Annotated in this window: 124 protein-coding genes, 1 pseudogene and 1 riboswitch (1 of these 126 running past the window's edge); of the genes and pseudogenes, 94 read left to right on the top strand and 31 right to left on the bottom strand. The window is 38.1% G+C overall.

Annotation, left to right across the window (positions count from 1 at the left end; translation table 11 throughout):
- On the top strand, positions 1-1,301 hold the 3' end of the coding sequence (locus WQ54_RS04100; RefSeq protein ID WP_046512522.1) for an efflux RND transporter permease subunit. 1,735 nt of this gene lie to the left of the window's left edge; only the last 1,301 of its 3,036 coding nucleotides appear in the window; its start codon lies off the left edge, out of view; its stop codon occupies positions 1,299-1,301.
- A gap of 283 nt (positions 1,302-1,584) precedes the next feature.
- Positions 1,585-1,875, top strand: coding sequence for a DUF3817 domain-containing protein (locus tag WQ54_RS04095; protein WP_046512520.1), 291 nt, complete (start codon positions 1,585-1,587; stop codon positions 1,873-1,875).
- Positions 1,876-2,170: 295 nt separating this feature from the next.
- Here WQ54_RS04095 and WQ54_RS04090 read toward each other — a convergent pair whose 3' ends face one another.
- Complete coding sequence (locus WQ54_RS04090; RefSeq protein ID WP_046512518.1) at positions 2,171-2,512, bottom strand: hypothetical protein; 342 nt, start codon at positions 2,510-2,512, stop codon at positions 2,171-2,173.
- A gap of 195 nt (positions 2,513-2,707) precedes the next feature.
- Between WQ54_RS04090 and WQ54_RS04085 the strand changes: the two genes are divergently transcribed.
- The 7 genes and pseudogenes from WQ54_RS04085 to WQ54_RS04060 all read left to right on the top strand — a co-directional run bounded on the left by WQ54_RS04085 (position 2,708) and on the right by WQ54_RS04060 (position 8,595).
- Positions 2,708-5,143: a heavy metal translocating P-type ATPase gene (locus WQ54_RS04085; RefSeq protein ID WP_046512516.1), complete on the top strand. Its 2,436-nt coding sequence runs from the start codon at positions 2,708-2,710 to the stop codon at positions 5,141-5,143.
- A 16-nt stretch (positions 5,144-5,159) separates the two neighbouring features.
- A complete protein-coding gene (locus WQ54_RS04080) occupies positions 5,160-5,981 on the top strand; it encodes a hypothetical protein (protein WP_046512513.1) in 822 nt (273 codons plus the stop codon).
- A gap of 71 nt (positions 5,982-6,052) precedes the next feature.
- Positions 6,053-6,376 (top strand): metal-sensitive transcriptional regulator, encoded by a 324-nt coding sequence (locus WQ54_RS04075; protein ID WP_197089534.1) that lies wholly within the window; start codon positions 6,053-6,055, stop codon positions 6,374-6,376.
- 13 nt (positions 6,377-6,389) lie between these two features.
- Positions 6,390-6,596 carry a copper chaperone CopZ gene (gene copZ / locus WQ54_RS04070; RefSeq protein ID WP_046512507.1) on the top strand — a complete coding sequence of 69 codons (207 nt, stop codon included), beginning with the start codon at positions 6,390-6,392 and terminating at the stop codon, positions 6,594-6,596.
- Between the two features lie 188 nt (positions 6,597-6,784).
- Positions 6,785-6,952 (top strand): annotated as a pseudogene (locus WQ54_RS35420) (MerR family DNA-binding transcriptional regulator); the annotation flags it as partial.
- Positions 6,953-6,985: 33 nt separating this feature from the next.
- Positions 6,986-7,192: a hypothetical protein gene (locus WQ54_RS34560; RefSeq protein ID WP_231597441.1), complete on the top strand. Its 207-nt coding sequence runs from the start codon at positions 6,986-6,988 to the stop codon at positions 7,190-7,192.
- 77 nt (positions 7,193-7,269) lie between these two features.
- Positions 7,270-8,595 carry a hemolysin family protein gene (locus WQ54_RS04060; RefSeq protein ID WP_046512501.1) on the top strand — a complete coding sequence of 442 codons (1,326 nt, stop codon included), beginning with the start codon at positions 7,270-7,272 and terminating at the stop codon, positions 8,593-8,595.
- Positions 8,596-8,713: 118 nt separating this feature from the next.
- On the opposite strand, the gene WQ54_RS04055 is transcribed toward WQ54_RS04060, so the two are convergent.
- The 4 genes from WQ54_RS04055 to WQ54_RS04040 form a co-directional block, all read right to left on the bottom strand.
- Positions 8,714-9,370 (bottom strand): PspA/IM30 family protein, encoded by a 657-nt coding sequence (locus WQ54_RS04055; protein ID WP_046512498.1) that lies wholly within the window; start codon positions 9,368-9,370, stop codon positions 8,714-8,716.
- Positions 9,370-9,861 (bottom strand): hypothetical protein, encoded by a 492-nt coding sequence (locus tag WQ54_RS04050; protein ID WP_197089533.1) that lies wholly within the window; start codon positions 9,859-9,861, stop codon positions 9,370-9,372. Before WQ54_RS04050 ends, WQ54_RS04055 begins: the two co-directional genes overlap by 1 nt.
- A gap of 348 nt (positions 9,862-10,209) precedes the next feature.
- Positions 10,210-11,592 carry a cell wall metabolism sensor histidine kinase WalK gene (locus WQ54_RS04045; RefSeq protein WP_052737646.1) on the bottom strand — a complete coding sequence of 461 codons (1,383 nt, stop codon included), beginning with the start codon at positions 11,590-11,592 and terminating at the stop codon, positions 10,210-10,212.
- Positions 11,582-12,256, bottom strand: a complete 675-nt coding sequence (locus WQ54_RS04040; protein WP_046512490.1) for a response regulator transcription factor — start codon at positions 12,254-12,256, stop codon at positions 11,582-11,584. Before WQ54_RS04040 ends, WQ54_RS04045 begins: the two co-directional genes overlap by 11 nt.
- Positions 12,257-12,403: 147 nt before the next feature.
- Between WQ54_RS04040 and WQ54_RS04035 the strand changes: the two genes are divergently transcribed.
- From WQ54_RS04035 to fumC, 7 genes are all read left to right on the top strand, one after another.
- A complete protein-coding gene (locus WQ54_RS04035) occupies positions 12,404-12,745 on the top strand; it encodes a PadR family transcriptional regulator (RefSeq protein WP_046512487.1) in 342 nt (113 codons plus the stop codon).
- Positions 12,732-13,355, top strand: a complete 624-nt coding sequence (locus tag WQ54_RS04030) for a hypothetical protein (RefSeq protein WP_046512483.1) — start codon at positions 12,732-12,734, stop codon at positions 13,353-13,355. Before WQ54_RS04035 ends, WQ54_RS04030 begins: the two co-directional genes overlap by 14 nt.
- Before the next feature lie 353 nt (positions 13,356-13,708).
- Positions 13,709-15,154 carry a DUF4153 domain-containing protein gene (locus tag WQ54_RS04025; protein ID WP_046512481.1) on the top strand — a complete coding sequence of 482 codons (1,446 nt, stop codon included), beginning with the start codon at positions 13,709-13,711 and terminating at the stop codon, positions 15,152-15,154.
- A 219-nt stretch (positions 15,155-15,373) separates the two neighbouring features.
- A complete protein-coding gene (locus tag WQ54_RS04020) occupies positions 15,374-16,153 on the top strand; it encodes a GNAT family N-acetyltransferase (protein WP_046512478.1) in 780 nt (259 codons plus the stop codon).
- Positions 16,154-16,601: 448 nt separating this feature from the next.
- Positions 16,602-18,488, top strand: coding sequence for an endonuclease MutS2 (locus WQ54_RS04015; RefSeq protein ID WP_197089532.1), 1,887 nt, complete (start codon positions 16,602-16,604; stop codon positions 18,486-18,488).
- A 162-nt stretch (positions 18,489-18,650) separates the two neighbouring features.
- Positions 18,651-19,979: an FAD-dependent oxidoreductase gene (locus WQ54_RS04010; RefSeq protein ID WP_046512474.1), complete on the top strand. Its 1,329-nt coding sequence runs from the start codon at positions 18,651-18,653 to the stop codon at positions 19,977-19,979.
- A gap of 108 nt (positions 19,980-20,087) precedes the next feature.
- A complete protein-coding gene (gene fumC, locus WQ54_RS04005) occupies positions 20,088-21,476 on the top strand; it encodes a class II fumarate hydratase (RefSeq protein ID WP_046512471.1) in 1,389 nt (462 codons plus the stop codon).
- 288 nt (positions 21,477-21,764) lie between these two features.
- On the opposite strand, the gene WQ54_RS04000 is transcribed toward fumC, so the two are convergent.
- Together WQ54_RS04000 and WQ54_RS03995 are read right to left on the bottom strand one after the other, a co-directional pair.
- The gene (locus tag WQ54_RS04000) at positions 21,765-23,099 is read right to left on the bottom strand and encodes a HAMP domain-containing sensor histidine kinase (RefSeq protein WP_046512469.1); all 1,335 of its coding nucleotides are present in this window, start codon (positions 23,097-23,099) and stop codon (positions 21,765-21,767) included.
- Entirely contained in the window at positions 23,096-23,761 is a 666-nt protein-coding gene (locus WQ54_RS03995) for a response regulator transcription factor (protein ID WP_046512466.1), read from the bottom strand. The genes WQ54_RS04000 and WQ54_RS03995 overlap by 4 nt, the downstream gene beginning before the upstream one ends.
- A 277-nt stretch (positions 23,762-24,038) precedes the next feature.
- Here WQ54_RS03995 and WQ54_RS03990 point away from each other — a divergent pair, with 277 nt between their 5' ends.
- The 7 genes from WQ54_RS03990 (at position 24,039) to WQ54_RS03970 (ending at position 29,309) form a co-directional block, all read left to right on the top strand.
- On the top strand, positions 24,039-25,277 hold the full coding sequence (locus WQ54_RS03990; protein WP_046512464.1) for a S1C family serine protease: 1,239 nt from the start codon (positions 24,039-24,041) through the stop codon (positions 25,275-25,277).
- A gap of 152 nt (positions 25,278-25,429) precedes the next feature.
- Positions 25,430-25,585, top strand: a complete 156-nt coding sequence (locus tag WQ54_RS34205) for a hypothetical protein (RefSeq protein WP_197089531.1) — start codon at positions 25,430-25,432, stop codon at positions 25,583-25,585.
- 62 nt (positions 25,586-25,647) lie between these two features.
- Positions 25,648-25,854: a YozQ family protein gene (locus tag WQ54_RS03985; protein ID WP_046512461.1), complete on the top strand. Its 207-nt coding sequence runs from the start codon at positions 25,648-25,650 to the stop codon at positions 25,852-25,854.
- Positions 25,855-26,013: 159 nt separating this feature from the next.
- A complete protein-coding gene (locus WQ54_RS32400) occupies positions 26,014-26,115 on the top strand; it encodes a YjcZ family sporulation protein (RefSeq protein ID WP_084821816.1) in 102 nt (33 codons plus the stop codon).
- Positions 26,116-26,304: 189 nt separating this feature from the next.
- Positions 26,305-27,792 (top strand): PAS domain S-box protein, encoded by a 1,488-nt coding sequence (locus WQ54_RS03980; protein WP_046512459.1) that lies wholly within the window; start codon positions 26,305-26,307, stop codon positions 27,790-27,792.
- Positions 27,793-27,829: 37 nt separating this feature from the next.
- Complete coding sequence (locus WQ54_RS03975; protein WP_046512456.1) at positions 27,830-28,270, top strand: GNAT family N-acetyltransferase; 441 nt, start codon at positions 27,830-27,832, stop codon at positions 28,268-28,270.
- Positions 28,271-28,511: 241 nt separating this feature from the next.
- Positions 28,512-29,309, top strand: coding sequence for a DUF2935 domain-containing protein (locus WQ54_RS03970; RefSeq protein WP_046512454.1), 798 nt, complete (start codon positions 28,512-28,514; stop codon positions 29,307-29,309).
- Positions 29,310-29,324: 15 nt separating this feature from the next.
- Here the strand turns inward: WQ54_RS03970 and WQ54_RS34555 are convergent, their stop codons facing one another.
- From WQ54_RS34555 to WQ54_RS03950, 5 genes are all read right to left on the bottom strand, one after another.
- A complete protein-coding gene (locus WQ54_RS34555; protein WP_231597447.1) occupies positions 29,325-29,618 on the bottom strand; it encodes an EamA family transporter in 294 nt (97 codons plus the stop codon).
- 23 nt (positions 29,619-29,641) lie between these two features.
- Positions 29,642-29,950 carry a hypothetical protein gene (locus tag WQ54_RS34550; RefSeq protein ID WP_052737645.1) on the bottom strand — a complete coding sequence of 103 codons (309 nt, stop codon included), beginning with the start codon at positions 29,948-29,950 and terminating at the stop codon, positions 29,642-29,644.
- A 278-nt stretch (positions 29,951-30,228) separates the two neighbouring features.
- Positions 30,229-30,546, bottom strand: coding sequence for a multidrug efflux SMR transporter (locus WQ54_RS03960; RefSeq protein ID WP_046512451.1), 318 nt, complete (start codon positions 30,544-30,546; stop codon positions 30,229-30,231).
- Positions 30,547-30,550: 4 nt separating this feature from the next.
- A complete protein-coding gene (locus WQ54_RS03955; protein ID WP_046512449.1) occupies positions 30,551-30,892 on the bottom strand; it encodes a multidrug efflux SMR transporter in 342 nt (113 codons plus the stop codon).
- Positions 30,885-31,478: a TetR/AcrR family transcriptional regulator gene (locus tag WQ54_RS03950; protein ID WP_046512447.1), complete on the bottom strand. Its 594-nt coding sequence runs from the start codon at positions 31,476-31,478 to the stop codon at positions 30,885-30,887. Before WQ54_RS03950 ends, WQ54_RS03955 begins: the two co-directional genes overlap by 8 nt.
- A gap of 215 nt (positions 31,479-31,693) precedes the next feature.
- On the opposite strand from WQ54_RS03950, the gene WQ54_RS03945 reads away from it, so the two are divergent.
- The 5 genes from WQ54_RS03945 (at position 31,694) to WQ54_RS03925 (ending at position 37,355) form a co-directional block, all read left to right on the top strand.
- The gene (locus WQ54_RS03945) at positions 31,694-32,878 is read left to right on the top strand and encodes a D-alanyl-D-alanine carboxypeptidase family protein (RefSeq protein ID WP_046512444.1); all 1,185 of its coding nucleotides are present in this window, start codon (positions 31,694-31,696) and stop codon (positions 32,876-32,878) included.
- A gap of 82 nt (positions 32,879-32,960) precedes the next feature.
- Positions 32,961-33,131 carry a twin-arginine translocase TatA/TatE family subunit gene (locus WQ54_RS03940; protein ID WP_046512441.1) on the top strand — a complete coding sequence of 57 codons (171 nt, stop codon included), beginning with the start codon at positions 32,961-32,963 and terminating at the stop codon, positions 33,129-33,131.
- A gap of 271 nt (positions 33,132-33,402) precedes the next feature.
- A complete protein-coding gene (locus tag WQ54_RS03935; protein WP_046512753.1) occupies positions 33,403-35,187 on the top strand; it encodes a M3 family oligoendopeptidase in 1,785 nt (594 codons plus the stop codon).
- Positions 35,188-35,306: 119 nt separating this feature from the next.
- Positions 35,307-36,542, top strand: coding sequence for a dicarboxylate/amino acid:cation symporter (locus WQ54_RS03930; protein WP_046512439.1), 1,236 nt, complete (start codon positions 35,307-35,309; stop codon positions 36,540-36,542).
- Positions 36,543-36,698: 156 nt separating this feature from the next.
- A complete protein-coding gene (locus WQ54_RS03925) occupies positions 36,699-37,355 on the top strand; it encodes a TrkA family potassium uptake protein (protein ID WP_046512436.1) in 657 nt (218 codons plus the stop codon).
- A 38-nt stretch (positions 37,356-37,393) separates the two neighbouring features.
- Here WQ54_RS03925 and WQ54_RS03920 read toward each other — a convergent pair whose 3' ends face one another.
- Together WQ54_RS03920 and WQ54_RS03915 are read right to left on the bottom strand one after the other, a co-directional pair.
- Complete coding sequence (locus tag WQ54_RS03920) at positions 37,394-38,119, bottom strand: ZIP family metal transporter (protein WP_046512433.1); 726 nt, start codon at positions 38,117-38,119, stop codon at positions 37,394-37,396.
- Between the two features lie 294 nt (positions 38,120-38,413).
- Positions 38,414-39,424, bottom strand: coding sequence for an ABC transporter substrate-binding protein (locus WQ54_RS03915; protein WP_046512430.1), 1,011 nt, complete (start codon positions 39,422-39,424; stop codon positions 38,414-38,416).
- Between the two features lie 154 nt (positions 39,425-39,578).
- Here WQ54_RS03915 and WQ54_RS03910 point away from each other — a divergent pair, with 154 nt between their 5' ends.
- The 5 genes from WQ54_RS03910 (at position 39,579) to WQ54_RS03890 (ending at position 43,682) form a co-directional block, all read left to right on the top strand.
- A complete protein-coding gene (locus tag WQ54_RS03910) occupies positions 39,579-40,583 on the top strand; it encodes an iron ABC transporter permease (protein WP_046512427.1) in 1,005 nt (334 codons plus the stop codon).
- The gene (locus tag WQ54_RS03905; protein WP_046512426.1) at positions 40,580-41,635 is read left to right on the top strand and encodes an iron chelate uptake ABC transporter family permease subunit; all 1,056 of its coding nucleotides are present in this window, start codon (positions 40,580-40,582) and stop codon (positions 41,633-41,635) included. The genes WQ54_RS03910 and WQ54_RS03905 overlap by 4 nt, the downstream gene beginning before the upstream one ends.
- A gap of 215 nt (positions 41,636-41,850) precedes the next feature.
- Positions 41,851-42,669 (top strand): ABC transporter ATP-binding protein, encoded by an 819-nt coding sequence (locus tag WQ54_RS03900; protein ID WP_046512423.1) that lies wholly within the window; start codon positions 41,851-41,853, stop codon positions 42,667-42,669.
- Positions 42,662-43,435, top strand: coding sequence for an IucA/IucC family C-terminal-domain containing protein (locus tag WQ54_RS03895; RefSeq protein ID WP_046512420.1), 774 nt, complete (start codon positions 42,662-42,664; stop codon positions 43,433-43,435). Before WQ54_RS03900 ends, WQ54_RS03895 begins: the two co-directional genes overlap by 8 nt.
- A complete protein-coding gene (locus tag WQ54_RS03890) occupies positions 43,428-43,682 on the top strand; it encodes a YusU family protein (RefSeq protein ID WP_046512416.1) in 255 nt (84 codons plus the stop codon). The genes WQ54_RS03895 and WQ54_RS03890 overlap by 8 nt, the downstream gene beginning before the upstream one ends.
- Before the next feature lie 141 nt (positions 43,683-43,823).
- Here the strand turns inward: WQ54_RS03890 and WQ54_RS03885 are convergent, their stop codons facing one another.
- Positions 43,824-44,165 carry a spore coat protein gene (locus WQ54_RS03885; RefSeq protein ID WP_046512415.1) on the bottom strand — a complete coding sequence of 114 codons (342 nt, stop codon included), beginning with the start codon at positions 44,163-44,165 and terminating at the stop codon, positions 43,824-43,826.
- A 13-nt stretch (positions 44,166-44,178) separates the two neighbouring features.
- A complete protein-coding gene (locus WQ54_RS03880; RefSeq protein ID WP_197089530.1) occupies positions 44,179-44,451 on the bottom strand; it encodes a hypothetical protein in 273 nt (90 codons plus the stop codon).
- Between the two features lie 199 nt (positions 44,452-44,650).
- On the opposite strand from WQ54_RS03880, the gene WQ54_RS03875 reads away from it, so the two are divergent.
- On the top strand, positions 44,651-45,568 hold the full coding sequence (locus tag WQ54_RS03875) for a proline dehydrogenase family protein (RefSeq protein ID WP_046512410.1): 918 nt from the start codon (positions 44,651-44,653) through the stop codon (positions 45,566-45,568).
- Positions 45,569-45,700: 132 nt separating this feature from the next.
- On the opposite strand, the gene WQ54_RS32390 is transcribed toward WQ54_RS03875, so the two are convergent.
- Complete coding sequence (locus WQ54_RS32390) at positions 45,701-45,856, bottom strand: YuzL family protein (RefSeq protein WP_084821814.1); 156 nt, start codon at positions 45,854-45,856, stop codon at positions 45,701-45,703.
- A gap of 187 nt (positions 45,857-46,043) precedes the next feature.
- Between WQ54_RS32390 and WQ54_RS03870 the strand changes: the two genes are divergently transcribed.
- The 6 genes from WQ54_RS03870 (at position 46,044) to WQ54_RS03845 (ending at position 53,030) form a co-directional block, all read left to right on the top strand.
- A complete protein-coding gene (locus WQ54_RS03870; protein WP_197089539.1) occupies positions 46,044-48,425 on the top strand; it encodes a 3-hydroxyacyl-CoA dehydrogenase/enoyl-CoA hydratase family protein in 2,382 nt (793 codons plus the stop codon).
- A gap of 100 nt (positions 48,426-48,525) precedes the next feature.
- Entirely contained in the window at positions 48,526-49,701 is a 1,176-nt protein-coding gene (locus WQ54_RS03865) for an acetyl-CoA C-acetyltransferase (protein WP_046512405.1), read from the top strand.
- Between the two features lie 269 nt (positions 49,702-49,970).
- Complete coding sequence (locus tag WQ54_RS03860; protein WP_046512403.1) at positions 49,971-51,755, top strand: acyl-CoA dehydrogenase family protein; 1,785 nt, start codon at positions 49,971-49,973, stop codon at positions 51,753-51,755.
- Between the two features lie 132 nt (positions 51,756-51,887).
- Positions 51,888-52,247 carry an arsenate reductase family protein gene (locus WQ54_RS03855; protein ID WP_046512400.1) on the top strand — a complete coding sequence of 120 codons (360 nt, stop codon included), beginning with the start codon at positions 51,888-51,890 and terminating at the stop codon, positions 52,245-52,247.
- Between the two features lie 106 nt (positions 52,248-52,353).
- On the top strand, positions 52,354-52,737 hold the full coding sequence (gene gcvH / locus WQ54_RS03850; protein ID WP_046512398.1) for a glycine cleavage system protein GcvH: 384 nt from the start codon (positions 52,354-52,356) through the stop codon (positions 52,735-52,737).
- A 56-nt stretch (positions 52,738-52,793) separates the two neighbouring features.
- Complete coding sequence (locus tag WQ54_RS03845) at positions 52,794-53,030, top strand: YusG family protein (protein WP_046512396.1); 237 nt, start codon at positions 52,794-52,796, stop codon at positions 53,028-53,030.
- Between the two features lie 131 nt (positions 53,031-53,161).
- Here WQ54_RS03845 and WQ54_RS33375 read toward each other — a convergent pair whose 3' ends face one another.
- The gene (locus WQ54_RS33375; RefSeq protein WP_156177684.1) at positions 53,162-53,323 is read right to left on the bottom strand and encodes a hypothetical protein; all 162 of its coding nucleotides are present in this window, start codon (positions 53,321-53,323) and stop codon (positions 53,162-53,164) included.
- Positions 53,324-53,502: 179 nt separating this feature from the next.
- Between WQ54_RS33375 and WQ54_RS03840 the strand changes: the two genes are divergently transcribed.
- The 19 genes from WQ54_RS03840 to yunB all read left to right on the top strand — a co-directional run bounded on the left by WQ54_RS03840 (position 53,503) and on the right by yunB (position 70,739).
- Positions 53,503-53,850 (top strand): toprim domain-containing protein, encoded by a 348-nt coding sequence (locus WQ54_RS03840; protein ID WP_046512393.1) that lies wholly within the window; start codon positions 53,503-53,505, stop codon positions 53,848-53,850.
- A 22-nt stretch (positions 53,851-53,872) separates the two neighbouring features.
- Positions 53,873-54,178: a thioredoxin family protein gene (locus WQ54_RS03835; RefSeq protein WP_046512751.1), complete on the top strand. Its 306-nt coding sequence runs from the start codon at positions 53,873-53,875 to the stop codon at positions 54,176-54,178.
- Between the two features lie 141 nt (positions 54,179-54,319).
- A complete protein-coding gene (locus WQ54_RS03830; RefSeq protein WP_046512392.1) occupies positions 54,320-54,643 on the top strand; it encodes an SCP2 sterol-binding domain-containing protein in 324 nt (107 codons plus the stop codon).
- 112 nt (positions 54,644-54,755) lie between these two features.
- The gene (locus tag WQ54_RS03825; RefSeq protein ID WP_046512389.1) at positions 54,756-56,069 is read left to right on the top strand and encodes an O-acetylhomoserine aminocarboxypropyltransferase/cysteine synthase family protein; all 1,314 of its coding nucleotides are present in this window, start codon (positions 54,756-54,758) and stop codon (positions 56,067-56,069) included.
- 342 nt (positions 56,070-56,411) lie between these two features.
- Positions 56,412-56,517: riboswitch (SAM riboswitch) on the top strand.
- Positions 56,518-56,787: 270 nt separating this feature from the next.
- A complete protein-coding gene (locus tag WQ54_RS03820) occupies positions 56,788-57,813 on the top strand; it encodes a methionine ABC transporter ATP-binding protein (RefSeq protein WP_046512386.1) in 1,026 nt (341 codons plus the stop codon).
- On the top strand, positions 57,806-58,474 hold the full coding sequence (locus WQ54_RS03815) for a methionine ABC transporter permease (RefSeq protein WP_046512383.1): 669 nt from the start codon (positions 57,806-57,808) through the stop codon (positions 58,472-58,474). The genes WQ54_RS03820 and WQ54_RS03815 overlap by 8 nt, the downstream gene beginning before the upstream one ends.
- A gap of 11 nt (positions 58,475-58,485) precedes the next feature.
- Positions 58,486-59,331: a MetQ/NlpA family ABC transporter substrate-binding protein gene (locus WQ54_RS03810; protein ID WP_046512380.1), complete on the top strand. Its 846-nt coding sequence runs from the start codon at positions 58,486-58,488 to the stop codon at positions 59,329-59,331.
- 304 nt (positions 59,332-59,635) lie between these two features.
- The gene (locus WQ54_RS03805; RefSeq protein WP_046512377.1) at positions 59,636-60,007 is read left to right on the top strand and encodes a carboxymuconolactone decarboxylase family protein; all 372 of its coding nucleotides are present in this window, start codon (positions 59,636-59,638) and stop codon (positions 60,005-60,007) included.
- A 201-nt stretch (positions 60,008-60,208) separates the two neighbouring features.
- Entirely contained in the window at positions 60,209-60,424 is a 216-nt protein-coding gene (locus WQ54_RS33370) for a hypothetical protein (protein ID WP_156177682.1), read from the top strand.
- Positions 60,425-60,795: 371 nt separating this feature from the next.
- Positions 60,796-61,581, top strand: coding sequence for a Fe-S cluster assembly ATPase SufC (gene sufC, locus WQ54_RS03800; RefSeq protein WP_046512373.1), 786 nt, complete (start codon positions 60,796-60,798; stop codon positions 61,579-61,581).
- A 22-nt stretch (positions 61,582-61,603) separates the two neighbouring features.
- Entirely contained in the window at positions 61,604-62,905 is a 1,302-nt protein-coding gene (sufD, locus tag WQ54_RS03795; protein WP_046512371.1) for a Fe-S cluster assembly protein SufD, read from the top strand.
- Positions 62,905-64,122, top strand: coding sequence for a cysteine desulfurase (locus WQ54_RS03790; protein WP_046512368.1), 1,218 nt, complete (start codon positions 62,905-62,907; stop codon positions 64,120-64,122). The genes sufD and WQ54_RS03790 overlap by 1 nt, the downstream gene beginning before the upstream one ends.
- A complete protein-coding gene (sufU, locus tag WQ54_RS03785) occupies positions 64,115-64,552 on the top strand; it encodes a Fe-S cluster assembly sulfur transfer protein SufU (protein WP_046512365.1) in 438 nt (145 codons plus the stop codon). The genes WQ54_RS03790 and sufU overlap by 8 nt, the downstream gene beginning before the upstream one ends.
- Positions 64,553-64,599: 47 nt before the next feature.
- A complete protein-coding gene (gene sufB / locus WQ54_RS03780) occupies positions 64,600-65,997 on the top strand; it encodes a Fe-S cluster assembly protein SufB (protein ID WP_046512362.1) in 1,398 nt (465 codons plus the stop codon).
- A 326-nt stretch (positions 65,998-66,323) separates the two neighbouring features.
- On the top strand, positions 66,324-67,196 hold the full coding sequence (locus tag WQ54_RS03775; protein WP_046512359.1) for a DUF72 domain-containing protein: 873 nt from the start codon (positions 66,324-66,326) through the stop codon (positions 67,194-67,196).
- Between the two features lie 5 nt (positions 67,197-67,201).
- Positions 67,202-68,032, top strand: coding sequence for a sulfite exporter TauE/SafE family protein (locus WQ54_RS03770; RefSeq protein WP_046512356.1), 831 nt, complete (start codon positions 67,202-67,204; stop codon positions 68,030-68,032).
- 67 nt (positions 68,033-68,099) lie between these two features.
- Entirely contained in the window at positions 68,100-69,503 is a 1,404-nt protein-coding gene (locus WQ54_RS03765; protein WP_046512353.1) for a bifunctional UDP-sugar hydrolase/5'-nucleotidase, read from the top strand.
- 68 nt (positions 69,504-69,571) lie between these two features.
- Positions 69,572-69,874 carry a YunC family protein gene (locus WQ54_RS03760; protein ID WP_046512350.1) on the top strand — a complete coding sequence of 101 codons (303 nt, stop codon included), beginning with the start codon at positions 69,572-69,574 and terminating at the stop codon, positions 69,872-69,874.
- A gap of 133 nt (positions 69,875-70,007) precedes the next feature.
- Positions 70,008-70,739 carry a sporulation protein YunB gene (yunB, locus tag WQ54_RS03755; protein ID WP_046512347.1) on the top strand — a complete coding sequence of 244 codons (732 nt, stop codon included), beginning with the start codon at positions 70,008-70,010 and terminating at the stop codon, positions 70,737-70,739.
- A gap of 282 nt (positions 70,740-71,021) precedes the next feature.
- On the opposite strand, the gene WQ54_RS03750 is transcribed toward yunB, so the two are convergent.
- The gene (locus WQ54_RS03750; RefSeq protein WP_231597446.1) at positions 71,022-71,957 is read right to left on the bottom strand and encodes a M23 family metallopeptidase; all 936 of its coding nucleotides are present in this window, start codon (positions 71,955-71,957) and stop codon (positions 71,022-71,024) included.
- Positions 71,958-72,322: 365 nt separating this feature from the next.
- Here WQ54_RS03750 and lipA point away from each other — a divergent pair, with 365 nt between their 5' ends.
- Positions 72,323-73,219 carry a lipoyl synthase gene (gene lipA, locus WQ54_RS03745; protein ID WP_046512341.1) on the top strand — a complete coding sequence of 299 codons (897 nt, stop codon included), beginning with the start codon at positions 72,323-72,325 and terminating at the stop codon, positions 73,217-73,219.
- 85 nt (positions 73,220-73,304) lie between these two features.
- Here the strand turns inward: lipA and WQ54_RS03740 are convergent, their stop codons facing one another.
- Complete coding sequence (locus WQ54_RS03740; protein ID WP_052737644.1) at positions 73,305-73,994, bottom strand: YhcN/YlaJ family sporulation lipoprotein; 690 nt, start codon at positions 73,992-73,994, stop codon at positions 73,305-73,307.
- A gap of 119 nt (positions 73,995-74,113) precedes the next feature.
- On the opposite strand from WQ54_RS03740, the gene WQ54_RS03735 reads away from it, so the two are divergent.
- Complete coding sequence (locus WQ54_RS03735; protein ID WP_046512339.1) at positions 74,114-74,389, top strand: YutD family protein; 276 nt, start codon at positions 74,114-74,116, stop codon at positions 74,387-74,389.
- Positions 74,390-74,705: 316 nt separating this feature from the next.
- Here the strand turns inward: WQ54_RS03735 and WQ54_RS03730 are convergent, their stop codons facing one another.
- Positions 74,706-74,972, bottom strand: coding sequence for a DUF3055 domain-containing protein (locus tag WQ54_RS03730; protein WP_046512336.1), 267 nt, complete (start codon positions 74,970-74,972; stop codon positions 74,706-74,708).
- Positions 74,973-75,177: 205 nt separating this feature from the next.
- Here WQ54_RS03730 and WQ54_RS03725 point away from each other — a divergent pair, with 205 nt between their 5' ends.
- The 3 genes from WQ54_RS03725 to WQ54_RS03715 all read left to right on the top strand — a co-directional run bounded on the left by WQ54_RS03725 (position 75,178) and on the right by WQ54_RS03715 (position 78,004).
- Positions 75,178-76,488, top strand: coding sequence for an EAL domain-containing protein (locus WQ54_RS03725; protein WP_052737655.1), 1,311 nt, complete (start codon positions 75,178-75,180; stop codon positions 76,486-76,488).
- A gap of 14 nt (positions 76,489-76,502) precedes the next feature.
- Complete coding sequence (locus WQ54_RS03720; RefSeq protein WP_046512330.1) at positions 76,503-76,943, top strand: DUF86 domain-containing protein; 441 nt, start codon at positions 76,503-76,505, stop codon at positions 76,941-76,943.
- A gap of 284 nt (positions 76,944-77,227) precedes the next feature.
- A complete protein-coding gene (locus WQ54_RS03715; protein WP_046512327.1) occupies positions 77,228-78,004 on the top strand; it encodes a TIGR01457 family HAD-type hydrolase in 777 nt (258 codons plus the stop codon).
- A gap of 308 nt (positions 78,005-78,312) precedes the next feature.
- Here the strand turns inward: WQ54_RS03715 and WQ54_RS03710 are convergent, their stop codons facing one another.
- Complete coding sequence (locus tag WQ54_RS03710) at positions 78,313-78,813, bottom strand: phosphatidylglycerophosphatase A (RefSeq protein ID WP_046512324.1); 501 nt, start codon at positions 78,811-78,813, stop codon at positions 78,313-78,315.
- Positions 78,814-79,187: 374 nt separating this feature from the next.
- Between WQ54_RS03710 and yutH the strand changes: the two genes are divergently transcribed.
- The 5 genes from yutH (at position 79,188) to thrB (ending at position 84,937) form a co-directional block, all read left to right on the top strand.
- The gene (gene yutH, locus WQ54_RS03705; protein ID WP_046512321.1) at positions 79,188-80,189 is read left to right on the top strand and encodes a spore coat putative kinase YutH; all 1,002 of its coding nucleotides are present in this window, start codon (positions 79,188-79,190) and stop codon (positions 80,187-80,189) included.
- 105 nt (positions 80,190-80,294) lie between these two features.
- Positions 80,295-81,266 (top strand): D-glycerate dehydrogenase, encoded by a 972-nt coding sequence (locus tag WQ54_RS03700; RefSeq protein WP_046512318.1) that lies wholly within the window; start codon positions 80,295-80,297, stop codon positions 81,264-81,266.
- A 400-nt stretch (positions 81,267-81,666) separates the two neighbouring features.
- Positions 81,667-82,965, top strand: coding sequence for a homoserine dehydrogenase (locus WQ54_RS03695; protein WP_156177679.1), 1,299 nt, complete (start codon positions 81,667-81,669; stop codon positions 82,963-82,965).
- The gene (gene thrC / locus WQ54_RS03690; RefSeq protein WP_046512746.1) at positions 82,965-84,023 is read left to right on the top strand and encodes a threonine synthase; all 1,059 of its coding nucleotides are present in this window, start codon (positions 82,965-82,967) and stop codon (positions 84,021-84,023) included. The genes WQ54_RS03695 and thrC overlap by 1 nt, the downstream gene beginning before the upstream one ends.
- Positions 84,020-84,937: a homoserine kinase gene (gene thrB / locus WQ54_RS03685; protein WP_046512314.1), complete on the top strand. Its 918-nt coding sequence runs from the start codon at positions 84,020-84,022 to the stop codon at positions 84,935-84,937. The genes thrC and thrB overlap by 4 nt, the downstream gene beginning before the upstream one ends.
- 41 nt (positions 84,938-84,978) lie before the next feature.
- On the opposite strand, the gene WQ54_RS03680 is transcribed toward thrB, so the two are convergent.
- Positions 84,979-85,242, bottom strand: coding sequence for a NifU family protein (locus tag WQ54_RS03680; RefSeq protein WP_231597440.1), 264 nt, complete (start codon positions 85,240-85,242; stop codon positions 84,979-84,981).
- A gap of 169 nt (positions 85,243-85,411) precedes the next feature.
- Between WQ54_RS03680 and WQ54_RS03675 the strand changes: the two genes are divergently transcribed.
- Complete coding sequence (locus tag WQ54_RS03675; RefSeq protein WP_046512308.1) at positions 85,412-85,738, top strand: YuzD family protein; 327 nt, start codon at positions 85,412-85,414, stop codon at positions 85,736-85,738.
- Between the two features lie 239 nt (positions 85,739-85,977).
- On the opposite strand, the gene WQ54_RS03670 is transcribed toward WQ54_RS03675, so the two are convergent.
- Positions 85,978-87,042, bottom strand: coding sequence for an NAD(P)/FAD-dependent oxidoreductase (locus WQ54_RS03670; RefSeq protein WP_046512305.1), 1,065 nt, complete (start codon positions 87,040-87,042; stop codon positions 85,978-85,980).
- Between the two features lie 313 nt (positions 87,043-87,355).
- Between WQ54_RS03670 and WQ54_RS03665 the strand changes: the two genes are divergently transcribed.
- The 4 genes from WQ54_RS03665 (at position 87,356) to WQ54_RS03650 (ending at position 89,601) form a co-directional block, all read left to right on the top strand.
- Complete coding sequence (locus WQ54_RS03665) at positions 87,356-87,592, top strand: YuzB family protein (protein WP_046512304.1); 237 nt, start codon at positions 87,356-87,358, stop codon at positions 87,590-87,592.
- Between the two features lie 213 nt (positions 87,593-87,805).
- Positions 87,806-88,666, top strand: a complete 861-nt coding sequence (gene dapF / locus WQ54_RS03660) for a diaminopimelate epimerase (RefSeq protein WP_046512301.1) — start codon at positions 87,806-87,808, stop codon at positions 88,664-88,666.
- Positions 88,667-88,724: 58 nt separating this feature from the next.
- Positions 88,725-89,087 carry an iron-sulfur cluster assembly accessory protein gene (locus tag WQ54_RS03655; protein ID WP_046512298.1) on the top strand — a complete coding sequence of 121 codons (363 nt, stop codon included), beginning with the start codon at positions 88,725-88,727 and terminating at the stop codon, positions 89,085-89,087.
- Positions 89,088-89,397: 310 nt separating this feature from the next.
- Positions 89,398-89,601 carry a hypothetical protein gene (locus WQ54_RS03650; RefSeq protein WP_046512295.1) on the top strand — a complete coding sequence of 68 codons (204 nt, stop codon included), beginning with the start codon at positions 89,398-89,400 and terminating at the stop codon, positions 89,599-89,601.
- A 63-nt stretch (positions 89,602-89,664) separates the two neighbouring features.
- On the opposite strand, the gene yumC is transcribed toward WQ54_RS03650, so the two are convergent.
- Positions 89,665-90,657, bottom strand: a complete 993-nt coding sequence (yumC, locus tag WQ54_RS03645; protein WP_046512293.1) for a ferredoxin--NADP reductase 2 — start codon at positions 90,655-90,657, stop codon at positions 89,665-89,667.
- Positions 90,658-91,105: 448 nt separating this feature from the next.
- Between yumC and WQ54_RS03640 the strand changes: the two genes are divergently transcribed.
- From WQ54_RS03640 to WQ54_RS03625, 5 genes are all read left to right on the top strand, one after another.
- Positions 91,106-92,320, top strand: coding sequence for an NAD(P)/FAD-dependent oxidoreductase (locus WQ54_RS03640; RefSeq protein WP_046512290.1), 1,215 nt, complete (start codon positions 91,106-91,108; stop codon positions 92,318-92,320).
- A gap of 199 nt (positions 92,321-92,519) precedes the next feature.
- Positions 92,520-93,005, top strand: a complete 486-nt coding sequence (locus tag WQ54_RS03635) for an NUDIX domain-containing protein (RefSeq protein WP_046512287.1) — start codon at positions 92,520-92,522, stop codon at positions 93,003-93,005.
- 152 nt (positions 93,006-93,157) lie between these two features.
- Entirely contained in the window at positions 93,158-93,283 is a 126-nt protein-coding gene (locus tag WQ54_RS34200; protein WP_197089529.1) for a YuiA family protein, read from the top strand.
- A gap of 76 nt (positions 93,284-93,359) precedes the next feature.
- Positions 93,360-93,680, top strand: a complete 321-nt coding sequence (locus WQ54_RS03630; protein ID WP_046512283.1) for a YuiB family protein — start codon at positions 93,360-93,362, stop codon at positions 93,678-93,680.
- Positions 93,681-94,060: 380 nt separating this feature from the next.
- Positions 94,061-94,786 carry a 3D domain-containing protein gene (locus WQ54_RS03625; RefSeq protein WP_046512279.1) on the top strand — a complete coding sequence of 242 codons (726 nt, stop codon included), beginning with the start codon at positions 94,061-94,063 and terminating at the stop codon, positions 94,784-94,786.
- Positions 94,787-94,796: 10 nt separating this feature from the next.
- Here the strand turns inward: WQ54_RS03625 and WQ54_RS03620 are convergent, their stop codons facing one another.
- Both WQ54_RS03620 and WQ54_RS03615 read right to left on the bottom strand, forming a co-directional pair.
- Positions 94,797-95,597 (bottom strand): cobalamin-binding protein, encoded by an 801-nt coding sequence (locus WQ54_RS03620; protein ID WP_046512276.1) that lies wholly within the window; start codon positions 95,595-95,597, stop codon positions 94,797-94,799.
- Positions 95,598-95,607: 10 nt separating this feature from the next.
- On the bottom strand, positions 95,608-96,087 hold the full coding sequence (locus tag WQ54_RS03615) for a divergent PAP2 family protein (protein WP_046512273.1): 480 nt from the start codon (positions 96,085-96,087) through the stop codon (positions 95,608-95,610).
- A 231-nt stretch (positions 96,088-96,318) separates the two neighbouring features.
- Here WQ54_RS03615 and WQ54_RS03610 point away from each other — a divergent pair, with 231 nt between their 5' ends.
- Positions 96,319-97,830: a leucyl aminopeptidase gene (locus WQ54_RS03610; protein WP_046512269.1), complete on the top strand. Its 1,512-nt coding sequence runs from the start codon at positions 96,319-96,321 to the stop codon at positions 97,828-97,830.
- Positions 97,831-98,179: 349 nt separating this feature from the next.
- Positions 98,180-99,514, top strand: coding sequence for a Na+/H+ antiporter family protein (locus WQ54_RS03605; protein ID WP_046512266.1), 1,335 nt, complete (start codon positions 98,180-98,182; stop codon positions 99,512-99,514).
- Between the two features lie 70 nt (positions 99,515-99,584).
- On the opposite strand, the gene WQ54_RS33365 is transcribed toward WQ54_RS03605, so the two are convergent.
- Positions 99,585-99,737, bottom strand: coding sequence for a hypothetical protein (locus WQ54_RS33365; protein ID WP_156177676.1), 153 nt, complete (start codon positions 99,735-99,737; stop codon positions 99,585-99,587).
- A 184-nt stretch (positions 99,738-99,921) separates the two neighbouring features.
- Here WQ54_RS33365 and WQ54_RS03600 point away from each other — a divergent pair, with 184 nt between their 5' ends.
- On the top strand, positions 99,922-100,461 hold the full coding sequence (locus tag WQ54_RS03600; RefSeq protein ID WP_052737642.1) for a DUF6241 domain-containing protein: 540 nt from the start codon (positions 99,922-99,924) through the stop codon (positions 100,459-100,461).
- A gap of 32 nt (positions 100,462-100,493) precedes the next feature.
- Here WQ54_RS03600 and WQ54_RS03595 read toward each other — a convergent pair whose 3' ends face one another.
- Positions 100,494-101,081, bottom strand: a complete 588-nt coding sequence (locus tag WQ54_RS03595) for a biotin transporter BioY (protein WP_046512259.1) — start codon at positions 101,079-101,081, stop codon at positions 100,494-100,496.
- Positions 101,082-101,190: 109 nt separating this feature from the next.
- On the opposite strand from WQ54_RS03595, the gene WQ54_RS03590 reads away from it, so the two are divergent.
- Positions 101,191-101,790 (top strand): sulfite oxidase-like oxidoreductase, encoded by a 600-nt coding sequence (locus tag WQ54_RS03590; RefSeq protein WP_046512257.1) that lies wholly within the window; start codon positions 101,191-101,193, stop codon positions 101,788-101,790.
- Positions 101,791-102,048: 258 nt separating this feature from the next.
- Here WQ54_RS03590 and WQ54_RS03585 read toward each other — a convergent pair whose 3' ends face one another.
- Entirely contained in the window at positions 102,049-102,378 is a 330-nt protein-coding gene (locus WQ54_RS03585) for a YolD-like family protein (RefSeq protein WP_046512743.1), read from the bottom strand.
- Positions 102,379-102,491: 113 nt separating this feature from the next.
- On the opposite strand from WQ54_RS03585, the gene WQ54_RS03580 reads away from it, so the two are divergent.
- The 8 genes from WQ54_RS03580 (at position 102,492) to WQ54_RS35570 (ending at position 112,209) form a co-directional block, all read left to right on the top strand.
- Positions 102,492-102,716: a hypothetical protein gene (locus tag WQ54_RS03580; protein ID WP_046512254.1), complete on the top strand. Its 225-nt coding sequence runs from the start codon at positions 102,492-102,494 to the stop codon at positions 102,714-102,716.
- A 397-nt stretch (positions 102,717-103,113) separates the two neighbouring features.
- On the top strand, positions 103,114-104,883 hold the full coding sequence (locus WQ54_RS03575; protein WP_046512251.1) for a sigma-54-dependent Fis family transcriptional regulator: 1,770 nt from the start codon (positions 103,114-103,116) through the stop codon (positions 104,881-104,883).
- Between the two features lie 129 nt (positions 104,884-105,012).
- Positions 105,013-105,981, top strand: coding sequence for a 2-keto-3-deoxygluconate permease (locus tag WQ54_RS03570; RefSeq protein ID WP_046512249.1), 969 nt, complete (start codon positions 105,013-105,015; stop codon positions 105,979-105,981).
- 39 nt (positions 105,982-106,020) lie between these two features.
- Positions 106,021-107,325: a four-carbon acid sugar kinase family protein gene (locus WQ54_RS03565; RefSeq protein WP_046512246.1), complete on the top strand. Its 1,305-nt coding sequence runs from the start codon at positions 106,021-106,023 to the stop codon at positions 107,323-107,325.
- Positions 107,322-108,320 carry a 4-hydroxythreonine-4-phosphate dehydrogenase PdxA gene (pdxA, locus tag WQ54_RS03560; RefSeq protein WP_046512243.1) on the top strand — a complete coding sequence of 333 codons (999 nt, stop codon included), beginning with the start codon at positions 107,322-107,324 and terminating at the stop codon, positions 108,318-108,320. The genes WQ54_RS03565 and pdxA overlap by 4 nt, the downstream gene beginning before the upstream one ends.
- A 647-nt stretch (positions 108,321-108,967) precedes the next feature.
- Positions 108,968-111,316 carry an RNA polymerase recycling motor HelD gene (gene helD, locus WQ54_RS03555; protein WP_046512241.1) on the top strand — a complete coding sequence of 783 codons (2,349 nt, stop codon included), beginning with the start codon at positions 108,968-108,970 and terminating at the stop codon, positions 111,314-111,316.
- Positions 111,317-111,478: 162 nt separating this feature from the next.
- Complete coding sequence (locus WQ54_RS33360; protein WP_156177673.1) at positions 111,479-111,628, top strand: hypothetical protein; 150 nt, start codon at positions 111,479-111,481, stop codon at positions 111,626-111,628.
- A gap of 350 nt (positions 111,629-111,978) precedes the next feature.
- A complete protein-coding gene (locus WQ54_RS35570) occupies positions 111,979-112,209 on the top strand; it encodes an ankyrin repeat domain-containing protein (protein WP_156177696.1) in 231 nt (76 codons plus the stop codon).
- A 102-nt stretch (positions 112,210-112,311) separates the two neighbouring features.
- Here WQ54_RS35570 and WQ54_RS03550 read toward each other — a convergent pair whose 3' ends face one another.
- Complete coding sequence (locus tag WQ54_RS03550) at positions 112,312-113,106, bottom strand: sporulation protein (RefSeq protein ID WP_046512238.1); 795 nt, start codon at positions 113,104-113,106, stop codon at positions 112,312-112,314.
- 191 nt (positions 113,107-113,297) lie between these two features.
- Here WQ54_RS03550 and WQ54_RS03545 point away from each other — a divergent pair, with 191 nt between their 5' ends.
- From WQ54_RS03545 to WQ54_RS03535, 3 genes are all read left to right on the top strand, one after another.
- Positions 113,298-114,191, top strand: coding sequence for a PhzF family phenazine biosynthesis protein (locus tag WQ54_RS03545; protein WP_046512235.1), 894 nt, complete (start codon positions 113,298-113,300; stop codon positions 114,189-114,191).
- Between the two features lie 45 nt (positions 114,192-114,236).
- A complete protein-coding gene (locus WQ54_RS03540; protein WP_046512233.1) occupies positions 114,237-114,434 on the top strand; it encodes a GrpB family protein in 198 nt (65 codons plus the stop codon).
- A 95-nt stretch (positions 114,435-114,529) separates the two neighbouring features.
- On the top strand, positions 114,530-115,343 hold an 814-nt coding region (locus tag WQ54_RS03535), incomplete at its 3' end, for an IS110 family transposase (RefSeq protein ID WP_046512230.1).

Below are 115,343 nucleotides of genomic sequence, written 5' to 3'. Positions count from 1 at the left end.
AGCTGGGTAACTCTGAGGATGCAGCAAAATACGGTGCTGTCGGTAATCCAACTCAAGCGCAAATAATGGCCATCTTAGAAGAAGATGCTGATATGGAAGCCTTTGTTGACACAATTCATACGCAAAAAGATGTCTACAAGGATGCAACACTAGAGGCTACTGAAGCGACAATGATGGGTGGAGGCTCTACTTCTATAACAATTGATCTAATCGGTGATGATGTTGAAGGACTTATCACATTATCAGAAGAAGTGGAAGCAGAGATAAAGGATATTGAAGGAATTGAGAAGGTGAGTTCCAACCAAGAGGAGACAAAAGCTGTTTATTCCTTTATAGTTGATTCCACTAATGCAAAAGCTGACCAAGTGGCACAACAAGCTGCTGTCATGCTGAATAAAACACCGCTCGGTACCGTTGAACTGAACGGGATGCAAACTACGGTTATGCTAGAACCGTTATTTAATCCGGATTCAGAAAAAGAATTATCAAATGTTCCGATTATGACAGCTAATGGTATGACAACAATAGCAGAAGTAGCGGAATTAAAGCAGACAGAAGAACCTACCAGCACGTTCCATAAGGATGGGGATCAATATGTCAGGGTAACAGCAACTGTTGATCCGGAAAAACTATCGGACATTTCCACGGAAATTAATAAGCGTATTTTTGGTGATAAAACGACTGAAGGAATAGAGATTCCTAAAAATATGGAAGTACTTGTCGGAGGGGCAAGTGTAGATCAAGCAAACGACTTTCAAGATTTATTTATGACGATGCTTGCTTCAATTGGGATCGTGTTCCTAATTATGGTGATCACCTTTAAAACCATCCGAGCACCAATTGCGATTCTCTTTTCTTTGCCGCTTGCCGCGATTGGAGCGATAGCAGGGATTATGATCAGCGGAATAACTGTTGATGTTACGGCATTATTGGGAGCATTGATGTTAATTGGGATTGTTGTAACAAACGCGATTGTTCTATTGGATCGCGTGAAGCAAAATGAAAAAACAATGATTATTCGCGACGCTATCGTCGAGGCAGCTTCCATTAGAATGCGTCCAATCTTAATGACTGCTGTAGCAACAATTTCGGCGATGCTTCCATTATTATTTAAAGAAGCTGAAATGGGTAATTTAGTATCTGCCAGCTTAGCTGTTGTTGTTATAGGCGGATTGAGTGTAGCAACACTTCTAACACTTGTTGTCATTCCGGTTATATATGAGCTTCTACATTTTAAAAAAGCTAAAAAGCAGAGACTAAAGTCTGAAAGTGAAAGCCATGTAGAAACATTGGAAATGTAAAGAGGAGAAGGGGCTTTTCCTTCTAAAGCTGTCGAGAAAGACTCGGCAGTTTTTTTCATATTTTTACTCAACAACATAAAGGATTTTTAGTTGCTTTTTGAAAGCTAACTTGCATTTTATGGTTATTCTTAATCCTAAAACTATCTTGTCATTTAAGTAGGATAAATAGGTAGGGACTTTATCCATTTCTTTCTGTTGGGAAATTGTCAAAGTTTATCGCTGCCTGTCTAGCTGATCCATGTATAATAAAAGGTATAAATTGCTAGAAATTGGAGTTGATGTGATGTTTCAAACATCTGTAGGTTTTTTGCGCTTTGTTGGGAACTTAGAAGGTATTTCTTATTTAGTTTTACTGATCATTGCCATGCCGTTAAAGTACTTTCTTGATTTTCCTATTGCTGTCACGATCGTAGGCGGACTGCATGGATTCCTATTTGTCTCATATGTTATTATGGTAGCTGTTGTGAAATTTAAAAAACATTGGTCGAATGGTTGGGGAGTATGGGCTGTATTCCTTGCGTTTATACCGTTTGGGACGTTTTATTTAGATAGGCAGTTAAAGAATAAGGAATAGGATTCATCACTTTTTACATGCTGAAGGCTTTTGTAACGGCTAAAAATAGTCATATAATAGTTTTATTAAAATATTAAAAACGCCAAACTTTTGAATGAATAGGAATTTGGCGTTTTTGCTGATTTCTAATTTATTCGACTAAGTTAATTTTTGTATAGGTAATGTCCTCTTTGAATCAAGTAGCTAAGGTATTTTATCAGAGATTGTTTATTGTGCTTTGAGCTCTTCCTGCTGAGTTCTCTTGTCATTTTGGAAGTATATATATATTCTGCCCCCTGATAAAATCAGCAGGCTCTCATTCCATTATCTCCACCTTCTTCAATATTTTCTGAGACGTTTTCTCATTATTCCAATACTCAATGTGAATTTCTTTATTCATCTCCAGCGGTTCTAGGATCTTCCTTTGTTCTTCTGTAATTTGCAAAGCCATTGGTTTATCATTGACAATGACTTCAATTGTGTGCGGGTCCATTAGCCCGATAAATGTTGCTTGTGCAGAAATCAATTTTTGCTCTTGTATATTCTCCTCGCTTACTCCGTTTGCTGCAAGATATTCCTTTGACTGCTGAGGCACGCTGCTGCAACCGGTTAGAAACAAGAGGATAAAAATAAAGAGTGAGAAAAACTGTTTATACATAAAAGTCCTCCAGTACATCCCTTTTTCTTTTATATATAGATTAATAAGCAGGGTGACATGCCTGAATTAAAAAAAGCTGAGAAAAATGATTGACATATACCATAGAGGGGTATAGTATAAAATGTAACGAAGGTGATATCACTCATTTTTTAAAACAAGTGTGTAAATGTACATTCAGATAAAGGAGACATTTCAATGAATCCATCAAAACAAGAAATTAACCTGCCGATTACGGGGATGACATGTGCAGCGTGTGCCAATCGAATTGAAAAAGGTTTAAAACGAATGGAAGGTGTGGAAGAGGCGAATGTTAATTTTGCCCTAGAAAAGGCTACGATTACCTATGATCCCAATCAAGTAGAAGTCGATCAGTTTTTTCGCAAAGTGAATGATCTTGGATACGGGGTCGCCATGGAAAAAACAGAACTATCTATAATAGGCATGACATGTGCGGCATGTGCGAACCACATTGAAAAAGGTTTAAACAGGCTGGACGGAGTCGTAAAGGCGTCAGTCAACTTTGCTTTAGAAACAGCAAATGTTGAATACAATGCTTCACAAGTAACCATTCAAGATCTAAAAAATAAGATTTCCCAACTAGGCTACGAGGGAATGGTAAAAGAAGAAGAGCAATCAGAAGGAATTGACCACCGTGCACAGGAGCTGGAAAAACAAAAAGGCAAATTCATTTTCTCGCTAATATTATCTATTCCATTATTATGGGCGATGGTCAGCCATTTTGAATTTACGTCCTTTCTTTACCTGCCAGAGATGTTCATAAATCCTTGGTTTCAATTGGCATTAGCGACACCTGTGCAATTTTTAGTTGGAAAGCAATTTTATGTTGGAGCTTTTAAAGCATTAAAAAATAAAAGTGCAAACATGGATGTTTTAGTCGCACTAGGAACGTCAGCAGCATATTTTTATAGCTTGTACCTGGCTATACTATCAATCGGGTCAAATGAACATATGGTTTCACTTTATTTTGAGACAAGTGCGGTTCTGATTACATTAATTATTCTCGGAAAATTATTTGAGGCACGAGCGAAGGGCCGTTCATCAGAAGCGATTAAAAAGCTTATGGGCTTACAAGCCAAAACCGCGCTAGTTATTCGAGATGGTAAAGAAGTAATAATCCCGATAGAAGAAGTAGTAGTTGGGGATTATTTCCTTGTGAAGCCGGGGGAAAAGGTGCCGGTAGATGGGTCCATTGTTGAAGGACAGTCAGCTTTAGATGAATCAATGATAACAGGGGAAAGCGTTCCAGTTGATAAAATGGCAGGAGATGCCGTCATTGGAGCAACAATCAATAAAAATGGATTTTTAAAGGTGAAGGCAACAAAGGTAGGCAAAAGTACAGCGCTTGCACAAATCATTAAGGTGGTTGAGGATGCCCAAGGTTCAAAAGCTCCGATCCAGCGTTTAGCAGACCAAATTTCAGGCATCTTCGTACCGATTGTAGTAGGAATTGCTTTTCTTACCTTCTTTATATGGTATCTCTGGGTCAGTCCTGGTGATTTTGCGGTTGCTTTAGAAAAGTTGATCGCCGTACTCGTTATTGCTTGTCCGTGTGCATTAGGCTTAGCAACACCGACATCCATAATGGCGGGTTCTGGCCGGGCAGCTGAATATGGGATTTTGTTTAAAGGCGGTGAACACCTAGAAACTACCCACCAAATTACTACTGTTATTGTGGATAAAACAGGGACTGTTACAAATGGCAAACCGGTTCTGACGGATGTGATCGTAGAAGAAAACATACTTGAAAAAGACTTTTTACGATTTGTAGCAAGTACTGAGAAGCAATCGGAACATCCGCTGGCTGAAGCGATTGTTAATGGAATTCAAGAAAAACAGACAGACTTGGAAAATGTCGATTCCTTTGAAGCCATACCAGGATATGGCGTCAAAGCGCTAATAAATGGTACAGAAGTTCTTATTGGAACAAGAAACTTAATGGAAAACAACCTCATACAAATTAGCGATGCGAATGAAAAGATGGAGGCACTTGAAATCAAAGGAAAGACAGCGATGCTTGTCGCAATCAATCAGCAGTATGCAGGAATTGTTGCCGTGGCAGATACAGTAAAGGATACATCTAGGCAGGCGATTCACCGGTTGAAAGATATGGGGCTGGAAGTAGTCATGATGACAGGTGACAATGAAAGAACGGCAAAATCGATTGCAGCGGAAGTGGGAATTGATCAAGTGATTGCAGAGGTTCTTCCAGAAGGTAAAGCAGCAGAAGTGAAAAAATTACAGCAGCAAGGGAAGCTTGTTGCAATGGTCGGAGATGGCATCAATGATGCTCCGGCACTAGCGGTTGCAAACATAGGAATGGCCATTGGAACTGGTACCGATGTGGCAATGGATGCCGCTGATATTACATTAATGAGAGGCGACTTAATGAGCATTGCCGATGCGATCTTAATGAGCAAGAAAACCATTCGCAATATTAAACAAAACTTGTTTTGGGCGTTTGCCTATAATACAATCGGGATTCCGATCGCAGCAATTGGTTTCCTTGCCCCCTGGCTCGCTGGAGCGGCAATGGCATTTAGTTCTGTTTCAGTTGTATTAAATGCCTTGCGATTACAAAGGGTAAAATTAAATGTAAAGGATGCTTCATGAAAGAAGGGTGGAGAGAATGAAGAAATGGGCAGCAGCTGCAATCGTTTATTTACTGATCGTGATGGGTTCCTATATGTTCTATTCAGAAGTGATTGCAGGTGAACAACAAACAACGAATGAACATCGAGACAGTCATGTAGCAGAGGATAAAACGAGTGAGCATGGACATCATGGTGAAGAAAACATTGCAGAACATGAAAGCCAAGTTGAAGCAGATGTAGTTTATGATGGGACATCAATTGTTGTGAAGCTGACTGACCAACAAGGAAATCCAGTTGATGACCTTGAGGTAAATCACGAAAAGCTTATGCATTTAATTATTGTTGATGAGCATTTAGCTGAATTCTATCATGTTCATCCTGAAAAGACTGGCAAAGGAATATTCAAACTGAATAAGAAAATGCCTGAAGGAACCTTTAAAGCATTTGTTGATATCAAGCCAAACAATTTATCTTATCAAGTCAAACCGATAACTTTAATGATTGGAAATAAGGGAACAACTCATAGCCACCAGGCTCTGCAGCCTGATCAGTCATTAACAAGAAAGATAGAGGGCTATGAAGTCACACTAAATATGAGTTCACAAAAGGCAAACGTGCCAATTACCATGTCATTTGAATTGAATCAAACTAGATTAGAGCCTTATTTGGGGGCAATGGGTCATATTGTCATCCTGAATGAAGAAGCGACGGACTATATTCATGTTCACCCGGTAAGTGATCAGGAACCGCGATTTGAAACAAAAGTTGAAGAACCAGGCATCTATAAAATCTGGGCTGAGTTTAAACAAAATGGAGAAGTAAGAGCATTTCCATTTGTTGTTGAAATAAAGAAATAATCAGCAAATTTTGAATAGATAACGTTGGTGTATTAAAATAAAAGATAGTGAATGTAAAGGGGGCACATTTGTTGAGCACTGAGCATGAACAGGACCACTGCCAAGACAATGAGCATAGAACAAGCCATCATTCTGATAAAGTGAAAAAAAATTTAATCACCAGGTTGAATCGAATAGAAGGTCAAATTCGCGGGATAAAATCCTTGATTGAAAAGGATACGTATTGCGATGATGTTATTACCCAAATTTCAGCAACACAATCTGCACTTAATAGTGTTGGAAAGCTTCTGCTAGAAGGACATCTTAGAACATGTGTTGTCGAAAGAATTCAAGAAGGTGACGAAGAAATCATCGATGAATTATTAATTACCGTGCAACGATTAATGAAAAAATAGGAGGATGATTAAAATGGAAAAGATTCTTTTAAAAGTAGAGGGAATGTCATGTAATCACTGTGTAAATGCGATCGAGGGAAGCGTAGGAAAATTACAAGGTGTATCAAACGTAAAAGTAGACTTAGGGCAAGGAACAGTTGAAGTTAATTATGATGTAAGTAAAGTAACGGAAAAAGAAATGAAGGATACCATTGAAGATCAAGGGTATGATGTTGTGTAAACTGTTCCTCCCGCGAGGATCATCTAGATAGCAGAGAAAATCGAGTGTAAGCATCATGTTTACACTCGATTTTCTTATTTGGTTACAAAAAAAAATAAAAACAATGACAGAATGGTGAAACTTTTAGTCTTTAAGTCCGTATTACTTGATGATACCTATTGAACATTGTATGATAAAACCATCACGTTATAGTTTGGGGGTATAATGTTGGGGCTGGTAAACTGAAAATTGGAGAATTAGCTGATAGAACAGGTGTTACAAAGCGCACAATTGATTATTATACCAATTTGGGACTATTAGAAGTAGAACGTTCCTCTTCGAATTATCGGTACTACGACATCTCAGCTATTGAGCGTTTACATTTTATTGAAAAATGTAAAAAAGAAGGGATGTCATTAGAGCAAGTAAAAAAGAGATTAATAGATGAAAATGCAGAAGAGATAGATGTATTAGAATTAAGGCTGAAAATAAAAGAACTTGAAGATGATGTATCAAAAGTTTTAGCAAAACTCGATCATGATCATGAATATGTTAAAAAAAATATATCACGTGAAAGTCTTTCATTAATACAATCTTTGCTATTGCTTCTGAATTAATTTTTTTAATTTGGGTATGAAAAGAATGTACAAGTATATAAAGGAGGTGTAGATCTTACATACAGTAAGATCACTCATTGACCACTATTAACTTATTGATTTTTGTTTTATTAATTGCTTTAACTGCTTTTTTCGTAGCAACAGAATTTGCAATCGTAAAGGTGAGAGCATCAAAAATTGACCAAATGATTGCAGAAGGGAAAAAAGGAGCAGTTTCAGCGAAAAAAGTCGTCACCCACCTAGATGAATATTTATCCGCTTGTCAGCTTGGAATAACTGTAACTGCACTAGGTATTGGGTGGGTTGGTGAATCGACGTTTGAAATTATTTTACATCCAGTGTTTAGTTATTTCAATGTCGATGAATCATTATCACATATCCTTATTTTAGTCATTGCATTTGTTCTTGCAACCTTCCTTCATGTTGTAGTAGGGGAGCTTGCTCCTAAAACAGTTGCCATTCAAAAAGCTGAAACGATAGCACTTCTAACGGCAAAACCTATTATCTGGTTTTACCGCATTTTGTACCCATTCATTTGGTTCCTAAATGGATCTGCACGTGTATTGGTGGGGCTCTTCGGGCTTAAGCCGGCTTCAGAGCACGAGTTGGCGCATTCAGAAGAAGAGCTGCGTATCTTGTTATCAGAAAGTTACAAGAGCGGAGAAATCAATAAAAATGAGTTAAAGTATGTAAACAATATCTTTGAGTTTGATGAGAGAATTGCCAAGGAAATTATGGTACCGCGTACCGAGATTGTGACGATTTCAATCGAAGATACTTATGATGATATTGTTGAAATTATTAAGAATGAACGATATACCAGGTATCCGGTTGTAGATGGGGATAAGGACAATATTATAGGCTTTCTTAATATAAAAGAGTTTTTAACCTCAAAGGTTATGGACGGAACCAGTACGAAAGCATTTAATATTAATTCGTATATCAATCCTGTTATTCAAGTTATTGAAACGATCCCAATTCATGATCTTTTAGTGAAAATGCAAAAAGAACGAACACATTTAGCTATTTTGATTGATGAATATGGGGGTACCTCAGGCTTAGTTACTGTTGAAGATATCCTTGAAGAAATCGTTGGCGAAATAAGAGATGAATTTGATGAGGATGAAATCCCTGAAATACGTAAATTGAGTGATCAGCATTTTATTTTAGATGCAAAATTACTTATTAATGATGTTAATAACCTGCTGGATACGAATTTATCTGATGAGGGTATTGATACAATCGGAGGCTGGTTTCTTACCCAAAACTTTGATGCCGCGGTTGGAGCGGAAGTTGAAGAGGAGGGCTATGTATTCAGAGTGCATGAAAGTGACGGACACCATATCCTGTACTTAGAAGTTTTAAAAACAAAACCACAAAATGTTGTTTACCTGCAAAGCTAACAGTGTAAGTTTATATAACGGACAGGGTTCAAATGTAATTTGACTTTTTCTATAAATGCAAGCCCCTCAAATATGTTGAGGGGCTTGTGCTTTTTAAGTATATGGCCATTTCTTTTGTTTAAGCTTGTTTTTCCATTGCCTCTTTTGCTTTTATAAACTCCTCTTCCACCTCAAGAGAATATGATTTATCTTGAACCGGCTTTGTTTTAGAAAAGTAATCAAGCGCACTTGCTTTAGCCTCTAAGTGTAAAACCTTATCTTCCATTCTGGCAAAACCATTTAAAATGCTTTCAGATTGGGAAGAAAACAAGGTGTTTTTCACCTTGTAGCTTGTACGGGCTGTAGTAGCTCTTGAGAGAAGCAGTGTTTTGCGATTTTGCAAATCAGCATATGTTTCCTTTAATTTTACAACTTGAGCTTTTAATTGGTTTGTTTGACCGTTGATTCCTTCAAGCTGTGCTTCAAGCGCCTGTAGCTTCTTTTCAAGTTCAAGACGATCTTGGATAGCCATTTTCGCTATTTCATCATTCTTCTTTTCCAAGGCTAGTTTCTGTTGTCTTTTGCGGTCCTCGATTGTCTGTTTAACCTGACGGATATGCCCTTCATGTTTTTGTTCAAAATAAAGCTGATTTCCTAAGGCAGATTGTGCTTTCGCCAATTCGGCTTCCAGTGCTCTCATATATTGTTTGACCATACTTACCGGATCCTCGCATTTGTCCAATACATGATGAAAATCGGCTGCTGCGATCGTTTTTACTCGTTTAAAAATTCCCATTATTTTTGTTCCTCCCTATTTGTTTTGCGTTCCCATTCATCAAGAAGATCGTGGTTTGTATAAGCTTGGGTAATAACAGACATTGGCTCATCGTTTAAATCTGAATCCGCCTTTTTGCTTTTAAATGCGATATAAAGAGCAAGCAGCAAAGCTGGAATTGCAATGACTAGCGGCAAGATTGAAAACACAGCTGCTAGTAAAATACCTCCTAGCCATTTCTTTACTGGCTCACCATCTGCTTTTTTCCAAATCCACCAGCCAAAGGCAATCAATCCTATCGAAAAGAGGAATGGAACATTAATAAAGTCAAAGTGTCCGCCTACCCCTGCATGTTGGAAAGTAAAGCTGCCGGGGCCATGTCCCATATGTGACTGCAATATGACCCGAGTGGTTAAGAAATGTCCGATCATATTTACGATGATTGATAGGAAATAAAGCCCTGCTAGAGCAATACCTATCCAAACGAAAGGATGTTTTCTTTTTCTCATCAATCCTTCACCTCCTTTCAAGTTGTAATGTTGCAATGGTTATAATGTAATAAAGTTTAGTGAAAAGACGGTGAAAAATAGAGGAGTCATTAAAAATTTGCAGCAAAAAAATAAAGAGGAATAGAAATGAAAAATAGCTTGCAGATTTGTCTGCAAGCTACAGTTTTTTATAAAGGTAAAAAGTATAAACTACCAGTAATGTAATAAGCGCTTTGATATCCAGCCACGGATGTGCAAGTACTGTCTGTGCAACGCTTTTTTGACTGCAACGCCTAACCCCTCCAGGGTCTAACAAATCGGGAATGGAAGGCAAAGAACATCTACTTCCTGAGCGTATTTTTTTGCCCTAAGCTATTCGAGGCGCTTGCGCTTTTGTTCTGGAATCTTGACTAAAAATGTACTGCCCTCTCCCAATTTGCTTTCAACTGAAATACGCCCGTTGTGAAGTTCAACAATCCATTTTGCAATAGAAAGACCAAGTCCGTGACCGCCTTGCTGACGTGTTCTCGCTTTATCGACACGATAAAACCGTTCAAAAATATGAGGAAGTTCCTTAGGATCCATCCCAATTCCGGTATCCCTCACGGAGATCAGCATCATATTAGCTTCCTTCCAAATAGACAATGTAACAGACCCGGCGTCCTGAGAATATTTAATCGCATTATCAAGCAGGATATACAGCAGCTGGGTTAAACGCTCCTTATTCCCGTTGATCATGACCATTTCAGGACTATTCAATTCGAGGTTGATCCTTTTTGCCAGAGCATGGGCCTCAAATGAAGCAATAGTCCGTTCAGCGACAGAATATAAGTTGAACTCCTCAAAAGTGATTTTCTGGTCATCTGAATCAGACCTTGCTAGTGTTAGCAAATCACCGACAAGCCCGGTCATACGCTTTACTTCATCCTTTAAATTATCAACCATTTTTCCTGCCATTTCATTTTGGTCTTGATTCTCCATTTCAAGAATATCTAATGAAGACAGCATGACACTTAACGGTGTCCTTAATTCATGGGAGGCATCTGCAACAAATTCCTGTTGCCTCCTGAAGGCTTGTTCTATTGGAACCATTGCCCGCCTTGACATGATACGGCTAAAAGAATAGGCGATTCCGGAAAAAATAAGTGCTGAAATCACTAAAATTTTAAAAAGGCCATTTAATAGCTCAGATAAGTCAGTAATGTTTTTTCCAATATAAAGATAGCCAATAATCTGGCTACGTTCATAGATCGGTTTTGCAATCATTAGCAGTTTTAATTTTTGATTCTCTGGAACATATGTTGAGTAGCGGTTGCTATCGATATCTTCCATCATTTGGCGGCGATCAAGATTAATTGTCTCATTGCGTAGTTCTTCCCTTGCCGGCTGCCAATCATTTATAAAGTTGATAAAGTCATTCTGAAGAAATGGCAGCTGTTCATCCTCATCCTGTAAAATCAATTCTCTGCGCATATTTATGACATAATAAAAGAGTTGATCACCGACAAATTCAGGATCCTCTTTCCGCCCGTTAGGAACATCTCCAAAGTCCTTTTCTAACAAACTTTCAACACGCTTTTCTTCATGCTCAGCCATATTTCGCAATTCATTTTTCTCAGCAGCAGTAAACCATACATACACAATAGAATAAAGGATTGTAATAAATAAAAGCAAAAATAAAATAATCAGTAAACTAAAATTAATCGTTAATTTCCTCTGTGTTTTAAAAAATAAATTGGTCTTATTACGCCTCAAGCTTATATCCAACCCCTCTAATGCTCTGCAGCCAATCTCCTTTTCCAAATTTGCTCAGCTTTTTGCGAAGCAATTTTACAGTAGCATCAATTGTTTTATAAGAAACATCTGTTTCATTTCCCCAAATCCGATCAAAAATAATATCCCGTGTAAGAACCTGACCCTTGTTTTGAACCAATAAATCAAGAAGCTGATATTCCCGTGGCGTTAACTGTATGACCTGTTGACCATTTTGCAGGGTGTGGCTCGTACGATTGATGGTAAGGTCATCGATAGTAAAAATTTCTTCACGAATCGGTGAAAAATTGCGGCGAGCCAATGCCCTAAGTCTAGCTAGCAGCTCATCAATTTCAAAGGGCTTTACTAAATAATCATCTGCTCCAGCATCAAGTCCGACAACACGATCCTGGATCGCATCTTTTGCTGTTAACATTAAAATAGCCCGGCCATAGCCTTCTTTCCTTAAACGAAGGCAAATCTCTACTCCGTCGCCGTTTGGCATCATCCAATCCATAATAATTACATCATAATAAGAGATTGTTGCATAATCATAAGCATCCTCTCCAGTTTGAACCCACTCTACTTGATACTTTGCCTTTTTCTCAAGCATATATGTAATAAGCTCGCCAAGCTTTACGTCATCTTCGGCTAATAAAATATTCATCATGTCTAACTCCTTCCAACTAAAGGCTATGCTTATCCTATTATTATAAAGTGAAAAATCAGAGAAAAAAATGAGTGCTTGAATTTTTGAATAATAAATGTAAAATATGGTAGTAGGTATACCTAAATATTCGAGGTAGGTGAGAAGATGTTTGATCGCGAGCTCATAAAAGGGAGCACCTCCTTAATTTTATTGCAGCTTTTGAATGAAAAGGATATGTATGGCTACGAGTTAGTCAAGGAAATGGAAAAACGGAGCGGCAATACCCTTGAAGTAAAGGAAGGCACATTATATCCAGCTCTGCACAAATTAGAGAAAAAAGGTTATGTCGATACTTATTGGCAGGAACAGCCAAAAGGCCCTGCCCGAAAATATTATCGGATTAGAGAAGAGGGCAAAGTGATCTTAAATGAAAAGACGAAAGAGTGGAGCAAATTTGTTAAGATGATGAATGGCATAATTGGGAGAGATCGGTATGATTCCATCTAAAGACCATTTTTTAAAGTTGCTCGCACAGTCGCTGCCACCATCGGTAAACAGGGAAGAGATCGTGAAGGAATATGAATTACATATTGAAGAAAAGCTAGTTGATCAGCCCCATCTAAGTATAGAAGAAGTAATGGCGCAATTAGGAGATCCTGTAGAGATCGCCAAGCAATATGGAGAAGCTGAGCCGATTTCCAAAGGCTTTATCAGTCGGAATTTTGTCTTCTGCAATTTTATGTTCTTTTTCATCGGTGCCCTGCTTACCTTCTGCTATCATGTCTATGAAGATTCAATCCTTTCAAACGCATGGGGGCTTCTTGCGAAAATCCCGTTAACGATCGTTATCGTTTATACCGTTTTTTGGATGATACTAGGGTTTGAAATCGGCAGGGAATACGGACTGCTAGGAGAAAAATTATTTTCAAATACCGTGTTTATCAGTTTGATTCCAAATGTGCTTTTAATGATCATGACACTATTTCACTTCATTCCGGTAAATTGGTTTCAACCTATTTTAACTCCAACCTTCATCGCAATCTGTGTCATCATGACGTTCTTAGTTTATCCGATCAGTAAGTTTTTTTATTATATTGGGGTGCGCCATTCGATATAAGGCGCACCTTATAGAGGGAATGACTTTTTTTAGTTATGTACATAGAAAATCCATGTATATTATGCTCCTTTAAGATATCGGCGGGGAGCAGGGATATCAGTGCTATTCAGGAAATATCAGCGGAAAGCGAGAGGATCTCGGCCTATACTGGGAAATATCGGCGGAAAAGCGAGAAGAGTCATCGCTATACAAAATATATCGGAGGGAAGTGAGAAGATATCAGCCTATTTTATAATATATCAGCAATAAGCAGGGGGATATCAGCACCCTCCTTATATATATCAGCTACTAAAAGCAATCTTTTTTTACTTGTATACCAAGAATTTCTATGTATATAAAGGAGATGAACAATAATGGAAAAAACGTGGAGAAATTTTATGATTTGTTTGGCCGGAGGGATTCTATTCCATCATTTATTTTATGGGAAAGAGCTCGGGGTTTCCTATCCGATCTATGCGATGTTTCTTTATTTGGTTTTTTATGCAAGAGTTGCTATAAAAGGAAAAAAGCAAGAATGGTTTCACTTTGTTTTAGGAGGTTCTGCATTATTATTGGCAGTAAGTTTTGGGATATTTAGCAATGAGCCTTTATTAGTATTAAACTTTCTCATTGTGCCGCTTCTTATGTTTATTCATATGGTTCATACGAGAAGATGGGATCTGGAGAAATGGAGCAACCGTTTGTTTATTAAATTAATGTTTATTACTTTTTTTGAGACAATCATAGACTTTTTTAACGTAATTTTCTCCGCCGGGAAAACGGGGAAAGGGGTCATGCATGATCAAAAGGGGCAAATGGTAAAGAAGATCATCCTTGGTGTGCTTTTATCTGCACCATTGCTGTGGACGATCCTTTATTTGCTTATTTCTTCTGATCAGTATTTTAAACAATTATTAGGAAAGTTTCCTGATTGGTTGTATCAAGCGAATATCGGCAGCATGTTTTTTCAGGTTATTTTAGTAGCTGTTATTACATGCTTGCTGTTTGCCTTTTTCATGACTTTGGCAAAGCCGCTCGTGTTGAACAGTGGAGAAGGCGAGTCAAGGAGTATGAAATTGGATACTGTTATTGTTAGTACTATGCTCATCCTCTTGAATATTGTCTATTTTTTATATGCAGCTGTACAGTTTACTTATTTCTTTACGGGGGATCCTTCCAGTTCCGCATCAGCTTATACGTATGCTGAATATGCCAGACGGGGCTTTATGGAGCTGACACTTGTGTCTATCATTAATATCGGACTATTATTTTTGCTCACTCATATTGGCAAGTTTGAAAAACGAGTGCTGCCAAACATTATAAAGCTGCTGTTAAGTCTTCTTGTTTTCTTTACTTTTGTCATGCTTGCTTCTGCGTATAACAGGCTTTCCTTATATGAACAGGCCTATGGGTATACGTATTTACGCTTGTATGCTCATGCCTTTATGGTATTATTGTGTATCCTCCTTGGGCTAGCACTGATCAAGATCTACATACAAAGGTTTAAGCTATTAAAAGCGATGTGTATCGCAACAATAGTAGCTTATGTGATTGTAAACTATATTAATATTGACCGTTTTATTGTTAGCCAAAATATGAAGAGATATGAAGAAACAGGGAAGCTGGATCTCTATTATCTAGATAGACTGTCTTATGATGCCATCCCGATTATGATTGAACAGAAAAACGAAATGTTCAACAAGCTTCTTAAAGAAAAAAAGATGCAACTGATTCAAGAAGAAACAACATGGCAAACTTTTAATGTATCTAAATCACACGCTAAACAATTGCTAAAGGAGTGGACTAGCAATAATGAATAATAAGCTGCTCATGATTTTGTTAGATAGAGTTTTAAGGTGAAAAAAGGGAGATACTTTGAGTATTTCAATCATAGTATGAAACTATTAAAGAGGTTAAACAAAGTGATATTATTAAGAAGTCTGGCAATAGCTTCTTAAAATAGCAACCAACTATGTATCAAAGAAGTACCAGAAGGTAATAAACATTAACTCAAAATCCAACGACAAAAAGGTGAAAAAATGATAGAAAAGATGTTTGAAGCTTTAGATCTTGCATATATATCGTCATTTTCAAAAAGGGTGGAAACAAGCTGGGGCTATCTTTTTTATAATATAGACCAGCCTAATTATTATGATGCCAACCATGCCCATATTTCTGCCTATATTAGAAATCATGAGGAGATCATTGATGAGGTAGTAACCTTCTATCAGGAGAAAGGACTGAGACCAAGGTTTTATCTTTTTCAGTATGAAGATCATTCGGATTTTATTGCGGCCCTAAAACAAAGAGGTTTTGGGTTTGAAGAATTTGATTGTCCAATACAGCTTTGGAAATCAAGGGTGAATGTTAAAAAGGATACTAAGGTAACGATTGAAAAGGTAACTGAAGAAAATAAGCAGGATGCAATGTACATTGAATGTCAAATGGAAGAATTTGGCGGCGCGATCCGAGAAAAAGCTTTTGAGGTAGAATTTGCTCACGAAGCATATACACATTATTTATTAAAATATGATGGAATTCCTTGCTCAACAGCCTGTATTTTTCTGCATGAACAGGACGCAAGATTAGAAAGCGTGGCAACGTTGGAAGCATATCGCGGGAAAGGGCTAATCGGACAGCTGATACACTATATTCAAGAGGAAGTAGCAAACCTGCACGTGGATCGCTTTTGGGTAATGCCAATCACTGAGAGAGTGGAAAAGGTATATAAGAAATCTGGCTTTGAAACGATTAAAACCTTAAAAACCGGCCATGCATTTTTAGGCGGGAAAAGTGTCGGGGAAATCCGCAATAGTTAAATTGATTCCTTATATTGACAGTGTGATCCATTATCTGTTATTTTATAGATAACAATATTTTAGGAGATGTGTTTTGTGAGGGTTTCTGTTCTTAACTAATCGAAGTAAATACTTCAACTGCATGACTAGCTTGAAAAACTTTTATGATCGTAAAGGTTTATTTAGTTATGTCTCTGCAGAAAGTTAAGAACAAAACGGTAATCATACACAATTTGCAATCTCTTGCATAATGCCCGTGACAACCGTGCTTTGTTTAAGCACGGTTTTTGTTTGTATTGGGCTTATTAGGCGCAGTCTGCCTAATATTAGGGATAAAAAGGTGATGAACAGCCAACTGTTCATCACCTTTTTTATTTTTGTTGTGGGGGGGAGACACCTGCGTATCATGCCTTAATAGGAAATCGACAAACTTTAACTTAGCCAATTTTAATAAATGGAGGGTTACACATTGAACAAATCAGCAATGGAAAGTTTAGAATTTAATAAAGTAACAGCATTGCTAAGTGACTATGCAATGAGTGAGGCGGCGAAACAAAGAGCGGTACAGCTTGAGCCTATTCATGATGAGAAAAAAATAAGACGATGGCTTAATGAAACAACTGAAGCATGTAAAATCATAGAAAAATCTTCGAGCATACCTGTGCATTCACTTCATGGGGTTGAACAATTGATTGCTAGGGTGGATAAAGGGTATATTCTTACACCTGACCAATTCGGGTTTTTAGGCGCTTTTTTGGATAGTGTGAAAAAAATTAAACGGTTTATGGCGAAACAGGAGTATATTGCGCCAACAGTCAGCTCCTACGCCTATTCGCTTTATGAGCTGGCAGATTTGGCAGATGAAATTGCACGTTCCATTCGCAACAATACAGTGGATGACTATGCGAGCAGGGCTTTAACAAAAATTAGAAGTAAAATTGCTTCAACCGAAGAAAAGATAAAAGCAAAGCTCGCACAGATAATGAAAACCTCAACTTCCTATCTGCAAGAGCAGGTTATCAGTGTCAGAAATGGCAGATATGTTGTCCCGGTAAAAAGTGAATGCAAACGGAAATTCTCTGGGACCATCTTAGACCAGTCCTCAAGCGGGCAAACCGTGTATATGGAGCCTAAGGATTTAAACAAGCTGCAGGATGAACTAACGTTTTTAAAAGTAGAGGAAGAACTTGAGATTCAAAAAATTCTTGGACAATTAACAGAAATGACAGCAATTTATAAACAGGAGCTTCAAATAAATATTGAAGGAATGGTGTCATATGATTTTATTTTTGCAAAGGCAAAGCTAAGCAGATCGATGCAGGGAAGTGAAATACAGCTCCAACCTGATGAAGGGCTGCATCTCATCAATGCAAAACATCCCTTATTGGGTGCGGACGCAGTGCCATTAACAATGGAATTAGGGAATGAATACATGGCACTAGTAATAACTGGGCCGAATACAGGCGGTAAGACAGTTACGATTAAAACGGTAGGATTGTTAGCGATGATGGTCCAGTCAGGTCTGCATATTCCTGCAGCTCCTAAAAGCAGCTTTTGTATCTTTAAAGATATTTTTGTTGATATTGGTGACCAGCAAAGTATTGAGCATTCCCTAAGTACCTTTTCCTCCCATATTCGGAATGTGATTGATATTCTTCAAAAAACGCGGAAGGATACGCTGATAATCCTTGATGAAATAGGTTCAGGAACAGATCCTCAAGAAGGAATGGGGCTGGCAATTTCAATATTAGAGGCATTATACAGATCTGGTGCCATGTTAATCGCCACAACACATTATAGTGAACTAAAGGATTTTGCAGAAAAAGCAAATGGATTTCAAAATGGCTCAATGGACTTTGATATTGAAACACTTCAGCCTCTCTATAGGTTAATCATCGGAAAGGGAGGAGAGAGCCAGGCATTTACAATTGCACAAAAATTGGGGATGCCTCTGGAGATTATCAAGAGAGCACAGGACATCACCCATCAACAGCCACGCAGTGAACGTGAAATACTGCCAAATGTCGTTCCAAACGAGAAAAATCAAAAGAAGAAAGCTCAAGAAAAGAAACAAATGACAACCTATTTAGCCGGTGATGTAGTATGGATTTCACATCTTCAAACAAAGGGAATTGTTGTATCGGGTGCAAACTCGAGAGGGGAGCTTGAACTTTTAGTGAAAAATCAAAAAATAATGGTTAACCATAAACGAGTTCAGCCATTTATTGAAGCTGAAGACTTGTATCCTGACAATTATGATCTTGATCAAGTTTTTGATTCCAAAGAAGTGCGCAAAAAGAAAAAAGTAATGAACAAAAAGCATGTTCAAGGTCTAAAAATTGATTATGAGGAGTAGAAAGGGGATGTTTTTCCCCTTTTTATTTTAGTTTGTGAAAAACTTCACAAAAAGTGTTGCCTTTTTAATAGAGGGGGCATATAATAAAACCATAAACAATGTGAATTATTTCACAAATATATGTGAAAAACTTCACAAACTTATTTTCAGGAGGAAATGAAAATGAAAATTGCTGTTATAGGATGTACTCATGCTGGAACTGCAGCTATTTCAAATATGATGAAATTATATCCGGGTGCTAATATAAATGTTTATGAAAAGAATGATAATATCTCTTTCTTATCTTGTGGAATTGCTTTACATGTAAGCGGAGTTGTGAAGGATGCAAATGGCCTGTTCTATTGTACACCAGAGGAGCTTACTAAGCTTGGGGTGAATATGTTTATGCAGCATGAAGTTTTAGATGTAAAGATTGAGGGGAAAACACTTGTCGCTCGTAATCTTAAAACAAATGAAACCATCAATGATACATTTGATAAATTAGTGATTGCAACTGGATCTTGGCCAATTATTCCTAAGATTGAAGGAATCAATCAAGAGAATGTTCTCCTTTGCAAAAACTTTCAGCATGCAACGACCATTATTGAAAAAGCAAAGGAAGCGGAAAAAATTGTTGTTGTTGGAGCAGGCTATATAGGTATCGAGTTAGTTGAAGCTTTTGAAATGAGCGGGAAACAGGTAACGCTTATTGATGGAGAAAACCGTATTTTGAGCAAATATTTAGATGAGTCTTTCACTGATATCATTGAAGAGGATTTCAAAAATCGTGATATCCGCTTAGCATTAGGTGAAACGGTTACTCGATTTGTTGGTAGAAATAACAAAGTTGCAGCCGTTAAAACAACAAATGGGACGTATGAGGCAGATCTTGTCATCCTTTGTATCGGTTTCCAACCAAACACCCAGCTATTTAAAGGACAAATCGATATGCTTGAAAATGGGGCAATTAAAGTCGATGAATATATGCGCACAAGCAATGAGGATGTGTTTGCAGCAGGTGATAGTTGTGCAATCCGCTATAACCCAACAGGTGAGCATGCCTATATCCCGCTTGCAACAAATGCGGTGAGAATGGGTACATTGGTGGCAAAAAATCTAATGAAACCAACAATTAAATATATGGGGACACAAGGAACATCTGGTATCAAAATCTTTGATCAAAATATCGCAACTACTGGTTTGACAGAAATGATGGCTCTTCGTATGGGAATGAATGTGAAAAGCATCACAATCTTAGAGCATGACCGTCCAGAATTTATGCCAACCTATGAAGACATTATGCTGAAGGTTGTCTATGAAGAAGAGACTAAACGAATTGTCGGGGCACAGGTGATGTCTAAAGTTGATGTCACACAATCTATTAATACATTATCTGTATGTATCCAAAACAATATGACAACAGATGAACTCGGCTTTGTCGATTTCTTCTTCCAACCGCATTATAATAAGCCATGGAATTTCTTAAATCAGGCTGGATTACAGGCACTTTAAGAAAACGAAGAGGCTGGCTCAACTTAAAGAGCCAGCCTTTTCCTTTTAAAAAGCGAAAAAAAGCCATAATATAGATATGTGACATCATTTTTTCGGAGGTGGTTGAGGATGAATTTTCGTATTGAAAGAGACACAATGGGTGAGATTCAAGTACCAGCTGATAAATATTGGGGAGCTCAAACACAACGCAGCAAGCAAAACTTTAAAATCGGCGAAGAAAAAATGCCAAGTGAGGTTATCATTGGTTTCGCTATTTTAAAACGAAGTGCGGCAAAGGTAAATGATTCACTAGGAAAGCTACATAATGAGAAGTCTCAAGCGATAATAAAAGCATGTGATGAAATCATTGAAGGCAAACTAAATGAACATTTTCCGCTTGTTGTATGGCAAACGGGAAGCGGAACACAAAGCAATATGAATGTAAATGAAGTGATTGCAAGAAGAGGCAATGAAATTCTTAAGGAAAAAGGAATTGATGCCGTTATTCATCCGAATGATGATGTGAATATGAGCCAGAGCTCAAATGATACATTTCCGACTGCCATGCATATTGCGGGGGTGCTGGCTGTCGAAGCGAATTTGCTTCCTGCGATTGAGAAACTTTCAGCAACGTTGGAAGAAAAAGTGAAGCAATTTAAGGGTATTGTCAAAATCGGCCGTACCCATTTGCAGGATGCAACCCCTTTAACTCTAGGGCAGGAAATTAGCGGCTGGGTCCATATGCTCCACCAAACAAAGGAAATGATCCAGCAGGCAACAGGATATATGAAAAATTTAGCCATTGGCGGCACTGCAGTAGGGACAGGAATCAATGCCCATCCTGAGTTTGGCAATCGAGTGGCAAAGGAAATCAGTGAGTATACAAAGAAGACGTTTCGATCTTCGGCAAATAAATTTCATGCATTAACAAGCCATGATGAAATTGTTTATGCACATGGCGCGTTAAAGGCTTTAGCGGCAAATTTAATGAAAATAGCAAATGATGTCCGCTGGCTGGCAAGCGGTCCGAGATGCGGAATTGGGGAAATTACCATTCCTGAAAACGAACCTGGAAGCTCAATTATGCCAGGAAAAGTTAATCCGACCCAAAGTGAGGCATTAACAATGGTTGCGGTTCAGGTAATGGGAAATGATGCGGCAATCGGTTTTGCAGCAAGCCAAGGAAACTTTGAATTAAATGTGTTTAAACCGATAATCATTTATAATTTCTTGCAGACGGTTCAACTTCTTTCAGATGCAATTATTTCCTTCCATGATAACTGTGCTGTCGGGATTGAAGCGAATCTGCCTGTCATTCAGCGTTATCTCAGTGATTCTTTAATGCTTGTAACAGCTTTAAACCCTTATATAGGATATGAAAATGCGGCTAAAATTGCCAAGTTGGCACATAGAGAAGGGATCACATTAAAAGAAGCAGCTGTTCAATTGAACCTTTTAACTGAGGAACAGTTTAATCAATATGTAAAGCCTGAGGAAATGACTTATCCAAAAGCATAACAAAACTGACTAACTGTTTAGGAAACAGAGACAGGAATTTAAGGAGTATAAAAGATCAAATCCTTGATTGTAATAGCGAAATATCATATCGTGGCTGACCCTGTGAAATGTCAGGAGCAGGATAAGAGACAAAATTGATGGATGGTCTCTGAGTAATATCTTTTAGCATCTTCAATTATTTAAAAATCCTTAAAATACTGTTTCAAAAAAGCACAAGAATTTTCGAATGGAAATCCCTTGTGCTTTTTATTAAATTAAGAAACAGTTCTCCAAAAATAATTCTATTAACTACAATGCCAAAGGAATTTCCGTATAAAAAGCTGCACCATTCTCCTCATTTACCGCCCAAACCTTTGCACCGTGTAGATCGGCAATTCGTTTTACGATGCTTAAGCCGATGCCAAATTCACCTTTATGTCCTTTTTGGAAAGGCTCAAAAAGCTGTTCCATAATCCCCTCATCAATGGATGGACCATCATTCCAGAAACGGAGCAGAGTTGCCTGATTTGTTTTCGTAATCGAAATTGAAATGACATTTTTTGCATAGCGCAAGGAATTTTCTAGCAGGTTTTCGATCAGCTTTTCCCATTGTTCAACATCACCTAATATTTGTGCTTCTTCCAAGCGAAGCTGCCAGTTAAGTTCGGCTTTTGCCCATTTAATTCGCTCCACTTCATCACTGACAAGCTGATCAAGGCGAAATAATGCTTTTGTTGGCTTACGCGTTGATAAGAAATCGAGCTTTGTTAAATATAGCAAATCCTTGATTTTTTTCTCGAGTTTTTCGGACTCCTCCTCGATAACATCCATCGTACTTGTTAAATCACCTTTAGGAAAGATGCCATCATTGACCGATTTGGCATAGCCCCGAATCACCATAACCGGTGTTTTTAAGTCATGTGAAATGTTTTGCAGCAAGGTTTGTTGGGCTTCATCTTTCCGGACAAGATGCTGCCGCATTTTTTCAATGGTATGTCCGAGCTTGCCAATTTCATCATTTCGATCCACTTCAACAGGTTCATGCCATGCTTGTTCAGAAATATCCTTGACATGCTTTTCAAGCTTAACAAGAGGCTTTGATAAGTATCGTGCGAGCCAAATTGAAGGGATCCAGCTCAATAAAAAGACAATAAACATAACGACCATTAATTGCCGGAAAAGTGTAAATACGAGATCATTTCGGTATGAATCCCAAGAGTACGATAAGAGATAGCTTGGTTCGCCATTCACCGTTAAATTCTTTCGTATCACATAAAAGAGGGTTTGGTCTTTTATGTTTTTTTCATACCTCGCCGTTGAATTTGTTTGATTGGCTGCTAAGTCCTGAGTCTGTCTAATAAAATCAAGTGGTAATTCATCAGAATATAAGAAAAACGGACTTTGAAAGGGAACCACTACATGTGAAACAGATCGGTCTTTTTTCTTGTCTCTTACTAATTCATTGTTATCGGGGTTTCCATATTCGGTTAACACGAGCTGTTCATTTTCAATGGTTTTATAGATTTCCTTCGTGAAAAATCCTCTTAAGGTCGTTGGAAAAAGAATAACCAGTAATAAGGAGGTAACAAGGAGAATCCCTGAAAAAACTATCCATATTTGAAAGGCTAATGATTTATTTTTCATCCCTTTAACATCCTGTACCCAAACCCATAGATTGTTTCAAGCTTGAGATCGGGCATTTTTTTTCGAAGCCGCCTAACAAGATCATCGACCACCCGATCTGTACCAAAGTAATCTTGCCCCCAAAGATTCGTTAAGATTTGCTCTCTTGAAAATGCTTGGCCTTGATTGTGCAGGAACAACTGCAGCAAATCAAATTCCTTTGAGGTCAGGTTCACTTCCTCCCCGTTTAGGTAAGCGATCCTTAACTGTTCATCAATATGGTATGGGGGAAGATTTGTCAGTGTATTCGTTTCCTCTGTATAGGTTCTTGATAAAAGCTTTTGCGCACGAATGACGAGCTCTCTCGGCAAAAAGGGCTTTGATATATAATCATCACTGCCTAATTCCAGCCCTAAGACACGATCAATATCCGCATCCCTCGCTGATATAAAGATCACTGGAATTTCTGGTGTTGCTGTTTTAATTTCCCGAATTAATTGATAGCCATCAATATCCGGAAGCATAATATCTAAAATCCATAAATGAGGCGGACGATTAATCAAGTTTCTTGCATCAATTCCCGTTAAACATGATGTGACCGACCATCCTTCATTTTTTAAATACATTGTTAGCAGTTCATTTAAGTTTTTTTCATCCTCGACAAGATAGATGGTAAAGCTCATAGGTTCACTTCCTCTCAAAGGTATTATACATCGTACTTTTATGTATGGATGCTCTTTTCACAATTTCCCATAATTCTTTCATTTTTATCCCAAACTCGTTTAGTATAGTTACATTATAAGAAAGGACAACGTTAAATTCGAAGGAAGGAATTCAATTATGAAAGCTATCATTTTAACAGGAGTTTCACTATTATTTATTTTAATTGTCATAGGCGGATATGTTAGCTCAGGAGCTTAATCTTTTATCATATAAACAAAAACATAGGAGGAACAAAGAATGGGATATTATGATGAAACAGATATTACACGTGAAAAGACCAAACCGCGCAGAAGCATCAAACCTTTTTTTTCATCGTTAGTTAGTGGTGTGATCGGCGGAGCACTTGTACTTGGAGTAACAACATATACAGACCAAAAAGAAAATCCAACCTCGGTTGCTGATACCAATTCGGTTGAAGCATCCGTACAAAAGGATGGTCAAGACAAATCTTCTGCAGTCACCACACAAGAACTGTCCAGCAATACAAATTCAATTGCTGATATGGTGGAAAATTTATCACCGGCGATTGTTGGAATCACCAATAAGCAAGCAAGCGGAGCCGATATGTTTGGAAATACACAAGGTGAAAGTGTAGAAAGCGGAACTGGCTCAGGTGTTATCTTTAAGAAGGAGGAGAATGCGGCATATGTTATTACAAATAATCATGTAATTGAAGGTGCACAGTCGATTGAGGTCACACTATTTAATGGAGAGAAAGTGGCTGCAGAATTAGTTGGAGCAGATGCGTTAACAGATATCGCTGTTTTAAAAATTGATTCCAAACAGGTTACCACTGTTGCTGAATTAGGTGATTCATCTGAACTTCGCACAGGGGAAAATGTCATTGCGATTGGGAACCCATTAGGAGAAGAATTCACAAGAACAGTTACCCAGGGCATTATTAGCGGTGTGGACCGGACAATTGATGTGACTACTTCTGAAGGTGATTGGGCCTTAAATGTTATTCAAACTGACGCAGCCATTAATCCAGGTAATAGCGGCGGACCGCTGATTAATATGAGTGGAGAGGTCATTGGAATTAACAGCTTGAAAATCAGTGAAAATGGTGTTGAAGGATTAGGATTTGCAATTCCGAGTAACGATGTTATCCCAATTGCTGAAGAGCTAATGAAAAATGGTAAGATACAAAGACCATTTATCGGCGTAGGGCTCCTAGAAATGAGTGAAATTCCAGAGTATTATTTACAGCAAAACATGCAGCTCCCAGATAATGTAACAGGAGGCGTAATTGTTGGAAATGTTCAACAAGGATCACCAGCCGATGAAGCAGGCTTAAAGCAACAGGACGTCATTATCGCAATGGATGACAAAGAGATCGGTTCAGCAAGTGAATTAAGAAAATATCTTTACACTGAGAAAAAAATTGGTGAAGAAGTGAAACTAACCATTTATCGTGCAGGAGAAAAAATGGATGTTACACTTAAGCTTGTCAACCGTGATGGAACAAATGCTTAAGTAAGGTAGGGGATTAACACGTTACTCTTCATATAGATGTTCCGAACTGACCAAAGGATCTTTTGGCTTGTCAAAGCTGGATCTCCTTTCGGTCAGTTTTTTGCATATTCATCTTCGTTTACGGGAATGGTTATAATCGAGGAGTGATGGAAATGGAGAAGAAATCGAACCAAGTAAACCCCGATCAAATTGCACCAGGTATGGATGATGGCGAAGAATTAAATGAAAAAGCAACACAAGAGGAAATTGAAAAAGGGGAGTCAACAAAAGTTGTTACTTTATCATATGATGAGGTCGATCCTTCCTGAGAAGGAGACATCTTTTTTAGCAAAAAACAACATTAATTATTTCTTATAAGGAGTGGAAAGGGATGGATAAAAAACCAAAAGTGGATAGCAATCAAATTGCAGGAAGGCATTATGAAGCAGAAGATTATAAACGCCAAGACGAACTGTCTGAAGGTTTGGCAACGACCCATGAACAAGCGTCAGATGATTATATGGAAGGTACAATTGATGCAAATTTTGAAGAGAATGTTGATCATTCTAAAGGAAGCGCAAGAAAGGATAACCAATAAGCATTTTACATAGGAGGCTGTCTCAAGGATTTTGAGACAGCCTCTTTTTTAGAACTAAAAAATGGGTTCTTCAATTTAGCTTTGTGAATAACGAATAAAATCAAAGCGCATATATTAGTTATGTGTCGTGACACTTAAACCAGAAAGAGGTGAACAGGAATGGGAAATGAAGGTGGATATGCAGGAGGTTTTGCATTAATTGTTGTTTTGTTCATCTTGTTAATCATCGTGGGTGCTGCTTACGTTTGGGGCGGATACTAAGTTAAATATGATACTGGAATAAAAGAGCCTGCTTTTAGCAGGTTCTTTTCATACTTTTTAAAAATAGAAATGTTTGAAAAAATAATCGTGTAAACTTAGAATATAAAGTAATAAATATGAAGATTTTTACATACTAACCATACATCGTATCTAAGAGTGATTATGAAAAAGCTATGGAAGGAGAACAACATGAATAGCGTAAAGGCGAGGAGAGAGAGAGACAAGCTTAAGGTTTTCTTAGAGAATAGCGGTTTTTTTAATCAACAAATATTCGAGGAACACCCTGATGGATATTATGCCTTAGATAAAGAGGGTAGATTCGCGCAAGTGAACAAGGAATTTGAACGAGTAACCGGCTATTCAAAACAAGACTTGAACGGTCTATTTTACAAGGATCTCCTTGGAAGTGATTGTGTGAAATCGGTAGATGCTTCTATTCAGAAGATTCTTAAAGGAGAAATACAAAATTATCAATGTACGATTATCACAAATAGTCATACAAAATTGGTTTTACAAGTGACAAACACACCTATTATCGTTGATGATGAAGTTGTTGGCGTCTATGGGATTGCTAAAGATATGACAGACTATCTTGCTCAAGAACGCAAGCTGCATGAATGGGAGCAGCTTTATTGTACGCTGGTCAATCATATTCCATATGGTATCATGGTTATTAGGGAAGCTAGGATTGAAAATGTAAATCAAGAAGCTGTTTTTCTACTAGGTACTGTCAATAAAGAAGAGATTATTGGGAAGGATATTTATCAATTTATTCCTTCAAGTCATAAATCCTCATTTGTCCATTATCTGCAAAAATCAGATGAAGGTTTTCCTTCTGATCTGCTTGAAGAAAAAATAGTTCAGGTGACTGGAAAAGAAATAGATGTTGAAATAAAGATGATTCCTGCTGTTAGAGGGGATAAGCCTGCCATCTATTTTATTATGAGAGATATTACAGAGCGAAAGCTGGCACACGAATTAATGATGAATTCAGAAAAACTTTCCGTAGCGGGACAATTAGCTGCTGGAATTGCCCATGAAATCCGAAATCCGATAACAGCGATAAAAGGATTTTTGCAGCTGATGGAAGGCAGTGAACAGTATCAAAAGGAGTTTTTTTCGGTTATTTCAGCTGAAATTAACCGGATCGAATTAATATTAAGTGAACTTTTAGCATTGGCAAAACCTCCACAAGAACATTACCGACATAAGAATATATGCAGTATTTTACAGCATGTTGTCGCCCTGACTCGCTCACAGGCCATTTTACATAATATACATATTCACATGAGTTTTAAAGAGAAACAGCTAGAAGTTTTATGTGATGAAAATAAATTAAAACAGGTATTTATTAATTTTATAAAGAATGCTATTGAAGCGATGCCTAATGGTGGAAATATAACCGTATGTGCTGAGTCAGTTAGAAATGGTTCGGTTATTGTCAAAATTACTGATGAAGGCACGGGTATCCCAAAAGAGCTGTTAAGCAAAATCGGCAAGCCGTTTTTTACGACAAAAGAAAATGGTACAGGATTAGGGATTATGGTTAGCTACGAAATTATTAAACATCATAACGGTGAAGTTAAAATAGATAGTCATCCAACAGGGACAACCATCTCTGTTATTCTGCCAATCTTAATCGATGACAATAATAAGAGCTATGGTTTGCCCTTATAACGTGTGTCTTAAAAAGAGGATAGAAAGAGGAATTCATATGGAAATTACGACAAATAGATTAATTATTGTACCATGTAAAGAAGAATTATTAAGTGATGATGTTGATGTGAGTGATCATATAAACTTTTATTTACATGAAATTGAAAGCGATCCTAGTTTAATAGGGTGGGGCGTTTGGCTTGTATTTCTTAAGGAAACGAATCAATTTATTGGAGATATTGGCTTCAAAGGAAAGCCGCATAATGGTGTAGTTGAAATCGGCTATGGGATTCTTAACGAAGCCCAAAATAACGGATATGCAACAGAGGCCATGGAGGCACTTATCCATTGGGCCTTCCAAACAAAAGAGGTAGTGACAATTACAGCAGAATGCTTAAGTGATAACAAACCATCGATCCGGGTCCTTGAAAAGCTGGCCATGTTAAAAACAGATGAAGATGAGGAAATGATGTATTGGGAGAGAAATCTTGAGCATTAATCGAAAAGCGAAAACGACTTGCTCAGCTTTTTTGCCTTCCATTCTAATTTTGCTAAACTTGCGATGCTAGGCGCTGGACCTAGACAATAAAACCAGTATAAAGCCTATCTTTTAAAAGCACAATTTTGGTTGTGCCTTTTTTTTTATTTTCTAACTACTAGAATAAAGTGATCCTATACATAATTAATAAAATATCCCTTCTCCTCATACATTTTAATTAATATGGTTTGGGAGGAGTTACATGAAAACTTTTGAAGAAGCAGCTGTATTTGAACATCAATTTTGGCTTCAGATTTTAGGGGATCATGCCAGGTTTATTTTAAATTCTTTGGCTGTCAGCGAACAGGATGATATAAAAAAAGCGAGGCAGTTTCAGCATATTTTTGATACGCTGCTTAAAAAGGCAAGGGAACTGACGGATCTGCAATCTTTGACATTGGAAGCGGAGGAGTATGCACGCGAACTCCGACGGTTTAAACTCTCTTTAATTAAAAGGCATCTTGTTGGAAAGATATCTATTTATTTAACGCCAACGTTCCTTAATCATATGGTGAACGAGCTTGAGGAATATTTGCTTGTTCTCACGTATTTAAAAAGGAAAGAAAAGCCGCCTGTTTTTCATGAGCTCCATCATCATTTATTATGGCTGCTGGATGCCTCGGGTCATGCAGGGGCAATATCAGACACGCTTGATCGTACGGAAAAAGAGCTGAAACTTAAAAGTGAGCTTTTTGCAAAGCAATTTGAGGATTTCTATCTAAAAGCCGTTGAATTGTCAGGTTATTTAAGAGCCAATATAGATTCCTTTCCTGCACTGAGGAAAATGAATAGAGATGTTAAGCTTGAAATCGAGTTATTTAGAGGCTTTTTAGCTGAGGTGGAAGAAATGGAATTATCTAATGAAATGTTAAGCACCTTTTCACCTTTAATGGCCGATCATATGTTGAGAGAGGAATGCTACTACTTAATGAAGGTAGCAGAGGCAACGAGTACGAAGAAGCCTGATTGTGATCCAACGAAGCCGAGATTAGAAGCATAATAGTGAGAGTCCCTTTTATTCGGAGCTTAAAGGGACTCTTTTGCCATTCCATTGTGCAAGGTGCGGAGTAGCAACGCCAATTAAAATCATTAACACGCATGCCAATTGACTGGCTGACACCTTTTCATGAAGAATAGTGGATGAGGCGATTACGGCTGTTGGCAGCTCAGCAGCTCCTAATATTGTTGCAATACCTGGACCGATTTTAGGGTTCCGATAGAAAAAAAGTAAAACAGGTAAAAGGACCCCAAAGAAACCCAGAAGACTACCAAATACCCATAATCCACTACCTAAAGATCCATTTAGGATAAATTCCGGTGAAACAACAGCAATTAAAAATAGAATGCTCCTAAGGACATAAAAAAGCTTCTTGTTAAAGCAGGTAAATGAACAGCAATTCTTCCGCTCAAAAAAATAAAGAACGTAAATGAAACTACTGAGAGCAGCCCGTATATAATCCCTGATGCTTGCAAATCTAAGAGATTATTTAACCCTCCGCCTGCTAGAAACGTTCCGATAAATAAGAGGGTAATAGCCAGAAGCTTTTCTTTGCCAGGTGTTTTTCTATTAGTTATTGCATCGATCACAATGCCGATCCAGATAAATTGAAATAATAGCATTACCGCGATGGATGCCGGCACGGTTTCTAGAGATTTTCCATAAAGCAGCCCCGTGAGACTGGGGGTTATCCCGGCAAGTAATAAAAAGCAGATATCTTTTAAAGAAAAAGCTTTTTAAGAATAGATATGGGATGAATAAAAAGATAAAGACAAATAAATATTGACTGCCAATTACTTTAGAAACCGTATACCCTTCTTAATAAGCAAGCTTAACGATAACGGATAGAATACCGTAGCTGCATGCTCCAAGAAGAACTAAACTAGAGTATTTCAACAGTTTTCACACTGGAAAAATTCCTTTAATAGGGAATAAATTTAAGACCGATTGTAGCAGAAATAATCATTGCAATAAATAATAATCGTTTCCAACCTGCTGATTCACCAAAGAAAAGGATGCCCATTAATGCACTTCCGACGGTCCCTATTCCTGTCCAAACTGCATAGGATGTTCCCATTGAAATGGTCTTCATAGCAGTTGAAAGCAAAAGGAAGCTCAATGCAAATCCAGCGACCATATATACGATATTGATGAATGTTTTTTTTCTATTAAACTTGGAAATCGCAGCAACGCCTGCAATCTCGCAAAAGCCTGCTAAAATAAGAAAAATCCAATCCATGATTTTATGCCTCCTTTTCTTGAACCTCGCGCTCACTAGTTACTACTTTCAAGCCGATCACGCCGGAAATAAGAACGGTACATAATGCGATTTTCACCCAGTTAAAGGGATAATTAAAAAAGACAATTTCCGCAAGTACTGTCCCAGCTGCACCTAAACCGGTAAAGACGGCATAAACGGTGCTGACCGGTAATGAATTTGTTGCTTTTATGAGCAAATAAAAGCTAACGATAATAGCGATAAATGTACCAATCCATGCGAGAGGATCTTGAGCGTGCTTTAATCCAGCTACCCAGCTAACCTCAAAAAATCCCGCTATATAAACGAGCAGCCACTTTTTATTCATATTCAGATCCCCCTTTAGAAGCAATTCCTTGCCAATAAACCTTCCAACCAGCATTTAATCTCCGTTGAAACCGTTCATTTCCGCTGTACAAAAGCTCAACTAAAACGGCATCACTTAGGCCAATAAAGGCGATTAGGGCATCATTTATGCTCACTGCCTCATTTAAGCTTTGTTTATTTTCCTTAAAGAGCTCGACTAGAATGTCCTCCAATTCATCATAATAATGATAAATACTATCCATTACTTGATCATAAAGGTGATTTGGCGGTAAAAAGCCCATCCTAAGTAAAAATTTTGTGTCAGCCTGCTTTTCATATCGATTACTATACTCTTGAAGAAATTGGAAAAGTCTTTTCTCCAAGGGGAGTTGCTTATTTTTTATAAAGAAGCTTTTAATGTATTCTTTTTCCTGAATCAGCACCTCATTCATGACCGTTAGGAATAATTCATCCTTATTGGCAAAATGGGTGTAAATTGATTGTTTTTTTATTCCAACCTCGCTTGCGATCGCGGATAAGGAAGTTCCCTCATAACCGCTGTTAGCAAAGTGAATTAATGCTGCCATCTTAATTTTGCTTGCTGACATGCCTCTCACCCTTCCTGACGTTCGTCAGTTTCTTAGTATAAATGTCCAATAAAAAAGTGTCAATGTAAAAAATGGCAAAAAGATAAGACTGGGTACTTTTACCTATCATTATTTATCCATGATATTGCTTTTTTTATTCCAACCTTGTTATTCTATTGAAAGTGGTGTTTGAGATAATTGCCGTTCCATGTAAAAAATACTGAGGAGTATGCAACATGAATATAAACCTATTTCAATATATCCTTATTTTGCCCCTGTGCTTATTCATCTTTCCTTCAATAATAACTGCTGAAACAGTAGAAACCAATAATATCCAGTTAAATAGTCAATCCGCGATATTGATAGAAGCAAACTCAGGTCAAGTTTTATATGAAAAAAACAGCCAAGATAAACTTCCGCCAGCCAGCATTACAAAAATTGCAACAGCTATTTATGCTATAGAAAAGGGAAACCTCGATGATCTTGTTACTGTAAGTGAAGAGGCCAGGAATGTCGATGGAACCCGCGTATACTTAGAGGAAGGTGAACAAGTCCCTTTAATCAGACTGATACAAGGGCTTGTGATCAATTCTGGAAATGATGCGGGTGTCGCAATTGCTGAGCATTTAGGCGGGTCTGTAGATGAATTTATTATCGATTTTAACCAGTATCTCCAGGAAGAAATTGGGGTTGAGAATACACATTTTACGAATCCGCATGGGCTTTATGATCCTGAGCATGTGACAACAGCTGAGGATATGGCTAAGATTACTCAATATGCAATGAAAAATGATACTTTTCGTGAGATTTTTAATACAGCAGAGCTTCCGTGGGATGGTGAAACATGGGATACAACCCTCATTAATCACCATATGATGGTGCGTGATCAATCGTATGAAGGAATAACCGGCGGGAAGAATGGGTTCGTCACTGAAGCGGGGTTCACACTTGTGACGACGGCTGAACGCAAAAATTTAAGCTTGATTGTAGTCACGTTAAACACAAAGTCTGACGAACAATCGTATGAAGATACGGAAGCATTAATGGATTACGGGTTCCATCATTTTGAAACAGAAAAAATCGCAGAAAATAGTCAGTTTGAAGATGAGTTAGAGAACCACTATGTGACAAATGAGGACATCTCCTTTACCAAAAAAATCGGTGAGCTAACAGAGGATGAGATTCTTTCCTCAGGAATGTTAGTCATAAAGGGAGAGGATGGGAGAACCATTCAAGAGCAAAAGCTGACATTAGTGGATACAACAGAAAAAAATGAACAAGTGGATAGTAAAGTAGTAGCTTCTCCTCTGCCGGAAGAAGAGCTGAATCATGAAGACCATCTATCTTTTCTAGTTCCCGTTGCGCTTTTGATTACTTTATTCATTTCGAGTATGTTTTTATTACAGGTTAGAAGGTTGTAAGAGGATAATCTTTTTGCATAATGCAGCTTATTCAGCTATAATTTAGTAAGATTCTATTCTTTTATGAAAGAAGTGTTCAAGAATGAACTTAGGCTTCGGCGAAATTATGCTTATTGTATTTGTCGCTTTACTATTATTCGGTCCAAAGAAGCTGCCTGAGTTAGGAAAGGCTGCTGGAAAAACCTTAAGAGAATTTAAACGGGCCACCAAAGGTCTGATGGATGATGAGGACGATACTTCTGTAAAAAAGTAATGATCGATCGATTTTGATAATTTATGGGACATGGCATCAGCCAATGTCTCTTTTTCTTGTTAAATTTGTTATAAAACATTTGAATTGAACGTATTTTTATAAGTAATAAAGAAAGCGCTAGTTCCTTGAGCATAAATTTCTGGAAATGGGGCTGCTCGAGGTCTTTATCCCTTGCCTTGCACTTTCTTTAGGCTTGAGTGCCTTAAGACTTTATCCTTTTCAGCGAAAAAATTCCATTTTTCTAAAGGAGGCATGTATCGTGCAAACACCAATGTACAAGAACAGTTGGAATCTCGAAACGATCTTCAAAGGGGGCAGTCATTCATCCGAATTTACCAGTTATATCGCTGAGATAGAACAACTTGCTGAAGAGTTTGAGAAAATGACGAAGAATTGGCCGGCAGAGTTTGCTGTATCTGACATAAAGCATTTATTAGACACGTTGGATAAAATCACGTACATAAAAATTAAATTAGAACAGGCTGGATCATTTGTTAGCTGCTTGCAGGCGCAAAATACTTCAGATGCACAGGCAAATCTCCTCCGGTCGAAGGTAACAGCCATTGGTTCAACCTTCAAGAAGACAGCGCTTACCTTCGAACAACTGCTTGGTAATATGGACCAAGCTGTATGGGACGAATTACTAACAGACAAGCGATTACATGGACTTTCATTTGTATTGAATGAAATGCGCAATCATACGAAGGAAAGGCTTTCAGTTGATAAAGAACAATTGGTTCAAGGCTTGTCAGTTGACGGCTATTTTGGCTGGGAACACCTATATGATCTTTTGGTCGCAAAGATTAACATTCCATTTGAAGAAAACGATGAGGTCAAGTTATTATCGGTTGGCCAAGCCGCAAATAAATTTTCAGAAAAAGATCGTTCAGTTCGTAAATCCCTCTTTACTAATTGGGAAAAAGCCTGGGAGACACAGGCAGATTTGTTTGCTGAGACATTAAATCGAATAGCTGGCTTCCGCTTAACTGTTTATCATGAGAGAGGCTGGACAGATCCTTTAAAAGAACCGCTTGCAATAAATCGAATGAAAAAAGAAACGCTTGATACGATGTGGCAGGTTATTTCAGAACATAAACAGCCCCTAGTCAACTATATAAAGCGGAAAGCAGAACGATTGGGTATAAATAATCTTAGCTGGTATGATGTGGAGGCCCCAATTGTGGAAACTGATCATTCAGAGGTGACCTATCAAGAGGGATCTCAATTTATTTTAGAGCAGTTTAGCAAATTCGGGCCAAATTTAACGGAGTTTACTAAAAAGGCATTTGAACAGGAGTGGATTGAAGCTGAAGACCGTCCAGGAAAAGCACCAGGGGGATTTTGCACAGGCTTCCCTGATAGCAATGAATCACGGATTTTTATGACGTTCTCTGGCTCACCAGGAAATGTTTCAACACTTGCCCATGAATTAGGTCATGCGTTCCATTCCTTTGCGATGAACAGTGTACATCCGCTTAACTGTGATTATGCCATGAATGTAGCAGAGACTGCCTCAACATTTGCCGAAATGATTGTTGCCGATGCTGCGGTAAAACAAGCAAAAACCAAAGCAGAAAGACTTGCTTTGCTGGAGGATAAATTACAACGAAGTGTTGCATTGCTTATGAATATCCATGCCCGCTTTTTATTCGAAACTAGGTTTTATGAAGAAAGAAAGGCAGGCTATGTTTCAAGTAAAAGATTATCAGAAATGATGGTGGAAGCTCAAAAAGAGGCTTACTGTGACGCGTTGGAAGAGTACCACCCGCATTTTTGGGCGTCAAAGCTGCACTTCTATATAACCGATGTGCCATTTTATAATTTCCCGTATACATTTGGTTATTTATTTTCACTTGGCCTTTATGCAAAAGCGCTTGAGGAAGGGGAAGCCTTTGAAAAGCAATATATCGCTCTGTTAAAGGATACTGGTTCTATGACTGTTGAAGAGCTGGCTTCAAAGCATTTGTCAGTAGACTTAACCAAACGAGAATTTTGGGAGAAAGCTGTTCAAATGGCTGTAAGTGATGTAGAAGAATTTATAGAGTTAACTAATTAAAAAGGTAGAAATGGTTTTCTTTTAGAAAAGAAAGGGAATAGATCATAAAGTGTGACTTCCATGCATGTGGAGTTACTGCCCGTAGACTTGGGTAAATGTAAGAAACAGGGGTGGTCAAATTGAAGTTAGCAACGAAGATTATTATCGGCTTGATCGCAGGGGCAGTTGTTGGATTACTCTTAAATATTTTTTCTCCTGACTTATTCAACACACTTAATACCTTTTTATTTACACCATTAGGAAAAATCTTTTTGAATTTAATCAATATGCTTGTGGTTCCAATTGTGTTTTTCTCCATCACACTTGGGGTTGCAGGGCTTGGAGATCCGAAAAAGCTTGGAAGAATCGGATTTAAGACCATTACATTTTTTCTAGTGACAACGGCAATTGCCATTATAATCGGATTAGCTCTTTCAATGATTATTCAACCAGGAAATGTCGGCAACTTTGATACAGAGGGAGCAAAATTTGAAGCGGAAGAGGCTCCATCAACTGCTGATACGTTGTTGAATATCGTCCCTACTAATCCAATCAAGGCATTTGCAGAAGGAAATATGCTGCAAATTATCGTGTTTTCGATTTTTGTTGGCTATGGGATAACGATGTTAGGAAAGAAATCAAGCACCTTGCTAAATGTTGTTGAGCAGGGTAATGACTTGATGATGTTTTTAGTCAACTTGGTGATGAAGTTTGCTCCATATGGTACGTTTGGATTAATCGCAACAGCTGTCGGCAGTCAAGGTCTACCGGCAATTAAAGCAATGGGCTTATACATGAGTGTTGTCGTCTTAGCCCTCATAATTCATGCGATTGTCACTTATGGATCAGCAGTGTTTTTCTTGGCAAAATACAATCCAATAACGTTTTTCAAAAAGTTTGCACCGGCAATGAGTGTTGCCTTTAGTACATCAAGCAGTAATGCAACCTTGCCTGTTTCCATGGAAACGGCGCAAAAGGAGTTAAACGTACCTGAATCGATCAGCAGTTTTGTTCAGCCGCTTGGTGCAACAATTAATATGGATGGTACAGCGATTATGCAAGGTGTGGCAACGATTTTTATTGCACAGGTTTACGGAGTATCATTATCTCCAATAGAGCTTGTTACCGTAGTACTAACAGCTGTATTGGCTAGCATCGGAACTGCTGGGGTGCCAGGAGTAGGGTTAATCATGCTAGCAATGGTATTGAACTCAGTAAACTTGCCTGTCGCTGGAATCGGTTTAATATTAGGGATTGACCGTTTATTAGATATGGCACGTACAGCCATTAATATTACAGGTGATGCAGCATGTGCCTTATATGTCTCTGAAACAGAGAAAAAGCATATGAATCTAAAAGAGGAAAGCGGCTTATAACAAATAGAATGGGGCTGTCTCAACCAAAAGGTTTAACCCTTTAATTGAGACAGCCCCATTTTTTAAATAGACGACGAATATACGGCTGGTATTGGTTTCATCCTATGATTAGGAAAGGTCATCTATTAAGTGAAAATCGGAAAGAAGGAATGTTCGTTGAAAAAGCAATTTGCTGTATTTGGATTAGGCCGTTTCGGAGGAACTTTAGTGAAAGAGTTCCATGAGCTGGGTATAGAGGTACTGGCCATTGATAAAGATGAAGAAAAGGTTCAGCAATATGCAGCATTTGCGACACATGCTGTAAAGGCAAACGCTATTGATGAGACACTCTTAAAACAGCTTGGCGTGAGAAATGTTGATCATGCCTTTGTTTCATTTGGTGATGATATTGAAGCAAGTATTTTAACTTCTTTAATCCTGAAAGAATTAGAAATTCCCCAGGTGTGGGCTAAGGCTCATAATGATTATCACCATAAGGTGCTGGTTAAGATTGGGGTCAATCGGGTGATTCATCCGGAAAGAGATATGGCGAAAAGAATTGCTCATCATATTATTTCTGAAAAAATGATCGATTATATTGAACTATCAAGAGAGTATAGCATGGTCGAGGTGGTCGCCACAAAAAAATTAAATAACAAAACATTGCTTGATTTAGACATCCCATCAAAGTTTGGCTGCGCGATTGTCGGGATTCAGCGCGGGGAGGAGATTTGTGTATCACCAAGTGCAAATGAAAAAATTTCAATGGGTGATGTACTGTTAATCATTGGTAAGAATAAGGACATTATTCATTTTGAAGAAGACGGAATGTAAGGATTTAATAAAAAATAGGGCTCTCCCTTTGAAGGCCCTTATAGCTGTGAAAGAAACAGTGAGCATAATAAACCAAGGGAAGCGATTAAACCAACAATCGCACCACCTTCTTCAAACGCTTCCGGCATCATCGTTGATGCAACCATTGCCATAATTCCTCCTGCAGCAAAAGCAGAAATAAACGATAGGATGGCTGTGGATGTGTTTTGCAGGAGCGAATAGCCCAGTAATGAACTAAATGCAGCGAGAAATACAACAATTAGCCACATCGAAATGAGCAATTTTTTACTATAGCCGTCTTTTTTTAAACCGACCGTACTTGAAAGACCCTCAGGAAAGTTACTGATAAAAACAGCAATAACCATTAAGTAGCTAACAGAGCCCTGCTCGAGTAAGCTGACCCCAATAATAACCGATTCCGGTATGGCATCAATAATAGTCCCAATAAAAATCGATAGCCCGGAGTGATTGGTGTTCCGCTTTTTTGTCCGTTTCCTCTCGTTACCGCCTCTTTTCGTGATGATTGCTTCTGATATGGTAAAAACGGATGCGCCTGATATAAACCCAACCGATGTTGCCATAAGACCACCTTCTTTGACAGCTTCAAAAAGCAACTCAAAAGAAGCAGCTCCAATTAAAACACCAGTACCAAACGACATGATTAGACCTGTTATTTTTTTAGGTAAATCAGTTAGCAGCCCGATAAGTGCACCAATTAAAATGGAAGAACCGGCAAATGCTCCCCAAAGACCAGCTTGAAGCAAATTTCTCATCTCCTGTCACTTCTTTTGGTGTTATTTTCCCCGAGTTTCTTTAGAAAAAACAAAGAAATACGCAAATAGTCAAGAACAAAAGCGCGAGCATTTAACAGCTTTAAGATAAGCTAAACAATTGAGGGCTAGGGCCTTTAATCAGAAAGTGCAACATTAATCGCCCTGACTGTACTTGCACATCCTGTGTGTCGGAGCTTGATTCCGAAACATTATCTACCCTTTAAACATTTTAATCATTTCCTAAGCAATAATAAAAGCGGCTAACATATGTCAGCCGCTTAAGCTCTATTCAGTTAAAATCTTTTCAAGATCGTCTAATAATTTATTTGCTGCAATGACACCGCCTGCTGTGTTCCAAATAGCGTCATCTACCTTGTAAGCTTTGCCTTCTTTTACAACATTAAGATTCTTCCAAAGAGGATCATTTGTCCATTCTTCCTCAGTTTTTGTTGCTTCTGTATCACCAGGAGGTGCAAATGTGAAATAGAAAAGAATATCCGCATCCATTTGCGGGATGACTTCTTTTCCTACCTCACGGACAAATAAGTCATCTGGGTTATCGGTAAATAATTCTTGTACAGTACTTGAATGTTTTAATCCGAGCTTATCGAAAATAACGCCAGAGAATGTGTCTGTATAATAGACTCTTGTTAAACCAGCCATAAAGCGAACAACAGATACAGATTGATCTAATTTATCTCCCGCAGTTTCTTTTACTTCAGAAACATGTGCTTCAAATTCATCAATTACTTTTTTACCTTCTTCTTCACGATTTAATGCTTTAGCATATAATTTGAAGTTTTCCTGCCAGTCGCCTCTTAATGTTTCTGAAAAAACAGTTGGTGCAATCGCGCTTAATTTCTCATAAACTTTTTCCTGCCGCATTTTGTTACCGATAATGAGATCAGGCTGAAGAGCCGCAATTGCTTCGATATTTACTTCGCTTTCTGTACCTACAACTTCAACACCTTCCATATCTTTAGAAATGTGCTCATACCAAGGTTCACCTAAATGTGATTGTACAGCCCCTACAGGCTTAACACCCATTGCTAGAAGGGCTTCAGTTCCTTCATTAGTTAAAATGACAACTTTTTTTGGAGTTCCTTTAATTTCAGTTGAACCCATTGCATGTTCAATTGTGTAGGCTTCTTCAGTCTTTGCATCAGTACCTCCCTCAGCTCCTTGAGATTCAGTACCTTCTTCTTCTGCATTATTGCCGCAAGCAGCTAATAAAAGCATAACAATACTTAATACGAATAATGATAGCCAAGATTTTTTATATGTAGCAGCTTTCATTGTTTGTCCTCCTCAACATGATAATCATTTTCATTTACAAAGAGAATGATAAAAGTTCTCAAGTAAAATGTCAATATTTAATTGAAAATGATTTTCAAGATCAACTGTTTTTGATAATATAGAAATAGATATAAGTAGTGGTAGGGAGTACAACATGTTGATTAAATCAAATAAATTTAAAGTAGCTGGACTATTTGCAGGATTTATCTTACTTCTATTTTTAATGTGTGGAAGTCTTATTTACGGCTATACGGACACAAACTGGGGGATGGTGTATAAAGCTTTTACTCAGTTTAATGGATCAAATGAACATCTTATCATTCAAAATGTTCGACTGCCAAGAGCATTAATAGCGGCAGTTGTTGGTGCAAGTCTGGCGATTGCTGGAGCCATTATGCAAGCATTAACGAAAAACCCTCTAGCATCACCGAGTGTTTTTGGAATCAACGCAGGTGCAGGATTTTTTATTGTTGTTGCCGTTTCCTTATTTTACGTTGATTCCTTACAAGCCTATACATGGATCGCGTTTGCTGGAGCTGCTTTAACAGCCTTTTTAGTTTATTTTATTGGTTCCTTCGGAAGAGAAGGGCTGACACCAATGAAGTTAACTTTAGCAGGAGCTGCAATGGCTGCATTATTTTCTTCATTAACACAGGGGCTTCTTGTAGTAAATGAATCAGCTTTTGATCAAGTCCTATTTTGGTTGGCCGGTTCCATCCAAGGCCGAAAAATGGAGAGCCTGACGACCGTGTTGCCTTATGTAGGAACAGCGATCATCCTAAGTATGTTTTTGACGAAAAAAATCAATGTCCTTACAATGGGCGAGGATGTGGCAAAGGGGTTAGGACAGCGTACAGGGACTGTAAAGCTTCTTGCAGCCATTATCGTAATCGTGCTTGGCGGGGGTTCTGTTGCAGTAGCTGGACCTATTGCATTTATTGGAATTGTCATTCCGCATTTTTCAAGGTTTTTAGTCGGAAACGATTATCGCTGGATTCTTCCATATTGTCTCGTGTTAGGCGGGTCGCTTTTAGTATTAGCGGATATTTTAGCAAGATATATCATCATGCCTGAAGAGGTTCCGGTAGGAGTTATGACAGCCTTTATTGGAACTCCCTTTTTCGTTTACATTGCACGCAGGGGGTTCGGACAAAAATGAAAAAATATTTAAAACTCCGGATTGGCTCAGATAAACTTTCATTTTTAATTGATAAAAAAGCACTTATTACATCTGTTATTTTACTTATTCTTGTCTGTACAATCTTTCTTGTCAGTACCGGGATGGGAGAAGTCATGATCAGTCCGCTTAATGTATTGAAAACGCTCATTGGTTATGGCACAGACATGGAGAATTTATTTGTTTTTTCATTCCGTTTACCGAGGATTCTGGTGGCATTATTAGTTGGAATTTGCTTAGCAGCTGCAGGCGCCATCCTGCAGGGACTAATCAGAAATCCGCTGGCCTCGCCGGATATTATTGGTATTACAGGAGGAGGATCAGTAGCTGTAGTTGTTTTCCTGATGTTATTCAGCGATAAAAACAATGCTTTGACTGTCAGTATTGAATGGATGCCTGTTGCAGCCTTTTTAGGTGCTACCATTTTAGGACTGCTTGTCTATCTCTTGTCCTGGAAAAATGGTTCATCCTCAATCAGACTTGTCCTGATTGGAATTGGCTTATCCATGCTTACCCAATCGTTAACAACTCTTTTTATGATCAAAGGGCCGATTTATCAAGCTGCACAAGCAAATGTATGGATTACAGGAACAGTATATGCAGCTACTTGGGAACAGGTTCGTGTTATGCTGCCAGTTGTTCTCGTTTTATTGGTTATTTGTATAATCTCGGTGCGAAATGTGAATATCCAGGAGCTTGGTGATGAGCTGGCAACAGGTGTTGGGAGTGCTGTTCAAAGAAACCGTCTTTTCCTTCTGATTTTAAGCACAGCCCTAACAGGTATTGCGGTAGCATTTGCAGGTGCTATCGGATTTGTCGGATTAATGGCCCCGCATATTGGCAGAAGGCTTGTCGGATCCTCTTATGGCTCATTATTGCCTGTATCAGCGCTGATTGGAGCGATACTGGTGATGGTCGCAGATTTAATCGGGAGAACTTTATTTTCTCCGCTGGAAGTTCCTGCCGGCGTGTTTACCGCAGCAATCGGGGCACCATATTTTATATATTTATTATTTAAGACGCGTAATACTTAAAAGCGGAAGCGCCTTGAGCAGCCCCGACAAGCATAAGACGCTCATGAATAGAAGGTGTACTTTACCTTCAATTCATGAGTGGCTTATGACCTCGAGGGGCTAGGCGCTGGAGTTGGATACAAAATTATAAAAGCGGAAGCGCCTTGGTGCTGCCATGCTAAGACTAGAATGAATTGAAAAGCTTTAAGAGCTTTTGATAAAAGGAGTGGTTTACTATGCATGCAATTGAAACAAATACCCTCACACTTTCATACGGCGATTCGATCATTATCAATGAATTAGATGTGAAAATTCCCAAAGGAGAAATAACCGTTTTTATTGGCAGTAACGGCTGTGGTAAGTCAACATTGCTTCGCTCCATTGCTAGGCTGCTAAAGCCGAAGGAAGGCTCAGTGTTACTTGAAGGAAACGCGATTGCAAAATTGCCGACTAAGGAAGTGGCGAAGCAGCTTGCCATCTTGCCGCAAGGCCCTGTTGCTCCTGAAGGTTTAACTGTACTGCAGCTAGTAAAGCAGGGAAGATACCCTTATCAAAGCTGGTTAAAGCAATGGACGAAGGAAGATGAAGAGGCTGTAATGAGTGCCCTTGAAGCAACTGGAATGGAGGCTTTTGCAGAAAGACCTGTTGATTCATTATCCGGCGGTCAAAGGCAGCGAGCGTGGATTGCCATGACATTAGCACAGAAAACAGATATTATTTTGCTTGATGAACCAACAACCTATCTTGATATGACACATCAAATTGAAATTTTAGATTTACTTTTTGAATTAAATGAACGTGAAAAACGCACCATTGTCATGGTATTGCATGACCTGAATTTAGCTTGCAGGTATGCACATAATCTTGTTGCCTTAAAAGACAAAAAAATTTATGCTCAAGGCCGGCCTGAGGAAGTCATCAACTGCAGCTTAGTTCAACATGTTTTTCAAATGAATTGTGAAGTAACCGTTGATCCGCTATTTGGAACTCCGTTATGCATACCGCACGGAAAGGGCAGATGCATTGTGAAAGAAGTAGGGGTTGTAAATGCATAAATTAACTGATATCGAGATTGCTGCGCTAAAAAAGTATCGCTTAAGCACAGAAGAAGCTGCACCATATGAAACCATCAAAGGCTTAGACTTGTTAAAAGATGATTTGATGAAGCGGATATTTAATAAAAAGCTTCAAGAAAAGCTAAATAGCGATAAACAAAATGTTATTGGTTCAATGCTTGTAAAAAGATATGCGTTTATTGCTGCTTTAGTGTTATATTCGATGAGCGTATTTGATAAAGGAATAAACAGCAGCATTGACAAAGTTTCCTTGCAAACGGATGAAAACGATCCTTTATGGCTCCCAAGCTTTAACTTTGGAAACCTTGAAGTCACTATTCCTCATTCTGATCGGGCAGAATGGAGAGCTGAAGTCGTTCAAACTTTGTTTTTAGAAAACATTGCTAAAGTCGTATCATCAATTTCCAGCCAAACAAAGATTGCTAAATCAGTGCTTTGGGAAAATGTTTCCGTCTATATCTTTTGGATGTATGAAACCTTATTAAAAGATGACAGCCTTTCTAATGAAAAATATTTAAAGGTTCAAGAGGATTTTCATTATGTTGTAATCGATGCTCCTCCAGCATCTTTCGGGGTAAAGACACGTAATCCGCTATCTCAATTTTATCAGCCAAAACAGAATGATGTCCGAATGAGAAAAACATGCTGCTTGTTTTATGTAACCTCGACGAACGGTGACCGTTGTACAACATGCCCGATTGAATGCAGAAAAGCCTTCATTAAGGAGGATGCAAAAAATGGATAAGGAGCTCGCAGAAAAGTTTGAAGGTCTAGTTGAAAAATATACAGAATTATTATTAGGTGAAGCATCGGATGAGCTGACTGAAAAGGTAAAAATGTGGGCGTTGTATACCCATATTGCAAAATCGATGCCGCCATTGGCAAAGCATTGGAATACAACCTATCCTGATGCCAAAAATGAATTAAAAATGTTGATTAACGAAATAAAAGCTCTTAATGAAAAACATCGTGAATCAGCTAATAACGAATAAAAAACCTCAGCTTTGATGAAAAAGCTGAGGTTTTTTCGAGTGGATAAGAAGAGTATAAATTCGATCTTAGTGTCAGTGTCCAGCTCCAAAGCTATCTATTCATGGCAACTTATTTGCTCTGTGCTGACCAAGGCGCTTTTCTTATTGAGAAACGCCACCGTACGGTGATTGTTGTCCTATATAATTTGAAAATTGCTGATAGGATTGTTGAAGTTTTTGGGTATCTGCTGCTTCAAGTGAATACCAGCCATTTTTGAACATAAGATTGTAAAGGTCCCGCTGTGCTTGTTGTGTTTCATTGGTAATAGTTAAGATATCTTGATATAAAGCTTGATGGCTAGCCTCATTAAGAGCTGTTGAGTAGGAACCTGTCATATATTTTTCTGTTGATAATAAATCGTTAACGAAATCACGATCATTCATTTGTGAATTTTTTTGTACCTGTGTTGCAGGGTTTTGTATTTTAGATTGATTGTTATCCATGTCTTTCACTCCTTTATTGAAGCTGGGAACCTGATTGAGGTTGTTGTCCAGATTGAAGATGGGTTAGGATTTTTTGATAATGCTGATGATGCATTTGACCAACTTGATCCAGTTGAGCTTTGATTTCTTGATCCTGGCATTGGGATGCAAAAAAATGAGCCTTTTTCATCGCTAATAGATTCCAAGAAAGCATATCTGTCAAATAAAGCTGATCTTTTGTTGTCACTACCGCAGGCGGCTGCTGCATGATCCCTTGTGACTGCTGCATATTTTGTTGTTGCATCATGTACCCTCCTAAGAACATATTTTCACACATATCGTTCCACCTAAAACAGGAATTATACACAATCTTTCACCTGAGGACATATTGATAAGATAGGCAGAATACAGTCATTAGTAAGACATTTTACCTAAAAAAATAATCGCTCTTTATGTCGTATCATGGTATTAGCATCGGTATAAAAACGCTTGAGGAGGGTTTTATGATGGAACAGCTTCTGCGAAACTCTTTTATGTTTTTATCCAAAAATAGAATGATAACGAAATTAGCTAAAAAATATGGTTTAAAGTTCGGAGCGGCAAGGTTTGTAGCTGGTGAAAACATTGATTCGGCCATAAAGGTTATTAAGGACTTGAACCAAAAAGGCCTGGATGTAACGCTGGATTATTTAGGGGAATTTATTGAAGATGAACAAGAAGCCAATGAAATGGCTGATCATTGCATAGAGGCAATTGAAACAATTGCCAAACAACAGCTAAAGTCACAGCTTTCTCTGAAGTTAACCTCCATGGGATTGGACATTTCAGATGAAGTAGTATTAAAGAATATGAGGCGCATTTTAACAGCAGCTAAGCACCATGAAGTGTTTGTCACAATTGATATGGAGGATTATTCAAGATGTGAAAAGTCCCTTATTTTATTTAAACAACTAAAACAGGAATTTAACAATGTAGGTACCGTTCTTCAAGCATATCTTTACCGTACAGGCAAGGATATTGAAGAACTAAAGAAGTTTCAGCCGAATTTGCGGCTTGTCAAGGGAGCATATAAAGAATCCTCAAAGGTAGCGTTTCCGGAGAAAAAAGCAGTGGATAAAAATTTCAAGCAGATCATAAAGGCACATATACTAAATGGGAACTTCACAGCGATTGCCACTCATGATGATGCGATCATCGACTATACTAAAAGGCTGGTAAAAATGCATAAAATACCGAATAAGCAATATGAATTCCAAATGCTTTACGGTATCCGTCCGGAAAAACAACTTGAACTCGTAAAAGAAGGATACAGTATGCGTGTATATGTACCATATGGGACCGATTGGTATGGCTATTTTATGAGAAGGCTCGCAGAACGACCAGCAAATGTTGCGTTTGTGTTAAAGGGGATTTTTAAGAAATAGGTGATTGGGCACTATGGTGTTTGGAGCAGAAATTGTGAGACACTATGGGAAACAAAAACCAAGAGCTGAAATCAACAGACAAATAAGCAAAAGTAAGGAGAGGTATCTTATGAGACACTCTCCTCGTGTACCTTAAAACTGATCATTCCCCATATTATCTTGTTTGTATTGTTGGTTTTGACTCGTGCGTTTACCGCCGCCGGTCTTTTCATTAGTAGGACCTGCATTGCCCTTGACACTTGCAGCACTAACACCTGCTTTGGAAGGATTCTTTTTTAAACGTGCCATCAATTATCACCTCCTAATTATATAGCCTTTCCAAAGTAGAAATCGATTATTTCGAAAAAAAAGTGCTATACGTATTGAAGAAATTTTCAAAATCTTTTATATTAAGGGTAGAGGAATATATTTGCAATGAATTTTTTTTGGAGGAAAAATGAATGAGCATTCATTCAAATGGAGGGGAAGAAGCATGATCCAACGAATTAGAAAGGCTGCCGTATTAGGTTCTGGGGTAATGGGTTCAGGTATTGCAGCACATTTGGCGAATATTGGCATCCCAGTACTGCTATTGGATATCGTGCCGCGCGAATTGGATGAAGGGGAAATCAAAAAGGGATTAACATTAGCAGATAAGACTGTGCGAAACCGAATTGCTCAAACAGCGATTCAAAAGCTGTTTAAGCACAAGCCGGCTCCATTAACTGTAACCGAAAATTCTTCTCTCATTGAGGCAGGAAATCTTGAAGATGATCTGAATCGACTTGCTGAAGTAGATTGGATCATTGAGGTTGTTGTTGAGAATTTAGCAGTAAAACAAAAGGTTTTTGCTGAAGTTGATAAACATAGAAAAGCAGGGAGCATTGTTAGCTCAAATACATCAGGAATATCTGTAGATGCAATGATTGAAGGGCGATCAGAGGATTTTAAAAAGCATTTTCTTGGAACTCATTTCTTCAATCCGCCGCGTTACTTAAAACTATTAGAAATCATTCCGACTAAGAGTACAGATGAACATGTTTTATCGTTTATGAAGTTATTTGGTGAAGATGTTTTAGGAAAAGGTGTTGTAATTGCAAAGGACACACCTAATTTTATTGCAAACCGTATTGGTACGTACGGTTTATTAGTAACAGTTCAACAGCTCATGAAGGAAGGCTACAGTGTCGGGGAGGTTGACTCTGTTACTGGACCGTTGATTGGCAGACCGAAAAGTGCAACTTTCCGAACTCTTGATGTCGTTGGCCTGGATACTTTTGCCCATGTGGCCAAAAATGTCTTTGACCAAGTGGAAGGAAGGGAAAAAGAGGTTTTTGAACTTCCGGGATTCTTGCAGAAAATGCTTGATAATGGTTGGCTTGGAAGCAAAAGCGGGCAGGGCTTTTATAAAAAGGAAGGAAAGGAAATTTTCGAATTAAATCCAGAAACGCTTGAATATGAACAAAGAAAGAAGCTTTCGACTCCTTCAATTGAAATGGCAAAGCAGGCTAAGGGATTAACAAATAAATTGAAAGCGCTTATCTATTCAAATGACCGTGCGGGAACTCTTTTACAAAATATTACTATACCTACACTCATCTATTCTGCAGACCTTCTTGGAAACATTGCAGATGATATCGTTTCGATTGATCGTGCGATGAAATGGGGCTTTGGCTGGGAAGCAGGACCGTTTGAGCTTTGGGATGCTATTGGGCTTGAAAAATCAATTGAATTATTCGAAGCTCGCGGCTTTCACGTTCCGGACTGGGTAAAAGAAATGGTTGCGAAAGGATTTGAGACATTCTATCGCAAGGAAAATGGGATTCTTTTCTTTTATAACAACGGTGAATATCGCCAATTGCTTCAAAATCCCAAGGTCATTGATTTAAACACACATAAAGAAGTACATGGAGTCATCAAGAAAAACAGTGGAGCAAGTTTGCTTGATATCGGTGATGGTGTCGCTTTGCTTGAATTTCACTCAAAAAGCAATGCAATTGGTTTAGACATTATTCAAATGATAAATTTTTCTATCGATGAAGTTGAAAAAAATTACAAAGGGCTCGTGATTGGAAATCAGGGGAAAAACTTCTGTGTCGGAGCCAATCTTGGGTTAATCTTAATGGAAGCTCAAGATGATAACTATTTCGAAATTGATATGGTTATTCATCAATTCCAACAAGCTATGATGAAAATTAAATATAGTAAAAAGCCGGTTGTTGCAGCACCATTTGGCATGACGCTTGGCGGCGGTGCAGAAATCTGCCTCCCAGCAAGCAGCATCCAGGCTTCAAGTGAAACCTATATGGGTTTGGTTGAGGTTGGCGTTGGCTTAATTCCAGGTGGCGGGGGGAATAAAGAGCTTTACATCAAGCAGTTAAACAGCATGCCTAGAGGTGTTGAGTTTGATTTACAATCTGTTGCAAATAAAGTGTTCGAAACAATTGCAATGGCCAAGGTTTCTACCTCAGCAGCAGAAGCAAGAAAGAATCGATTGTTGAATGCTAATGACAGAATTAGTGTAAATGGTGATCACTTACTATTCGATGCAAAGCAAAGAGTCATTGAACTCTATGATAACGGATATCAGCCTCCTATTAGAAAGAAAGTACCTGTCGTAGGAGAAACCGGTTATGCAACATTATTGCTTGGTGCCCAATCAATGTACTTGTCAGGTTACATTTCAGATCATGATTTAAAAATTGCAAAGAAGCTTGCCTATGTGATTGCAGGAGGAAAGGTTCCATTTGGAACAGAAGTGGATGAACAATACCTGTTAAATTTAGAAAAAGAAGCCTTTTTAAGTTTAGTAGCGGAAGGAAAATCTCAGCAACGTATGCAGCATATGCTTGTGAAAGGAAAACCGTTAAGAAATTAACGTTCTGTTTTTTGAGTAACTCGGTCTTTGTTGTCCTAAATACACAAAAGCTTGCGAAAACAGCCGTTGAATAATAGATCGCAAAGGGAGGCGTGAATGAATGCGCGAAGCTGTCATTGTAGCAGGTGCAAGAACACCTGTTGGAAAAGCAAAAAAAGGGTCATTAGCAAATATGCGGCCAGATGACCTCGGTGCATTGGTTGTAAAAGAAACGTTAAAACGAGCAGGAGATTACAAGGGGAATATTGACGATTTAATCATTGGCTGTGCCATGCCTGAGGCTGAGCAAGGACTGAATATGGCAAGAAACATTGGAGCGCTTGCAGGTCTTCCATATACAGTGCCGGCGATTACGATCAATCGTTACTGTTCATCGGGATTGCAAAGCATCGCATATGGAGCAGAGAAGATCATGTTAGGTCATGCGGATACAGCAATTGCCGGCGGTGCTGAATCAATGAGTCTTGTCCCAATGATGGGGCATGTCGTAAGACCGAATGTACAATTAGCTGAGAATGCACCAGAGTACTATATGGGAATGGGGCATACGGCAGAACAGGTCGCACAAAAATATGGCATTTCCCGTGAAGAGCAGGATGCCTTTGCAGTAAGGAGTCATCAAAGGGCGGCTAATGCCATTAAGAATAGAAGATTTGCTGAGGAAATTGTTCCGGTAGATGTTCCGGTAAGAACAGTTGGAGCGGACCATAAACTTAAAGAGAAGATTACTCCTTTTATTCAAGATGAAGGGGTACGAGAAAATACGACAATTGAAGTGTTAGCAACGCTTCGACCGGCGTTTTCTGCAAAGGGTTCTGTAACGGCAGGCAACTCATCACAAACAAGTGATGGAGCTGCAGCAGTGATGATAATGGACAGAGAAAAAGCAGAATCAGAAGGGTTAACACCGATGGCCAAGTTTCGCTCATTTGCTGTAGCAGGTGTGCCGCCAGAAATAATGGGAATCGGGCCAGTTGCTGCAGTGCCATTAGCTTTGAAATATGCTGGATTAGGACTAGAAGATATCGGGCTATTTGAATTAAATGAAGCTTTTGCTTCCCAATCGATCCAGGTAATCCGTGAGCTAGGACTAGATGAGGAAAAAGTAAATGTTAACGGAGGTGCGATTGCACTTGGACATCCGCTCGGCTGCTCTGGTACAAAATTAACACTCTCGCTTATTCACGAAATGAAACGGAGAAATGAACAATTTGGGGTTGTTACCATGTGTATTGGCGGAGGTATGGGTGCTGCAGGGGTATTTGAATTAATCTAAGTGAGGCTCTTAGATTTTATCCTAGTCTTAATGGGCAAGGAAACCCACAACATCAAGATTCTAGTGTAGCTAAGAAAATAAGTGGGAGATAACGGCACGTAAAGATTCTGCGAGGGATTGTTGTCTATACAGGGGAGACGTAAGGATTTTTCGGACGATGCGTATTAATTAGAGCTAACCATCATGGGGATAAGAGTACTCCCAATGATGAAGTCTCACTTATAGAAACCTAAAGTATTTGAAAAATGCTAAAAATGGGGGAATTTTTCATGGTAAAAGCAACGGATGCAGTGATCAAAGGCGGCAGTTTCCTTATTGAGGATCTTCCGTATGACCGTTTATTTACACCTGAGGATTTTACTGATGAACATAAAATGATTGCCAAGACAACTGAGGACTTTGTCGTAAATGAAGTGTTACCGGATCTTGAGGATATTGAACATCATCAATTTGATAAATCTGTAAAATTATTAAAGCAAGCTGGTGAACTTGGTCTTTTAGGTGCAGATGTTCCTGAGGAATATGGTGGATTAGGGTTAGATAAAATCAGCTCAGCTTTGATTACAGAAAAGTTTTCAAGAGCTGGGAGCTTCTCATTATCCTATGGAGCACATGTCGGAATTGGCTCACTTCCAATCGTGTTATTTGGTAATGTAGAACAGAAGCAAAAGTATTTGCCAGGTCTTGCTTCTGGGGAAAAACTTGCCGCTTATGCACTTACTGAACCAAATTCAGGTTCAGATGCCCTTGGAGCAAGAACCACAGCAAGGCTAAACGCTGAGGGAACTCATTATGTACTTAATGGTGAGAAGCAATGGATTACAAACTCAGCCTTTGCTGATGTTTTTATTGTCTATGCTAAAGTCGATGGTGAGCATTTTTCGGCATTTATCGTTGAAAGGGAATATTCGGGGGTATCGACTGGACCGGAAGAAAAGAAAATGGGGATAAAGGGCTCCTCAACGAGAACACTTATTTTAGAGGATGCTCTAGTGCCGAAGGAAAACTTATTAGGTGAGCTTGGTAAAGGTCATGTTATTGCTTTTAATATCTTAAATATCGGCCGCTACAAATTAGCTGTAGGCACAATTGGGGGGTGTAAACGGGTCATTGATCTTTCTGTTCAATATGCAAACCAACGCCAGCAATTTAAAACACCAATTTCCCGTTTCTCGCTGATTCAAGAAAAGCTGGCGAATATGGCAATCAAAACTTATGCAATGGAAAGCTCGGTATATCGGACAGTTGGGCTGTTTGAGGACCGAATGAGCCGTCTAACTGATGAGCAATTAAAAGATGGAAAAGAAGTAGCTGCCGCTGTTGCTGAATATGCAATTGAATGCTCGCTTAATAAAGTGTTTGGTTCTGAAGCCCTTGATTATGTTGTCGATGAAGGTGTTCAAATTCACGGCGGATATGGTTTCATGGCAGAATATGAGGTCGAAAGGATTTATCGCGATTCACGGATTAATAGAATTTTTGAAGGAACGAACGAAATTAACCGTTTATTAGTACCTGGAACTTATTTACGAAAAGCCATGAAGGGTGAGCTTCCTCTGTTCCAAAAGGCTCAAAGCTTACAAGAGGAGCTTTTGATGCTAATGCCTGAGGAGGTACGCGAGGGGACACTCGAGCAAGAAAAATACCTATTGAGAAATGCTAAGAAAATCGGAATTCTCATTGCTGGATTGGCAGCGCAAAAGTTTGGAAAAGACCTGCAGAAGGAACAAGAAATTCTCGTTAATATAGCGGATATCATAAGCAATGTTTATGCCATGGAATCGGCCATTCTACGAACAGAAAAGGCAATTGCAGCAACTGGTGAAGAGAAAAGTAAACAAAAATTACTCTATACACAAGTATATTGTCAGGAAGCTTTTAATGAAATTGAGGCTGATGCCAAAGAATCATTAATTGCTGCGGAGTCAGGAGATGCATTACGCATGATGTTGTCCGCATTACGCAAATTTACTCGACATACGCCAATCAATGTAATCGCGAAAAAACGCGAAATTGCGGCATCATTGATTGATAAAAATGCTTATTTATCATAAGCAAAGAGGCTGTTAAAAACAGCCTCTTTTTCATATTAAATAATAGAAACTAGAAAATCACTAATTAGGCTTGTATGACTTGATATGATAAGATAAAGTTAAATCAAATAAAAAGAGTAGGTGGTGAGAGGTATGGCTTTAAAATTTTATTGGTATCCTAAATGTGGTACTTGCCGTAAAGCAAAGAAATGGCTGGAAGAACATAATATTGCTTTCAATGAAATACATATCGTTGAAAATCCACCAAGCAAGGACGAGCTGGCGTCTTTCTATAAAAAAAGTGGATTGGAACTAAAAAAATTCTTTAACACAAGCGGTCAAAAATATCGGGAGCTTGGCTTAAAGGATAATCTGGATTCAATGTCAGAGGAAAAAATGCTTAAGCTGTTGGCATCTGATGGCATGTTAATTAAGCGGCCAATTGCTGCTGGTGAAGATGCCGTTACTGTTGGGTTTAAAGAAGAGCAATATGCCGAAATCTGGGGATCTTAATAGATAATTCTTGCATAGTTTGCTACAAACTGGTACAACATTATTGAATAACTCAAAAAAAGAAACTGGATTACTTAAAAATGAACGAATGCTGGAGGTAAAGAACATGAACACACCTAAAGAACTGCGTTATTCTGAGGAACATGAGTGGGTAAAGGTTGAAGGAGATAAGGTTCGCATTGGTATTACTGACTTTGCACAATCAGAGCTTGGTGATATCGTATTCGTTGAATTGCCACAAGTTGGTGACGAAATCCAAGCGGACGAGCCATTTGGCAGTGTTGAGTCTGTGAAAACTGTTTCTGAACTTTATGCGCCAATCAGCGGTAAGGTTGTAGAAATTAACGAAGATCTTGATGATAGCCCGGAATTTGTTAATGAATCACCATATGAAAAAGCGTGGATGATTGTTATTGAACCAGCAAATGTAGCTGACGTTGAGAATTTAATGACAGCTGAACAATATGTAGAAATGACAAATGAAGACTAATTAGCATGATAACATGATTTATGGACACCCTACAAATAGATAAGGAGGGTGTCCATATGTCTTTTGAGAAACAACGTTTAGATATTACGGATCGAGTCATAGGAAAATTTGCTGAAGGACAATTGAATCTTTATCTTGAAGAGGAAAAAATTGGCCAAATGGTATCGGAAAATAACTTTGATTTAAAGGCAGGCTATGAATTTCAAAAGAGCCGTTTTTACCAGCTTTCAGATGTTGTGACAGGTTCAGACCAGAAGTATGTTGACTGTGATGATGAGAATGGCTGGTGTTAAAGCAGTGGATCACTCCACTGCTCTTTTTTAAAGCAAAGGAAGCAGGTAGCTTTTATACTTTGTGTGGGTATTGTTGTCCAGTTCTGAAGCACAGGATGTGCAAGTGCTGCCTCTTTGAGAGGAAGTACATGCTATTTCTCTTCCAGCAATAAAGCAGTAATGAACATCCCTCCGCCTGACGAAAAGTCAACATCAACACTCGCGTTCTTTATAAAAAGAGCAGGAATAGAAGGCTTTTTTACCTTTACTTCCTCATTGGATTGACTTGTTGGGCTAGAATGCCGCAATGTCACAAGGGAGATCGCTTCCCCTTTCTTTAATTAAAAGGTCGTTTCTTTCAAACGTTTTTTCTAATCAAGTTTTATTAAGCTAAAAGATTAAATTTGAGAAAAAACATTTAATAAAAAGGAAACAACCTCGACAAATCGAATAGTTTATAGAAAAGACTTTACTATAAAAACAGGTGATGTTTATGTCGTTAGTTGAGGTTGAAAAGGTATTAATCGTTGAAGGTAAATCAGATAAGAAGAAAGTGCTTAATGTTTTAAATGAACCAATCGAAATTATCTGTACAAATGGAACGATAAGCGTGGCAAAACTTGATGAGTTAATCGATGAATTATTTTTAAAGGATGTATATATTTTAGTTGATTCTGATGATGCAGGTGATCGCCTGCGCAAGCAATTTAAAAGAGAATTACCAGAAGCATCACATCTTTATATTGATAGAGCCTACCGTGAAGTAGCGACAGCGCCAGATCATCATGTTGCATCTGTGTTATTAAGTGCGAATATTGATGTGAATGCAAAATATCTATAGAAAGGGTATTATTTTTTTAGTTATGGTTGAATGGGAAAAAAAGCAGCTTATGATCCAAAACGAGGGCCTTGTGCTTTTGTACTTATATACCCCTATGTGTGGGACATGTCAAGTAGCAAAACGGATGTTAACAGTCATTGATGAATTATTGCCATCCATAGTGATTCACTCCGTAAACCTTAATTACTTTCCAAATGAGGCAAAAGAGTTGGAAATCGAAAGTGTGCCATGCTTACTTATATATAATGACGGCAAGGAGATGGAAAGGGTATATGCCTTCCAATCTGTAAGCTATCTACATGAATTAATTAAGCAATATGTACACTGATCTGACATATTTCTTGGGAAATAGTTACGAACTCGCATGAAATGAATAAAATAGGCAGAAACTGTCGACTTATTTTTAAAGGATTCTTCCGTTATTCAATGAAGTTAGTAAATAGCTTGGTTGAAATCGGGAGGTTTTTTTATGTTTATGACTACGTTTATTGCTAATTTTAATAAGGCTCAGTTTTTAGCCCCACTTCTTTTGAATCAAACTCTTTTATTAGAAATAAAACCTCATCATGAAAATAGCATTTACATTGAATTATCATCAAATGGTGCTAAAACATTATTCTATCCCCCTAATCATATCGACTTCCTCATAGAAGGTGAAAGTCAGGACCTAGAAGAGGTTTTATTAAACCATGTCAGTTTAAAACAATTGATTGCGTTTGGAAAAGTAACGATTAAAGGATCTTATCGTGATTTTTTAAAGTTTGATGCGATCATTAAGCTTAGCGCTTGCTGATAATCCTTGAAAATTCATCTTGGAATCGCTTACCATATAGATATAGAATATTCAAAATTTTCGATCGAGAGACAAAACCTATTAGTGAGATAAAGAATAAGGAGGAAAACAGATGGAGGAGAAGAAATATCGGCCAGAGACGATTACAATTCATGGGGGATTAAAGAGAGATACGATGACTGGTGCAAGATCTGCCCCAATTTATCAATCAAATGCATATTTATTTGAGAATACAGATCACGCAGCAAATCTTTTTGGATTAAAAGAACCAGGATATATTTATACTCGTATCCATAACCCAACAGCAACTGTCTTTGAAGAAAGAATTGCCCTGCTTGAAGGCGGGGTAGGAAGCTTAGCTGTTTCCAGCGGAATGGCAGCAATAACCCTTTCCATTTTAAATATTGCTGGGGCAGGAGATGAAATTGTTTCTGCTTCAACATTATACGGTGGAACCTACAATCTTTTTGCTAATACATTGCCTAAGTATGGAATCAAAACAGTATTTGTTGATCCAAAGAACCCTGAAAATTTCCGATCTGCTATTACTCCTAATACAAAAGCCATTTTCGCTGAAACGATCGGAAATCCAAGCTTAGATGTGCTGGATATTGAGGCAGCAGCGAAAATTGCGCATGAATCAGGGGTACCCTTAATCGTTGATAATACATTTGCAACGCCTTTCCTTTGCAAGCCGATTGAACATGGAGCAGATATCGTTGTGCACTCCGCAACAAAATGGCTGCTTGGAAATGGGACAACTCTTGGAGGGGTCATCATTGATGGCGGAAAGTTTGATTGGAATAACCCTAGGTTTCCTGGATTTACAACTCCAGACCCAAGCTACCATGATTTAGTGTATGCTGAAGCACTGGGCGAACAAGCATTTATTATTAAGGCTCGTGTACAATTGTTAAGGGACTTAGGTCCAGCAATTAGTCCATATAACGCATTTCAATTCAGTTTAGGTTTAGAAACACTACACATTCGGATGAAAGAACATGTTGCAAACGCACGAAAAATCGTTAAGTACTTAGAAAAACATCCAGCTGTTAAATGGGTGTTATATCCGGAACATTCAAATCATCCAGCAAAGAATTTGGCTGCTAAATATTTACCGGAAGGCGCCGGTTCGGTCGTTGTATTTGGAATTAAAGGCGGCCGTGAAGCAGGAGCAGCAGTTATTAATCATGTTGAATTATGGTCACATGTGGCAAACGTAGGGGATGCCAAAAGCCTAATCATTCATCCTGCCAGCACTACACACCAACAGCTAAGCGCAGAGGAACTAAAAGCATCCGGTGTGGCTGAAGATTTGATTCGCTTATCAGTTGGTATTGAACATATTCAAGATATCATTGAAGATCTTGATCAAGCGATTTATAAAGCAACAGGTGTTAAAGGATTGGAACTGCTTCAATCATAAATAGTATTAGAGGGGATGGCTTAGAAGATCTAGGTTATCCTTTTTTTATTTTAAGGAATATTCAATGAACGAAGTAACGGTGTTTAGCTTCAGTGCCTGCATCCTGTAGGTGCTAGAAGAAATGGAATTTAACGCAAAGAACGAACGCTTTTTATTCCATTTCGTCTTATTTGCCTAAGGCTGAGTAAGGAGCTTCTGTTTTTCTAAAATAGTTTAGTAGTAAATTAATTTATTGGTAGTTAAGGAGAATTTGTTGACATCCTTTTAAAGCGCATGATACAATCACAAACGTATTTAAAGCTCACTTGAAATTAATGAAAAACTTTTATTATATAATTTGATCTCTTATCAAGAGAGGTGGAGGGAAGTGCCCTATGAAGCCCGGCAACCATCAACACTGTTGAAATGGTGCCAATTCACGCAAAGCTAAAGCTTTGGAAGATGAGAGAAAGGACATTTGTTATGCCTTTCTGCTCATTTAGCAGAAGGGTTTTTTACTTATCTTGCCTTACATGATTTTTTAAAAGTTTAAGCAAGTAAAACTATTTGTTCTTAGTCTTGATGTCTAGTTCCAGCGCCATGTTCGCAAGTCTGGCCACTTAGGATTGAAGGCAAAAAACGACTTCTATTTTAAGTGCCTTATGCTTGCAGGAATGGTCCAGGCGCTTGTGCTTTTTCATGATCGGTGAGATTTTATGAATCGAAAGAAGGTGACACTATGATTACATTAAAGAATGTAAAGAAGGTTTATCAAACAAAGTCAGGTAATGTAACGGCTGTAAATAATGTGAATTTATCGATAGATAAAGGAGAAATCTTCGGAATTATCGGTTACAGTGGAGCGGGAAAAAGTTCTTTAATTCGATTGCTGAATGGCTTGGAAAAACCAACAAGCGGTGAGATCAACGTTGCAGGCAGCCGAATTGACTCGATTGGCGGGGCGAAATTACGTAAAGCACGCTTGGAAATTAGCATGATTTTTCAACATTTCAATTTATTGTGGTCACGAACTGTGAGAGAGAATATTGCTTTTCCGTTAGAAATTGCTGGCGTAAAGAAAGCAGAGCGCTTAAAACGTGTTGATGAGCTGATTAAGCTTGTAGGGTTAGAAGGCCGTGAAAATGCATACCCTTCACAATTAAGCGGCGGTCAAAAGCAGCGTGTAGGAATCGCTAGGGCGTTAGCCAATAATCCGAAGGTATTGCTATGTGATGAGGCGACTTCTGCACTTGATCCGCAGACGACTGATTCCATCTTAGATTTGCTTGTTGATATTAACAAAAGATTAGGTCTTACGATTGTATTGATTACCCATGAAATGCATGTTATTAGAAAGATTTGCCACCGTGTAGCGGTAATGGAAAATGGAAATGTTGTTGAGGAAGGAAATGTACTTGAAGTATTCAAGAATCCTAAACAACCAATTACAAAACGTTTTGTCAAACAAGTCACGGAACCAGAAGAGACAAACGAAGTGGTCGCCCATTTATTAGAACTATATCCAAAAGGAAAGGTTATTCAATTAACCTTTGTTGGCGAATCAGCTGAACAGCCATTGATTACAAACTTAATCAGAAAGTTTAATCTTGATGTTAATATTTTGCAAGGGAAAATTTCGCAAACACAAGGCGGCTCATATGGAAGTTTGTTTATCCATTTAGATGGAGATGAAGAAGAGCTCAGTAAGGCTTTAGAATATATTTATCATCAACAAATTGAGGTGGAGGTGATTGCAAATGCTTGAACAGCTTCTACCTGAAGTGGATTGGGAAAAGGTATTGGAAGCCACGAATGAGACCATTTATATGACGGGCATATCTGTCGTGGCAACATTCTTATTAGGAATTATCCTAGGATTATTGTTATTTTTGACAGCTAAGGGAAATATATGGGAAAACAAGTTTATCAACGCAATTGTAGCAGGGATCGTCAATATTTTCCGATCTATTCCCTTTATTATCTTAATTATTTTATTACTGCCATTTACAAAAATAGTGGTAGGAACAATATTAGGTGCAAATGCAGCCTTACCTGCGTTAATCATCGGAGCGGCGCCATTTTATGCACGTATGGTTGAGATAGCATTACGTGAAATCGATAAAGGTGTTATTGAGGCAGCTAAATCGATGGGGGCTAAAACAAGCACGATCATCTGGAAGGTTCTTCTTCCAGAGTCAATGCCAGCGCTGGTTTCTGGTATTACTGTAACAGCCATTGCATTAATTGGATATACGGCAATGGCAGGGGCAATCGGTGCCGGCGGCTTAGGAAATCTGGCCTTTTTGGAAGGATTTAACCGCGGCAATAATCAGGTTACATTAGTAGCAACTGTTATTATTTTAATCTTTGTGTTTATTATCCAATTTATTGGGGATATCATAACTAAATCTATTGATAAACGATAGGAGGAAAAAGAATGAAAAAATCTTTATTAGCAATCATACTTGCTATTTTCACAACAGCACTAGCTGCTTGCGGCGGTGCAGCACAAGAAGATGGATCAGGTTCAGAGGGAGATACTAAAACATTAAAAGTGGGTGCATCACCTGTACCGCATGTTGAAATTTTAGAAGAAGCACAACCTTTATTAGAAGAAAAAGGTATTGAATTAGAAATTGTTGAGTTCACTGATTATGTTTTACCTAATAAAGCATTAGCTGAAGAAGATCTTGATGCAAACTATTTCCAACATGAGCCATACTTACAGTCCCAAATGGCTGACAATGATTACAAATTTGTTAATGCCGGCGGAGTACACATTGAACCAATTGGTGTTTATTCAAAACGTCACAAATCTTTAGAGGATCTTCCGAATGGAGCAAAGATCATCATGAGTAACTCTGTTGCAGACCACGGCCGCATGCTTTCAATGTTAGAGGAAAAAGGCTTGATTAAGTTAAAAGAAGGCGTAAATAAAACGGAAGCTACTATTGAAGATATTGCAGAAAATCCAAAAAACCTAGTGTTTGAAGCTGATATTGAAGCACCAATGCTTACAAAAGCATATGAAAATGATGAAGCAGATGCATTTTTAATTAACGGTAACTACGCTTTAGAAGCAGACTTAAACCCGGCAGAAGATGCTATTGCTCTTGAATCACCAGAAAACAACCCATATGTAAACCTAATTGTTGTTCGTGAAGGTGACGAAAACAGAGAAGAAATTAAAACACTTGTTGAAGTATTACAATCTAAAGAAATTCAAGAGTTTATTAAAACGAAATATAAAGGCTCAGTTATCTCCGCTGCACAAGGAGAATAATTAGAGTAAAGCTGACAGCATCGATGAATATGCTGTCAGCTTTTTTCATTTACACAGTGATTTATTCATAAATTTCACGGAATAAATTAGTATGTAGGAATGGTTCAAAAAACGAGAGTGGGATCAATTCTATGTAAGTGTAGGGCAAAAAAATTAGCAAGTGGTTTAATCCCAATACAGATTCACTTTCCATCCGCACATTATCAAACAAACTATCTTTACACTTTTCCTTTTTACTCAGTATACTTTTTCCTTCGTATAGCATACTAACCGTGAAAAATTGCTGAATGGAGCTGATAATAAAATGGAGCATACTCATGAACCAAGAAATACAACAGAAGCTGCTTTACTTGAATTTAAAACTGGAGTAGGAACCTTTACACAAAAAATGCCGGAAATAGCTCATCATTATAATGCGTTTACAGAGGCTTGCTTTAAAGAAGGGGTTTTATCACAAAAGCAAAAGCATTTAATTGCCTTAGGAATTAGCATACAATGTCAGGATGAATATTGTATGATTTACCATACAAAAGGATGCTTAGATCATGGTGCGAGTGAAGAGGAAATTTTAGAAGCTATTGGTGTTACAGCTGCCTTTGGCGGTGGTGCCGCTATGAGTCAAGCGGTCACCTTAGTTCAGGAATGTATAACAGATCTCAATCAATTAAAACAATAGCTTTTCTATTGTAAGATTTTGAACCAGAATAGCGGTAAAAAGATCTAAGGTTGAGTAATTCAAAGGATCAATGAGGGAATGTGCGAAAAAAACACCTATTTTTGCATAATGGTTGATAAAGAAACTCAAAACATTGTCACATTATCTTACGGACTTTGAATTGTGGGAAAATTCTTGATAAAGTTTTTATGTAAATAAAAATTGAAGGGATTGGTTATTATCCACTCGAGTCAGGAACTACTTGACCTCAACTACACGTCCGAAATGGAAAAAGCGATGTATCACGCACATGGTATTGGGTATGCTGAGTACTCTAGAAAATTAGCGAGACGTATGGATGTAGAAATCAGTCGTGAAGAGGATCATCGGAAAAGTCAGCTGCTATTTGCCGGTCTTGATAGACGAATGAAAAAATAAATGTAATGAACATTAGAAGAATCAGTCATTCAAGGCTGATTCTTTTTCGCATTTTGTATCATTTATCAGCAGATCACTTTTACATGAAACCCGGCATCTCTTTCAAGAACGGAGAATGTTTTTTTTAGAAAAGTAAAAACTAATCTAGGTGATGAAAGGTAGATTCGCGGGTAAAGATGTTATATAGTAGAAAATGGCTCATTTCTCACTCTTTGTACATAGAATGTGAATGTTTAACCAAGTTAATCTTTCGCATTTTGACATATTTCGAGTGAATTCCTAAAAGGTTGTGTTCACTTTTAATTTGTTATAAGATAAGAATGAGAATAAACTGAGAATCAGGAAACTTTATATATTATGGAGGTATAGTTATGGCAGGTTCTACATTAATCATTAAAGATTTACACGTAGAGATCGATGGAAAAGAAATTCTTAAAGGTGTAAATCTCGAAATAAAAGGCGGAGAGTTCCACGCAATCATGGGACCGAACGGTACGGGTAAATCAACTTTATCATCAGCAATCATGGGTCATCCAAAGTATGAAGTGACGAAAGGAAGCATTACCTTGGATGGCGAAGATGTACTTGAAATGGAAGTAGATGAGCGTGCACGTGCAGGTCTGTTCTTAGCGATGCAATATCCAAGTGAAATTAGCGGTGTAACAAACGCAGACTTTTTACGGTCAGCAATTAACGCACGTCGTGAGGAAGGCGATGAAATTTCTTTAATGAAATTTATTCGCAAAATGGATGCAAATATGGAAGAGCTTGAAATGGACCAAGATATGGCACAGCGTTATTTAAATGAAGGGTTTTCAGGCGGGGAGAAAAAACGTAATGAAATCCTTCAATTAATGATGATCGAGCCAAAAATTGCAATCCTTGATGAAATTGATTCCGGACTTGATATCGATGCCCTTAAGGTTGTAGCAAAAGGTATCAATAAAATGCGCAGCGAAGAGTTTGGCTGCTTAATGATTACACACTACCAACGCTTATTAAACTACATTACACCTGACAAAGTACATGTTATGATGCAAGGCCGTGTTGTAAAATCAGGCGGACCTGAGCTGGCACAACGTTTAGAAGCAGAAGGATATGACTGGATTAAACAAGAACTAGGTATTGAAGACGAAACTGTTGGGCAAGAAGCTTAAGCGTAAGGGGGAGTAATGAGACATGGAAACAAAAACGTATAATCAGGACTATGTCACAAGCTTTTCAAAACAGCTTGGTGAACCGGACTGGCTTACTGATCTTCGCTTACAAGCTCTTGCTAAATTAGAGGATCTTCCAATGCCAAGACCGGATAAAACAAAAATTGATAAATGGAACTTTACAAACTTCAAGGAGCATACTGTTCCTGGAAAAGAATTAAGTTCTTTGAATGAGCTGCATGAAGAAGTAAAAGCATTAATTGACATTGAGTCAGCTACTAAGAACTTATATGTTCAAATTAATAATACAGCTTCATTCACTTCTTTATCTGATGAATTAAAAGATAAAGGTGTTATTTTAACGAATATCCATACTGCAGCAAAAGAGCATTCTGAATTGGTTCAAAAATACTTTATGAAAGACGGCGTAAAGGTTGACGAGCATCGTTTAACAGCATTACATGCTGCTCTAGTAAATGGCGGTGTTTTTGTGTATGTACCTAAAAATGTAGAAGTAACAGAACCAATCCAAGCCGTATTTGTCCATGACAATCCAGAAGCTAATATTTTCAATCATGTCATTGTTGTAGCAGAAGACAACAGCTCTGTTACGTATGTTGAGAACTATATTTCAACTGTAGAAAATGTTGAGGGAATTTTCAACATCGTTTCCGAGGTATTTGCTAATTCAAATGCAAAGGTAACATATGGTGCAGTTGATACCCTTGCAAAAGGAATCACAACTTATGTGAACCGCCGTGGTGTTGCTGGCCGTGACGCTCGTATCGAGTGGGCGTTAGGGTTAATGAATGACGGAGATACAATTTCTGAAAATGTGACAAATTTAGTTGGCGATGGCTCTTTCGGTGATACAAAATCAGTTGTTGTCGGCCGCGGGGAGCAAAAGCAAAACTTTACTACAAAAGTTGTCCATTTTGGCAAACACTCTGAAGGCTATATCCTAAAGCACGGTGTTATGAAAGATAGTGCATCATCTATTTTTAACGGGATCGGAAAAATCGAGCATGGTGCTTCTAAATCAAATGCCGAGCAGGAATCACGCGTGTTAATGCTAAGTGAAAAAGCTCGCGGTGATGCAAACCCGATTTTATTAATTGATGAGGACGATGTAACAGCAGGCCATGCTGCATCAGTCGGCCGTGTTGATCCAATTCAGCTTTATTATTTAATGAGCCGCGGTATTCCAAAGGTAGAGGCAGAGCGCCTGGTTATCCACGGATTCTTAGCGCCAGTTGTAAATGAACTTCCAATTGAAGGCGTAAAAAAACAATTGGTAAATGTGATTGAAAGGAAAGTTCAATAATGAATATCAAAGATATTCGTTCACATTTTCCGATTTTGGATCAGCAGGTTAACGGGAAAGACCTTGTTTATTTAGATAGTGCTGCTACTTCACAAAAGCCATTAGCTGTTATCGAAGCATTATCTACCTATTATCGTGAATATAATTCAAATGTTCACCGTGGTGTGCATACGTTAGGCACAAAAGCAACAGATGGTTATGAAGGAGCGCGTGAAAAGGTAAGGAGATTTATTGGGGCAAAATCGACTCAAGAAATTATTTTTACCCGCGGTGCAACTACAGCCTTAAATATGGTAGCACAAAGCTATGGATTAACAAAAGTTCGCGAAGGCGACGAAATTGTTATTACGTATATGGAGCATCACGCAAATGTTATTCCTTGGCAACAGGTAGCAAAAGCGACAGGTGCAACCTTGAAATATATTCCTTTACAAGAGAATGGCACGATCGATCTAAAAGATGTTGAAGAGACGGTTACCGAAAATACGAAAATTGTTTCGGTAATGCAAGTTTCAAACGTCCTTGGCACGATTAATCCGATTAAGGAAATTGCCAAGATTGCTCATAAGAATGGAGCAATCATGGTGGTGGATGGTGCCCAAAGCACGCCGCATATGAAAATTGATGTTCAAGATTTAGATTGTGACTTTTTTGCTTTTTCAGGACATAAAATGTGTGCTCCTACAGGAATTGGTGTTCTGTATGGCAAAAAAGAGCTTCTGGAAAACATGGAACCTGTAGAATTTGGCGGTGAAATGATTGACTTTGTTGGGTTATACGAGTCATCATGGAAAGAGCTCCCTTGGAAGTTTGAAGCAGGAACGCCAATTATCGCTGGAGCCATTGGTCTTGCGGCGGCAATTGATTTTTTTGAGCAAATCGGCTTAGAAAACATTGAAGCACATGAGCATAAATTAGCTCAATATGCTTTAGAAAAACTAAGTGAAGTAGAAGGCATTACCATTTACGGACCGAAACATCGAGCAGGTTTAGTAACATTTAATATAGAGGATGTACACCCGCATGATGTTGCAACAGTATTAGATGCTGAAGGAATCGCTGTTCGGGCAGGTCACCATTGTGCACAGCCGCTTATGAAATGGTTGAAGGTTTCTGCAACAGCAAGAGCTAGTTTTTACCTGTATAATACTGAGGAAGAAGTTGATAAATTAGTAGCAGGTATAATTAAAACAAAGGAGTACTTCAGTAATGTCTAATCATATTAATCTTGATACCTTATACCGCCAAGTGATTATGGATCATTATAAAAACCCTAGAAATAAAGGGGTACTTGAGGATAGTCTAACAATTGATATGAATAACCCGACATGTGGAGATCGTATCCGTTTGACGCTTGATGTTGAGGATAATGTTGTAAAAGATGCTAAATTTGAAGGAGAAGGCTGCTCCATTTCAATGTCATCTGCATCTATGATGACCCAAGCAATTAAAGGAAAAACGGTTGACACAGCGTTGAAGCTTTCGGAAATCTTTTCGAATATGATGTTAGGGAAAGAGTATGAAGACGATATTGACTTAGGTGATATCGAGGCATTACAGGGTGTAGCGAAATTTCCTGCACGCATTAAATGTGCCACATTAGCGTGGAAAGCTATGGAAAAGGGCGTTAATCACAACAAGGAATAAACGAAATGTACTGCCCTTAAATTTTAGATGGATAGGAGTGAGTGTAGATGGCAAAAAAGGCACCTGAAATCGGCGATTACAAATACGGGTTTGCTGACAAGGATGTTTCCATCTTCCGTTCAGAGAGAGGTTTAACGAAAGAAATCGTTGAAGAAATCTCTCGTATGAAAAATGAACCACAATGGATGCTTGATTTCCGTTTGAAATCATTACAGCATTTTTATGAAATGCCAATGCCGCAATGGGGCGGTGATTTGGCTGCATTAAATTTTGACGATATTACGTACTATGTAAAACCATCTGAAAAATCTGAGCGTTCTTGGGATGAAGTACCAGAAGAAATCAAACGTACGTTTGATAAGCTTGGAATTCCAGAAGCAGAACAAAAATATCTTGCAGGTGTATCGGCACAATATGAGTCAGAGGTTGTTTATCATAATATGAAAGAAGACCTTGAAGAGCTTGGAATTGTGTTTAAGGACACAGATACAGCCTTGAAAGAAAACGAAGATATTTTCCGTGAGCACTGGGCAAAAGTAATTCCGCCTACAGATAATAAATTTGCGGCTCTTAACTCAGCTGTATGGTCTGGCGGATCATTTATTTATGTTCCTAAAGGCGTAAAGGTTGATACACCGTTGCAGGCATATTTCCGTATCAACTCTGAAAACATGGGCCAATTCGAACGTACGCTGATTATTGTTGATGAAGGCGCACATGTTCACTATGTTGAAGGATGTACTGCACCGGTTTATACAACAAATTCACTTCACAGTGCGGTTGTTGAAATCATCGTAAAAGATGGCGGTTATTGCCGTTACACAACCATTCAAAACTGGGCAAACAACGTATTTAACCTTGTAACAAAACGTGCTGTTTGTGAAGCAAATGCAACAATGGAATGGATTGACGGTAACATCGGTTCTAAGCTGACAATGAAATATCCTGCAGTTATCCTTAAAGGTGAGGGTGCACGTGGTATGACATTATCGATTGCCCTTGCAGGTAAAGGTCAGCACCAGGACGCAGGTGCGAAAATGATTCACTTAGCACCAAATACTTCTTCTACGATCGTTTCAAAATCCATTTCTAAACAAGGTGGTAAAGTAACATATCGCGGAATCGTTCACTTTGGACGTAAAGCAGAAGGCGCAAGATCAAATATTGAATGTGATACACTCATAATGGATAATCAGTCTACATCAGATACAATCCCATACAATGAGATTTTAAACGACAATATTTCCCTTGAGCATGAAGCAAAAGTGTCTAAAGTATCAGAGGAACAATTATTCTATTTAATGAGCCGCGGAATTTCTGAAGAAGAAGCAACCGAAATGATTGTAATGGGCTTTATCGAGCCGTTTACAAAAGAGCTTCCAATGGAATATGCAGTTGAGATGAACCGCCTGATCAAATTCGAAATGGAAGGTTCTATCGGTTAATAAATGGGGGACTGACAGCTTGTCAGTCTTTTTTTTATATAAAAATTTAACCTTTAACCTAGTGTTAGTGTCTGGGCTCCAGGCGCCATCGGCGAAGCACAAGAGGTGCAATTGACGTTAATGTTACAGGGTGTTTCGTTTTAACTGCCTCCAGGGTTTAGTCAAACAGAAATTGAAGTAATGAACACCTTCAATTCCTGTTCGCTTTTATGCTTGCTGCCGAATGATTAGCGCCTTGTGCTTTTTTCGAATAAACAGTTCAATTTTCTATCTCCCTTCGTCATGGTATAGTATGTGTAGACAAACATTTCAAAAGGATGATTTGAATGTCAACAATTCAAATTGGTTTAACTGGATGGGGCGATCATGATTCCCTCTATCCTTTAAAAACAAATACAACAAATAAATTACAGGAATATGCCGCACATTTTCCTACTGTCGAAATCGATGCCAGCTTTTATGCGGTCCAGCCAGAACGAAATATCATGAAATGGATAAATGATACTCCTGATACATTTCAATTTATTCCTAAAGCGTATCAGGGGATGACAGGACATCTTCGCGGAGATATTCCTTTTGAATATAAAGAAACGATGTTTAAAGCATACATACAATCACTAGTACCATTAAAAAAAGCGAATAAGCTGGCTATGGTGCTGTTTCAATTTCCTCCATGGTATGATTGCCGGAAAGAAAATGTCTCGTATTTAAAATGGTGCAGGGAACAAATGGCTGATTTTGATGTAGCCCTTGAATTTCGTAATCGGACTTGGTTTTCCCCTGAGTATCATGATAAAACCCTGCAGTTTATGGAGGCTGAAAAGTGGATTCACAGCATTGTTGATGAACCGCAAGCCGGGGAGAGGTCAATACCTGCTGTGCTTCATCCGACTGATCCCGCTAAGACACTTATTCGTTTTCATGGAAGAAATGTTCATGGATGGAATAAGCCGGCTTCTGGAGATAATTGGCGAGATGTCCGTTATTTATATCGGTACAATCGGGAAGAGTTGCTGGAATGGAAACAAAATTTACATTCACTGCAAAAAGCGACAGATGTTATCTATCTGCTCTTTAATAATAACTCTGGCGGTGATGCCGCTGATAATGCAAAGATGATGATGAATCTATTAGACATCTCCTATTCGGGTCTTGCCGAAATGCAGCTAAGTTTGTTCAGTGATGAAGAGGAGAGGTAAAAAGCATGGAATGGGTGATTCTTTTAATTATCGGTTTTATTGCCGGAACAATCGGCAGCCTTGTCGGATTAGGCGGCGGGATTATAGTTGTCCCTATGCTGCTTACACTAGGCTCTTATTTCTCGAATTTTCAAGATGTCTCACCACAGGTAGCTGTTGGGACATCTTTATTGGTGGTTATCTTTACAGGGCTCTCCTCCACCCTAACCTATATGAAATATAAGAAAGTAGATTATAAAAGCGGACTTATTTTCTTTATCGGGAGCGGACCAGGCGGAATTGTCGGGGCATATGTGAACAAGCTTTTTGATACGTCGTCGTTTTCCTTATGGTTTGGGTTATTTATGATTTTTATATCGATTGTGTTAATGGTAAAGGATAAGCTTCCTCAACGAAGAGGAAAACAGCAAGCGAAAAATGCTGTTGTTTGTTCTTTTATTGGAGATGATGGGATGGAACACTCGTATTCCTACCATCCTGTTCCTGGCATTATCATCTCGTTTGTAGTCGGATTGATATCTGGTCTCTTTGGCATTGGCGGAGGGGCTTTAATGGTTCCAGCCATGATCTTATTGTTTATGTTTCCAGCCCATATTGCGGTGGCAACTTCAATGTTTATTATTTTTTTGTCAGCGTCAACAAGCTCGGTTACACATATTGCATTAGGAAACATCAACTGGATGTTTGCAGCTGTGCTTATTCCAGGTGCATGGTTTGGCGGAAGATTTGGTGCCTTGATTAATACGAAGCTGAAAAATAAGACAATCGTTCATTTACTGAGAATCGTTTTAATCATTGCAGGTTTAAAATTAATTTATGAGGGATTCAAAGGATAAATTGGATATGAACGTTAAAAAGTATGATTGTATACAGGAAGAACCTTATGTATAAGGAGAGAAGGACATGCTAGAGAAAATTCACCTTTACCATACAAATGATTTGCATAGTCATTTTGAAAATTGGCCAGCGATCGTTCAATTTTTAAATGATAAAAAGAAATTGCACGAACAGAATCAAGAACAAATGATCCTTCTTGACATTGGAGATCATGCGGACCGTTTTCATCCAATAACAGAAGCAACAAAAGGAAAAGCCAATGTGACGCTGCTGAATATGCTTCAATATGATGCGGTAACCATTGGAAATAATGAGGGAATTACGTTTTCTCATGAAGACCTAAATACATTATATGAGAGGGCAAACTTTCCAGTTATCCTATCGAATTTATATACAGAGCTGGGAGAACGCCCGCCATGGGTTGTTCCTTATAAAATCATGACTTTACCAAGCGGAATAAAGCTGGCGTTATTAGGCGTGACCGTGTTTTATGAAAAATTCTATGAACTGCTCGGCTGGAAAATAAAGGATCCTTTTCAAAGTCTATTAGAAACCATTGGCCAAGTAAAGGAACAAGCTGATATCATTGTACTTCTCTCACATCTTGGGATAAGCGATGATGAGGTGATTGCAAGAGAATTTCCTGAAATTGATCTTATCCTTGGCGGCCATACCCATCATGTGTTGCCAAACGGCAAAAAGATAGAGAATACACTAGTCGCCGGTGCAGGAAAATATGGGCAATATGTTGGTCATATTTCGTTAACAATCGATCATGAACAAAAAGAATTGGTTGAACGCAAGGCTGCTCTTTATTCAATGTCAGAGCAGAAGGAGATTTGTGAAGAATCTAGTATATGGCTGCAGAAAGCATTAGTAAAAAGCGAAACAGAGCTTTCTGAAACCGTAGGAATATTAGAAAATGATCTAACCTTGGACTGGTTTCATGATTCTACCTTTCCGTTATTTTTAGTTAGAGCACTCCGCGAATGGTGTGATGGAGAGGTTGCAATGGTAAACTCGGGAATGCTTTTGGAGCCGTTAAATAAAGGGCCAGTGACGAGAAAGGATCTTCATCGAATTTGTCCTCATCCTATTAATCCATGTAAGGTTTATTTGAAGGGGGATGTGCTAAAGGAAATCATTGTTCAAGCACGTGAGGAAAAAATGGAGCATCTAAAGTTAAAGGGATTAGGCTTCCGGGGAAAAGTAATGGGGCGCATGGTTTTTGATGGTATTGAGGTGAAAATGGAGAAGTTGGCGGACGGGAAACAGCATGTTGCAGAAGTGCTTGTGAATGGCGAACCAATTCATTATGATCGGATTTATGCCGTTGCAACAGTTGATATGTTTACGCTTGGACCACTTTATCCGGAAATTAGCCATGCAGAGAAAAAAATCTTTTATATGCCCGAACTTTTAAGAGATCTATTAGCCTGGAGAGTAGCGGAAAAATCACTAACAAAGTAGGCAAAACATCTACACGCATCCTTTCATTACTCATAAAGATATAGTAAGAAAGGAGTGTAGAACTAGCGATGATCACCATGACTCCAATTGTCATTGAAGGAAAACAATTTACAGCAATCACAGTTGCTTTACCAAAAACGAATTTTATGGCGGTCACTAACGATAAAGGCTATATTATGTGTGGTGCCTTAGATGTTGCTTTATTAAATGAAAAGTTAAAAGATAGAGGAATCATTGCAGGCAGAGCAGTTGGTGTTAGAACAATTGAACAATTACTTGAGGCGCCATTGGAATCTGTCACATATGAAGCTGAAAAGCTAGGCATTGTTGTTGGGACAAAAGGAAAAGACGCCTTAGTTATGATGGCATAAATAGATTTTTCCATTTTATTCGTTTAAGGTTTTTAATATTTTTCATAAATAAAGAAATTATTTTTGATCGTAAAAATAATGCGTACATCCCTCCTTACATGCATACACATAACATGTAAAGGAGGGATTTGTTTTGGCTAAGTTCCGCGCCCGTCGTCCGCGCAGAGGGCCCCTGCCTCTTCGATATGTGTTACTATTAACTTTAGTTATTTTTATATTATTAACAGCCGTAAGTTTCTGGATTGTTAATGCCCAAATTGAAGCAACCTTGATGAGGATCGCTAAATTAGAAGCTAAAAAAGTAGCAACAACGATCATTCATGATGCAGTTGATGAAGAAATTCTTACAAAAGAAGAACAAGAGAATATAGTTGCTGTGGGCAAGGATAATGAGGGGAACATCAATTCATTTACCTTTAATCAACGAGCAATAACTGCAGCTAAAAAAAGGGTAACAGATAATGTGACAATCAAGCTGGAAGAGATTGAAAGAAATAATTTTCACGATATCTCCTCTGACCCAAAAAGAGATGATGGAATAATTTATGAGATTCCATTAGGGAAGATTACAGGTAATTCCATATTGAGTACGCTAGGTCCAGGTATTCCAGTAGAATATTATTTAATAGGTGATGTCTTTACGGATATTAAAAGTACGACAGAGGAATATGGCATAAATAATGCAAAACATGAAGTAGAGATTTTTGTGGAAGTTAGTGTTCAAGTTGTAATCCCTTTTGCTACAGAAGTGATCAAAGTAGAAAATTCAATACCGATTATTATCCAAACCGAACAAGGGGAAGTTCCGCAATACTATAATGGTAGCGGTGAGTTGGATCATTCAATAGAATTACCGAAAAAATGATCATTTTACACTATAAATGTTGAAAATAAGCATAAAGACCAAACCTCCTTAACTCAAGATGAGACTGTGAAGGGAGAAAATATGAGGGGGAAATTTAAAAATGTCACCGATAATTATATTGGAAAGAGTTATTTTTCTGAGAAATGAATGATAAAAGGAGCAATGATTGTTATTTTGATGCTCCATTGTTTCATTCAATTCAAACATTTTAATGTTTATTCTTTAGAAATAACAATAGGTTTTACCACAAAATGGAAAAGATAGGCTGACAACAGTGTCGGCCTATCTTCTTTTTCTTTCTGCGCGTTCCCATGCCCTTAAATGCGGATAAGGGTCAAAAGACCATTCTGTTCGACCGTTATCCTTATAAACACCATAATGCAAATGTGGCGGGAATTTCCCTGCTGTTCCAGGGGGGCCATAGCCTGAGCTTCCTACAGAACCGATTAATTGTCCTGGTTCAACAATCTGCCCAGTATGCAGTCCGTCAGCAAATCCATTTAAATGGGCGAAATAGTGGTACGTATTATCAATATCCCGTATGCCGACCCGCCAGCCTCCATAACGATTCCAGCCCTTCATTTCAACAACACCATAGCATGTTGCTCTAACAGGTACTCCATAATTTGCAAAAATATCTGTACCTTCATGAATTCTCCTTCCTCCCCAGCCGCGAGCATCACCCCATGTGTTTTTGTAGCTATAATTGTGATTTAAGGGAACAGGGAAGGCGTGTTTATCCAAATCCAGACGGCCATATTTTTTATATAGCTGCATATGCCCCATAATAAGTCCAACTGCTTTATCACGTTGATAATAATCCCATAACCCGATTTTTAAATTGTCGAGATCAGTTCCATAGGATTTTAAATAATGAGCAAAAGAATAAAGAACATCTTCATCGTTTGTCGGGTCAGCGCGGTTGTCTCCATTTCCGTCTTCCCCAATACCGTCAAATAACCCGATGCTTTTAGGATTTGTATCCTGTTTATTCGGATTAAGCGGCCCTGCCCATACTTCTGGCCTGATATAGATTTCTATTAGCCCTTCAGCTTTTGGGATGTCCTTGCGCGAATGGCGGACATTTCGTTCATATTGATCAATAGCAGCTAAGATATACCATGGTATTGTGGTAATTGTTTCAACCTTTTTATATAAGCTCATCAGCCTTTGGTGTTCTTGATTTTGGTCTGTTCCAGTTTCAGCACCATAAGCCAGAGGTTGAGCTGAAATACATATCACCGTAAAGATAAAAATGGTACTGAGAAATTTGCGCACAGTAATAAGCTCCTTTCAGCCGGTTTCATAGTCCCACATGAGCTGGCAGTTATACCAGCATCAAACGAATGCTTGAAAAACAGATAATGAGGATACAACTGCCAGTAAATGCCGGATAAGATCTAAAACCTAAATACTTGGAAGTTCTTTTACTAGTTTGGTTTTAGGGAGACAGTTTCATTAATAGCAAATGTTAGAAATTGCATAAGCACCTTTTCTTGTCCCGCTTGATTTCATATGTTAAAGTGGATACGGATATATCATTTTTAAAGGGAAATGAAATTATGTAATTGGAGATGAATCAGATGGCGAAAAAGGAAGAATATATACGTAAGCCAGAATGGTTAAAAATAAAATTAAATACAAATGAAAATTACACCGATTTAAAAAAGCTAATGAGAGAGAAAAATTTACATACAGTATGTGAAGAGGCTAAATGTCCTAACATTCATGAATGCTGGGCCGTACGAAGAACAGCGACATTTATGATTTTAGGCTCGGTTTGTACTCGTGCATGCCGGTTCTGTGCAGTAAAAACAGGCCTTCCTAATGAGCTTGACTTAGCTGAGCCAGAACGTGTTGCTGATTCTGTTGCTTTAATGAATTTAAAGCATGCAGTTATTACAATGGTAGCTCGTGACGATTTAAAGGATGGCGGTGCGAAAGTATTGGCTGAAACAATTCGTGCTATTCGTCGTAAAAGTCCATTTACCACTGTTGAAGTATTACCATCTGATTTAGGCGGTGTTTATGAGAACTTGAAAATGGTTATGGATGCGAAGCCGGATATTTTAAATCACAACATTGAAACTGTACGTGAGCTAACACCAAGAGTGCGGGCACGTGCAAAATATGAAAGATCGTTGCAGTTCTTAAAATGGGCAAAAGAAATGCAGCCTGAAATCCCTACAAAGTCAAGTTTAATGATCGGTTTAGGAGAAACAAAGGAACAAATTATAGAAACAATGGATGACTTACGGGCAAATGATGTTGATATTATGACAATCGGCCAATACCTACAGCCAACGAAGAAGCACTTGAAGGTGCAAAAATATTATCACCCAGATGAATTTAACGAGTTGCGTGACATAGCATTAAGCAAAGGCTTCAGTCATTGTGAAGCTGGCCCTCTTGTTCGTTCATCTTATCATGCTGATGAGCAAGTAAATGCAGCAGCAAAACAAAGACAAGCACAAGCGTAATGGAAAAAAGGAAGAGAATCTCTTCCTTTTTTTCGTCCTGTTTTTTGGTTAAGCGCTTTGACATCTTGCGCTCTTGAATATGCCATTATTTATTATTATCATTGTTATAGCGCGTTTTTTCATATTGATCCTTTGTATCATCATCAAGTTCTTCGTTTGTTTCGCCGTAACCCTCTCCATTTGGATTTTCACCTGTATTAAGTGGCTTTCCCTGCGGAGATTTAAGCATTTGTTTGATTGTTTTGTTTAAAATCTGGTCAATATCACGACTATTTGAATCCAGCGGGCTGTATGCTTCGATTTGCTGAATCATATTGGCGTCATCTGACACATAGACGTGGTAATATCTTGGAACGACAGATAAGGCGGTTTTCTTTACTTGGTCTGCCGCATCATTGCGATTTTCTGAATTTGTTCGATATGCTACCAATACTTCTTCATCTGTAACTAATGTGGCAACATCTTGAATGTTCGGAAGCTGGACAATTAAGCTGCTTATCGTGTTAGCAGTTTGCTCCCGGTTTACACCAGGTGTAGGTGTATAGGCTACATCTTGAGGAATGCCGCTCTTTTGATGACGTACATATCCAAAGTTTGCTGAATTCGTATCTTTTCCATTTGGATGGCCGTCTTCATTGTAAAGATCGGTACGATCCTGTACATTTATTGTATTACCGCTTTCGTGCAAAAATTGAGCATCTTCTTCAGCACCATACTGACAAGCCGTTAAAAGCGATAGACCAATAACACTTATGGCTAATTTTAATTTTATCAATATTAGCACCTCCTCAATTTTAGGATGACCAAAGCGGATTGAATTTTTCTTAGTAATTGATGGTTAGGTATGATTAGATTATGATAAGAATAAGGAATATGGATGGGGTGAATAAGAAAATGATCGTTGTTCAAAACCAATGTTTTGAGTTGGTTAAAGAGGAAAGAAACGGATTTAATGAAGAAGTCTTTAAAGAAAGATACAGTGATATCTTAAATAAATATGACTATATCGTAGGTGATTGGGGCTATAGCCAGTTAAGGCTGCGAGGATTCTTTGATGACCAAAATCAAAAAGCATCTTATGACACGAAGATAAGTACACTAGATGAATATATTTTTGAATATTGCAATTTTGGATGTGCTTATTTTGTATTGAAGAAAATAAAAAAATAAGAACAGGATAAAACGCGGCTAAGCGAAAGGCCGCGTTTATTTTGTAGCTCTTTTATAAAAGGGTGTTACTTCTTTAAACAAGGCAAGGCGCTGTTAAACGTACCTGTTGATTTACATTTCAAGCGCTCGGTTTCCGCTATGATCCGGGAGATCTCTGCAAGTGCTCCTTGTCCTTTTGTTCCCGCAGGAGCCGTTCAAACTAGTACAGTCAGTATTAAAAGTAGTTTAAAACAAAAAAGATTCTCATTTTGACTTCGAAAATCTTAACATCACGTTGTTGTTCAAGTAACAACAAGGTTTACGAAAACAGCTTTCACTAAACAATCTCATATAAAAAGTCACGAAGTTCACTCGCATCCTCTTCATTAAGGTTATAAGCATATTCTAAATAACCGGGTTCTTTTAGGTCATCTTCACCAATAATGGCAAAGCGATTGCTCTGTAAATCAAGAATGATTTGCTTCCCATAGTAACGGTCACTTTGGATAATGGCCAGATCAAATCGCTGGTTTTCCCCCATAAAGCTAACAAATCTTGTCTTTGTTTCAACTGTATCATCATATAAAAAAAACCGTTCAGACATTGCTTGAACTCCTTTCTTATTCCCTTTCTGTTAACCAACTCACATAAAAAAGATAATTTCATCATATCAAATAGTTGGAATTGATTGAAACGGAAAATGTCATCTTGTATAACGAAAATAAAATTTTCCAAGAAATAAGTCGAAATATCCATAATTGTGATAAAATATGATTACTTACGGTGACTACCAGAAGGGTTGAATGCTCATGGCCATTGGATTTTGGGAAAAGCAATACATGAGGGTGAAAAAGTGGAGCAAGCTTTTTCTGCCACACCAAAAATTACGTTATTTCCCACCTAAGTTTGTCCTAAGAGATCCTGTATTAGAAGGGGTTTTAGACACACTGTCTAATGGTCATCAAGTTGCAGTGGTTGTGTTGTCGATTTCAAATCTTAAGGAGTTTTCTCAACAATTCGAACTCACTCAATTACAAGAGTATAGAAACGAATTAAAATTAGGGTTTCAATTTATTTTTAAGGATTCTGCCTATAAAGATGACCTGATTATCGTTCATGATTATTATAGTGAAGGATTAACGATCTTTTTGAGGATCCAAGATGAAAAACAAAGGTTCATACATATTGAAAACATGATAAATATAATGATGCCGAAGCTGGAAAGGTGGATAAATACAAAATACCCGTATTTCCAGCATACTTTTGATATCGGCTATATGTTTGTTGAAAGGCAATATTGTACGACACAGAATGCTTTGTATATCGTGCAGCAGCAAGCAGTTGCAATGGCGGAAAAGCGAATACAATCCCGGTATATTAAAACATTATTAGAGGTGCGTGAAATTATCCAAAAAAGGCAGATTACCTTATTGGCACAGCCCATTATTGATTTGCCGAAAAATCAAATTATTGCCTGGGAATTTCTTACGAGAGGGCCAAAAGGGACAGCATTAGAAACTCCTCTTCAATTGTTTTCGCTTGCAAGACAATCAAATCTTATTTATGATTTAGAGCTTTTAGTTTTAGAAAAAGCGTTTAAGCTAATTAGTAAAGCTGGCTGCTTGGATGACATTTTTTTGAATTTTACACCCATTACACTTGGGAATAAACGTTTTATACCTGCGCTTGAAAAACTATTGAATGAATTTCCAGAAATCAAGCCTGGAAAGCTTATTTTTGAAGTGACAGAACGTGATTCCATTGAAGGATTAGCCTTTTTCCTTGATAATATAAAGCAGCTGCGCCAAAAAGGGTTTCGGATTGCTGTAGATGATACTGGTGCAGGTTATTCAAGTCTGCATACAATCAATGAATTAATGCCTGATATAATTAAAATTGACCGCTCTGTGATTCAAGATATTGATACGAACAAACTAAAGGAATCCATGTTAAAAGGGTTGATTTTGATTGCAAAGGAAGCTGGTTCTCTTGTTGTAGCAGAGGGAATTGAGAAGAAAGAAGAAGCAGATGTTCTGTTGCGAAATCAGGTTGATTTAGCTCAAGGATATTTTTATGCAAAGCCTGGAAAACTTGAGAAGGATCGTGTTGAGTTAGTATAAGGAAGGTGACGTCAGTGTATTTTGTAGACCGTGAATTAATTGAAGCAAAGCTGAAATATCTAGAAAAACAGGTTGAACTTTTCGCCAATCAAAAAAATTGGACTAGTGATATCGAAAAAGCCGCGCTTGAGAGAATCTGCCATATGTGCATTGAAACAATACTGGATGTCGGAAATGCAATGATTGATGGTTTTATCATGAGGGATCCGGGAAGCTATGAGGACATCATTGACATCCTTTTAGATGAAAAGGTCATAAACAGCAGCGAAGCTACAGGACTAAAAGAAGTAATCCTGCTTAGAAAAGTAATTGTTCAGGATTACTTAGCTGTTGAATACGATAAGCTGGTTCATGTTCTTTCTCTTCAAGAACCTCACATTAGAGCGTTTCCAACAAATGTTCGAACTTATATTCAGAATGAACTTGGGCCAGTTTCAGCATTTAAACCATTATAAATAAGAAAAGCTCCAGATCCTAGATCCTAGAGGTATAGGCGCTGGAGCTAGAAATCAAAAATTTATTATCTTTAATAAAAGCTTAGAGTGACTTGATGGGGCAGGCGGGCAAAAACGCAACTAATCGGCCTGACTGCACTTGCACATCCTGTGCTCTGGAGCTGGATGCAGCAGCGCTTATCCACAGTTAAAGCAATTTATCATTTCCTAAACAACAAGGAAAGGGTGACTTATTTTAGGTCATCCTCTTTCATTTGAAAACCAAACGGAAGAAGTGATTGTAAGTGAAACAGTATAAAGGTTATTTAATCGATTTGGATGGCACCATGTATCGCGGAACAGAACAAATTGAAGCAGCAGGGGAGTTTGTCGCCTTTTTGGCTAAAAAAGGGCTTCCTTATCTCTTTGTTACGAACAACTCCTCACTAACGCCAGAACAAGTGGCAAAAAAACTCCAGGAATTTAATATCCAGGCAACAACGGAAAGTGTGTTTACGACCAGTCAGGCTACAGCAAATTATATTTGGGAGAAAAAGCCCGGTGCAACGGTTTATGCAATTGGAGAAATTGGCCTTAAACAAGCATTGGAACAAAGGGGCCTGAGGTTTGTTGAACACGATCCTGATTTTGTTGTTACTGGAATTGACCGTGAAATCACCTATGAAAAGCTTGCAAAGGCATGTATCGCTGTTAGAAACGGAGCAGTATTTATTTCAACGAACGCAGATATTGCACTCCCGACAGAAAGAGGTCTTTTACCTGGCAACGGTGCCATGACATCTGTCATTACTGTTTCAACAAATACTCAGCCAATTTTTATAGGAAAACCGGAGGGCATTATTGTGGAACAAGCCTTACAGGTTCTAGGAACTGAAAAACACGAAACCCTAATGGTTGGTGATAATTATGATACTGACATAAAAGCGGGGATTAATTGTGGATTAGATACGCTGCTTGTTCATACTGGTGTCACCTCAAAAGAGCAATTAAATACTTATCCAATTCAGCCTACGTATTCAGTGGAATCTTTAGAGGAATATGTTCGTATTGTATGGAAGTAAATCAAAGGACTGTCTTTTAAGAGCTACTCACCCTCTATAAGACAGTCCTTATTTATTCTAACTTAATGGCCAGTAATCCCCGATTTTATCATACAAGAGAAGCAAAGAAGATTAGTAGGTGATAACTGCCGTAAAGATCTCATATTTACACAAACATCAGTTGGCACCTGTACTTCCTGAACTTTGAGAACCCTACTGATGATCGTTCGCTTTATCCATCTTAACGGGCAGAATACCTTAATGGAAAGTTGTAATGGGCTTCCATAAAGATCAGATAAGTATCTCTTTGATTTTAATAGAGTTCCCTATTATTCAACATCTCTCGCTCGATGTGCCAGTCTGCTTGATGCTGCTGCTGCAATTGCTCCTACAATATCATCCAAAAACGTATGGCATTTTCCAGTTGATTTATCATTTAAATATTGCAGGATTCCTGGTTTAAGTTTATCGATATATCCGTAATTTGTGAAGCCGATTGATCCGTATATATTTACAATTGAAAAAGCTAAAATTTCATCTACACCATATAAGCTTTCATCTGTGCCAATAATGGTTTGTAACGGTTCTTCTAATTGCCCCTTTTCGGCTAACACGTCAAATTGAATCCCGGTAAGAACCGCATTTTGCACCTCTCGTTTTGTCAGCACGCGGTCAACATTTTCTAAACACTCTTTCATTGTTAAATCAGGGTGATACTTTTCTTGTAAAAAGTATACGAGATCAGCAATATCTTCGAGTTTTACTCCTCTTTTTACCATCCATTCTCGTGCAGTTTTTTCAACGATATCCATCTTTTCTTCACTTTTCATTAAAAATCACCCATTCTATTTGTTTTGCGCATTTATTTAGTTTATGAGTCATATCTTTAAGATATTCAGTCTTTAAAAAAATGATTAGTTTTTAAGAAGATATAAAATTTTCACCTAATTTTTCTGCCATCTGCTCCTCTAGGGAGTTGCCAATTTGATACGGAAGGAAAAGAACGCCTTCTATTGCAATTCGTCTTGTGCCCCTAAGCGCTGTGCTTTTCTAATCCTTAACAGTTTAAACCTATTTTTAAAGAATTAACCTCTATCCTATATTCTTCTACAAAAACATCTATTCTCCCTGCAGCAAATAATCATAATCATATGAATCGCCGCTTACGATAGAATAAAGGCAATTTGTTTTAGGAGGAATGTTAATGAAAAAAGTGATTTATGAAGAGTACGGCATAAAGGTTCAGGATCTCAGAAAAATCGGTAATTACAATTCCTTTCGTTTGCATCAAACTGATTTTGTAATTGTCCCAATCACAAATTTAGATGAAGAAGAAATCTACGAGTTATATCAATTAAGTGAATACATGACGGAAAAAAGAGAGCCCAATATCGCCCGCATTGTATTAACGAAAAAAAACCAATTGTTTTTTGAAAAAGATAAGGTGAAATATGCGCTTGTTAAATGTTCTCCATATACCCAAGGGAGATTTCAGCAGATTGGAAGAGATTTAGCAAGGTTTCATCAAAAGGGGAGAACATATCCATATCAATTATCAAAAACTCAACGGATTGGACAGTGGAAGCATTTATGGGAGAAGCGGCTTGATCAATTAGAATCCTTTTGGAGCGGGAAAATTCATGTTCAACCGTTTACTCAGTTTGAAAAAATGTTTATTGAATCTTTTCCTTATTATTTGGGATTAGCGGAAAATGGAATTCAATATTTAGTGGATACAGAGCTAGATGAGGAAGCGCAGCCGATCGATTCAGGAACGATTTGTCACCATCGTTTTCACCCAACGACTTGGGATCCGGTTCAATGTGTAAAATTACCAACTGAATGGGTATTTGATCATGCAAGCAGAGATATTGCTGAATATTTACGCTATCTATTCTTTGAAAGGCAGGAGGAACTGCGGGTGAATGGGTTTCGCTTTTTAGATGACTATGATCGTACCGCCCCGCTCTCCGCATTTTCCTGGAGATTGATTTACAGCCGATTATTATTTCCGATCCATTATTTCGAGTGTATAGAAAACTATTATTTATCACCAGAGAACGATAAACCAATCTTTGAAGCAAGGCTTAAGGAGATTTTAACAACTTCAAATCAGTATGAGTCATTTTTAAAAAATTATTCGAACATGCTATCCATGAGAACAAAAAGGATTGTCCTCCCCACTCTGGAGTGGCTATCCTCGTAAGCTCTCGATTTGAGTGTGTGGCTGATTCAAACAGATGAATCAGTCACGGTGTTCATTCTTGTGGTAAAATAAGGGGAAACCATTTATTAACATGAGGTGATCACATTGACAAGGCCGTTTATTTTTGTGACAAGGAAATGTTCTGAAGAGCAGCTTCAACCACTTTATGAAATTGCAGAGGTTGAAATGTGGCCCGAAGAGGAGACACCTTGCCCAAGGGAATTATTACTTGAAAAAGCAAAAAAAGCTGATGCGTTATTAACTATGCTTTCAGATGCTATTGATAAACAATTATTAGATGAAGCCAAACAATTAAAAGTCGTTGCAAATTTAGCAGTTGGCTATGATAACATTGATGTCCGTTATGCAAATGAACAAGGAGTTGCTGTTTGCAATACACCGGATGTGTTAACAGATACGACAGCCGACCTGACATTTGGGTTGATTCTTGCTGCAGCACGACGGTTAATGGAGGCTAGTGATTATGTAAAAAATAATCAGTGGAAGAGCTGGGGGCCATTGCTGCTTGCTGGACATGATGTTCATCATAAGACGATTGGAATCGTTGGTATGGGGAAAATTGGACAAGCTGTTGCAAAACGGGCGACAGGTTTTGAAATGGACATTCTTTATCATAACCGTTCGAGAAATGAGGAAGCAGAATCAAGACTTGGTGCAAGCTATTCTTCACTGGATGAATTGCTGGCAAAAGCTGATTTTATTGTCTGTTTAACCCCTTTAACAGAAGAAACACGTGAGCTTTTTAATAAAGAAGCATTTAAAAAAATGAAGAACACGGCGATCTTTATCAACGTGAGCCGAGGTGCGGTCGTAAATGAGGATGACCTTTATGAGGCGTTAACAAATAATGAAATAGCAGGAGCAGGACTAGATGTCTTTTTAAACGAGCCGATTGATTCCGATCATCCTTTAGTTGGCTTAGAAAATGTCGTAGCGTTGCCGCATATTGGCAGTGCAAGTTATGAAACTAGATATACGATGATGAATCTATGTGCGGAAAATATCCTGTCTGTTTTAAAAGGGGAGGAGCCAAAAACAAAGGTAATTGCAAAATAAGTTTTTTTCTTAAAATATGTTTTGGCACATTGTAGATTTATCTTGAGGAGGCTCGCCGTACGACACGTGGAAAGAACCCTTCCTGGAAACGATCAGGAAAACTTGTAGAAACTGCCTATTAAAAAGGCAAGAGCTTTTAAAAAGATGAGTAAATAATGATAAGATATTAGTGTTTTACTATAGTGATAAATTTTTTACATAGCAAAGGCTTAGCTTTTAATGAAAAATGAGATAAAAAATATATACTTATATATCAACATAGGAAGCGTTTTCAAAATAAAAACTGAAAATTCGCCCTTGTAAAACAGTTCTCAGCATTTTATAATGACAAGTATATTAATAGTGTCTTTTATGAGGATACAACTGTACTCTCTAGATGAACATAAAGGAGTGGAAACCTGTGGAGGCAATACATGTAGGACTTTTAGGTCTTGGGACGGTTGGCAGTGGTGTTGTTAAAATTATCGAGGATCACCAAGATAAGCTTATCCATCAAGTTGGGTGTCCTGTAAAAGTGAAAAAGGTCGTAGTAAAAAATTTAAATAAAGCACGACAAGTTGAGATTAATCAAGAGATTCTAACGACAAATGTGGATGATGTTATTAAAAATCCTGATATAGATGTTGTTATTGAAGTGATGGGCGGAGTTGAAGAAACGAGGCAGCATTTAATTGAAGCATTGCAAGCAAAAAAACATGTAGTTACAGCGAATAAAGACTTAATGGCTGTATACGGAACGGAATTGCTGTCGATTGCCACTGAAAATGGCTGTGATCTTTTCTATGAGGCAAGTGTAGCAGGCGGGATCCCGATTTTACGCAGCTTAGTTGATGGCCTAGCGTCTGACAGGATTACGAAGATGATGGGGATTGTTAACGGTACAACAAACTTTATTTTAACAAAAATGACTAAGCAAGGAAGTGCATACGAGGACGTTTTAAAGGAAGCACAGGACCTTGGATTTGCAGAAGCTGATCCAACATCGGATGTAGAAGGATTGGATGCTGCCAGAAAAATGGCGATCCTAGCCCGCTTAGGTTTTTCCATGCATGTCGATTTAGAAGACGTTAAGGTAAAAGGTATCTCTTCTGTAACGGACGAAGATATCGGCTACAGCAAACGTTTAGGCTATACAATGAAGCTGATCGGAATAGCGCAAAAGGAAAGCGGAAAAATTGAAGTTGCGGTTGAGCCAACATTATTGCCGGAAGCACATCCATTAGCTGCGGTTAATGATGAATATAACGCTGTATATGTATATGGAGAAGCAGTTGGGGAAACGATGTTCTATGGTCCTGGAGCAGGAAGCCTTCCTACAGCAACATCGGTTGTATCCGATCTAGTCGGAGTCATGAAGAATATGAGACTTGATGTTAACGGAAGAAGTGCAGTGGCACCTCAATTTGAAAAGCAGCTAAAAAGCGCTGATCAAATTTATGCACAGCATTTCCTAAGAATTAGTGCAAAAGATCAAGTTGGTGCTTTCTCTCATATTACTTCTCTTTTCTCTGAAAGAGGTGTAAGCTTCGAGAAAATCCTCCAGCTTCCTATAAAAAATAGCAATCTAGCTGAAATCGTGATAGTGACACATGAAGCAGCACAAAGTGATTTTGAAGAAATTTTACAACGTTTAAATGATCTGGAAGTAGTAGAGGAAGTAAAAAGTACGTATCGAGTAGAAGGGAACGGTTCAATATGATGTGGAAGGGTCTTATTCAAGAATTTGCAGAGTTTTTACCTGTAACAGATAAAACACCAAAATTAACATTACAAGAGGGAAATACCCCGCTTATTCATTTGCCAAAGCTTTCTGAAAAGCTCGGTGTTGAATTATATGTAAAAACAGAGGGGACAAATCCGACTGGTTCATTTAAAGACCGCGGAATGGTTATGGCTGTTGCAAAAGCAAAGGAAGAGGGCAGTGATACCGTCATTTGTGCGTCAACAGGAAATACATCTGCAGCAGCAGCTGCTTATGCTGCGAGAGCAAATATGAAATGTATCGTGTTAATTCCAGATGGCAAGATTGCATTTGGAAAACTTGCACAAGCAGTTATGTACGGTGCAGAGATATATGCAATTCAAGGGAACTTCGATCATGCGTTAACAATGGTTCGCAACTTGAGTGAGAAATTACCGATTACATTAGTAAACTCAGTTAATCCAAACCGAATTGAAGGGCAAAAAACAGCAGCGTTTGAAGTCTGTGAACAGCTTGGCAGTGCTCCAGATTACCTGGCTATCCCAGTTGGAAATGCTGGTAACATTACAGCATACTGGAAAGGATTTAAAGAGTACAATGAAAAGAAGAAAACCGGCCTGCCAAAGATTCATGGCTTCCAGGCTGAAGGTGCAGCAGCGATTGTTCGCGGGGAACCAATTGAAAACCCAGAAACAGTAGCGACAGCGATTCGTATCGGAAACCCGGCTAGCTGGGAAACAGCCGTTAAAGCAAAAGAAGAGTCAAATGGAAAAATTGATTCGGTAACAGATGAAGAAATTTTAGCAGCTTATCAATTAATTGCACGTGAGGAAGGGGTGTTTGCGGAGCCTGGTTCTTGTGCTTCAATCGCCGGCCTCATCAAGCATCGTAAATTAGGATTAATTCAAGAAGGCAGCAAGGTTGTAGCTGTATTAACTGGAAATGGCTTAAAAGATCCAAATACAGCAATCGATGTTTCTGAAATCAAACCGGTTGTTCTTCCTAATGATGAAGAAGTCTTCATGCAATACTTAAACGGGGTAACAGTTCAATGAAAGAAGGCGACATGTTAAAAATTACAGTACCTGGAAGCACAGCTAATTTAGGTCCTGGATTTGACTCAATTGGGCTAGCGCTCGGTAAATATTTAACACTTGAGGTAAAGAAAGCCGATCAATTCCTATTCATCCCAATGACAGAGCATGTTAAAGATATTCCTGCCAATGAAGACAATTTAATTGCAAAGGTAGCCCTTGAGGTTGCCTCATTGCATCATCAGCAATTGCCTCCTTGCGAGGTAAAGGTTTGGAGCGATATTCCAATGGCAAGGGGAATAGGCAGCAGTGCAGCAGCTATTATTGCCGGAATTGAGCTTGCCAATCAACTTTGCAATCTGCAATTAACGAATGATGAGAAGGCACGAATCGCAAGCCTTGAAGAAGGACATCCGGATAATGTCGGGGCATCCCTATACGGCGGACTTGTTATTGGTCTTCATCAAGATGAACAAACGGAATTAGTTTGTGTAAAGGATATAGATGTTGATACGGTTGTTATTATCCCTAAATACGAGGTCTTTACAAGTGATGCCAGAAACGTCTTGCCAGAATCGCTTGATTACAAGACAGCCGTGGAAGCCAGTGCGATAAGCAATATGCTTGTAGCCGGACTGCTTTCGAACAATTGGAGGCTTGCTGGGGTAATGATGAATAAGGATCTTTTCCATCAACCGTACAGAAGCAGCCTAATCCCGGAAATTGAGGCTGTCCGTGAAAAAATTCTCGACCTTGGTGCATATGGCTCAGCCTTAAGCGGGGCTGGTCCTACTGTTATTTGTTTTACCGAAAAAGGAAAAGGTGATTATTTAGCCGAGAAGCTTGCAAGTGAGTTTTCAAACTGTGATGTTGAGCGGCTGGATATTGACTTTGAAGGATGTAAGGTTGAACAAATTTCTGAAGTAAAAAGCTAAAAAAATAGGGGCTGTCTCATTGATGAGACAGCCCCATTGTATTAGAATACCTGTTCCACTTCTACAACACCTGGTACTTCTTCTAATAATGCACGCTCTATACCTGCTTTTAAAGTGATTGTTGAGCTAGGGCAGCTGCCGCAAGCACCTAAAAGACGAAGCTTTACAATGCCATCTTCAACATCTACTAATTCACAATCTCCTCCATCACGAAGTAAGAATGGACGAAGTTTATCTAATACTTCTTGTACTTGATCAAACATTGTTGTTTCAGTCATTTTAATCGACTCCTTTCCTTGATACATATTATATTTGAATTAAAGCGAAAAATCTAATCGAAAGATTTTGGCAACCAAGCCTAATATTTATTTTACCATATTTTTGTGCTGAAAAAAATGGTCCATCACTGTACAGAGGATGGAAACATTTAAACATTTCGAATACAATGAAAGAAAAGAATGGTGGAGGGTAACTATGAAACCAGTAGAGATTTGTGTCTATGGAGCGGAAATTCTGTGTCCAAGCTGTGTGAATTTGCCATCAGCAAAAGAAACATACGAATGGTTAGATGCGGCTTTAAAACGAAAATACAAAGACCAGCATTTTACAATCACTTATATTGATATCAACCAGCCGCCAAACGATCATGAAAAGCAGGAAATGGCTGAAAAGGTCATAAATGATGAGTACTTTTACCCGCTTGTCGTCATTGAAGGCACGGTTGTGGGAGAAGGGAATCCAAGATTAAAAAGAATTTATGAAGAAATGGAATTACATGGGTATGTGAGTGAGACGGTATAAGAAAAGTGCCTGAACTTAGACACCAACCCTATGTACAAAATTTATACTTTCTTATCCAATAAAAAAGAGGATGCGAGACCATTTGGTTAGACATCCTCTTTTTTATCGTTTAAGTTGTGGATAAGCGTACAGATCCTTCTCTGAAGAGCAAGATGTGCAAGTTCAGTCAGTTGGACAATCGCCGTACTGATTATCATGCATAGATCCTGGGCTGACCAAGGTGCCCTGTGCTTTAATTCTTATCCATTATGATACTTGTACATCCAAAGTACCCCTGATTTTAATATACGCGGAACCCGGCCCATTAGCGGGCGATCGTTTACAAGGCCGAATCCCTGCTTTTTACCTAATGAACCTAATATACCTTTAAGTTTAAATGGAGGGAATGATTCTGGCAGAGGCTCTCCATTCCATTTTTTTTGTAAGACTTGAACGATTTGTTCAGCCTGTGCTTCAGCAAGCTGGGCACTCGGTGCATGCGGCAGGCTGGCACAATCTCCTACAACAAATGCATCTTCATAATTAGGAATAAAATGTTGAGGTGTTAAAACAACACGGCCTTGATTATCCTTTTCAACCTCAAGGTCCCGAACAATTTTATTAGGCTGAATTCCTGCAGTCCAAACTACGACATCACATTCAAACGGCTGATCATGGTTATAAACAATGTTAGGTTCTACCTTTGTAATATTGGCCCCATTAATAATTTCAACGCCGTGCTCGATGAACCATTTTTCAACATAGCTGCTTAAACGTTCTGGGAAGCTCGCAAGGATATGTTTTCCGCGATCAAACAGCTTTATGTTTAAATCTTTACGGCTTTCTCTCAGCTCACTGGCAAGTTCAACACCGCTTAAACCAGCCCCAACAATGGCAACAGTAGCACCTGCGCTTAAATTATTAAGGTTTTGGTAGGTATCCCGCGATTGGTCAATCGATTGGATGCTGTAAGTGTACTCTTTTGCACCTGGGACATTGTGATATTTGTCTTCACAGCCCAAACCAATAATTAAATCATCATAAGGAACAACTTCATCCTTTAAAACAATTTGCTTGTTATCAAGGTCTACTGAGGTTACTTCAGCAAATTTTGTTTGAAGTCTTGGATGTTCCGGAAATGAAACACGGATATGATGGTCAGAAATTGTACCTGCTGCAAGTGCATAATATTCTGTTTTTAAACAATGATAGGGATTTTTATCTATCAGTGTAATTTGAACATCTTCTGGCAAATGATTTGGTAATAATCTAAGGAGAATACGCATACCACCGTACCCGCCGCCAAGGATCACTAGGTTCTTCATAATCGATACCCCTTTTTCCCCACGTTTTTAATGAAATCCATAAAACAAGAAATTATACGTAAATAATTCAAAATTCCATAAAAAAGTATAACGAAATTAAGGTGAAATAACAACACATTATCAGAAAAAACGTTTTATTAATGATGAACTTTTAAAAATACATAAGATCATATTTATTGTTTACAATCCGTTAAACATTCTTGATGAAAAAATATCCCAGCCAAGTTGTATACCTTGACCTAACTATAATTGTATAATAAAGTTTGACATAAGTGTTTATTTAATTTGGCTCGGCCTAAAGAGGTGTAAAAAAATGAAGCCGATTATTGAATTTTGTATTAGCAATTTAGCAAATGGCGCACAAGCTGCTTTACAGCAACTTGAAAAAGACCCAAACTTAGATATTATTGAATACGGCTGTCTGGGATACTGTGGCAAATGCAGTCATTCTCTATATGCGTTAGTAAATGGTGAAATTGTTACAGGAAACAGCCCTGATGAGCTTGTTGAAAATATCTATACTTTTCTTGAAGAAAATCCGATGTTTTAAATAGAAGGAGCTGTGCCTTACAAAATAGCTCCTTTCCCACCTTACACTTGCCTCGAATATCCTTTAAACACCCTTTGATTCAGTAAAAGAGAAAAAGAAAAGCTCCCTACAAATAGCAGGAAGCTTTTACTTCTATAAAACGGGGGATAAAAGTATTGTGCTCATATTTCCAACATTTTATACTAATAAAAACAAAAGTTCTTGGAGGACAAAATGAATTCATTTACATTCACAAAAATGCACGGTTTAGGAAATAATTATATTTATGTAAATCAATTTGAGGAGCAGCTTGAAGAAGCTAGTTTACCTGAAATTGCTAGACAAGTATCAAATGTGTATACGGGAATTGGCTCTGATGGATTAATTTTAATTTGCCCATCAGATCAGGCACCTGTAAAAATGAGAATCTTTAATAATGATGGCTCAGAAGGGAAAAATTGCGGCAATGGTTTACGTTGTGTTGCGAAATATGCGTATGAGCATAAATTAGTAACAAGTACAGAATTTCAAATTGAAACCTTATCTGGCCTCGTTCATGCAAAAGTGCATACTGAAAATGATTCTGTCAAATTAGTGACGGTTGATATGGGGCAGCCTCGTTTAGAAAAAGCACAGATTCCGATGGCTGGAAACAGTGATGAAAAAACCATTAATGAAAAAATGGATTTTTCCGGAGAATCTTATAATGTGACAGCCGTTTCAATGGGAAATCCGCATTTGATCTTTTATGTTGATAATATTCAACATGCACCTGTAACAACATTAGGTCCTGTTGTTGAGAAAGATGAACGTTTCCCTGAAGGTGTTAATGTGGAATTTGTCGAAGTCGTGTCAAAAAATGAGCTGCATTTTAGAGTATGGGAACGCGGATCAGGTGTAACACAGGCATGTGGTACAGGCGCCTGTGCTGCTGTTGTTGCTTCCGTTTTAAACGACCAGACAACTAAAGGAGAAGAAACCACAGTCCATTTAGCTGGAGGGGACTTAAAAATAAATTGGACTCAAGAAGGAACAGTCCTAATGACCGGTCCTGCAGAAGTTATCTGTAAAGGAACCTATTATTTGAGTGAGTGACAATGAAGCTGTATACTAAAGATATAATCCTTTCATAACTGATTAAGGAGGTTATACGATGACAGATGTAGTGAAAATTACAGAAGCAGCTGCTTTTCAAATAAAAGATATGATGAAAGAGCATGAAGAAGAAAATGCCTATCTTCGTGTTGCTGTAAAGGGTGGAGGATGTAGCGGCCTATCCTACGGAATGGGGTTCGAACACGAAATTTCAGATGAAGACCAAGTCCTGGAGCAACATGGACTAACCATTCTCGTGAATAAACAAGATGCACCCATCTTAAATGGAACGACCATTGATTATAAGCAATCGATGATGGGTGGAGGCTTTACGATCGACAACCCTAACGCAATCGCCTCATGCGGCTGCGGATCGTCATTTAGAACGGCTAAAAACGCTGGTACACCAGAGGATTGTTAAGTTTGATAAACAGATCTCATTAGACTGTAGTTTTATCTACTGTTTGATGTGGTCTGTTTTTTTAATTAGCTGTTAAATGTAGTTGGCGTCTTTTATGAGAATTTCAGTGTGCTCTTGGAAATCAGTGTTTAGGAGTTCTGAATACCAGCTCTTCAGAAAGGAGATCAGGGGGCATATAGTATGGTATACACAAAAAGAGTTTTTCCTAAAGAACACCAACTAAGTAAACTTTATTTTCACAATACATAGTAGGAATTTTCATTTCTTCTATCGAATTATTATCTAAGATAATTTTTAGGAGAGTGGAGATATGAAAATTAAAGTTATTATGAATAGTGGGAAAGAATATGTGGTAGTGGAAGAAAATTATTCAGTAAATGACTTTAAAAAAACCCTTTACAATGACCGTCCAGAGGGAAGGGAATTGTTTAATGGATTTATTTACTTGGATCATGCTAAGAAAATTACGATTAATCCGACTCACATCTCCTCTATCGAAGTTTTACAAGAGTAAACACAAAGATAAAAACAAGGCTGTCTCAAAGGAATTTTTTTGAGGACAGCCTTATTTGTCATATTAATTAAACAAGCTTGTACTGTGTAATGGTTGAACTTTTGCCTTTGGATCGATGAATGCTTTTGCGTTGTTAACAGCGGTGGGGGCTTCGCCAAATCCGCTTGCAATCAGTTTCACTTTTCCTTCATACGTGCAGATGTCTCCTGCAGCATAAATTCCTTCAATATTGGTTTCCATTTTGGAGTTTACTTTGATTGAGTTCTTTTCAATTTCTAAGCCCCAATTTTTAATGGGCCCAAGGGAGGAAACAAAGCCATAGTTGATAATTAAATCATCAATTTCAAGTGCTTCTTTGCGATCTCCTTTTACTTCTTCTAATAAAATCTTTTCAATGTTTTCCTCACCGACTAACTCGGTTGGAACAAATGGTGTAAGAATATTCACTTTTGATTTTTTTAATAATTCAACACTATGTTCATGTGCTCTGAATTTATCACGTCTGTGAATAAGGCTGACGCTTTGGGCGATAGGTTCGAGCATGAGTGCCCAGTCAACAGCAGAGTCGCCTCCTCCGCAAATGGCAACACGTTTGCCGGCAAATTTGTTTAAATCATCTATAAAATAATGCAGATTTCTATTTTCGTACCTTACGGCTTCTGCTAACTCGAGCTTACGGGGTTGAAACGCTCCGTTACCTGCAGTAATAATGATTGTTTTTGTATAATGAATTTCTGAGTTTGTTGTTAGCTTAAAGATGCCATCAGCTTGTTTTTCCACATATTCTACCGACTGCCCCAGTGCGACCGTTTGTGAAAACATACCCATTTGTTCTTTTAAATTATCAACAAGCTCCTGGGCTCTCACTTTTGGGAAGCCTGCAACATCATATATGTATTTTTCAGGATATAACGCAGAAAGCTGACCGCCTAATTGTGGGAGACTTTCGATAATCTTAACACTTGCTTGTCTCATTCCTCCATAAAAGGCTGTAAACAAACCCACTGGCCCTCCGCCAATGATGGTAATATCATAAACTTTAGTATCTTCTTTCACTTGCCATCCTCCTCTTTAAAGGTGTACGGAACCTATATCAAAATCTTACCATAGGTCAATAGAGTATTTCATTTACTTTTGCTTCATTGTCCCAACTATCATATGACATTATTCGTAAGATTTCTTTGTATTTATTGTTATATTTAAGAGCTTTAAAAGTAGTGGTAAAAAAACATATAAAATTATAGATTATTTTCGGAAAAATATGTACTCCTTTGTAAGAAAAAATAACTTGAAAAAATAATTTTAAATAGTAATATGGAATATAGGCATAATTATATCTATTTCTATTTTTTTACGCTTTTTCCTTCTTTGTGTGAAGGTAAGTGAATGATTTCACAAACTTTTAACTCTTATCCTAAAATAAAATGAAGTCATTCAGAGGATGATAGTAAGAGACATTATTCGTTTTATTTCAACAATTATTAAAAAAAGGTGGTTGTATTCGGTGAGAAAGCCAAAAGTTGTCGTTTTAGGTGCAGGTTATGGTGGTTTAATTACAGTTACTCGTTTACAAAAGCAAATTGGAGTAAATGAAGCAGACATTACATTAGTGAATAAAAATGATTATCACTATGAAACAACATGGTTGCATGAAGCATCGGCTGGTACTTTACATCATGACCGTGCTCGTTATCAAATTAAGGATATTATTGATAACAGCCGCGTGAAATTTGTTAAAGATACAGTTGTGTCAATTGATAAAGAAGCAAAAAAGATTGTACTTGAAAATGGTGAAGTTGAGTATGATTATTTAGTTATTTCTTTAGGTGCACACCCTGAAACATTTGGTATTAAGGGCTTAAAAGAATATGCATTTGGTATTACAAGCATCGACTCTGCCCGCCAGTTACGTGAGCATATTGAATATCAATTTGCCACTTATAACATGGAAGCTGAGAAAAAAGATGAGCGCTTAACTATTGTTGTAGGTGGAGCGGGCTTTACTGGAATTGAATTCTTAGGCGAGTTAGGGAACAAAGTTCCTGAGCTTTGCAAAGAGTATGATATTGACTTTAAAAAAGTACGCATTATCTGTGTTGAAGCAGCACCAACTGCATTACCAGGTTTCGATCCTGAATTAGTTGAGTACGCTGTAAACCATTTACAGAAAAAAGGCGTTGAATTTAAAATCGGTACAGCGATTAAAGAATGTATCGAAGAAGGCATTGTTGTTGCAAAAGATGACAAAATGGAAACAATTAAAGCTGGAACTGTAGTATGGGCTGCAGGTGTACGCGGTAATAGCGTTGTGGAAGAAGCAGGCTTTGAAAACATGCGCGGCCGTGTAAAAGTTGATGAATTCTTACGTGCTCCAGGCCATGAAGAAGTGTTTATTATCGGAGATTGTTCATTAATTATTAATGAAGAAATCAATCGTCCTTACCCGCCAACAGCGCAAATTGCTATGCAGCAAGGTGAAACATGTGCTAAAAACCTAGCAGTTGCTATTCGCGAGCGTGGGGAAATGGAGAAATTTGCACCAGATATTAAAGGATCTGTAGCGTCTTTAGGTGAAGACGATGCAGTTGGTGTTGTATTCGGTAAAAAATTAGTGGGAACAAAAGCATCTTTCATGAAAAAAATGATCGATAACCGTGCATTATATATGGTTGGCGGACCTTCATTAGTATTGAAAAAAGGTAAGTTTAACATTTTATAATTTCGTCACGTTTTATTTAGAAAAGGACAAAGGCATCTTGCTTTTGTCCTTTTATTGTACTTTAATAAAGTATAAATTAGCAGTGAAGAAAAGTATCCAAAATAAAGTTTTAAGGGCAGCCACTCATCACGCTGCGCATTATGGGCTCTCCAGTCGGTGAGTTTTCTTTATCACTATTTGGCAAAAGGAGTTAGAAACGATGTTGAAGTCAAAACGGGGAAATGTTTGGCTGGCTGTTGCAGGGATTGTACGAAATGAAAAAGGAGAATGGCTGGTTGTAAAGAAAAAATATGGCGGGTTAAAGGGGAAATGGTCATTACCAGCTGGTTTTGTAGAACAAGGAGAAACAATTGATCAAGCGGTTGTGAGAGAAATTCGTGAGGAAACAGGAATTATGACAAAAGTTGAAGGTGTTATTGGAATTCGATCCGGTGTCATTAGAGATGTGATAAGCGACAATATGATAATCTTTAAGCTCCAAGCTGAAACCAACTCTATTATTGTTCAAGAAAAAGAGCTGGAAGAGGCTGTTTTTATTCATCCTCTACAACTTATTCATGATCCTGATGCCTCTTTATTGCTTGTGAACTTTGCTAACTCTTCCTTCGATACTGAACTTGAAAAATATGATCATCATAATCCTGGAGATCATTTTGGCTATACAGCGTATAGACTATTTTTGTAATTTTCTTAATTCTATGAAAAACAGAGCATTTAAAAGAAAATGCTCTGTGTATTCGCTTACATCAAAAAATATGTAAGATTATCTTCCTTTATAATTGTCAGAATACTTGGTATATTAACAAGACCTATTACAATTCTAAAGGAGAGACATTTATGACTACTACAACAGATGTTAAGACACAAGAATGTCCATATTGCTCTGGCAACGGTTATTTTCAGTTATTACTAGGCGGCTCCGAAACATGCAAAAGCTGCGAGGGAACAGGTAAGAAGTCATAAAACGTTCACTGACTTAGGATTGACTGTCTATCTTTCATTTTAGTACACTTAAATAGGTGTAATGGAGGTGATAGGCATGTTAAGCTTACCTGTTTTATTAATTTCAATGCTATTATTTTTAGTCTTGTTTTTTGGAATCGGATTTTTACTAAATATGCTATTACGTATGTCATGGATCATGGCAATTGTGTATCCAATTGTTTGTATCTTCATTATAGATAATGTGAAGTTCATTGAATATTTTCTAAGTCCTGGTGAATCATTTTCTGCCTTAGGCAATAAAATTGTTTCATTAGCACTTGCAGATATCCTTATTTTAGCTTGCGGCCTTGCCGGAGCCATACTTTCTGGTATCATTATTAAAATGCTTCGTAAAAGAGGCTACCAAATGTTTTAGGAATGAGAAAAGAGTAAGCGCTTTGCTAGAGAATGTAAAACTGTATATCGTTATTTTAAAACTTGTCATCAATCGAAATGGCAGGTTTTTTATTTTGTCTCGCTTAAGTTGCCTAGAGATTTTCCGCTTTCAGATGCTTGCTTTTTTAGAGGGTGAACTGGGAGTCTTAACGATGTGCTGCTGAGGGCATCTTACTTGTTCCGTTGTTTTTCGCAGGAGTCACAAGAATCCATTTAAATCATCAAGCAGAAGCATGAAATCTGAGCTTCAATATAGCTTTTATTTTAGAAATTTGCAAACTATCAATTTATTCTATATATGAATATTCTCTCATCATTCTGGGAACGATTAGATTTGTGAGAGGAGTGAATAGGAAATATATGATAAGTATAAAGAGAATCGGAAAAAGGATGTTAATGAGCCTCTTATTTTTAGGAGCATTAACAACAACATATGAAGCAATTTCAGGTTTTGAAGCAAAAGATGTTGTGCATTGGTATACTCATGATTATTCAAATCCAAGTAAAACCCCGGATATAGATAATGAAGATAACGACAATACGTTTAGATTTTTAGGCTTAACATTTAAATCGATGAAAAGTGAACCGACCGTTGGAACACAAATTTCTTCAAGTGTTGAAGCAAGCAATCGCAATGTATCACTAGAGGAGGCATTTGATTGGTCTAAATATCCTTCAAAGAAGGTTGTTGCAACGGGGTACACAGCCGGTGTTGAGTCAACAGGGAAAAATCCAAATCATCCTAGCTATGGAATTACTTATTCAGGAGTAAAGGTAAAGCGTGATTTATATTCAACTGTTGCAGCAGATATCAATGTATTTCCAATTGGAACGATTTTATTTATTCCTGAGTATGGCTATGGTGTTGTTGCTGATATAGGCGGGGCCATAAAAGGAAATCGATTAGATCTATATTATGAGACAGTAGAAGACGTATATAATAATTGGGGAAAGAAACAATTAGATGTATATGTCATCAAAATGGGCAATGGGACTTTAACCGAAGATCAGTTGGAGAGTTTGAATAATGATGAGTCAATGCAAGTTTTCAGACAAAAATTTATAAAAAATAAAACAAAGAGCTAGCACTTCTTCACTAGCTCTTTGTTTCATTTGCCTTTGGAAATAAATCAGGATGCAAAAGATGGGCAAGCTGTTTTAATCCTTCTAGCAAACGAGGTGAAGGTCTGCAAAATAATGATTCCTCTAGTAAATGGATGTGGCCGTTTTTTACAGCAAGCAGGTTAGATGCATGCTCCCTTTTTAATACATGCTCAGCCTTCATTCTCGATTGCTTTACACCTACCCATGATAAACAAATATGTTCAGGGTTTCTGTTGAATACATCTTCCCAAGTTGTTTGAACACTAGCAAGTGAGACATCATCAAAAATGTTCCTTGCTCCTGCTAATTGGCTAAGCTCTGTAAGCCAGTTGATTTTTCCGGGAGTAAAGATAGGATTTGGCCACCATTCAAAATAAACGGTTTTAGGCTTTTTAATAGTTGCAGCCAGTTGGCGATATGTATGAAGTGTGTTTTGGTATGCCTCTATGGCCTGTGCTGTTTCTTTTTCCTTTCCCATCAGGTCTCCAAGTGTTTTTATGTTTTCAGCAATATCATGAAAGGATTGAGGATGAAACACAATATGCGGGATGTTTCGTTTCTTCAACTCATCCACATTCTTCTCCATTCCAGGAACACTAAGAGAGGCAAGCACCAAGTCAGGCTTATATGTTTCTAACAGATCTATATTAATGGACAGATCAGGCCCTAGTCGCGGCAAATGGGAGATCTCCTGCGGCCAATCAGAATAATCATCCAGTGCGACAAGGTGATCGGTTAGTCCGAGATAAGCTACAAGCTCTGTATTACTTGGACAAATCGAAATGAGTCTCATAGACATCCTCCTACATCATAAAAACAAAGTATAAAAACAGAGTTAGAAGTATTCCGGTTAATCCGCCAAAAAACACTTCAATAGGCTGATGACCAAGTAACTCTTTTAACTTTTTTTGTTTATCTTGCTCCGCTTTTTTAGGCCAAACCTTTGCTTCCTCAACAAAGCGATTAAAATCAAGAACAAGCTGGTTTAAAACCGTTGCCTGTTCACCAGCATGTCTTCTTACGCCAGTTGCATCGAACATTGTAATAATGGCAAAAACAGCTGAAATAGCAAAAATGGAAGAGTCAAGGCCATGATCAAGTGCAACCCCGGTAGATAAAGCTGTAACCGCCGCAGAATGAGAGCTGGGCATCCCGCCTGTACTTGTTAGGAGGGACCAATCCAATTGCCTTGTAGCAATGAATTGGATAGGCACTTTAACAAATTGGGCAAAAAATATTGCAGCTAATGAGGAAAGTAAAGGAAAATTATAAAATAAATCCAATTGTATACCCCTTTCAAAGATGTACAGAAAACGCCATGATTAATTTTCAGGATTGTTTTTGATATGCTTAAATAGAGTCTGGCTGCTACATTTTTGTATACTGGTAGAGTAACATTTGTATCAGCTCTCTATAAGGTTTTATCAAACGATCGTTCTGCCAAAGATTTTCTTCATTATAGCACATCTTAGCAGTGTTCGATCATAATTATCAAGAAAACGGAGGTGCCGCAATTGTTTAAGGTACATAATAAATTAGAACTTAATGAAATGCATGAAACCCTTGTAATTGGGATGTTTCAGCAAAACAGTAAACTTTCAGGACTTGCTGCTGAGCTGGATCAGCAATTAGATGGACAAATCACGGGATTGATGAAAGAAGGCGACTTACCCACAAAACAGAAATCGATTACTAAATTACATACCCTGGGAAGGCTGGGAGTAAAACGCATCTTTTTTGTTGGATTAGGAAGAGAAAAGGAATTAAAATTCGATGAAGCAAGAGAAGTATTTGGAAAACTGTTCAAAACTGTTCAACAAGCTAAATTACAAAATGTCACAATTGCTTTAGAAACTTTTGTAACAGATGACTTTGACCGCAGTGAGGCTGCCTATGCTCTTGCAGAAGCATTTGCTTTATCTATTTATAAAATTGTCGATTATAAGCAAAAGTCCAACGAGCCTGAGAAGAATATTGAAAATATCAATGTGGCAGTTGATGGGGGAGAGCTGGATGAAATAAAATCGGCATTAGAAATAGGCTATGCATTCGGAAATGGAGCAAACAGTGCAAGAACGTTAACAAACATGCCTCCTAATCTTTTAACAGCAACAGAATTAGCAAACTATGCAATAGAATTAGCAAACAAATATCAATTTGAGTATGAAATACTTGAGAAGGAAGAAATGGAAAAGCTCGGTATGGGGGCTCTGCTGGCTGTCAATCAAGGGTCCGAAGAACCGCCAAAAATGATTGTATTGAAATATCAAGGAAAAGAAGATTGGACAGATGTAATAGGCTTAGTTGGCAAAGGGATTACCTATGATACAGGCGGCTATTCAATTAAACCGAAAGCTGGCATCGTAGGCATGAAAACCGATATGGGCGGCGCTGCAGCAGTGTTAGGTGCAATGGAGATCATTGGAGAAATCAGACCTGAACAAAATGTTGTAGCTGTCATTCCTTCAACAGACAATATGATTAGCGGCAAAGCATTTAAACCAGATGATGTGATTGTGTCGTTAAGCGGAAAAACGATTGAGGTATTAAATACGGATGCAGAAGGCAGATTAGCTCTTGCTGACGGAATTACGTATGCTAAGCACCATGGTGCTAATTATTTAGTGGATGTTGCAACTTTAACAGGCGGTGTCATCATTGCATTAGGGAACGACACAACTGGTGCTATGACGAATAATGAACAATTATTCGAACAAGTACTGCAAGCCTCTCATGAATGTGCAGAGCCAATTTGGCGCCTGCCGATTACAGAAAAAGATAAAAAACGTGTTCGAAACAGTAAAATGGCTGATCTAAATAATTCACCAGGCCGTGAAGGACATCCAATTATGGCCGGAACATTTTTAGGTGAGTTCGCGGAAAGTACGCCATGGGTTCACCTGGATATCGCTGGCACGGCTACAACATCAAAGGAAACTGATCTTGGTCCTTTAGGAGCAACAGGTGTAATGGCAAGAACATTAGCAGCGTTCGTTGAACGCTTTGAAACAGAAAATCGGCTGTAAAGGCCGATTTTTTTCGTCCAATAAATAGTCATTGCTAGAAAAAATGAAGAGGTTGCTAGAAAAAATCGTAAAGTTGCAAGAAAAGATGAAGAAGTTGCTAGAAAAAATCGTAAAGTTGCAAGAAAACATTAAGAAGTTGCTAGAATAAATTAAAAAGTTGCGAGAAAAGGTAGAATTTCCGATAAAATCTTTCATAAAATGGTGAGAAAATGGCTATGCGCTCTTCCTTTAGTCTGCTATTAACATAAAATTCCGTTGACATGATGAAAAAGAGTGTGATAAATTAAAAACTGTTGTTTTTATTTCTCTACCATATTAGCAAACTAAAGGATTTTTGGGGGTTTTATTGTTGAATGCTGTAGTAATAGCTGTCATAGTAATGCTCATTTTGAGTTTATTAAGAATAAATGTGGTGTTCGCACTAATTGTTGGGTCCTTTGTTGGCGGACTAACAGGGGGATTAGATGTCGCAACAACGATCGAAACATTTACCAGCGGCTTAGGTGCTAATGCAACGGTTGCTCTTAGTTATGCTTTGTTAGGTGCATTTGCAGTTGCTATCTCAAAAACAGGGTTGCCAGATGCGATGGTTTCAAGTGCGATCAAGCTTGTCGGTCGTGAAGGGGAGACAAAACGAAAAACACTCTCTAAGGTACTTATCGTTTTCATGATTTTAATCATGGCGATTTTTTCACAAAATGTGATCCCTGTCCATATCGCCTTTATACCTGTTCTGATTCCACCGTTATTAAAGGTGTTTAATGAGCTCCAATTGGATCGCAGATTAATTGCATCTGTCTTAACATTTGGCTTAATTACACCTTATATGTTTTTACCAGTTGGATTTGGCGCGATCTTCCACGGAATTATGCAGCAAAACATGGAGGAAAGCGGCTTAACCGTGTCTTTGGCAGATATTCCAAACGCTATGGCTATTCCTGCTATTGGAATGGTTGTAGGACTTTTGGTAGCGGTATTCTTCTCTTATCGCAAAAAAAGATCTTATGAAACTCGTGAACTAGCAGGAAAAGAAATCACACAACCATATACGAAAAAATCTCTAACTGTTGCAATTGTTTCAATTATTGCCTCTCTTTCTGTTCAGCTTTTTCTTTCCCAAAAGCTTGAAGTGGACGGAATGATTTTTGGCGCCTTAGCCGGTTTAATTGTTTTGTATATTGGGGGTACCCTTAAACGTAAAGAGGCGGATGTTGTTGTAACAAATGGAATAAAAATGATGGCATTTATTGGATTTGTCATGATTACTGCTTCCGGCTTTGCAAGTGTTTTAAATAAAACAGGTCATGTTGAACTGCTGGTAGAAGATTCCGTAACAATTATTAATGGCAGCCAGGCGATTGGTGCGTTATTAATGCTAATCGTAGGTTTGCTTGTCACCATGGGGATTGGTTCTTCTTTTTCAACGATTCCGATCATTACGACCATCTTTGTTCCTTTATGTCTGGAACTGGGCTTTAGCCCAATGGCAACGATCGCTATTGTTGGGACTGCAGGAGCTTTAGGTGATGCAGGCTCACCTGCGTCAGACAGTACGCTTGGACCAACATCTGGCTTATCTGCTGATGGGAACCACAATCACATATGGGATACATGTGTACCAACATTTATTCACTATAATATCCCGTTGATTATCTTTGGCTGGATTGCAGCACTTATATTATAAAAACAAAAAGGCTGAGGCTGTCTCTAAAATAAGGGGGTGACCCTTTTTAGACAGCCTCAGCTTTTTCATTCTATCGGTAATGTTTAATTCTCTCCAGTAACTCCTCATCATCCCATTCCAGTATTGTTTCTGCCAGGTCGGGATTCTTTTCTAAGACTTCTTTTTCCAGCTGTTCTCTTTCTTTTATATCTAAAAAATATTTTTTAACCAAGATTGCTTTCATTGTGTTCACACCCTCATCATAGACTCTACTATTTTTATGGTCAAAGCTAGTATCAATTATACATTTAAAATGGAAAAATAGTAAAAAAGTATGAATGCGAGGGATTTCGACAATCCTTACTCTTGTCCTCAGTGTTTTCCCCATTGTATCATTAAATTATCCTGCTATATTAGGAGGGAGTTTGTTGACCTGGGTAAAGGAACATAAGCTAATTGTTGGATGTGTAATTGTTCTTATCATTTGTTTAGGATACTATGGAATCATCTTAGTAGATAGGGTTGATCAAAAAGCAGTCTCTTCTTCTGCACAAGCTACACCAACAGAGGATAACAAGTCTTCAGCTTCACAACATTCAAATTCGAAAGCGGTAACAGAAAATCCTTTTGATAATGGGAACTCAAGCTTTACAGAGGATGAGATTCTTCATTATATGCACGGAATGTCACATCAAAAGGTTGAAGCAGAAGAAAAATGGATTCATTATGAAATGACTGCTGAACGAATTCAATTTTTACTAAATATGATTGAGAATGGACGCTATGAAAATGAGGATCTCTTTTTAGACATTCTAAATCGCTGGGCTAAGGACGACTTCTCCCAAGCAGATAAGGACCATAATGCAGTTTGGAATTTACAAGGCGGAACGATTGGAAAAGCGAAAGGAGTATTATCTCCCGAGGAAGAAAAGCAGTACTTAGAGGATTATAAGGGTAAAATAAAATAGAGAAGACAGCCAAAATGGCTGTCTTATTATAGTTAAGCAGCGATTCGTCTATTTGCTCCCCGAGTTACAGCGAAATATATTCTCGGTGCGATCAGTGCGCCTAAAATGGTGAATGCGGCGTCCTTAACGATAAACCAAGCCATTACTCCCCAAGCTGCTCCATAAGACATCGGGGCGCCCATCCAAACATTTAATGCAAGCCACATATAGGTTGTGCCGATTACATAAATAAGGGAAATCCCCACAACGGATGCCGTAAAAAACGTTGCCTGTTTTTTAACATTGCTTAATTCGATTACTTTTCCAACAGCATATGCCGTAATAATATAGGAAAGAATAAATCCGCCAGTACTGCCAAAAATTACGCCGATTCCTCCACTGAACTGAGCAAAAACAGGGGCGCCTGCAATACCTATTAACGCATAAATCGTCATGGATAATGCGCCAAGTCTGCTTCCTAAAAGGAGGCCAGCTAAAATACAGAAAAACGGCTGCATCGATAAAGGAACGTTTGCGATTTGAAGAAATGGCGCCCAGGATGTAATATTTGCACCAACAGCCATTAAAGCAGCAAACATACCAACCAATGTAATATCATATGTAGTTAATTTTCTCTTCATCGTGATCCCCCTAACATGTTAAGATCTCTTAAAGAAAGAATAATCGAGGACGTTAAGTATGTCAACTTAATTTTAATTAAGGTTAACTAAAAAGGAGGGTATGAGTAAAATGTATTTTGGGAAAAAAAGAAGAACACATCCAACAGATCGAGTACCTCCGAATCAAAATGTAACGACAAAGATGCCTGTTTTGCATGCCGGGAATGTACCCTATTATGAGGATATTTCAAAATGGAATTTACAAATCTATGGTTTAGTGGAACACCCAAAGCTGTATACACTCAACGATATCATGACATTATTTCCGCAAGTCGATCTTTCCAATGATATTCACTGTGTGACAGGCTGGTCAAAACTTGATGCCAGCTGGCAAGGAGTTAGAACAATGGACATAATAAAGGACGTAAACATAAAGGATTACGCTCATTATGTCATTTTACATGCTGAAGAAGGATGGACAACAAATCTGTCCATTGAAGATTTCTTAAAGGAAACAAGCCTGCTTGCCCATTCCTTTAACAATGAACCACTTACACCTGAACATGGATTTCCGCTAAGAGGCGTATTCCCGCATCTCTACTTTTGGAAAAGTGCGAAATGGCTCCGCGGGATTCAGTTTACAGAGCATAATCATCCTGGTTTTTGGGAGCGGAACGGATATCATATGAAGGGGGATCCATGGAAGGAGGAAAGATACGCTTTTGATTAATGCACAATGTCAGCATGTTTGAACTCAAGTAAAGGAGCACTGCCTGGACAGCCAGAAGGTTTTTGGATGACATCTATTATGATTTTCGAAATAATATTCGATTTTCGTATGAATAATTATTGCAGTTATCCTTCAATTGTAGCTGAAAAAGTTCTATCTGTTAATGATCAAAAGGAGTATTGATATTTTAAAGGGCTTGAACCAATTCAAGCTCTTATTCTTTTCATTCATTTAAATCATTGCGATAATCACTACTTATTAATTGATATCGACTCTTAAAATATCCTCGATCTTTAAAATATATTTTTCTTGATGAAAACCTAAGATTCTAACTTCTTTCTTTACTTCATCTAAAAAGTGAATATATCCGATATATAGTTTTATATCTCCATTTTCATAATAAGTAAAAACGAGCTCTTTATTTAATTCCATTGCTTCACAAATCGTATGATTAATCTTTTCTAGCTGATGTTCATCATTAATAGGTTTTTCTATCTTATAAATACACTTCTCATCTTCTCTAACTAAATTAACATGTTCTGGCAGAGTCAATGATGTCCACTTAATTGATCCTCGATCTTTAATCATGTTTACCATTCCCTTAATGAATATTATATCCTTATTATACGAAAACATGTTCGATTTTCCAGTATAAAATGAACGTATGTTTGCATATAATATGAATTAAGGAGCTGATAAATATGAATGGCCTATTTCAACATTCAAAAGAAGAAAAATTACCAATTGAAATAATCTATATTTCGAATGCCGGAGAAATTACGCTTCGTACTATCATTGTGAAGGAAATTAATGGCGGGTATATAAAAGCTTTTTGTCTATTAAAACAACAACCACGTTTATTTAGTCGCTCAAATATTTTATCAGCTTCAAAATTACGGAGAAAGAATACTGTAAATTTTGCATAGAATAATCTCCTCATAAAGTCGGTTTATTTAAATACTGACCAAACATAGTTAAAATGGATTTTTTCTTAGTAGAACTAATAATGCAAGTAAGGGAGATATTAATTAACAAACGGGCCAGCTTGTTTCATCAGAAAATGAGGATTTTCTCATTAATTTTAAATAGAGAGAATCATTAAATGGAAATAGCGTCCTACTTCACTTTTAAGAATTTTTAATAGTTGCTTTACTGTATTAATAAATATGCTTTTTAAAAGGATCATTGACCATGATCCTTTTTGTGTCGAATAAATCCACCGCTTTTTGTTTTAATAATTTACTCAATCTTTGTTATTTTAAATAACTATTGTATAATCCCTTTATAATTGTTTCAAAAAGAAACACTTTGGAGGAAAAGGTAATGAAAATTAAAGTAAAATGTATTGCTCCTTATCAGGGACTTCGTGATCTTTTATTACAAGTAGCGGGTGAGGACAGCAGATTTAGTATAGATGTGGATATTGCAGACCTGGAAGAAGCACTGCCGATTGTTATGAATGCCGAAGAGCAAAATTATGATGTTATTGTAAGCCGTGGAGGAACAGCTTCTTTCATCCGTAAGCATGTTTCAATCCCTGTAGTGGATATACCTGTATCTGGATATGATATTTTGCGAGTTTTAACTTTAATTAAAGATTCGAACATCCAGCTGGCAATCATAGGATTCCCAAATATTTGCCAAGGTGCTTTGACGGTTTCGAATTTATTAGATGTTGAAATACCGATCTATTCTGTCAACCATGAATCAGAAGTGGAGGAAACGCTTAAAAGGGCTGTTAAAGAAGGGGCTCAGATTGTGCTTGGAGATGTGGTAACGGTTAATACCGCTCAAAAAATGGGCCATCATGGCATATTAATTACTTCAGGTACAGAATCCATTCAAGACATGCTATCTGAAGTCGAACATATTCATGATATTTATAAAAAGGGAAACCAAGAGGCCCAATTCTTTCAGGGAATTGTCCAAAATTGTCCTTCTGGAATATTGGCTTTCGATAAAAGCGGTTCGATTTTATACAAAAACGATCAAATAAAGCAGTGGTTTGGAGAGTTGGAGGTCCTTCCCTCGGAGCTGGACTTTTTACTGAAGTTGAACGATTTAGAAAAAGAAGGGGTACAGTTTGAACATGTACTTATCCATAATAAATCTTATCAATTAAATTCTTTCCCAAATGGGGAATATATTTTCATCTATCTTGAGCCTAACAAAAATCCTTATATGTCAGAATTAAGCACCGTTAAAATGCATGTACAAATTGCCTCCTTTGCTCAAATCATTGGCTCAAGCCAGCAAATCACTAAAACGATTAAGCGGGCAAAAACATATGCCAAAACAGATAAACATATATGGGTATCCGGTGAGGCCGGAACAGGGAAAGGCAGCTTTGCAGAAGCCATTCATTTAGCTAGTCAGCGGAACAGAGGGAGATTCTACCGAGTTTCCTGTCAATCCGTAAATGAAACAAAGCTGGCAGAGGAGCTGTTTGGAACAGGAGCAAATATCGGGCTGCTCCAAATCCCATCAAACGATACGATATATATCGAGGATATAGACAAGCTGTCAATGCCGTTTTTAGAACGTCTGGCAAATGAACTTCGCAAAGGTACCAATTTACGAATCATTAGCTCATCTAAAGTACAGTTTAAAAACCTGCTTAAAAATACAAGCTTTAACCAAGAACTCCTTCATTTGTTAGGGGAATATCAGCTTGTAATCCCTCCACTTCGTGAAAGAATCGAGGATATTAAGGAAATTACAAGGGTTTTAATAGCAAAACATAATTCTATATACGGAAAACACATTGTCGGAATGCGAGAAGAAGTTCTAGCACAGCTCATGGAATATGCCTGGCCAGGAAATTTAAAGGAACTCGAAAATATTATTGGGGAGCTGCTGGCCCTTGCAAAAGGTCATTATATTAGCAAAGAGGAATGGGATCTTGTATGGGAACGATACAGCTTCACATACGAAGCAAGTTTCAGAACGACAGAGATTGATTTAAATACTACGTGGGATCAAATCGAACGGCAGATATTGGAAAAAGTATTAAAGGAAGAAGGGATGAACCAGTCCAAAGCAGCAAAGAGACTGGGGATTAGCAGAGCAACTTTATGGAGAAAGCTTCAGTAGTTGTTTCAAAATTAAACATTATTGTTGTTGTCTTTGATTAACTCATGTCCTATAATCCTAATTGTAAGCGGTTTTCAAAAACTTGTTGTTTAAAAATGAAACACAACATACATGAGGGAGGAATTACAGATGAAGATCAAAGCAACATTAGACCGTATCCCGGGAGGAATGATGATCGTTCCGTTGATTATTGGAGCGATTATAAATACACTTTTTCCTAATACAGCAACAACCTTTGGTTCATTTACCGGAGCTATGATGACTGGAGCCTTACCGATTTTAGCAGTCTTTTATGTTTGTATGGGATCAACCATCGATTTCAAAGCTACTCCATATATCATTAAAAAAGGTGGAGCTTTATTAGGAACAAAAGTAGCTACTGCAGCTTTAGTTGGTGTAATTGCAGCTCAATTCCTTGGTGAAGGCATGATTGAGAGCGGATTCTTCGCGGGTATCTCTGTGCTAGCGATTGTTGCAGCGATGAATGACACAAACGGTGGCTTATATATGGCCTTAATGGGTCAGTTTGGTAAAAAGGAAGATGTTGGTGCTTATTCGATCATGAGTTTAGAATCTGGCCCATTCCTAACGATGATTTCTCTGGGTGTGGCGGGTCTTGCTGCCTTCCCATGGCAGACGTTGGTTGGAGCCATTATTCCGTTAATAGTTGGTATGCTGCTTGGTAACCTTGATAAAGAAATGCGTAATTATTTAAGTAAAGCAGTTCCTGTACTTGTTCCATTCTTTGCATTTGCACTAGGTGCCGGCTTAAATCTTCAAAATGTTTGGAAAGCTGGAATTTTAGGAGTTCTATTGGGAGTTGCTGTTGTTACGATCACGGGTGCAACGCTGTTCCTTGCTGATCGCCTTGTTGGAAAAGGAAACGGGATTGCCGGATTATCAGCTGCATCCACTGCTGGTAATGCGGTAGGTGTCCCTGCCGCTGTTGCTTCAGCAAACGCTATTTATGAGCCGCTGGTTGCATCAGCAACAGCTCTTATCGCTTCCTGTGTTATTGTCACAGCCATTTTAGTACCGATTGTGGTAGCCTGGTGGGCAAAACGTATCGGCGTTAAAGCTAATACTGCACAATCTTAATAAATGTTTGTCGCTAGAAAGGAAGAGAGGGAGCTGGGAATGAATAAAATCGGAATGATTGCAGATGATTTAACAGGTGCAAACGACAGTGGAGTACAGCTGGTGAAAAAAGGATTACGTTCATCTGTTATATTTGATTTACATCCGCTGGCTGCCGAGCAAAGCTATTTAGATGCCATTGTTATTGACACGGATAGCCGGGCTGTAAGTAAAACTGAAGCATATGAGGCTGTTTCTAAGGCCTCTTTCTTTTTAAAAGAGAATGGATTTACACATATTTATAAAAAGATTGATTCCACTTTGCGAGGTAATCTTGGTGCTGAAATTGAAGCAGTGACTACAGTATTTGACCCTGAGTTCTGTATCATTGCTCCTGCCTTTCCCCGGATTGGTAGAACGACGAAAAATGGAATGCATTATTTAAATGGAATTCCACTTTCAGAAACAGAAATTTCTAAAGATCCAAAATGTCCGGTTAAGGAATCTTCTCTTTGTCGATTGCTTGAGAGCCAATCCGATCAAAAGGTAGGTCTCGTAAGAACGGAAGATCTCGGTTCAGATATCGAATCATGGAGAGCTGAGCTTTCAAATTGGCAGCAAAAAGGTGTTAAATGGTTGGTTTTTGATGCAGTATTAGATGAGCATCTTGAAAATATTGCTTCTTGTATTTCATCAATCACTGAAAATGTAGTTTGGGTCGGATCAGCCGGATTGGCAGAATATTTACCCGAAAAATTAGGGATGATCAACTCAGTTGCAGTGAAGCCGGTTATGGGGGAAAATGAACATATTTTAGTGGTCTCAGGGAGTCTTTCAAGTGTAACAAGAGGCCAAATTTCGAGATTACTAGAGATGGACGGAATGATTGCGGTGGAAGTGGACCCGATAACGGTTTTTGAAGAGGAGAATCGCTGGGAGGACTTTAAGAAATCCTATGTAAAAAAGATGGTCGCAGCATATCAAGAAGGATATAATGCTGTTTTATTTGTGGACTCCTCAGCTGAAATTCGGAAAAATACGGCTGGGGCTGGAAAAAGGCTTGGTCTTTCTTCTTCAGAGATAAGCAATCGGATTTCGCAGGGATTAGGTGAAATCGCAAGTGAGTTTTTGAAAAATCATTCATTTGTTTCGGGACTTGTGCTAACTGGCGGAGATACAGCAAAGGACGTTTGCCGTCAAATTGGTGCAAGCGGCTTAGTGCTTCTGAAAGAAGTGGAGCCGGGTATTCCGCTTGGCAAATTAGCTGGAGAGCATGAATTATATGCTATTACTAAAGCAGGTGCTTTTGGTACTGAACAATCATTGGTCAATGCGGTACTAGAATTGAAAGGAGAGAAACAATGAATAAGTTGCCAGTAATCGGGATTACAATGGGTGATCCTGCAGGAGTCGGACCTGAAATCATATTAAAGAGCTTAAATAATAAGGGGATTTATCAACAATGTCATCTGTTTGTGATTGGTGATGCCAAAATTCTCGACCGGGCTCAACAATTTGTAAAGACAAATTTAGAAGTTGTAAAGATTAACGAGGTAGAGGAAGCTGACTATGAACCAGGGAAGGTATATTGTCTTGACATGGATCTGGTCCCGGCTGATTTGCCGATTGGTCAGGTTTCAGCGGAAGCCGGGCATGCAGCCTTTGAATTTTTAAAGAAGGCGATTGAGCTTGCTAATGAAGGGAAGATAGATGCGATCTGTACTGCCCCTTTAAACAAGGAAGCATTGCATAAGGGCGGCCATATGTATCCCGGTCATACTGAGATTTTAGCTGAATTAACAAACACAACAGACTTCTCCATGATGCTATCAGCACCAAAATTGAAAGTCATTCATGTCACTACACATGTTGGGATTATCGATGCAGTAAAAATGATTAATCCTGATCGTGTCTACAAAGTGATTGAATTAGCACATGAAACATTAAAAAAAGCTGGATATAAGACACCTAGAATTGCAGTGTGCGGAATCAACCCCCATGCGGGAGAGAACGGATTGTTCGGGTATGGAGAAGAGGCAGAGAAGGTTGTTCCTGCTGTTGAAAAAGCAGCTAGTGAAGGAATCGATGTAGTAGGTCCGCTGCCGGCAGACACCCTCTTTTTCAGAACTGTCCGCGGCGATTTTGATATTGTGGTAGCGATGTATCACGATCAAGGACATGGTCCAGTCAAAGTATTGGGTTTAGACGCGGGTGTAAATATTACAGTCGGATTGCCTATCATCCGTACAAGTGTAGACCACGGAACGGCCTTTGATATAGCTGGAAAAGGCATTGCTGATGAAAAAAGTCTTCAGGAAGCAATTAGACAAGCGATTGAGTTAGCTCCAAAAAGGCATTAATAGTTCAGAGTTTACCTAAGCTGATTTGAAAAAGGCATTGAATAATGCTTTATTCGAATCAGCTTTTTGTATAAAGAAATGTTTAAACCTTGGCGAAGAATGGCTTTCTTCTATGCGTGTGCTTCTTAATTGCCTTAGGCTGAGCATGGTGTTGCGCCATTATTTGCTCATACAGACAGTTAACTTTTATTTGACAAGATAAAACCCTATTTAGACTTGTAATAGTGAACGGTATCAAAAATAATATAACCTCAACTTTTAAGTTGAAATAAAAGTTAATATTTACCAAATAGAAAAGATTGGGAGCTTTAAGGATATAACAAAAAAGCCCCATTTCTTATAAGTTATCTTAAGAAATGGGGCTTTTAATATTGGGATTTTCTTATTGCTGTAAATATGCGATTAATAATTTGTGTTATAGGCATTGTTTTATAAAATAGGATTTTTCTTCTTTTGAAATTTCAGTAATCATGATCCATCATCGTGATGGTCGGTTGTAAATGTATTGATAAAAATGAGAATCTGTGGTAAATTTATATAGATGCACACATTTTATGGATTTTTGTATAAAATATCCCTATTTTAATTATACAGCATAAAATCCAATTCAGTCAACCCCTATTTTTATTTTTAAAGGAGTGTTTGATATGGACATGGAACTTCGCAGGGAGCAAGAACGTGTCTACAGAGTAATGGAGGTAATTACAGAGCAAATCAATAGATTGGAGGGCGAAACTTCCAGGCGTCGGAAGGAAGTTGTGAATATCCGCAAACACTTTTGGGACGAAGTAAAGGTAAATATTGATACCTTCGACGATTTTCTTGAGACGATCATCAACTTGAGACAAGAGGCTCAAGCCCTGTCAGTAAGCCAAAGCACCCATAGACATGCATCTAAAAGATTAACTTCGCTGCGGCGCATGCAAGGGATGCCTTATTTTGGCCGAATCGATTTCATTGAAGAAGGAACTTCAACTGCGGAACGAATCTATATTGGCATCTCTACGCTCACGGATACAAGCGGAGAGAATTTCCTTATCTACGACTGGAGGGCTCCGATTTCGAGTGTCTACTACGATTACCAACCTGGGCCCGCCAAGTATGCTACACCTGGAGGGGTCATCCATGGCATGCTAGAGAAAAAGTGGCAATACCTCATTCGCAGCGGCATGATCCAATCGATGTTCGATACCAGTCTCACTATTGGTGACGAGATATTACAACAGGTGCTTGGTAAAGGTACAGACAAACATATGCACAGTATAGTAGCCACCATACAACAAGAGCAAAACCGGATTATCCGGCACGACCGCGGACGAATGCTCATTGTACACGGCGCTGCTGGCAGCGGTAAAACATCGGCTGCACTGCAGAGGATTGCGTATTTGCTCTATAAATATCGAGATGTGCTGAATGCCGATCAAATCATTCTTTTTTCGCCTAATTCAATGTTTAATAGTTACGTTTCTAATGTGCTGCCAGAACTCGGCGAGGAGAATATGCAGCAGGTCACATTTCAGGAATATTTGGATCATCGGCTGAAAAGTGAGTTTCTAGTTGAGAATCCTTACGATCAATTGGAATATGTTTTGACTGCAGTGGATAAACCATCTTACGGAACGAGGATTGCTAGTATCCGATTCAAGGCTGCAACCCGTTTTTTTGAGGCGATTAAATCGTACAGAGAATCACTGGAATTATCTGGAATGGTATTCAAAGGGATTACCTTCAGAGGAAAGACAATTGTAACTGCTGAACAAATTACGGAAAAGTTTTATAGCAGTGACACCTCGCTTCGCTTTCATAACAGACTTGAGAAATTGAAGGATTGGCTAATTAAGGAAATAGATGAAGCAGAGAAACTTGAACGGTCTAAGCCATGGGTACAGGAGGAAATCGAACTGCTCAGCAATGAGGATTACCATAAGGCACATACCTATTTAGCAAAAAAACGCGGCTTTAAAGGAGAGTCGATTCATGATTATGAAATCGAGCCTAAAGCGTTAGCCCGCTTGATTGTTCGTCAGAAGTTAAAGCCGTTGCGAAAACGGATCAAGGGGTTTCGTTTCATTAACATTAAGGGAATATACAAGCAGTTTTTTACAGATCCCATCCAGATCAATCAGTGGATGGACGGGGATGCACCCGAGGAGTGGCCGGATATTTGCAGAATAACGGTGAAAATGCTGGAAGAAGGTAAACTATTTTACGAAGATGCTACTCCGTTTTTACTAATGAAAGAGATGATTCAAGGCTTTCAGACGAACAGCTCGATCAAACATGTACTTGTAGATGAGGCGCAAGATTATTCTCCGTTTCAATTTGAGTTTTTGAAACGATTGTTTCCTTCGGCAAGAATGACCGTGCTCGGTGACTTTAACCAAGCTATATTCGCGCATGCAAATGAAATGGTCGATTTCCAAACCCTTACTGGCTTATACGGTCCGGATGAAACGGCTGCGATTAACTTGACCCGCAGCTACAGATCCACTAGACCGATCGTCGAATTTACACGCGGACTCGTACCTAACGGCGAACGGATTACCGCTTTTGATCGCGATGGCGAGAAGCCTATATTGACGCAACTGTCTAATCGAGCTGAATTGCATCATTCCATTGCTTCCAAAGTTGCATCTTTACGGAAACGGCAGTACAGCACAATCGCGATTATATGCAAATCTGCAGCGGAAAGCACCGCTGCATACGATTCCTTGAGAGGTATCGAAGAGATTAAGCTCGTGAAGAGCGGAACGATTGAATACGAGCAAGGCGTTGTCGTCATACCGGCGTATTTGGCCAAAGGGATCGAATTCGACGCGGTTATTATTTATGACGCATCAGCTAAAAGTTACGGAGATGAGAGCCTGCGCAGATTGTTTTACACTGCCTGCACCCGTGCTATGCATCATTTGCAGCTATACAGTGTAGGTGAAATGAGCCCCTTTTTGCGCGATGTTGCGTCCGATAATTTACTTTTGAGCTTAACAAAGGAGTGAATGTGGTTTTGCTATCCTTAAACTGAATAACCCAAATTTAAACTAATGCAGCCAACAAGTAATGGTATTATTTGCAGTGGAAGGAATGACTGGGTTCCTAACGTCAAGAATTACTGATCATATGAAAGAAAAGCTCCCCAATTGAAGCTGCCGTCCCTGCTTATGGGTGAAACATTCCTCTTATTTGCAGGGATTGCATTAGCAGGAGCACTTCTATGTACATTCCTTATTAGGCCGAAACATGCACCAAACGATGAAACAATAGAAGCGAATCCCGGAATGATGGCAGGGCATATAAAAGAAAATGGATGATCTTTCTATTTAAATTGTTAATCATATGCAAAATGGCGCGTTAATCGAGTAACGCGTCTTTTTTTTATGCCAATTTCCGGGATAAGAGATGTATGATTTATTTCGTATTTTAAAATTATTGTTTGAAGATAAAGGTAAATTTGCCAGGAAATAGAAGTATTTTAAATATAGGCATTTTCTAAGAGATTGTTATTTTTAATCAGTTCTTTGACAAAAACTAATAAAAGTTGATTGAAGTTGGTTTTCGAGACTCCTGGTTAGGAAAGCGGGACTGAAAAGAGCAACAAAGATCCCGAAAACAGCTTAAAAATAGTAATGGAGGGTTTAATTGTGAGTTTAGAAGTGAAGATATCTTTCAATTTATTGAATCAAATAATGTAGATGCATTGGAAAAGGCTCTTATTTCTAACCCAGCTTTAACAAATCTAGAAAACGAGCAAGGATTAACTCCGCTAGGATTTGCATCACATTTTGGCAAAAAAGATTCTGTACAAATCCTATTAAATTACAATGCGGATATTAATGCCATTTCCCATTCTCATATATGGAAGTTAATTCTTAAACTTTTTAGTTACAATTAATATAAACTGCCTTTTGTTAAGGGAAAAAGCTGCTAACTAGCAGCTTTATTAAGTACTTATCGCAGTTAACAAACGTTTAGAACAGCTTTTCAGAAAAAGAAATTATAAATCGCTCTCAATTATTTGTTCAAATCGATCACTTACAAGTCTGCGGTTATGTAATATTTCATCATTTTTAAATGTTATACTGCCCCTATGCTCATCAAGGTTTAGTTTCTCCACTATGGATGAAAATGCACCTTTACTTTTCTTATCGACTTCAAAATAAATTGTTGTTTCATGGTCATCCTGTAAGATATAGACTTCTAGTTCATCTAGCTTGTTCAAGTATCTCCCAAAGGAAGGGACGAACTCGAATTGCTGCACGAAGGGACGCTTTGTCTTTATTCCAAAAGGCACTTTTTGACTTTCCATTTGTCTAAATCTGAACCCAATTATTTTTATTGCTTCTACAATGTTTTCTTGAACTTCTGAAGGTTCTATAGATATATAGTCTTTATCGCTTGGATCAACAGCATTTAGAATATTTACATCGGTATCAATCCACACAGGCGGCACATTTTTATTTGTTTTTGGATCCCTCATTGTAATAGGGGTATCTAATGGTATTCTAAATGAAAACGGAATTTCTTTTCGTTCTCCTTTTTGTATAACAAAAGGTTCGTTTACCTTGTGAGTATAAATAACAGTAGATGATAGGCGATCACTATCTTCATAGCCATATAAAGTCATTAGATTAAGGTTGATTGATTGAATTTTTTGTGCAGTTAATCCGCCGGTAATTTCAACAACACCTTCAAGAATCTCACCTTGTGTAAAGTAACTTTTCCTGACCTTTGTATCTACTTTTGCGGAACCAACCCCAACACTAGCAATTATCTTATTAAAAATGGACATGAAATCACCTCATAAATATTGTTATATTCTTCATACGAATATATATAAAGAAAGTTTCAAATATACGCTATATTAGTGGTATAAGGACAGTGTAAATCCTTTAATCTCTTAAATCAATGGCTGAACAAGTCTCTAGTAATTAGTGGTAAAATCATAATATAATCTGAACTTTATATAGGGGGAATTTAGTAGTGAAACCGGTAAAGGTTTATCATTATGATGCGTTTAGTAAAGAGCCTAATAAAGGGAATCCAGCAGGTGTTGTTTTTAATGGAGATGACCTTACAGAGGAAGAAATGCAAGAGATTGCGTTAAAAGTAGGTTTCAATGAGACTTCTTTTCCTGTAAAATCTGCTATTGCTGATTTTAGAATACGTTATTTTACGCCAGGGCATGAAATGAATTTATGCGGACATGCAACAATGGCAACGGTCTTTGCCTTAAAAACGAGAGGATTATTAGGTGATAAAACAGATTTTACAATCGAAACAAAGGCAGGTGTTTTACCTATAAAGCTTCATGCAGCTGCAGGTAATGAAACGTACATAACGATGAAACAAGCTTCACCGCAGTTTAAAAAGTTTAATGGCTCAAAGGAAGAGTTAGCTGCCGCAATCGGATTAACAAAACAGGATCTAGATGGTGAATTACCTATTCTTTATGGCAGTACAGGTACTTGGACACTTTTAATTCCAATAAAAACACTTGAAGCCTTTAAAAAAATGAAACCTAATAATAAGCTATTTCCAACTATTTTAAAAGAAATGCCAAAAGCTTCAATACATCCGTTTTGTTTAGAAACTTATGATCCTCATGCAGATATGCACGCACGCCATTTCTCATCACCTTACTCCGGTACGATAGAGGATGCAGTTACAGGAACTGCTTCAGGGGTAATGGGAGCATATTATGCAAAATACATAAACACGCAATTTGAAAAATCTCTAAATCTTATAGTAGAACAAGGTCATGAAATCGAAAAAGACGGTCGGGTTATGGTACAGGTCTTTAAAACCAATGACAATTATGATATCGAGATTACGGGGAATGCAGTATTTGTAAAGGAATTTGAAGTGATTATGTAGAAGAGGGATAAAATTCTTAAAATAATGGTGATAGGTAGTTAACTCATGATGGTCAACCGTGCAATGAACATAATTGTTACAAACTATAATGATAACTGGGTTCAATTATTCAAAACTGAAGCAAAAAAAATTTGTGAGCTTTTTAAAGATGAAATGATAGACATTCATCATATAGGAAGTACAGCTGTGCCAGGTTTAAAAGCGAAACCTATTATTGATATAATGCCATTAGCATTCCTGTAGAGAGTAAATTATTGACTTTGATAAAAAAAGAGCTCCTCAGTAAGATTGAATATAGACACCACTCTAAACCCAAATCTTAAGGAGGAAGCTCTACTATGAAGTATAAAATGCAAGACAAACAAAATCAACTTATTGAAAGAATCTCAGATCGTCATCTCGTTGTCGGAGTTGATATTGCACAACAAGTCCATGTAGCTCGAGCTGTAAATTATCGTGGTATTGTGGTTGGTAATCCTCTTTCTTTCGAAAATAGTGAAGTGGGCTTTACTAGGTTACTAGAATGGATCAAAGGATTAAAAGCTGTAAAAAATTTTGATAAAGCAATAGTTGGTATGGAGCCTACCGGACATTACTGGATTAACTTATCGAAATGGCTATACGAACAAAACATTGATGTCGTATCAGTTAATCCTCACCTTGTAAAAAAGAATAAGGAAAACCGAGATAACACCCAATCCAAAAGTGATAAAAAAGACGCTCTCGTCATCGCTGATATGGTGAAGAATGGCTACTATGCCTTTATTCGTCCCACTTCAGAACCTTTCGAAAAACTTCGAGTATTAATGGCTAACCGTGACGTGATTGTTAAACGGCTCGTCAGTTCCATAAACCAAATAAATCGTTGGGTAGATATTGTCTTCCCTGAACTTCGACAGGTATTTAAAGACTTCAAAGGCAAAGGGGCAATCGCAACTCTTCGCTTATTTCCTACACCTAGGGAACTACGTTCCATGGAAGCACAGGATATAGTAAAAGGTTGGAAAACACTGATGAAGCGACACGCTGGCTTTAAAAAAGCACAGTTACTAATAGAATTAGCCAAACATTCTGTTGGTAGTCACCAAGCACATGATGCTTATAAACTACACTTAGAACAATTACTTGAAGAATTTGATCTCGCTACAGCCC

Origin of the sequence: Bacillus sp. SA1-12, from assembly GCF_000981385.1 — a bacterium.
Classification (GTDB): Bacteria; Bacillota; Bacilli; order Bacillales; family Bacillaceae; genus Metabacillus.
This window is presented reverse-complemented; position numbering and strand designations above follow the sequence as displayed.

What these genes read in the sequence shown, in the direction of transcription:
- dapF (WP_046512301.1), top strand. Translation starts at nt 87,806, where the DNA reads ATGAATTCATTTACATTCACAAAAATGCACGGTTTAGGAAATAATTAT.
- WQ54_RS03635 (WP_046512287.1), top strand. Translation starts at nt 92,520, where the DNA reads ATGTTGAAGTCAAAACGGGGAAATGTTTGGCTGGCTGTTGCAGGGATT.
- thrB (WP_046512314.1), top strand. Translation starts at nt 84,020, where the DNA reads ATGAAAGAAGGCGACATGTTAAAAATTACAGTACCTGGAAGCACAGCT.
- WQ54_RS04040 (WP_046512490.1), bottom strand. Translation starts at nt 12,256, where the DNA reads ATGAATATTTTATTAGCCGAAGATGACGTAAAGCTTGGCGAGCTTATT.
- WQ54_RS04055 (WP_046512498.1), bottom strand. Translation starts at nt 9,370, where the DNA reads ATGGGAATTTTTAAACGAGTAAAAACGATCGCAGCAGCCGATTTTCAT.
- helD (WP_046512241.1), top strand. Translation starts at nt 108,968, where the DNA reads ATGGACATGGAACTTCGCAGGGAGCAAGAACGTGTCTACAGAGTAATG.
- WQ54_RS03580 (WP_046512254.1), top strand. Translation starts at nt 102,492, where the DNA reads ATGAATGGCCTATTTCAACATTCAAAAGAAGAAAAATTACCAATTGAA.
- pdxA (WP_046512243.1), top strand. Translation starts at nt 107,322, where the DNA reads ATGAATAAGTTGCCAGTAATCGGGATTACAATGGGTGATCCTGCAGGA.
- WQ54_RS03775 (WP_046512359.1), top strand. Translation starts at nt 66,324, where the DNA reads ATGTCAACAATTCAAATTGGTTTAACTGGATGGGGCGATCATGATTCC.
- WQ54_RS03990 (WP_046512464.1), top strand. Translation starts at nt 24,039, where the DNA reads ATGGGATATTATGATGAAACAGATATTACACGTGAAAAGACCAAACCG.
- WQ54_RS03865 (WP_046512405.1), top strand. Translation starts at nt 48,526, where the DNA reads ATGCGCGAAGCTGTCATTGTAGCAGGTGCAAGAACACCTGTTGGAAAA.
- WQ54_RS03845 (WP_046512396.1), top strand. Translation starts at nt 52,794, where the DNA reads ATGTCTTTTGAGAAACAACGTTTAGATATTACGGATCGAGTCATAGGA.
- WQ54_RS33365 (WP_156177676.1), bottom strand. Translation starts at nt 99,737, where the DNA reads ATGAAAGCAATCTTGGTTAAAAAATATTTTTTAGATATAAAAGAAAGA.
- WQ54_RS03945 (WP_046512444.1), top strand. Translation starts at nt 31,694, where the DNA reads ATGAATATAAACCTATTTCAATATATCCTTATTTTGCCCCTGTGCTTA.
- WQ54_RS03980 (WP_046512459.1), top strand. Translation starts at nt 26,305, where the DNA reads ATGAATAGCGTAAAGGCGAGGAGAGAGAGAGACAAGCTTAAGGTTTTC.
- WQ54_RS03940 (WP_046512441.1), top strand. Translation starts at nt 32,961, where the DNA reads ATGAACTTAGGCTTCGGCGAAATTATGCTTATTGTATTTGTCGCTTTA.
- WQ54_RS03950 (WP_046512447.1), bottom strand. Translation starts at nt 31,478, where the DNA reads ATGTCAGCAAGCAAAATTAAGATGGCAGCATTAATTCACTTTGCTAAC.
- WQ54_RS03725 (WP_052737655.1), top strand. Translation starts at nt 75,178, where the DNA reads ATGGCCATTGGATTTTGGGAAAAGCAATACATGAGGGTGAAAAAGTGG.
- WQ54_RS04095 (WP_046512520.1), top strand. Translation starts at nt 1,585, where the DNA reads ATGTTTCAAACATCTGTAGGTTTTTTGCGCTTTGTTGGGAACTTAGAA.
- WQ54_RS03650 (WP_046512295.1), top strand. Translation starts at nt 89,398, where the DNA reads ATGAAAATTAAAGTTATTATGAATAGTGGGAAAGAATATGTGGTAGTG.
- WQ54_RS03975 (WP_046512456.1), top strand. Translation starts at nt 27,830, where the DNA reads ATGGAAATTACGACAAATAGATTAATTATTGTACCATGTAAAGAAGAA.
- WQ54_RS03910 (WP_046512427.1), top strand. Translation starts at nt 39,579, where the DNA reads ATGTTGATTAAATCAAATAAATTTAAAGTAGCTGGACTATTTGCAGGA.
- WQ54_RS03590 (WP_046512257.1), top strand. Translation starts at nt 101,191, where the DNA reads ATGTATTTTGGGAAAAAAAGAAGAACACATCCAACAGATCGAGTACCT.
- WQ54_RS03805 (WP_046512377.1), top strand. Translation starts at nt 59,636, where the DNA reads ATGGAGCATACTCATGAACCAAGAAATACAACAGAAGCTGCTTTACTT.
- WQ54_RS04090 (WP_046512518.1), bottom strand. Translation starts at nt 2,512, where the DNA reads ATGTATAAACAGTTTTTCTCACTCTTTATTTTTATCCTCTTGTTTCTA.
- thrC (WP_046512746.1), top strand. Translation starts at nt 82,965, where the DNA reads ATGTGGAAGGGTCTTATTCAAGAATTTGCAGAGTTTTTACCTGTAACA.
- WQ54_RS33360 (WP_156177673.1), top strand. Translation starts at nt 111,479, where the DNA reads ATGGGTGAAACATTCCTCTTATTTGCAGGGATTGCATTAGCAGGAGCA.
- WQ54_RS03820 (WP_046512386.1), top strand. Translation starts at nt 56,788, where the DNA reads ATGATTACATTAAAGAATGTAAAGAAGGTTTATCAAACAAAGTCAGGT.
- WQ54_RS03585 (WP_046512743.1), bottom strand. Translation starts at nt 102,378, where the DNA reads ATGATTAAAGATCGAGGATCAATTAAGTGGACATCATTGACTCTGCCA.
- sufU (WP_046512365.1), top strand. Translation starts at nt 64,115, where the DNA reads ATGTCTAATCATATTAATCTTGATACCTTATACCGCCAAGTGATTATG.
- WQ54_RS03830 (WP_046512392.1), top strand. Translation starts at nt 54,320, where the DNA reads ATGTTTATGACTACGTTTATTGCTAATTTTAATAAGGCTCAGTTTTTA.
- WQ54_RS03665 (WP_046512304.1), top strand. Translation starts at nt 87,356, where the DNA reads ATGAAGCCGATTATTGAATTTTGTATTAGCAATTTAGCAAATGGCGCA.
- WQ54_RS03810 (WP_046512380.1), top strand. Translation starts at nt 58,486, where the DNA reads ATGAAAAAATCTTTATTAGCAATCATACTTGCTATTTTCACAACAGCA.
- WQ54_RS03890 (WP_046512416.1), top strand. Translation starts at nt 43,428, where the DNA reads ATGGATAAGGAGCTCGCAGAAAAGTTTGAAGGTCTAGTTGAAAAATAT.
- WQ54_RS32390 (WP_084821814.1), bottom strand. Translation starts at nt 45,856, where the DNA reads ATGGCACGTTTAAAAAAGAATCCTTCCAAAGCAGGTGTTAGTGCTGCA.
- WQ54_RS03935 (WP_046512753.1), top strand. Translation starts at nt 33,403, where the DNA reads ATGTACAAGAACAGTTGGAATCTCGAAACGATCTTCAAAGGGGGCAGT.
- copZ (WP_046512507.1), top strand. Translation starts at nt 6,390, where the DNA reads ATGGAAAAGATTCTTTTAAAAGTAGAGGGAATGTCATGTAATCACTGT.
- WQ54_RS04030 (WP_046512483.1), top strand. Translation starts at nt 12,732, where the DNA reads ATGATTCCATCTAAAGACCATTTTTTAAAGTTGCTCGCACAGTCGCTG.
- WQ54_RS03855 (WP_046512400.1), top strand. Translation starts at nt 51,888, where the DNA reads ATGGCTTTAAAATTTTATTGGTATCCTAAATGTGGTACTTGCCGTAAA.
- WQ54_RS03875 (WP_046512410.1), top strand. Translation starts at nt 44,651, where the DNA reads ATGGAACAGCTTCTGCGAAACTCTTTTATGTTTTTATCCAAAAATAGA.
- WQ54_RS03970 (WP_046512454.1), top strand. Translation starts at nt 28,512, where the DNA reads ATGAAAACTTTTGAAGAAGCAGCTGTATTTGAACATCAATTTTGGCTT.
- WQ54_RS03770 (WP_046512356.1), top strand. Translation starts at nt 67,202, where the DNA reads ATGGAATGGGTGATTCTTTTAATTATCGGTTTTATTGCCGGAACAATC.
- WQ54_RS03565 (WP_046512246.1), top strand. Translation starts at nt 106,021, where the DNA reads ATGAATAAAATCGGAATGATTGCAGATGATTTAACAGGTGCAAACGAC.
- WQ54_RS03885 (WP_046512415.1), bottom strand. Translation starts at nt 44,165, where the DNA reads ATGGATAACAATCAATCTAAAATACAAAACCCTGCAACACAGGTACAA.
- WQ54_RS03900 (WP_046512423.1), top strand. Translation starts at nt 41,851, where the DNA reads ATGCATGCAATTGAAACAAATACCCTCACACTTTCATACGGCGATTCG.
- WQ54_RS03840 (WP_046512393.1), top strand. Translation starts at nt 53,503, where the DNA reads ATGTCGTTAGTTGAGGTTGAAAAGGTATTAATCGTTGAAGGTAAATCA.
- WQ54_RS03735 (WP_046512339.1), top strand. Translation starts at nt 74,114, where the DNA reads ATGATCGTTGTTCAAAACCAATGTTTTGAGTTGGTTAAAGAGGAAAGA.
- yutH (WP_046512321.1), top strand. Translation starts at nt 79,188, where the DNA reads ATGAAAAAAGTGATTTATGAAGAGTACGGCATAAAGGTTCAGGATCTC.
- WQ54_RS04020 (WP_046512478.1), top strand. Translation starts at nt 15,374, where the DNA reads ATGATAGAAAAGATGTTTGAAGCTTTAGATCTTGCATATATATCGTCA.
- WQ54_RS03790 (WP_046512368.1), top strand. Translation starts at nt 62,905, where the DNA reads ATGAATATCAAAGATATTCGTTCACATTTTCCGATTTTGGATCAGCAG.
- WQ54_RS03655 (WP_046512298.1), top strand. Translation starts at nt 88,725, where the DNA reads ATGACAGATGTAGTGAAAATTACAGAAGCAGCTGCTTTTCAAATAAAA.
- WQ54_RS03825 (WP_046512389.1), top strand. Translation starts at nt 54,756, where the DNA reads ATGGAGGAGAAGAAATATCGGCCAGAGACGATTACAATTCATGGGGGA.
- WQ54_RS03540 (WP_046512233.1), top strand. Translation starts at nt 114,237, where the DNA reads ATGATGGTCAACCGTGCAATGAACATAATTGTTACAAACTATAATGAT.
- fumC (WP_046512471.1), top strand. Translation starts at nt 20,088, where the DNA reads ATGAATTTTCGTATTGAAAGAGACACAATGGGTGAGATTCAAGTACCA.
- WQ54_RS03550 (WP_046512238.1), bottom strand. Translation starts at nt 113,106, where the DNA reads ATGTCCATTTTTAATAAGATAATTGCTAGTGTTGGGGTTGGTTCCGCA.
- WQ54_RS03570 (WP_046512249.1), top strand. Translation starts at nt 105,013, where the DNA reads ATGAAGATCAAAGCAACATTAGACCGTATCCCGGGAGGAATGATGATC.
- WQ54_RS03960 (WP_046512451.1), bottom strand. Translation starts at nt 30,546, where the DNA reads ATGGATTGGATTTTTCTTATTTTAGCAGGCTTTTGCGAGATTGCAGGC.
- WQ54_RS03625 (WP_046512279.1), top strand. Translation starts at nt 94,061, where the DNA reads ATGATAAGTATAAAGAGAATCGGAAAAAGGATGTTAATGAGCCTCTTA.
- WQ54_RS04010 (WP_046512474.1), top strand. Translation starts at nt 18,651, where the DNA reads ATGAAAATTGCTGTTATAGGATGTACTCATGCTGGAACTGCAGCTATT.
- WQ54_RS34205 (WP_197089531.1), top strand. Translation starts at nt 25,430, where the DNA reads ATGGAGAAGAAATCGAACCAAGTAAACCCCGATCAAATTGCACCAGGT.
- WQ54_RS03675 (WP_046512308.1), top strand. Translation starts at nt 85,412, where the DNA reads ATGAAACCAGTAGAGATTTGTGTCTATGGAGCGGAAATTCTGTGTCCA.
- WQ54_RS32400 (WP_084821816.1), top strand. Translation starts at nt 26,014, where the DNA reads ATGGGAAATGAAGGTGGATATGCAGGAGGTTTTGCATTAATTGTTGTT.
- WQ54_RS03575 (WP_046512251.1), top strand. Translation starts at nt 103,114, where the DNA reads ATGAAAATTAAAGTAAAATGTATTGCTCCTTATCAGGGACTTCGTGAT.
- WQ54_RS34200 (WP_197089529.1), top strand. Translation starts at nt 93,158, where the DNA reads ATGACTACTACAACAGATGTTAAGACACAAGAATGTCCATATTGCTCT.
- WQ54_RS03620 (WP_046512276.1), bottom strand. Translation starts at nt 95,597, where the DNA reads ATGAGACTCATTTCGATTTGTCCAAGTAATACAGAGCTTGTAGCTTAT.
- WQ54_RS03860 (WP_046512403.1), top strand. Translation starts at nt 49,971, where the DNA reads ATGGTAAAAGCAACGGATGCAGTGATCAAAGGCGGCAGTTTCCTTATT.
- WQ54_RS03680 (WP_231597440.1), bottom strand. Translation starts at nt 85,242, where the DNA reads ATGTATCAAGGAAAGGAGTCGATTAAAATGACTGAAACAACAATGTTT.
- WQ54_RS03630 (WP_046512283.1), top strand. Translation starts at nt 93,360, where the DNA reads ATGTTAAGCTTACCTGTTTTATTAATTTCAATGCTATTATTTTTAGTC.
- WQ54_RS03730 (WP_046512336.1), bottom strand. Translation starts at nt 74,972, where the DNA reads ATGTCTGAACGGTTTTTTTTATATGATGATACAGTTGAAACAAAGACA.
- WQ54_RS03815 (WP_046512383.1), top strand. Translation starts at nt 57,806, where the DNA reads ATGCTTGAACAGCTTCTACCTGAAGTGGATTGGGAAAAGGTATTGGAA.
- WQ54_RS03880 (WP_197089530.1), bottom strand. Translation starts at nt 44,451, where the DNA reads ATGATGCAACAACAAAATATGCAGCAGTCACAAGGGATCATGCAGCAG.
- WQ54_RS03955 (WP_046512449.1), bottom strand. Translation starts at nt 30,892, where the DNA reads ATGAATAAAAAGTGGCTGCTCGTTTATATAGCGGGATTTTTTGAGGTT.
- WQ54_RS04080 (WP_046512513.1), top strand. Translation starts at nt 5,160, where the DNA reads ATGAAGAAATGGGCAGCAGCTGCAATCGTTTATTTACTGATCGTGATG.
- WQ54_RS04025 (WP_046512481.1), top strand. Translation starts at nt 13,709, where the DNA reads ATGGAAAAAACGTGGAGAAATTTTATGATTTGTTTGGCCGGAGGGATT.
- gcvH (WP_046512398.1), top strand. Translation starts at nt 52,354, where the DNA reads ATGAACACACCTAAAGAACTGCGTTATTCTGAGGAACATGAGTGGGTA.
- WQ54_RS03915 (WP_046512430.1), bottom strand. Translation starts at nt 39,424, where the DNA reads ATGAAAGCTGCTACATATAAAAAATCTTGGCTATCATTATTCGTATTA.
- WQ54_RS03995 (WP_046512466.1), bottom strand. Translation starts at nt 23,761, where the DNA reads ATGAGCTTTACCATCTATCTTGTCGAGGATGAAAAAAACTTAAATGAA.
- WQ54_RS03670 (WP_046512305.1), bottom strand. Translation starts at nt 87,042, where the DNA reads ATGAAGAACCTAGTGATCCTTGGCGGCGGGTACGGTGGTATGCGTATT.
- WQ54_RS03595 (WP_046512259.1), bottom strand. Translation starts at nt 101,081, where the DNA reads ATGAAGAGAAAATTAACTACATATGATATTACATTGGTTGGTATGTTT.
- WQ54_RS03985 (WP_046512461.1), top strand. Translation starts at nt 25,648, where the DNA reads ATGGATAAAAAACCAAAAGTGGATAGCAATCAAATTGCAGGAAGGCAT.
- sufB (WP_046512362.1), top strand. Translation starts at nt 64,600, where the DNA reads ATGGCAAAAAAGGCACCTGAAATCGGCGATTACAAATACGGGTTTGCT.
- WQ54_RS03835 (WP_046512751.1), top strand. Translation starts at nt 53,873, where the DNA reads ATGGTTGAATGGGAAAAAAAGCAGCTTATGATCCAAAACGAGGGCCTT.
- WQ54_RS04035 (WP_046512487.1), top strand. Translation starts at nt 12,404, where the DNA reads ATGTTTGATCGCGAGCTCATAAAAGGGAGCACCTCCTTAATTTTATTG.
- lipA (WP_046512341.1), top strand. Translation starts at nt 72,323, where the DNA reads ATGGCGAAAAAGGAAGAATATATACGTAAGCCAGAATGGTTAAAAATA.
- WQ54_RS03895 (WP_046512420.1), top strand. Translation starts at nt 42,662, where the DNA reads ATGCATAAATTAACTGATATCGAGATTGCTGCGCTAAAAAAGTATCGC.
- WQ54_RS03905 (WP_046512426.1), top strand. Translation starts at nt 40,580, where the DNA reads ATGAAAAAATATTTAAAACTCCGGATTGGCTCAGATAAACTTTCATTT.
- sufC (WP_046512373.1), top strand. Translation starts at nt 60,796, where the DNA reads ATGGCAGGTTCTACATTAATCATTAAAGATTTACACGTAGAGATCGAT.
- sufD (WP_046512371.1), top strand. Translation starts at nt 61,604, where the DNA reads ATGGAAACAAAAACGTATAATCAGGACTATGTCACAAGCTTTTCAAAA.
- WQ54_RS34560 (WP_231597441.1), top strand. Translation starts at nt 6,986, where the DNA reads ATGTCATTAGAGCAAGTAAAAAAGAGATTAATAGATGAAAATGCAGAA.
- WQ54_RS04000 (WP_046512469.1), bottom strand. Translation starts at nt 23,099, where the DNA reads ATGAAAAATAAATCATTAGCCTTTCAAATATGGATAGTTTTTTCAGGG.
- WQ54_RS04085 (WP_046512516.1), top strand. Translation starts at nt 2,708, where the DNA reads ATGAATCCATCAAAACAAGAAATTAACCTGCCGATTACGGGGATGACA.
- WQ54_RS03710 (WP_046512324.1), bottom strand. Translation starts at nt 78,813, where the DNA reads ATGAAAAGTGAAGAAAAGATGGATATCGTTGAAAAAACTGCACGAGAA.
- WQ54_RS03765 (WP_046512353.1), top strand. Translation starts at nt 68,100, where the DNA reads ATGCTAGAGAAAATTCACCTTTACCATACAAATGATTTGCATAGTCAT.
- WQ54_RS03760 (WP_046512350.1), top strand. Translation starts at nt 69,572, where the DNA reads ATGATCACCATGACTCCAATTGTCATTGAAGGAAAACAATTTACAGCA.